This window comes from Cupriavidus sp. 01T418 (assembly GCF_056398885.1).
In genome coordinates, this window is sequence record NZ_JBFTQG010000013.1 from 1 (window position 1) to 113462 (window position 113462).

Sequence of the window (113462 nt, forward strand, 5' to 3'; positions counted from 1 at the left end):
TTTCATCAGTTTCATCAGTTCGCGCGGGAAACATCGGCCTTCAGGCCGGTGAGGGATAGCGCGCGACGCGAAGCGTCGCCCCTGCGCCCGCTCTCCTTCGTGGATGGCGCTACGCGTGAATAACCATATCCGTCGCCGCGTTGCATGAGCTTGCAATAGCGGTGAGAGACACCCTGGATGACCCCTTCGGCGGTCTGAATGTTGAAGGATCCGGAGGCGCGAATCGCCACCCGCCCAATATGGCTGCCGGTTTTCTTCCCGGACGGGACATCGGCCCGCGGCCTTTTAGGCCGGGGTAGTTGACGCTGGGTCTTTTGACCGGAACGGCACTGGGGTCCTTCGGCACGCGAAGCCACACTTGCGAACGAGACGATACGTCTCATCCAGGTCAGCTTCTTCAAAAGCCCTCTGCGTAAATCTATACGTTCCTATACGTTCGGCCATTTCCAGTAGCCCGTATGGCGGCCTGGGGAACACCGAAGGCACCGGCGCCTTATCCCGGTTGCTGGCGACACGTGTTTCACTTGAACACTCTCCCTAGAGCACAAGCAAGAGGCGCAATGCCTCTTCGACTTTGCGCAAGTGAGTTGTCGAGAGGGTAGCGATGGGCTTGCTTCCCATGAAGCGACGATTGGAAATCGCGCGTAGCTGGTCGATAAGCAAGTCGGTGTCGTACATCAGGCCCGGCAATTTTCCCAAGGCGACTCGCAAGGGAAAACAGTCCTCTGGCTCGACTTGAGACGTACCCGGAACGATGATTGTCGTTGGATGACCGGCGTCATTGAGAAGGTCCGTTTGAATAACAAGAGCCGGCCGGTTGCGTTTGGCCGGCTCTTCTTTGTGCGTCTGCGGGTCCAGGTCGACCTCCCAGAGTTGCCCCCGCTTGAGCTTAGGCAAGCCCATCTCCTACAGAGTCGTCAAGCTCTTCGTTAAAGGAGAGGTGCCTGGCGGACAGTTTTTTGGAAAGCATGGCGATACGTGCCGCCATCTCTCGCTCGTTCTTCTCGCGCACAGCCTCGCGAATGTAGTCGGAGCTTTTTAACCCCAAGGCCTTGGCCAGAGTCCGAGTCTGTTCGGCGAGTTCGTCCGCTGCGCGGAATGACAGCGTCGTGGCGTGCATAAGTGCCTCCTAAAATGCGTCACACAAAAGTATAGCAATTTTGTGCAATGCATATATGTATTACACTTTTGTCATGCAGGCCTTGACTTGGCAAAGTCATCTCTTTTGGTAGAGTGATGTAAGAGGCTCTTTTTGACGTCGTCGCTCGACACCAACGCAGCAACCCTCCGGGTGCTTTTTTTTTTCATGGCAACACAGGCAGGCACAGAAGCCAGCAGACACACAAACCGGCCTCGGCATCCAGGCCCCTGCCCGGATCGAGCATCCCGCCATGGCGCAACATCACCCGGCGGCAGAACTGCATCGCCACCGCTTGCGCGCTGGCCGCCTGCGCGGCATCGGCACCGGGCGCAAACCCGATGGACAAGCGGCAGACGCGCCCCTCAATCCGCTGGCGCACCACCGGCCGCATATCCCCGGCGGCAGCCAATGCCAGCGCCATCAGCAGGCGCAGCACTTCGGACAGCATGGCGACGTCCCCCCGCACCCAGACCTTGCCCCCCGCCAGATCGAGCTCGGGTCCGGGCCCGTCGGCATCCCACAGCGTATCGGCGGCCTCGCGCAGCTGCGCAGTCAGCTCCAGTACCTCCATGCGATAAGCGTGGACCAGCTCGCGCAACAAGCGCGCGATGTCATCCGTGAGCCGCAGCGACGCCTGCGCATGGCCTGCCGCTTGCGCGACGAACGCATCGTGCGCAAGCGCCCCGGGCGCGGCCAGCTGCAATTCGACCAGCGCCAGGATGGCGCTCTGCGGCGCGCGCAGGTCGTGCGACAGGGCACGCAGGCCGGTTTGCCAGGACGCCTGCGCCTCGCTGTCGTAGGCCGCCATATCGACGGCGCCGGCGCTTGCCGGCATGCAGCGAACGGCATCGCCGGCATCGGCCTGCAGCGCGACCCGGCTGGCCGCCATGACGGCAGCGAGACGCTCAAGATGCCGCGCTGCCGCGCCCAGGCACGCCGCCATCCGCGCCACCTCGCGCCCAAGCCACGCCCTCATCCCGCGCCTCCGGTCAGTTCGAGCCGGTAGCCATGCGTGTAGACGGGCAACAACCGCACGCCGTGCTCGGGAAGCAGCGCCAGCTTGCTGCGCACCCGCGACATATGCGTGTCGATGGTGCGCGACAGCGGCGAGATCTCGCGCCCCCAGACCGCCGCCACGATATGGTCCCGTGACACGATGCGCCCTTCGTTGCGGAACAGCAGCACGGCCAGGTCGAATTCCTTGGGGGTCAGCCTGAGCGGCCTGGTGCGATGGGCCACCGTGCGCGCGGCGCAGTCGATGACGTAGTCGGCCAGCCTGACGTGCGCGCAGCCCGCCGACGGATCGGGGTAGGCCCGGCGCAGCAGCGACTGGGTGCGCGCCAGCAGTTCGCCGCGCCGGACCGGCTTGAGCATGTAGTCGTCGGCGCCCGTGGCGAGGCCGTCGACAATGTCTTCCTCGGCCATGCGGCAGGTCAGGAACATCACGGGCACGCGCCGGTCCAGGTTGGCGCGTACCCAGGCCAGCACCTCCTTGCCGGAGAGGTCCGGCATCTGCCAGTCGAGCACCAGCAGGTCAAAGCTCTCCTCGCGCAGGTGCAGCAGCAGCTCGCGGCTGCGCCGGAAGGTCATGCAGGCATGCCCGGCCTCGCCGAGTATCTGCCGGATCAGGGCCGCCTCGGCGGGTTCGTCTTCGAGAGAAGCGATCTTCTTTCCCATGCAATTTTGGCCGGTACGGCTTGGACGCCCGCCGGTCTCGCGGTGATTGGCGCCGCTGGCGCCGGGGGATGGCCCGACGATGCGGGGCTATCCGTCATTAAAAGCCGCCAGAAGATGCTTTCGGCTGAGAATTTTCGTAATTTTCACTGGCAATGGCTATTCGCTTTCCGCTTGGCGCGGCGCGAAGCTAAGATGCCCTGGCAATGCCGCGCGATCACGACACCGCCATGCACAGGCCACGGTGACCAAACCCGTGGGACAGGCGCGCCGAAACCCGCGCGCAAGGAGAAACTTCATGCGAATCGCTGTACTGGAGGACAACCCGGCCCGTGCCATTCTGCTGGAGCAGGCACTCAGCCTCAGCGGCCACGACTCGGTGCGCTTTCGCGAAGGCGGCGCGCTGATGCACGCCCTGCGCAACGAGCCCTTTGATCTGCTGCTGATGGCCTGGGAGATACCCGGCATCTCGGCACGGGACATATTGCAGTGGATACGCCGCACCCTCGGCGACGCACTGCCGGTCATGCTGCTGAGCCAGCACAGCGACGACGAACATATCGCCCAGTGCTTCGCGCTTGCCGCGGACGCCTTCCTGGCCACCCCGATTCGACGCGCCGAGCTGGCCGCGCGGGTGCAGGCGCTGCTGCGGCGCATAGCGCCGGTGGCGCAGGCCCAAGACGACCTTACGATGGGCGCTTACCGCTTTGTCCTTGCCGAGCGGCGCGCCTTCGTCAACGATCTCCCGGTCAAGCTGGCGCCGAAGGAGTACGAGCTGGCGGTATTGCTGTTCCGCCATGCCGGCCGGTTGCTGCTGCGCCAGACCATCGAGGAAGAGATCTGGCAACGCGATGTGCCACCGGCATCCCGCACGGTGGACAGCCATCTCTCGCGCGTGCGCACCAAGCTCGCGCTAGGTCCGCGCAACGGCGTACGGCTGTCCTCGGTGTACGCGAGCGGTTGCCGCCTGGACCTGCTCGACCACCCTGAAGACCGGCGCCGGCCGTTCAATCCGCCTTGATGCCGGCTTCCTTCACGATACGGGCGTTGTCGTCGTACTCCGCGCGGATCGCAGCGGCAAACTGCGCGGCAGTGCCGCCGGTGGGCACCTCGCCGCCCTTGAGCAGGCGTTCGCGCACCTCGGGTTCCGCCAGCGCCTTGTTCAGTTCGGCATTCAGCCTGGCGACGAGGGCGGCCGGCGTGCGCGCCGGCGCGAAGATGCCGAAGGTGGAAGTCAGGTTGGCCTTGGGATAGCCCAGCTCGGCGAAGGTCGGTACATTGGGCAGCGACTCGATGCGCCTGGGCGCGCCCACGGCGAGCGCGCGCAGCCGTCCGGCCTGCATGTGCTGGGTCAGCATGGGGCTGGCATTGGTGCTCATCACCTCGAACTGTCCGCCGAGGGCGTCGTTCATCTGCTGCCCGGCGCCCTTGTAGGGAATCAGCGTCAGGTCGGTCCTGGACTTCGCCTTGACCTGTTCCAGCATCACGTGGCCAACCGTGCCCAGGCCGGACGTGGCCCAGCGCACCGAGCCGGGCCTGGCCTTGGCCTGCGCGAGCAGGTCCTGGAACGACTTGCCGCCAAAGCGCGAGGTGGCGATCAGCAGCACCGGCGAGTACATCACGCTCATGACCGGCGCGATATCGCGCTGCGGATCGTAGTTGACGTGGCCGACGTGCGGGTTGAGCGTGAGCGGGCTGGTCGAGGCGAAGCCCAGCGTGTAGCCGTCCGGCGCGGACTTGGCCACGGCGTCGATACCGATGCTGCCACCCGCGCCCGCCTTGTTTTCCACCACCACCGAGGCGCCCATCTGGGCCGACAGCCGCTCGCCGAGGGCGCGTGCCACGGCATCGCTGATGCCGCCGGTGGGATAGGCCACGATCAGGCGGACAGGACGCGCGGGATAGGCATCGGCGGCAGTGGCGGCAGTGGCGGCAAACGGGCTGGCCAGGGTGGCTGAGGCGATGGAAACAGCTGCCAGCAAGGGGATTCGACGGGAAGCGGACATGAAAGGGGAACGGCGCGGACGACGGTTGGAGACGGACCTGGCCGCGCTCGCGCCGCCGGGAGCGGCCCGGGACCGGGCGCAGGCCTCGATGCAGGAATCGGACGCTATGTTATCCGATCGGAGGTGTGCCCGGCGCGGCCGGCCCACGGGGAACCAGCGGGCACTCGGGCACCCACGATACGAACAGCTCGTTGGCGCGGTCGTACAACCGCCACACGGTACCGCACTCGCGGCAAGTGAACGTGAGCATGCTGAACGGCACGCCGGCAGCGCTGCGGCTCGCCAGCGGCGCGGTGTGCTTGAGCGCAAGGCGCGCATGCGGCTCGCGCCGGCGGATATCCACCGCGAGGGCGAGGCAGTGTTCGCAGGCGGCCCTCGCGGGCCGCGGCGCATTGGGGAAAGGCACGGCGGACGTCATGCCCACCATGATGCCGCAAAACGGGGACGCTTTTCACCGCTGCCGTTGCGGCAATGGCTGGATGGCGTCCGGAAGGCGTCTGGATAGCGGCTGGAAGACGCCCACGATGCGCGCGGCTGCACCGCCAAGGAAGAAACCAGGATGTAGAATCCACGCCAGTTCCCGCATTCAAGCCAACTACCGGCGCGGCTTTGTATCGCGCTGTTCCTGCCCCTGCATCCCGGAGAAACCCGCATGCTTCTGAACCTTCGCCCACGCCCCCACGCGTCCCTGAAATCGGCAGCCATGCTGGCAGTCCTGCTCTGCGCCGCCACGGCGCAGGCCGCGCCGGTGGAACCCGCCTACCAGCTCTCCCAGCAGGAAAAGCCCGCGCTGATCGCCACCCTCAAGGACCTGGTATCGATCGAGTCGGGCAGCAAGGACATCGAGGGGCTGGACCGCATCGCCGTGCTGATCCGCGACCGGCTGGCCGCGCTGGGCGGCGACGCGCAGCTGATCGAGCCCACCGAGGTCTACCGCATGGAGGACACGCCCAGGCAGGTGGGCAAGATGGTGATGGCGCAGTTCAAGGGCACGGGCAAGCGCAACATCATGCTGATCGGCCACATGGACACGGTCTACCTGCGCGGCATGCTGGCGCAGCAGCCGTTCCGCATCGACGGCGACCGCGCCTACGGCCTGGGCATCGCCGACGACAAGAACGGCGTGGCGGTGATCCTGCATACCGTGGCCATCCTGCAGAAAATGGGCTTCAAGGACTACGGTACGCTGACCGTGCTGATCAACGGCGATGAAGAGATCAGCTCGCCCGGCGCCCGCGCCGTGCTGGCCAAGATGGGCAGCCAGCAGGATGCGGTGTTCTCCTGCGAAGCCACGCGCGTGACCGGCGACCGCCTGTCGCTCGCCACCAGCGGCATCGGCGCAATCTCGCTGACCGTGCACGGTAAAGCCTCGCACGCCGGCAGCGCGCCCGAGCAGGGCCGCAATGCGCTGTATGAACTCTCGCACCAGATCCTGCAGATGCGCGACCTGTCCCACCCGGACAGCGGGCTCAAGGTGAACTGGACGATCTCGTCGGCCGGCACCAACCGCAACGTGATCCCGGCCACCGCCACGGCCCAGGCCGATGTGCGCGTGCTGCGCACCGCCGACTACGACAGCCTGGAGCGCACGCTGCAGGAACGCGTGAAGAAGCAGTTGATCCCGGACACCAAGGTGGAAGTGAAGTTCGAACGCCGCCGCCCGCCGCTGGAGGTCACCGAAGCCGCGCGCAAGCTGGCCGCGCACGCGCAAGGCGTGTATGCCGAGATCGGCGAGAAGCTGGCGGTGTACGACACCGCCGAAGGCGGCGGCACCGATGCGGCTTTTGCCGCGGCTGCCACCAAGGCGCCGGTGATCGAGCGCTTCGGCCTGCGCGGCTTTGGCGCGCATTCCAACGATGCCGAGTACGTCGACCTCAACTCGGTCACGCCGCGCCTGTACCTGCTCGCGCGCATGATCATGGACGTGTCGCAGGACAAGACCGGGCGCTGAGCGTGCCTGCGGTGCGCCCTGCCCGCCGCCGGCCCAGCCATGGCAACGGCGACGGGTTCCGCTCAGGCTGGCTTCTTGCGCCCGCCCAGGTCGGGCAGGAAGATGGCCAGCAGCCCCAGCAGCGGCAGGAAGGCGCACAACTGGTAGACCGACTGGATACCGTGGGCATCGGCCAGTTTGCCGAGCACCGCGGCGCCGATGCCGCCCATGCCGAAGGCAAAGCCGAAGAACAGGCCCGACACCAAGCCGACCTTGCCAGGGATCAGTTCCTGCGCAAACACCAGGATGGCCGAGAAGGCGGACGCCAGGATAAAGCCGATGATGAAGGACAGCACGCCGGTCCAGAACAGGTTGGCGTGCGGCAGCATCAGCGTGAACGGCGCCACGCCCAGGATCGACGCCCAGATCACGCGCTTGCGGCCGATGCGGTCACCGATGGGGCCGCCCAGGATGGTGCCGGCCGCCACCGCGAACAGGAACACGAACAGGTAGAGTTGCGAACTCTGCCGCGTCAGGCCGAAACGCTCCATCAGGTAGAAGGTGTAGTAGGTGTTCAGGCTCGCCATGTAGAAATACTTGGAGAACACCAGCGCCATCAGCACCACCATGGCGCGCACCACGGTGCTGCGCGGCAGCGGCGCGTGCGCGGCCACGGCCTTGCGCTTGCGCGTGGTATGCGCCAGCTCGCGGCCGTACCAGCCGCCGATCTGCCACAGCACCGCGATGGCCAGCAACGCGGCGAGCGAGAACCACGCCACGCTGCTCTGCTGGTGCACGATCCACGCCGCCAGCAGCGGCCCGGTGGCGCTGCCCGCATTGCCGCCCACCTGGAAGATCGACTGCGCCAGCCCGTGCTGGCCGCCCGATGCCATGCGCGCCACGCGCGACGACTCCGGATGGAAGATCGACGAGCCGGTGCCCACCAGCGCGGCAGCCACCAGCAGCACGCCATAGGTAGGCGCCACCGACAGCAGCAGCAAACCGCACAGCGTGAAGCCCATGCCGATCGACAGCGACTGCGGCTTGGGACGCTTGTCCGTGTACAGGCCCACCACCGGCTGCAGCAGCGAAGCCGTGATCTGGTAGGTCAGCGTCAGCAGCCCGATCTGGGTGAAGCTGAGGTTGAAGCCGCCCTTGAGCATCGGATAGATGGCCAGGATCAGCGACTGGATCATGTCGTTGAGGAAATGCGAAAAGCTGATCGCCCCCAGCACGCGGAAACCGGTCCGCTCGGCGGTGGCCTGCGTAATGTGGAGACTCTGGTGGAGACTCTGGTGGAGACTCTGGTGGAGACTCTGGGCCTGCGGCGAGGCGTTCACGCCGTCGGGCGCGGTTTCGATGCGGCTGCTCATGATGGAAACGGGGCCTGGAAGAAAACAATTTGGGAATGTTGCCGCTCATCCTAAATGGCGCGATGGCGCCTGTCCTGCGAGAATAGGGCCGGAACCCTGGAGAAAAGGACATGGCCCGTTCCTCAACTCGCCCCAATACGCGTCGCAGCGGAGATCCAGATGCTGCGCCTCCGGCTGCGCCGGCCGAAAACGCGGGCACCGACCGCGCCGATACCTACGCACCGGTTCCCGCCTATCAGCGCTACGACCGCAGCCTGATGCCGGTCACCGCCATGGCGGCCGACTATGCGCCGGGCCACGTCACCAAGCCGCACCAGCATCCGAATGCCCAGTTGATCCACGCCGTGCATGGCGTGATGGCGGTGGCCACCGCCGAAGGCCAATGGATCGTCCCGCCCACGCGCGGCATGTGGATGCCCGGGGGCACCGTGCACTGGATCCGCATGGTTGGCCACGTGCGCATGCGCACCGCCTACATCCGGCCGGATGCCGCCGCCAACCTGCCCACCCGCTGTACGGTGCTGGGCATCACGCCGCTGCTGCGTGAACTGATCCTTGCCGCGATCGATATTCCCACGCCCTATGCCGCTGAATCGCGCAATGGGCGGTTGATGCGGCTGCTGCTGGATGAGGTGATGCTGGTGCCCACGCTGCCTTTGCACTTGCCGCGGCCAGCGGACACTGGATTACGGCTGATCTGCGATGCGATCGTCGGGGCGCCGGATACGGCGCTTACGCTGGCTGAATGGGGGGAACAGTTAGGCCTGGATCCGAAGACGATCCAGCGGCGGTTTGCGCGCGAGACCGGGATGACGTTTGGGCAGTGGCGGCAGCAGGCGAGGTTGCTGGCGGCGTTGGAGGGGCTGGCCGCCGGGGCTAAGGTGGTGGATGTGGCGCTGGATCTCGGGTATGAGAGTCCTAGTGCGTTTTCCACCATGTTCAGGAGGCAGTTCGGGGTGCCGCCTAGTGGGTTTTTTCGGTGAGCGTCCGTACAACGTTGGTACGCGGGATTCTCGGTTTTTTTGGGGGCGGCGTTGGCTGTTGCACCCAACAGCCATACGACAACCCCCTGCGGGGGCTGCCGGTCACTTTTCTTTGCGCGGCAAAGAAAACTAACGAAAAGAAAGCCGCCCTGCCGGGAGCAGAGCAATAAGGCTATTCGGCGGCAGTGATTGCGTCGTACGGCCCGGAGTGTTGGCTGGCGTGTCCTACCGGCTTGAAAGGCATCGCAATTGCATTAGCCGGCGGTTTCGTGGTGGTGTCCACGGTAGCATCGCCATTGCCCATCCGGCCATCTGCCGTTCGCGGTGCAAAGGGCTGCGCTATCCCGCACCGCACTGGTTTCGTGGTTTTGTCTCTGACGGCACGCGCGGTGATCATTCGGTCCCTGCCGTTCGCCGTGCGGGGCGCCGCGCGGCTTCGTACTGATGAGTTTCGTGGTGGGCTTGGTGGATCGAACGCACTGGCTTGCAGCCTCGCCGTTACGTCGGTTGGCGAGTGGAGCAACACCTTCTCGATTTGAATATCCTTCGCATCAGCCGACCGGGCCACTGCGCCCACCACGAAACGAGGACGGCCGAGAATCCGGTCACGGCCAGAGCCGGTACGGCAGGGGTATCCAATGGCAGGGCGTCTGCCGTCAGAGACAAAACCACGAAACCAGCCACACCTGAAACGGCGCAGCACTTCGCACCGCGAACGGCAGATGTGAGAACGGTCACCGCAAACGAGGTCAGGGGCCGCACCACGAAACCACTGGGAGAAGCAGTGGCGCCGCCATTGACGCCGGTAGGACATGCCAGCCAACACTCAGGGCCATACGACGAAACCACCGCCACCAATAAGCCTTATTGCTCTGCTCCCGGCAGGGCGGCTTTCTTTTCGTTAGTTTTCTTTGCCGCGCAAAGAAAAGTGACCGGCAGCCCCCGCAGGGGGTTGTCGTATGGCTGTTGGGTGCAACAACCAACGCCGCGCAAAAAAAAGAGCCACAACCCTCCACAAACCACCCTTCACCCCTCCAGATACCTCTCCACCAACCTGGCCCAATAAGCCGCCCCCACCGTCAAATTCTCATCATTGAAGTCATACCCGGCGTTATGCAGCAATGGCTGCCCCACCCCATTCCCCATCCTCACAAAGCACCCCGGCCGCTGCTGAAGGAAGTAAGCAAAATCCTCACTCCCCGCGATCTGCGGAAAATTCGCCACCACCTTTTCCGGCCCGACCAGTTCCTCCGCCACCTGCCGCGCAAACTCCGTCTCGCGCTCGCTATTGATCAGCACCGGATACCCGCGGATGTAATCGATCTCGACGGACGCCCCATACCCGTCCACATGAGAAGTCACCAGCCGCCGGATGCGGTCTTCCAGCGTGCGCCGCACATCGGGGCTGAACGACCGCACGCTCAATTCCAGCTTGGCGCTTTCCGGAATCACATTAGGCGCATGCCCCGCATGCAACGTACCGATGGTCACCACCGCGGTCTCGTTCGGATCGATGTTGCGCGACACGATGCTCTGCAGCGCCATCACCAGGCTGCCGGCCACCAGGATCGGGTCGATCGACTGGTGGGGCCGGGCCGCGTGGCCGCCCTTGCCGCGGATCGTGATCGACACCGTGTCGCAAGCCGCCATGAACGGGCCGGCACGGAACATGAAGGTACCGGCCTCCACGCCAGGGTGATTATGCAGCCCGAAGATCGCGTCGCACGGGAAGCGCTCGAACAAGCCGTCGGCAAGCATGCGCTCGGCGCCGCCGTCGGCGCCGATTTCTTCGGCGGGCTGGAAGATCAGGTGGACGGTGCCGTTGAAGTTGCGCGTGCGCGCCAGTTGCCGCGCCGCGCCAAGCAGCACGGTGGTATGGCCGTCGTGCCCGCAGGCGTGCATCCTGCCGGCGTTGGCGCTGGCGTACGGCAGGCCGGTGCGTTCGTGAATGGGCAGCGCGTCCATGTCGGCGCGCACGCCGATGCTGCGGCGCGCGTCGCCCTGCCGCAGCGTGCCGACCACGCCAGTACCGCCGACGCTACGCGTCACGGCGTAGCCCCAGCCTTCGAGCTGGCTGGCGACGAGCTCCGCGGTACGCACTTCGTCGAAGGCAAGTTCCGGATGCTGGTGGATGCTGTGGCGGATGGCTTCCAGGTCGGCCCGGCTGTCGGCGGTGTCAGCCAGTTCGCAGAAGCGGGAAGGGCGCGAGGGGCGCGAGACTGCGGCGGGTGAGACCGCGGGCGAGTCGGCAAGAAGAGACTCGACAAATTCGGGGGCGTGTTCTGACATGGCGGTGCTCGTATTTTCGAGGTATATGGAAAACAGTATTTCACGCTGGGCGCAGAGCGCAAACGGTTTAACCCTTTGTAGCGAAATGAGGGGAACAACTGTTGCGAACGGGGGACGGTCTCTTCACGCGAGAGCATCACAGGGGGAACTTGAGCTCGCTCGGGGGATCACAGGCCCTCCCCGTCATCAACGCACCGCGATTGCCAGCAGGTAGCCGGCAGGTATCGCCGGAGGTACAAGCGAGGAGGGCGGCCATCGCTGGCCGCCCTCCTTTTGCCTTTCAACTGAACCAGACAGCCCTACGCGTACGCCACCACCGTCTGGCCCTGCTCGCCCAGGCCGTCGACGCCCAGGCGCATGGTGTCGCCCGCCTTGAGGAAGCGCGGCGGCTTGAAACCCATGCCCACGCCCGGCGGCGTGCCGGTGCAGATCAGGTCGCCGGGGTGCAGCGTCATGAAGCGGCTGACGTAGCTCACCAACGTGGCCACGTCGAACACCATAGTGGCGGTGCTGCCCTTCTGCACGCGCTCGCCGTTGACTTCCAGCCACAGTCCCAGCGCCTGCGGGTCGGCGACTTCGTCGCGCGTGACCAGCCAGGGCCCGACCGGGCAGAAGGTGTCACAGCCCTTGCCCTTGTCCCAGGTGCCGCCGCGCTCGATCTGGAATTCGCGCTCGGAAACATCGTTGACCACGCAGTAGCCCGCCACGTGGGAGAGCGCGACGTCGCGCGAAACGTCGCGGGCGACCTTGCCGATCACCACGCCGAGTTCCACTTCCCAGTCGGTCTTCTCCGAGCCGCGCGGCAGCATCACTGCGTCATTGGGGCCGTTGAGCGAGCTGTTGGCCTTGAGGAAGACGATGGGCTCGGCCGGCAGCGGCATGCCGGCTTCGGCGGCGTGATCGGCGTAATTCAGGCCGATCGCCACGATCTTGCCGATGCCGGTCCAGGGCACCCCGAAGCGGTCGGCCTGCACCACCGGCAGCGTGGCCGGGTCAACCTTGGCCAGCCGCGCCAGCGCTTCGGCGGACAGTTCCTGCGGCCCCAGGCCGTCCAGCACGCCGGACAGGTCGCGCACGCGGCCTTCGGCATCGATCATTCCCGGGCGTTCCGCGCCCGGCTTACCCATACGTACCAGTTTCATCGTTTCCCCTTGGCTTCGGTGGCAGTGCGGCCGACGGGCTCGGACAGGCTCCGCGCGACCACGGTCAGGACTTCTTTGGCAGTGTTCTCGGAATGCTGGCGCAGCACCTGCGCCAGCCGCGGGCGGCCTGGTTCGCGCAGCGCGACCATGATGGCTTCGTGTTCCTCGTGCGATTCCTGCCAGCGCAGCATATCCGCGTTGGCGGCGCCGCGTGCGCGGTGGACCTTGCTCATCAGCATGGCGTAGATGCCGGCCAGCACCGGGTTGGCGGCGCCGTCGATGATGAGCTGGTGGATTTCCTGGTTGGTGCGGAAGTACTCGGTGCGCCGCCCCGCAGCGTGGGCATCGAGCATGGCCAGGTGCTTGCGCTCCAGCCGCGCCATGTCCATCTCGGAGAGCCGCGCCGCCGCCAGTTCGCCGGCTGTGGCTTCCAGCCCGTGCAGGGTCTCGAAGGTGGCGCGCAGTTCGTCGAGGTCGAGCGCCGCCACGCGGTAGCCGATGTACTGCCGATGCAGCACCAGTCCCTCGGACACCAGCACCTTGAGTGCCTCGCGCAACGGCGTCTTGGACACATCGAACATTTCGCAGAAGGCGCGCTCATCGACACGGGCGCCGGGCGGCAGTTCGCCCTCTTCGATCATGGTGCGCAGCCGGGAGGCGATTTCGGCGGACATGCCGAGGGTGCGCAGGCGCGTGGATTTAGGAAGCGTTTGAGTCACAGACATCACCGATACGGGGAACATGCACCACAAGAAGGCTATCACACCCTGAAATTGTGCATTTGCTTAATAATAAAATCAATGACTTACGAGAGTTGTAATTACAGATTACGTATCCTATACTCCGATCCAGTTGCGCGACACACAAACACAAACCGCCTACCATTCCTCAAAGGAGACACGCGTCATGCAAACGACAAGCCGGGCCGCGGCGCTAACGGAGACGAAGAGCTCCGTACGCTGGAAGATTTTCCTGATGATGTTGTTCCTCATCGCCATCAACTACATCGACCGCGCCTCGCTGTCGGTGGCGATGCCGCTGATCGCCAAGGAGTTCGACCTCAGCCCCACCATGCAGGGCCTGATCCTCAGTTCCTTCTTCTGGACCTACGCGGTCATGCAGATTCCCGGCGGCATGCTGGCGGACAAGTACAAGCCGCGTATCGTGATCGCCACCGCCACCATCTTCTGGGGCGCGTTCCAGGCCATGGCGGCGGTGTGCACCAGCGCCGGCGCGCTGTTGCTGACCCGGCTTGGCCTGGGCGCGGCCGAAGCGCCGATCTACCCGGCCGGCGGCAAGCTGAACGCGATCTGGATGACGCAGAACGAACGCGGCCGCGGCGCCACCCTGCTCGACGGCGGCGCGCCGCTGGGCGCGGCGCTCGGCGCCATCATCATCACGTGGCTGATCACCGCGCTGGGCTCCTGGCGCCTGGCCTTCGTGGTCGCCGGCGTGGGCACCGTGCTGGCCGGGATGCTGGCGTGGTACTACGTACGCAATTCCCCGCGCGAACACCGGGGCGTCAATGAGCTGGAAGCCAGCTATATCGAAGCCGCGCAAGCCACCGAGCATCGCGCCGAGCCGGCCAACCTGTCCGGACGCTCGCTCGATTTCCTCAAGTACCGCTCGGTGTGGTGCATGGCGATCGGCTGGATGTGCTTCAACAGCGTCTTCTACGGTCTGCTGACCTGGATGCCCAACTACCTGAACAAGGTGCACGGCTTCGACATCAAGCAGATGGGCGGCGCCAGCTTCATCATCTTCTTCGCCGGCTTCGTCGGCGAACTGGTCGGCGGCTGGATCGCCGACAAGTGGAAGGCCGCGRGCGGCTCGCCCAACCGCGTGATGCGCACCCTGTTCGGCATCGCCGCCGTGGTGGCCACGGTCTCGATCTTCTCGGTGGCCTACGTCACGGATCCGGTGGTCGTCGTGGTCCTGCTGTCCTGCACGCTGTTCTTCCTGCGCTGGTGCGGCCTGTTCTGGTGCATCCCGTCCATCCTCGGCACCCGCAACAAGGTGGGCGTGCTGGGCGGCATCATGAACCTGGGCGGCAATATCGGCGGTATCACCGTGCCCATCATCGTCGGCATGATCGTGCAGTTCACCGGCTCCTACTTCCTGGCGCTGATGTTCTTCGCCGCCGCCGGCGTCGGCCTGTTGCTCTCCTCGACCGCGATCGACTACGAGAAGAAGCTGCCGGTCTGAGCGCAGCCCGATCTCCACGACAAGTCCAACCCACGCACGCGCCGCGCCGGCACACGCCGGCAGCGGCACGGCCTGAACCGCTCCCGCCCCGGCGCCCCCGCGTGCCGGGCGGTGGAGGAGACACTTCATGAAAGCAATCCCACGCCTGTTGGCCAGCGCCGCCACGATGGCCGCCCTGTTGCCCCTGTTGCTGTCCGGAACCGCGCAGGCCCAGGAAGCTGCCGCCGCACAACGCGCAGCGGCGCCATCCGCTGCGGACCTGCCCGTCGCGCAACCCGAATCCGTGGGCGTCGATTCGCGCAAGCTGGTCGAACTGTCGCAATGGATCCGCCGCGACCAGCTCGATGTGCGCAGCCTGCTCGTCATCAAGGATGGCAAGCTGGTGTTCGAGCGCTACGGCGACGAACTGTCCCGCGATTACAACCACGAGCTTTACTCCGTCACCAAGTTCATCAGCGCGCTGCTGGTCGGCACGCTGGTGGGCAACGGCAAGCTCAGCCCGCATGACAAGCCCGCCCCGCTGCTGGCCGCCGCGCGCCCGGACCTGGCGCCCGCGCTGGCCGACAAGCAGGACATCGAACTGCGCCATCTGATGTCGATGTCCAGCGGCCTGTCGTACAAGCTGGTGGAAGGCACCGACACGCTCTACTACGGCGTGCCGGACCGGCTGAAGGTGGCTGCCTCCGCCGCCGTGCGCACCAAGGCCGGCACCGAGTTCGACTACATCGACGTCAATCCCGTGCTGGTGGGTGCCACCATTACGCAAGTCAGCGGCCAGCCCGAACAGCGCTATGCCGAAGCGCGACTCTTCAAGCCCCTCGGCATGTCGCACTACCGCTGGGACGGCGCCGATGGCAAGGGCGCGGTCTCCGGCGGCTGGGGCCTGCGCCTGCGCTCCATCGACATGGCCAAGCTGGGCCTGCTGATGCTTGACCACGGAAAATGGCAGGGCCAGCAAATCGTGCCCGCCGACTGGATCACGCGCATGACCACGCCCGCCGGGCCCGCCACGGACTACGGCTACTACTGCTGGGTCAACAACATCGTCAAGAGCGAGCGCGAATTCAGCGCGATGGGCTTCAAGGGCCAGTTCATCACCGTGCTGCCGCGGCAGAACGCCGTGGTGGTGATGAACAGCATCATGTCCACCGCCGGCGGCCTGCGCGACGCGGCCTACCTGGACATCTACCGCAAGATGGTCAACGACTTCGTGCTGCCCGCGCTGCAGGCCGGCGACAAGGTCAGACCCGACGCCGCACTGCGGGCAGCGCTGCAGCAAGAGCTGGCCCTGGCGCATGCCAGCCACGGCAAGCCCGGCACCGCCCTCGCCTTCAACGACAAACCCGAACAATAACGAGCACGGCCCGGCGCAACATCGCATCGGGCCCTGCCATCTCCCGAGAGCATCACTCCCATGACCAAACGCACCCTTCTCGGCATGCTCACGCCGTCTTCCAACACCGCGCTGGAGCCCATCACCAGCGCCATGGTGAGCGGCCTGCCGAACGTCAGCGCGCATTTCTCGCGCTTCACCGTCACCGAGATCTCGCTGCGCGACCAGGCGCTGGGCCAGTTCGATCTCGGCAAGATCATCGGCGCGGCCAAGCTGCTGGCCGATGCGCACGTGGACGTGATCGCGTGGAACGGTACCTCGTCCGGCTGGCTCGGATTCGAGAAAGACGAGGCGCTGTGCCGCCAGATCACCGAGGCCACCGGCATTCCCGCCACCACCTCGGTGCTGGCGCTCAACGAAATCCTGGAGAAGACCGGCGCGGGCGATTTCGCCCTGGTCACGCCTTACCTGGACGACGTGCAGCAACGCATCGTGCAGAACTACAAGCGCAACGGCTTTAGCTGCACCGCCGAGCGCCACCTCGACCTGCATGTGAACTACAGCTTCGCCGAAGTGGAAGAAGACACCATCCGCCGCATGGTGCGCGAAGTGGCGCAGCACAAGCCGTCGGCCATCACGACGTTCTGCACCAACCTGCGCGCGGCGCACCTGGTGGAAGAACTGGAAGCCGAGACCGGCATCCCCGTCTACGACACCATCTCCACCGTGGTGTGGAAATCGCTGCGGCTGGCCGGCGTGGATACGCGCGCGCTGCGCGGCTGGGGCCGCCTGTTTGCCGAAGTGGAATGAAGGAGCAGGGCGCATGAACACCGAACTCGATCTGGTCATCCGCAACGCTGAAGTGGTCACCGCCTCCGACCGCTTCACCTGCGACATCGGCGTGCGCGATGGCCGCATTGCCATGCTGGGCAATGACCTGCCGCGCGGCACGCGCGAGATGGACGCCACGGGACTGCTGGCGTTGCCCGGCGGCGTGGATGGCCATGTCCACCTGGACCAGCCGATGCCGGAGGGCATGCGCATGGCGGATGATTTCTTCACCGGCACGCGTGCCGCGGTTTGCGGCGGCACCACCACGGTGATTCCGTTTGCGGCGCAGGAGAAGGGCGGTTCGCTCAAGGCCGCGGTGGCGGACTATCACCGCCGTGCCGAGGGCCGTGCCGTGGCGGATTACGGCTTCCACCTGATCGTGGCGGACCCCACGCCGGAAGTCCTGCAGCATGAATTGCCCGAGTTGATCCGCAAGGGCTATACCTCGTTCAAGGTCTATATGACCTACGACGACCTGAAACTGTCGGATCGCGAGATGCTGGACGTGCTCGACGTGGCCAAGCGCAACGATGCGCTGGTGATGGTGCACGCCGAGAATGCGGATTGCATCTCGTGGCTGACCGAAAAGCTGGTCGGGGAAGGGCGGATTTCGCCGCGCTTCCACGGCATGGCGCGCCCGGCCCTGGTGGAGCGTGAAGCCACGCATCGCGCGATTACGTTTGCGGAGCTCGTCGATGTGCCGATCCTGATCGTGCATGTTTCCGGCAAGGAGGCGATCGAGCAGATCCGGTGGGCGCAGGGTAGGGGGTTGCCGATCCTGGCGGAGACTTGCCCGCAGTACTTGTATCTCACCGCGGAGGATATGGGCTTGCCCGGTGATGATGGCTATGAAGGCGCCAAGTGCGTTTGCAGCCCGCCGCCGCGCGACCCCGAGAACCAGGCTGCGGTCTGGCGTGCGTTGGCCAATGGCGTGTTCAGTGTGTTCTCTTCCGATCATGCTCCGTTCAACTATGACGATCCGCAAGGGAAGAAGCTCGGTGGCACGGCCCAGCCTTTCGACCACATTCCCAATGGCGTGCCCGGCATCGAGACGCGGCTGCCGCTGTTGTTCGATGGCATTGCGAAGGGCAAGCTTTCCTTGCATCAGTTTGTCGAGCTGACTTCGTATCGGCCGGCACGGCTCTACGGCTTGTATCCGCGCAAGGGGACGATCGCCGTGGGCGCCGATGCGGATATCGCGCTGTGGGATCCGCAGCGCAAGGTACGCATCGCCAATAGCGATCTGCATCATGCGGTGGATTACACGCCCTATGAAGGCATCGAAGTCACCGGCTGGCCGGTGCATTGCCTCTCGCGCGGGGAGTTGCTGGTGGAGGATGGGAAGTATCTGGAACCGGCTCCGGGACGGGGCAGGTTCTTGCCTGCCGGCGCGCCTTCGCTGGTTTGATTTTTGCGGACTTGATCATGCGTATTCTTGTTGTGAATCCCAATATTTCCGAGAGCGTCACCGAGCTGATTCGCGCGGAGGCTGCGCGCACTGCTTCGCCCGGCACTTCGCTGGCGATGGCGACGGCGCCGTTTGGCGTGGCTTATATCGAGACGCGGTTCGAGGCGCTGGTGGGCGGTTACGCCACGGCTTGCGTGGCGGCGGAGCATCAGGGGCAGTTCGATGGCCTGGTGGTGGCTGCGTTCGGCGATCCGGGGCTGGCGGGGCTCAAGGAGTTGTTCAACGTCCCGGTGGTGGGCATGACGGAAGCGGCGCTGGCCAGCGCTTGCCTGCTTGGCCAGCGTTTTTCCATCATCGCGATTTCGCATCGGATCGAGGCTTGGTATCGGGAATGCGTGGCGGCTAACGGGCTGACTTCCCGGCTAGCCAGCGTGCGTTCGTTGCAGCAGCCGCTGCGCGATATCGGCAGCGTGCAGGAGGACCACGCGGCGCGGCTGGAGGAACTGAGCCTGAAGGCGGTGCGCGAGGATGGCGCGGATGTGATCATCGTGGCCGGCGCTCCGCTGGCGGGACTGGCGCGCACGCTCAAGGACCGGATTCCGGTGCCGGTGGTGGATGGCGTGTCGAGCGCGATCCGGCATTGCGAGAGCCTGATCGCGCTGGCGCCGACCGGCGCCGCGGAAGGCAGCTTCGCGCGGCCGCCACGCAAGCCGAATCGCGGCTTGCCAGCGACGCTGGCGGCGATGCTGGACTGACAGCGGCGCCGGACGGGGGCTGTTGCGGTCCTCTCTTATAATGCGCCGGCCAGGCATTTCGATGCGACCGCCGGAGAGAATACCTTGCGACAAGCCCTGTTGATCGTCGATGTCCAGCCTACCTTCTCGCCGCCGCAATGGCTGATCGATGGCCTGCTGCCGCTGATCGGCCAGATGCCTTCCGTGGCGACCGTGGAACACCACGACGAGGCCAGCACGCCGTTCATGCGCCAGCTTGGCTGGGCGCCCGGCACGGGAGACACCTGCCTGATTCCGGCGGATCGCGTGTTTGTGAAGCACGGCTACCTGCCGTCCGCCGACGCCATTGCGTATCTGCGTGAACTGGCCCCCGAGCGCGTGCTTGTTGCAGGCATCCAGACGGAAACCTGCGTGCTGGCGGCGGGCTTCGCGCTGTTTGACGCAGGCCTGCAGCCCACGCTCCTTTCGGATCTCACCGTCGGCTCCTCGCTCGATCCTTCCGGTGCGCTGGGCGCGAAGCTGTGGCGCCATCACTTCGGCAGCGTGCTCACGCGCGCCGAGGCGTTGACGCAATAACGCGCACCGCCCAACGCGCACCCCTCAGGCCGCCACCCGCAAACCCAGTTCGCCAAGGCTCGCGCGCAGCGCCTGCCTGAGCGGCGTGCGCGGCAGCTCGCCCACCAGCGCCTGCAGCGCGGTGCCGTCGAGCGCGTGCGGCACCTTCCACAAGTAAGCCATCTCGGCCAGTTCGCGCCACATCGGCACCACCGCGCCGCCGGCGCGGATCAGCCACCACGGCATGCCGCGCACGCGCGGCGCCAGCGGCATGCCGCTGGCTTCGGCCAGCGCGCCCACCAGCTGCTCGCCCGTCAGCGTATAGCCCGCGAAATGCAGCACTGCGTGGCCGCGCAAGTCCGCGTGGCGCTGCGCCACCGCGACGAATGCCTGCGCCAGGTCGGGCAGGTAGGCCCAGGCATGCGCGCGGTCGCGCGGGCCAGGATAGACCACCTTGCCCTGGTCGAGCGACCTGGCGATCGCCAGGTCCATCCACGAACCGCGTCCCGGGCCGCCAAAGAAATCTCCGGCACGGATAACCACGCTGCGCAGCGCGGGTGCTCGCTTGCGCATGGTGGTTTCGATGCGGCAGCGGATCTGGCCCTTGCGCGTACTGGGCCGCGCGGCGGTATCGGGGCGCAGCAGCGGCGGCATGGCTTCGCCGTAGTTGTAGACGTTGCCAGGAAAGAGCAGCAGGGCGCCCAGCGCCTGCGCCACATCCATGGCGCCGCGCGCCAGCGCTTCGGCGTGTTGGCCCCATTCGGTATAGGCGGGGTTCAGCGCGTTCACCACCACGCTGGCGCCGCGCGCGGCGGCGATCAGCTGAGCGGTGTCGCCCACGTCGATGGCCAGGCTGCGCACGCCTTGCGGCACGGTGCCGGTCAGCGGGCGGCGCGCCTGCGCCAGCACGGTCCAGCCGGCGGCGGCAAGCGCATCCACCAGGGTGCGGCCGAGCCGGCCGTTGGCGCCCAGGATCAATATGGTGTCGCTCATGGTGTTCTCCTTGCCGGACCCGCGGGATCGATGAGCACCATTGTGGCCAATGCCGTGCTGCATCACAATTGCATGACTTGGTAAGTCACGAATTCATTTTTGAATATCGCGAATAACACCCGAACAGCACCACGGGCAAGAAGCGAGAGGGCAATGGCTGAAGAATTCGACTGGGCGCTGATGCGCTCCTTCCTGGCGGTGATGGAGAGCGGCAGCCTGCTGGGCGCGGCGCGGCGGCTTTCCAGCAGCCAGCCCACGCTGGGGCGGCACGTGGCGCAGCTGGAAGCCCAGCTCGGCGTGCCGCTGTTCGAGCGCACCGGCCACGGTCTGCAGCCCACCGATGCCGCGCGCGCCATCGCCGGGCATGCGCGCGCCATGCAGCAGGGCGCCGACGCGGTAGCGCGCACGCTGGCGCGCAGCGAGTCCGGCATCGCGGGCACGGTGCGCGTGTCGGCCAGCCGCGTGGTGGCCAGCTTCCTGCTGCCGCCGTTGCTGGCGGACCTGCGCCTGCGCGAGCCGCAGCTCGCCATCGAGGTGGTGTCGTCCGACGAGGTGAGCAACCTGCTGCGGCGCGAGGCCGATATCGCCATCCGCATGGTACGGCCCAGCCAGGCCTCGCTGATCGCGCGCAAGGTGGCGAACGTGCCGCTATGCGCCTGCGCCCATGAGGACTACCTGCGCCGCAAGGGCGTGCCGCGCACGCCGCAGGATTTGCTGCGGCACGAACTGGTGGGCTATGACCGCGAGGACAGGCTCCTGCGCGGCTTTCGCGCCATGGGCATCGAAGTCTCGCGCGAGGCGTTCGGCGTGCGCAGCGACGACGATATCGTGCTGTGGCAATCGATCCGGGCCGGGCTGGGCGTGGGCTTTGCCGCGCGCTATATCGCCGCCGGCGATCCGCGCGTGCGCATCGTGCTGCCAGAGCTGGCGATTCCGCCGCTGCCGGTCTGGCTCACCGTGCACCGGGAAATCCGCGGCAGCGCCCGCATCCGCGCGGTCTACGATTTTCTCGCGAGTGCCATCCCGGGCGCGCTGGCAGCGCCATAGGCATGCGATCGCCCGGCTCCCTGCGGGCTCAGCGCGGGAGCGCCGCCTGGCGGCTAGCGCGCACTATCCAGCAATTGCTCGAGCTTGCCGACGAACTGCCGGTCGTCCGGCTTGGTCATGCTGTTATAGCTGCCCACTACCTGGCCGTTGCGGTCGATCACGTATTTGTAGAAATTCCACTTCGGCGTGGTGCCGGACTGCCTGGCGAGCAGCGCATACATGGGATTGGCATCGCTGCCGCGTACATGTGATTTGCCCAGCATCGGAAATTTCACGCCGTAGGTGTTGTAGCAAAAGTCCGCGATCTCCTTGGAGGAGCCCGGCTCCTGCGAGAAATCGTTCGAGGGGAAGCCCAGCACCACCAGGCCGCGCTCGCGGTACTTGGCGTACAGCGCCTCCAGCCCTTCGTACTGCGGGGTAAAACCGCAATAGCTGGCGGTGTTGACCACCACCACGACTTTGCCAGCGTACTGGCAGAGGTCCTGCGGTGCCTCGTCCTGCAAGCGGGGGAACTTGAAGTTCAGCGATGCCGGGCACGCGCCGACGGGCTTGGCCGCGCCGGCTGCCGGGGCAACCGCGGCCTGTGCTGCCTGTGCGAACCGCGGCGTGGCAACGACAGCAGCGGCGGCGGCCAGGGCCAACGCGCCAGTCAGGGCGGTGCGTTGCAGGGCGCGTGAACGCTGAGCGGGAAGACGGCGCATGAATCGGACTCCAGTGATGGTCTGTCCGTAGTTTATACGCCGTTGGCCGCCAGTTCGATGCGGGGGTGGGGATGCGGGCGGGGGCCACGCACGCCGCGCGGCCCTGGCCCGCTTACTCCATCGCCAGCGTGGCTGCGTGTTCGGTCACGCCGCTGCGCAGTTCCACGTCCGGCATGCGGCGCACGATCGCCAGCGCCAGCAGGGAGGCGACGGCGCCCACGGCAAAGATCAGCCGGAAGCCCGACTCCACGCCACCCGTCAGCACATCGCGCACCGCGGGCGAAAGATGGGCCAGCGCCTCGCTGCCGTGCCGCAGCGCGCCCAGGTCGAGGGCCTGGGTCACGCCGGAGGACTGCAGCGCGTTGCGGAATTCCAGCGTCAGCAAGGTGCCCGCCAGCGCACCGCCCAAAGCGCTGCCGAGCGAGCGCAACACCAGCAACGCGCCGGTACCGGCGCCGGTATCCCGGCGCTCCAGCACGTTCTGCACTGTCATCAAGGTGCCGACCATGGCCATGCCCAGCCCCACGCCGGCCACCGTCATCGCCAGCAGCACCAGCACCAGCGGCGTACCGGGCGAGACCGCCACCAGCGCCAGCAAGCCAAGCGCCGCCGCGATGAAACCGCCGGTGAGGATGCCGCGCATCCGCCCCAGGCGCGGCGCCAGCCCGGCCACGATAAAGTTGCCCGCCACCGTGGAGAGCAGGAACGGCACCACCAGCAAGCCGGATTCGGAGGCATCGGCGCCCCGCACCAGCTGGAAGTGCAGCGGCAGGGCGAAGATGCACAGGAAGATGTTCAGCGCCGCCATCGCGGACGCCGCCACGCCCAGCACATAGGCGCTATTGCGGAACAACCGCGGGGGCAGCATCGGATCCGCGGCACGGCGCTCCTGCCAGACCAGCGCGCCCGTCGCCGCCACGGCCAGCAAGGCCAGGCCGGCGATTTCCGGCGACAGCCATGCATAGACATCGCCACCCCAGCTCATCGCCAGCAGGAAGGCCACGATCGACACCGTCAGCAGCAATGCCCCGCCCCAGTCCACCCGCGCCGAACCGCCGCGCGCCTGCAACTGGCTCAGGCCGCGATGGCACATGAACATGGCCAGCAAGCCCAGCGGCACATTGATCCAGAACAGCCAGCGCCACGAGAGGTGATCCGACGTCCAGCCACCGACCAGCGGGCCGGCGATGGATGCCACCGCCCACACCGTGGCCAGATAACCCTGGTAACGCCCGCGCTGGCGCGGCGCCACCACATCGGCAATGGCCGCCTGCGCCAGCGAAAACAGGCCGCCGCCGCCAATGCCCTGCAGGGCGCGAAACAGGATCAGCTGCTCCAGCGTGGCCGCCATCGCGCACGCCACCGACGCCAGGATGAACAGCCCGATCGCCAGCATCAACAGCCGCCGCCGGCCATGGCTATCGGACAACTTGCCGTATAGCGGCGTGGAAATGGTGGAAGTGATCAGGTAGGCCGTCACGATCCACGACAAGTGGTCAAAACCGCTCAGGTCGTTGGCAATCGCGGGCACGGCCGGAATCACAACCGTCTGGTCCAGCGCGGCCAGCAGGATGCACAGGATGATCCCGCCGATCACTCGCATGATCTCCTGGTGGCTCAGGGTGGGGGTGGCGACGGACGAAGAAGGTGAAGCAGAAGCGGAGGCAGACATCGGGAGGCAGCAGGGCACGTAAGCATAAGCAGCCAGCATTGCGCCCAACAGCGGGGAAATCAGATCCTTTGTCCGCCTACAGCGTGGAACATGGCCACAAGTTTGAATTCAGCCGAATAAAGGCGTACCTAAGGCGTACCCGGTGCTGCGCGATGCAGACGTTGCCGGAGAGAGCCTAATTCAGTGAACGCATAACTATACGCGGATACTGAATATCGGGTGCGAGGGCTGGTTGGTTCGTGATGCGGTGTCGAGCAGGCGCCCCCCGGAACGCGAGCGCTTCTTGCCGGTTCTTGCCGCTATCAGGCGGAAATTCAGCTGAAGTCGTTCGCGAAAGGGATTGTGGACTTTTTTTGCGTACCCATTCCAGCGTAGCTGGCTGGCGAGTACCGGGGATGGGGGATGAAACCGCCCTCCTCCCCCGCCTCTCGCCGACGCGCGCCGCTCACACCCTCACGCCGGTAATGTAATGCTCCAGCTGCTGAATAATGAACTGCTGCTCTGAAATAATATCCTTCACCAGGTCCCCGATCGACAACATCCCGATCAGCTTGTCCTCGTCCATCACCGGCAGGTGCCTCAACCGATGCTGCGTCATCAACGCCATGCATTCATCGGTGCTCTGATCCCCCCGCACATAAATCACCGCCGACGTCATGATGTCGCGCACGAACGTCTCGCGCGACGTACGCTGCATCAGAATCACCTTCCGCGCGTAATCCCGCTCGCTCAGGATGCCAACGATATCGCCGTGCTCGATCACCAGCAGCGCCCCGATGCCTTTCTCCGCCATCAACTGCAGCGCGGCATAAACCGTGGAGCCGGGAGAAATACTGTAGATGGCCTGGGTTGGCTTGGACTCAAGAACCTGCCGTGCGGTTTTCATCACCCACTCCTTGTTCGATCCCAAAGGACTGCAAACTCGACCCGCGCGGAATAGCGGGAGCGCCTGGCAGGGCACCTGCGCGTTGCGCCGCTGCCGATAGCTTCCAGATTAGCATCCCCCGCGTACGCCTTACAGGGGTGACGCCCACGAATCTTTGTAAAAAGATAAAGCCGCCGAAAAGCACTGCGCAAACCCGGCCGCAGGCGCTATAAAGGAAATGGAGCGCGCCACCGGGGCGCCCATTGCGCAGGAGGGCCAGCCATGGCCACCGAGTCCGTTGCCGGAAAGCGCGTCATCGTCCTCTTCGACGACAGCCGTTGCATCCATTCGCGCCACTGCACGCTGGACCGCCCGGACGTCTTCGTGCCCGGCGTGGAGGGCGAGTGGATCCACCCCGACAACGCCACCGCTGAGGAAATCGCCGAAATCGCGCACAACTGTCCATCGGGCGCCATCGGCTACCAGACCCGCGACAATTCCCCCGGCGAAGCCGCGCCCCTGGTCAACGTGGCACGCGTGCTTGAGAACGGCCCGCTGGCGCTGCGCGCCGCCATTACCATCGACGGCCAGCCCGCCGGCTTTCGTCTTACGCTGTGCCGCTGCGGCGCATCGCGCAACAAACCCTTCTGCGACAGCAGCCACACCAGCACGGGCTTCACCGCCAGCGGCGAGCCCGCCACCGTGGCATCGGAACCGTTGGCCCAGCGCGACGGCCCTCTCGAAATTCACCCCATCCCCAATGGACCGCTGCGCATCAAAGGCAGTCTGGAAGTCATCAGCGGCACCGGCAGGACCATCAACCGCATGACCGAAGCCTGGCTATGCCGCTGCGGCCATTCGGGCAACAAGCCGTTCTGCGACGGCACGCACAAGAAGGTGGGGTTCAGGAGCGATCCGCAGGATCCATAGGATCCATGGGCGGCGGCGCCTCTCCCAGCGCCAGCACGCAAAGCCGCTCCATCTGCGCCACCCATGCCGCCCGCGAGGACTCGGCCGCCTGGAGCAGCAGGCGATAGCGGCGTGCGCCCCAGACCGCCTCCACCAGGCCGCGCACGGCGATGTCATCCGGCGCGCACGGCAGATCCGGGCACGCCGCCAGCGCGCGCTGCCAAGCCGCATACAACTCATCGAACACACGGCGGTGATGCTTGACTTCGGCGATGCGCGCTTCCAGCGCCAGCATCTCGTGCTCGAAGCCCTCCAGCGCGGCTTCGTCCGCGCCGCAGGTCAGGCGCACCAGGCGCCGGATGCGCGTGTGCCAGTCCAGTCCGGGGGCGTTCACCACCTCCGCCTCGATGCGCGCCAGCAGCAATTCGATGGTGTGCCGCACATAGCCGGAGAGCAGCGCCTCCTTGCTGGGGAAGTATTCGTAGAGGGTGCCCACGGAGCATCCCGCCTCCAGCGCCACCGCGCGCGTGGTCACGCCGCCCCAGCCGCGCGCCCGCCATATCCGAACAAAGGCCTCGTAAATGGCGTTCACGGTAAAGCGCGCACGGCGCTGCGACGGGCGTTTCAACGGCCTGGCGGGCGCCTGCGCCGGCTCGGCCGCGGCACCCGCGTTTCCGAACCCGGCGGCCGGCTTGCGGCGATACATTGGTGGCATCGGCCTCGACGGTAAAAAGGAGACAACATGGAACACACGGTGCACGGCGCCCAAGGCGACCAAAGCGACGACAGGAACCAATCGCTCAAGATAACCCGCCTGCTGACACGCAAGCATGCCCTAAACGAAAGCCGGCTGGAAGCGCGCCACGAACGCACCGACGCCGCCCCCGGCGAAGTCCTGCTGAAGATCGACCGCTTCGCGCTCACCACCAACAACATCACCTACGCGGCCTTCGGCGACGCCATGAACTACTGGCAGTTCTTTCCGACCGGCCAGCAGGAATGGGGCCATATGCCGGTGTGGGGCTTCGCCGACGTGGTCGCCAGCGGCGTCCCCGGCGTGGCAGCCGGCGAGCGTTTCTACGGCTACTTCCCCGTCGCCAGCCATATCCGCATGCAGCCCGAGCGCGTGACCGCGCGCGGCTTCTACGATGGCAGCGAGCATCGCAAGACGCTGACTTCGGCCTACAACCAGTACACCCGCGTGCTCAACGACGCCGCCTACGCGCCGGAGCTGGAGAACTACCAGATGCTGTACCGGCCGCTGTTCATCACGTCCTTCATGCTGGCCGACTTCCTCGAAGACAACCGCTTCTTCGGCGCCGCCCGGCTGGTGGTGTCCAGCGCCTCCAGCAAGACCGCCTACGGCACCGCCTTCTGCCTGCGCGACATCCCCGGCATCTCGCTGGTGGCCATCACCTCCGCGCGCAACCGCGCCTTTGTCGAGGAGCTGGGCTGCTACGAGAAAGTGGTTGGCTACGACACGCTGGAAACGCTTGCCACCGGCGAACCCACGCTCTACGTGGATTTCTCCGGCGATGAAGCGCTGCGCGCGCGCGTGCATCATCACTTCGGGAATGCGCTGGTGTACGACTGCTTCGCCGGCTCGGCGCAGAACACCGGCTTCCTGCGCGACACCGGCTTGCCCGGGCCCAGGCCCGAGTTCTATTTCGCGCCGGTGCAGATCCGCAAGCGCAATGCCGACTGGGGCCCCGAGGGCGTGAACCAGCGCTTCAATGCGGCGCAGCGCGCGTTTATCGAATTCGTGAAGGAGCCGGCCAACGGCTGGCTGGCGCTGGTCGAAGAGCACGGCTTCGGCGCGGCGCAGGAGAGGATCGCGAGCCTGGTAGCGGGCAGGAGCGAGCCGAAGGAGGGCTACGTAGTGCGGCTCGGCTGATGCCGGCGGCGGGCGGTCATCAGCCCCCGCCCTGTTCAAGCCCCGCTCACTCCACGCTCTGCAGGTACCGCTGACGCGCCTCTTCCTCGAGCCGCACGTCTTCCACCTCGAGCAGCACCGCTTCCACATCCACCGGCCGCTCATCCACCTCCACCCTGCCGGTCAGCTTCACGCCCGGCTGCAGCAAGCCGGCCTGGTAAAGTGCCCAGATCTCCTTGCCGTACTGCGTGTCGTTGAGTTCCGGCGCGAACTGGCCGAAGTAGAACGCGAGGTTATCCACATCGCGCTCCAGCATCACGCTGGCGTCGCTGTTGCCGGCGGCATCCACCGCCTGCGGCAGGTCGATGATGACCGGGCCCTCGGCGTCCACCAGGATATTGAATTCGGACAGGTCGCCATGCACCACGCCGGCGCACAGCATCAGGATCACCTGCTCGATCAACGCGGCGTGGAATGCCAGCGCCTGCTCCGGGCTCAGCGCCACGTCGTTCAGGCGCGGCGCGGCATTGCCGTCGGCATCCACCACCAGCTCCATCAGCAGCACACCCTCGAAGCACAGGTGCGGCCTGGGCACCCGCACGCCCGCGGCGGCGAGGCGGTACAAGGCATCCACCTCGGCGTTGTGCCAGGCTTCCTCGGCCACCTTGCGGCCATAGCGCGTGCCCTTCTCCATGGCGCGCGCCTGGCGGCTGTTCTTGACCTTGCGCCCTTCCTGGTAAGTCGCGGCCTGCCGGAAGCTGCGCTGCGCGGCATCCTTGTAGACCTTGGCGCAACGGATCTCGCCGCCGCAGCGCACGACATAGACCGTGGCTTCCTTGCCGCTCATCAATTGGCGCAACACTTCGTCGACCAGGCCGTCCTCGACCAGCGGCTGCAACCGCTTTGGCGTTTTCATCGGGACGAGCCGGGCAAGCGGAGCATGCCCGGGTACAGCAGCGTCGCGGCCACCGTTATTCCGTCAGCATGCGCACTTTCACGCGCTTGCCCTTCACCGTCCCATCATTGAGCTTGCGCATCGCCTCGCGCCCGATGGAGCGCTCGACCGCCACGTAGGTGGACATTTCCATCACATTGATCTTGCCGATCTGGTGCTTGGCGTAGCCCGCGTCGCCGGTGAGCGCGCCGAGGATGTCGCCGGGGCGCATCTTCTCCTTGCGGCCGCCGAGGATCTGCAGCGTGACCATGGGGGGCAGCAAGCGTTCGTTGCTGGCCGGGGTCAGGTCGGACAGGGGCTGCCATTCCATCTCGCTGCCCATGGCCTGCTCGATATTGCCCACGCGGCCCATCTCGTTCATGCTGGCCAGGGAGAGCGCCCAGCCGTCCTCGTCCGCGCGGCCGGTGCGGCCGATGCGGTGAACGTAGACCTCGGGGTCGGGCGTGACGTCGACGTTGATCACCGCTTCGAGCTGGGCGATGTCGAGGCCGCGCGCGGCCACGTCGGTGGCGACCAGCACCGAGCAGCTGCGGTTGGCAAACTGCACCAGCACCTGGTCGCGCTCGCGCTGGTCCAGCTCGCCATGCAATGTCAGGGCTTCAAAGCCCTGCGCGCGCAGCAGGTCGACCAGGTCGCGGCAACGTGCCTTGGTATTGCAGAAAGCCAGCGTGCTGACCGGGCGGAAATGATTGAGCAGCAGGCCCACGGCGTTGAGGCGGTCGCTGTCTCCCACCTCGTAGAAGCGCTGGCGGATCTTGCTGTCGTCGTGCTGCTCCTCCAGCTTGATCTCGCGCGGCTTGCGCAGGAACTGCTGGCTGAGCCTGGCGATGCCTTCCGGATACGTCGCCGAGAACAGCAGGGTCTGGCGTTCCTTGGGGCAGCGGCTGGCCACATAGGCGATATCGTCGAAGAAGCCCATGTCGAGCATGCGGTCCGCTTCGTCCAGCACCAGCGTGTTCAGTGCCTCCAGGTGCAGCGTACCGCGCTCCAGGTGATCCATGATGCGGCCGGGCGTGCCCACGGCAATATGTGCGCCATGCGCCAGGCTGTCGGCCTGGGGACGCATCGGCGAGCCGCCGCACAGCGTCAGGATCTTGATGTTTTCTTCCGCGCGCGCGATGCGGCGGATTTCCTGCGTGACCTGCTCGGCCAGCTCCCGCGTGGGGCACAGCACCAGCGCCTGCACGTCGAACTGGCGCGCATCCAGCCGGTTCAGCAGTGCGAGCGCGAAGGCAGCCGTCTTGCCGCTGCCGGTCTTGGCCTGCGCGATCAGGTCCTGGCCGGCCAGTGCGACCGGCAGGCTGGCTGCCTGGATCGGGGTCATGGTCAGGTAGCCAAGCTGTTCCAGCGTCGCCAGCGTGGCGGGCGACAGGGGCAGTGTGGCGAAAGATGCAGCTGCGCCGGCAGCGACAGGCGCTGCGGATTGGGTAGGGCTTGAGGTCATGCCGGATTATAACGGGCTGGCTGCCGCCGTTCCGTTATCTGTTATCTATTTGCCACTGGCGCCGGCACCCCAAGGCGGAGCCTGCCACCCCAGCCGATCCAGCAGCGCCTGCGCCGCCGCCGGCGCGCGCTCCTTGGCGCCATTGATAAAGAACACGAACACCTCGCGCTTGCGCTTGGCCGCGGCCTTGCCGTCCACCTGCGGCAGGTCCTCGGGCATGCCGCCCGCCGCCCAGGTCTTCACCCGCTCGCCCCACGCATCGAGCGCCTTGGGCGCATAGCCGGTCGTCAGCGCCTCGCTGCTGCGCATCAGCCGCGCATAGACAAAATCCGCGGTGAGATCGGCGAAGGAAGGAAACTTGTCCGAGTCGGTGAAGACGGTCGCGGCCTTGTACTTGCGCGCGAGCTTGAGATAGTCCGGCGTCATGAAGCTCTCGTGCCGCACGTCGAGTACATGGCGCAGCTTGCGGCCCTCGACCGAGGCGGGCAGCAGCGCGAGAAAGGCTTCGAAGTCTTCGGGGTCGAACTGCTTGGTGGGCGCGAATTGCCAGACGACCGGGCCGAGCTTGCCGCCCAGCTCGGCAATGCCGCTATCGACAAAGCGCGCGATGGACTCGCCGGACTCCCCCAGCACGCGGCGGTTGGTGGCAAAGCGCGATGCCTTGAGCGCGAACACGAAGCCGTCGGGCGTCTCGTCGCGCCATTTGGCGAACGAGGTGCGCTTCTGGGTGCCGTGATAGGTGCTGTTGATTTCGATGGCGGTGAGCTGGCGGCTGGCGTATTCGAGTTCGCGGCTTTGCGCCAGGCTGGCGGGATAGAAGTTGTCGCGCCATGGGGCGAAGTTCCAGCCGCCGATGCCGATGCGGGCGATGGCGCCGCCGGCAGCGGCTTTGGAAGTCCTGGCGGCCTTGCCAATGGTCTTTGCGCTTGCTTCAGCCATGCGTTCGCGTCCTTTGTCGAGCGGTCGGGAGCATCGGTGCGCGCCTGGGGAACTCAGCAAAAGCGCACGCAGTAGACGGGTGGCAGATGCGCCGAGAACAGTTTCCAGCGTTCCCCGCCACTCTCCGAGATCCACAAGCCGCCGGTGGTGGAGCCCATGGCGAGGCGCTCGCCGGTCTTGTCCACCGCCAGGCCGTGCCGGTAGACCAGGTCATAGGCCGGGTCCGCGGGCAACCCTTCGGAGAATATCTCGAAACTGACTCCGCCGTCGCGCGTGCGGGTGACCACCAGCTTGCCATCCGCCGGCACGCGGCATTCGTCCTTCACCGCCGGCACGAACCACGCGGTATTGGGCCGGCGCGGATGCGCCGCCACGGCAAAGCCGAAGCTCGATGGCTGGGCATGCAAACGTTGCCAGTGCATGCCGCCGTCGCCGGAGCGGAAAATGCCGCCATGATGCTGCACCCACATGGCGTTCGGATGCCCGGCGCATTGCACCAGGCGATGCGGGTCCTGGATATTGCCGTCCTCGCGCCGCTCCGGCGGCATGTAGTCCGCCACCATGCCGCTGCAGGTGCAGTTCCAGTTCTGTCCGCCGTCCCGGGTCTGCCAGACACCGCCGCACGATACCGCAACGGTGACATGGCGGCTGTCGCGCGGATCCACGCAAATGGAGTGGATGCCCGGCACATCGTAACCGCCGCCGAACCACTCGCTGCGTTCCGGGCGGTCCCAGAGCGGACGGTTCAGCTTCCAGTTCGCACCGCCGTCGTCGGAGCGAAACAAGCCGCCCGGCAAGGTGCCGGCCCACAGCGCGCCGGGTTCATCGGGCCCACCGGCTTCCATCGACCAGATCTGCTGCAAGGACCAGGGCGCCGGGGGCGGCAGGCCGGTTTGCGCAGCAGTGGGTACGCCGTCCGGGGTGGATTCGCGGTGCTTCTCCGGCTCCGGCTGCGGCGGATAAACCGGCACCGTGCACGCGCCCCACTCCGTGCCGCGCGCCCGGCGCCGCCATAGCTTGACGCCGAAGTGCCCGAGGTTGAGCGCCGCATACAAGGTGCCGTCGCGCGGATCGGCCAGCACCATGCTGACCGGCTCGCCCAGGAAATGCACCGAGTCCTGCCGCCATGCGCCGGCGCTGTCGCGCTGCAACATCAGCAAGCCCTTGCGCGTGCCAACGAGAAGCCGATCGCTCATGCTGGACTCCAGACTTCAGTGGCGTGCCTTCGACGGCACCGCGCATCGTCAACCGCCAGACAGCGCCTGCACCACGTAGATCTGGCTGCACTCGCCTACGCGGTCACTCAAGCGCCGGCGGTCCCGAATGGCGGAGCCGTCGACAAAGACGGCCACGTGCCGCCGCAACTGGCCCTGGTCGTCGAGGATATAGCCGCGCAGTTCCGGCTGCTCACTGAAAGCGCGTTCCAGGGCGGCACACACGGTAGCCGCGGACACTTCGCGTTCCGGGCTGGGGACATGGCGCTGGATGGCGGCGGCAAAGACGAGTCGTGTCATGGCTGGCGGTCCCGCTGGCGATGGATGCGAACGTCTTGCAGTGTAGGAAATAATGTGGGTAATGAGCGTGCGGTTGCGCTCCTTGAACGGGCGGAATGCGCTATCGCGCACGTGTTCGCCATATTGCAATGCAGCATCCGAAGCAATCCTGCGTGCCCGGCGCGCTTGCAGCCTGCAGCAGCGCGGCCCCCGGAGGCGAGGGGAGCAAACCATCGGCCACATCAGCGGTGCACATCCCTGTTGGCCGCAACGTATGGCCTGAGCGTCGCACTATCTCAACCCGCGCCGCCGGTCTTCAGCGGATACTTCAGCGCATTCATTTTCATCTTGGCTTTCACCGCCGCATCCAGGTCCACATTGAGTTCGCTGAGCAACTGCGCCAGGTAGATCGTGATGTCCGCCAGTTCCTGCTCCACATGCTCGCGCTCATCGGTGGACATGATCTCGCGCGCTTCGTCCTCGGTCTTCCACTGGAAGATCTCGACCAGTTCGGCCACTTCCACGCTGAGCGCCATGGCCAGGTTCTTGGGGCTGTGGTACTGACCCCAGCCGCGCGCCTCGCCGAATGCGGCAGCGGCTTGCTGGAGGTTTTTAATGTCGATCAAGGTCATGGCGTGGAGGAACGAAGTGGTCTTGCGACGCATATTGAACCATATCCGTTCGTCCACGTATCCAGTAGCCACCCCGCCGCCGCCATGCCTTGCCCTGCGTGCCGCCACGATCAGCACGCCAATGCTTCCACCGTGATTCAGGGATGGCCTGCATGCCCCTTCGCCAGCAGGGGGGCCGGTACCGCGCCGCTGGCCGGCCCCGCTTTCGCCTGCCTCTTGTCCGCCATGGCCTTGTCGATCACCTTCTGCTGTGCCAGATCGTGAAACGCGTGGGCCTGGACGGGCAGTACCAGAACGGGAACCAGCGTGAGCAGGGCTAACGTAAACCTCTTCATTGCAAGACTCCTTTTGACGAGTGCAAAGTGTCAAGTGTCAGATGTCGATTTTCATGCGGGCCAGTCGCCATAGCCGCATGCGGGCAAGGGCGATCCGGCCGTTGCCAGCACGCTGCAGCGCTGCGGCGGCCTGTATGCCGGAACAATGTCCGACCATGCAAGACGACGGGGCGGGCGCCGGATGCGTGGGTTTCCTGGCATCTCGGCGTCGACCGCGCGGGCGACCGACGGCGCTACCGATATAGCCGGGGCGACCGGCACGGAGCCGGCCACCCTTTTCCCCGTCATTCCGATGCCAACGCCCCTGATGGCCCCGATGCCGAGAGCGCAGGCCATGATGATGGCGCCAGCCATAAGTGTTCCGCTACGCAGGGTGCCGGGGTAAGTCACACGCTTCCTTTATTGTTCAGAACCTCATGATCAAATCGGCCGCCACCATGGTCTGCACCCGTTTCGTGCCGCCGTTGAAGGCAGGGCTGCTCGCCGTGTAGCGGTTGATCTCGGGTCGGAACAGGAGCGACTGATTGAAGAAGTGTGTCCAGCTCAGCGCTTCACCCCAGTATCTGGCCGGCGTACCCGTGCGCTGCCCTTGGCGGTCGTCCATGTATTCGAGGCGGGCCGAAATACTATCCTTCGAGCTGAACTGCCAGTTCAGATAGTCCACGACTGCAATTTCGCTGGTGTTGAAGCGCCTGCTCGGGTCGGTAAAGTAGGTGCTGTTCAGGCAGCCGTTGGGGGTCGCCGGACCGTCGCTGCCAACCTGGCCGGTACAGACGGGGACGTTGTTCTCTTTCATGTACCACGCCTCGACCGCGTTGTTCAGCGTCTGGCTAAAGCGGTGACTCCAGGTTGCCACCCACTGGTTGACGTTGTTGTAGGCATAGTTGGCGCCATTGATCGAGTTCGCGCAGCCATAGATCGAGTCCGAATTTGCATCGTTGATCCACTGCGCGCAGAGCAGCGGCGAAAGCTTCGAGCCCGAGGTACCGGGCAAGGTATCGTTACCACCGGTCAGGCCGAACTGCACCGTCCAGTTTTTGTTCAGCTTGATGGAATCGACCACGCCGACCTGCGTATAGGGGTCATACGAGTAGAGCAGCGAGTGGCTGAACATGTAATTGTCCGGCGCCAGCTGGGCTTCGATGTCGGGCAGCGAGATAAAGCGGCCCACGCGGATGTTCATGCCCTGCGCAATGCCGGGAATGTAGGTATCGACATACGCCATCGGCATATCGAAACCGTATTGCTTGTTCTTGCTGAGCAACTGGTTGCTCCAGAACCCCTTCATGGTGGTAAAGCGGTAGTCCATGCCGTACAACAGGTCGAAGCGGAAGCCGAAGTCGACGTGGTCGGTCTGATACGTGTCGGGCAGGCGCGTCACGCGCAGGTCCGCCTGGTGCAGCTGCACCGAGTTGGGGATCTGGTCGTAGGCAGCCGGCGCATTGGTGTAGCGGTTGCCCGGCTGCCGCTGCGATGTGCTCATATTGCCGCCGATTTCCACCCAGCCGCTGATCTGCGTGCGCGAATCCTTCCAGAAATCGGAGGACTCGCCCAGTGCCTTCATCAGTGGATAGACCAGTGCGTTATTGCGGTCGCCGATGGTAGGCGTGCCGCCCATCTGATATTCACCGTAGGGGAACGGCGGCGAGTTCTGCGGCGCGGGAAGCTTGCGCAACTCGGGCGCATCGCCGCCGCTGCCGCCATCGCCTGTAAAAGGCCACGGCGTGTCAGGCATCGCCTGCGAGCCGTCCGTATACGCACCGATGAATTTGCCAACGAAGCTGCTGGATTCCGGTTTGGCGGCAGTTGCCGCATCTTCGGCAAAGGCGCCCTGACCGACTACGAGGCTCAGTACGCCAAGCAAGGCCGACATGAGCCCTGTGAGCCTTGTTTGTTTTTCTACTTTGAACGTCGACATGTTCGAGATTCGCTGAAATGGGGGGCCCGTTTTGTGAATTCTCCTTAACGTAATGCTTGGAAAGACTCCCCTGGGTCTGCTTTACGTTGGCAGCGATTTAGCCATTTGCCGAATTAAAAGTTAGTTAAAAATGCTGCGATGCGATATAAAATATTTGTTAACAGCGTCTCCGCAGCACCCGATTGGCGAAAATATTGGTTTGGCATAAAGATTCGCCGGCGATTTTTTATATTATCAATACATGATCACGCCAATTTTTATCCATTTTTTATTTGGATTCCGGTTTAACACAGCCACCGAAAGAAAGTGGGTGTTGCACAAACAATGAATTGTGTACGCGTGATCGACAGTGAGCGCTCCATGCAATTCAACTTGCGGCGCTTTCCGGGCGGATAGGGATATCGGGTGCTCGTGACCGGAAGCGGCACGGAGGGCATCAAGCTGGCGGGCTCAAGGCGACCTGACTTGATTGTGCTTGATATCCGCCTGCCAGATGTGAACGGCAGGCTCGTACTCGACGAAATCCGCAGATGGTCCAGCGTGCCCATCCTCGCCATCTCGGAGTCCGTCACGGAAGACGCCAGGATACAGATACTTGATGCTGACGCTGACGCCTATTCAAAGCCCAGGATACTTGCTCCAGATCCGTTGAACCAGATCCGCGTCCTCGGCATCGATGCCGATTTCCCACCCCGGGAACGCGCCCAGGTCATCAGCAAGCTCGGCGATGACCTCACGCAGTTCCAGTGGCTCCAGCCATTGCGCCGGAATCGCTTCCTCGCCGAGCAGCGCGCCCAGCAGGTTGCCGGTGATCGCGCCAGTCGAATCCGAGTCGCCGTTATGGTTCACCGCCAGCACAACCCCATGACGAAAATCGCGCGCGACAAGGGCACAGTAAATGGAGATCGCCAGCGCTTCCTCGGCGACCCAGCCTTCACCGAGGCGGGCGACGGCATCCTCGTGCGCCACGCCGGAGCCCGCAAGCTGCTCCGCATGCATGATGGCCAGCAGCGTTTCCTCGTGGTCCGACTGCGCGCACAGGCATGCCTTGGCCGTCGCCAGGGCGGCAGGCAGCGTCGCGCCGTCCGCCAGTTCGTGGATCAACGCGGCCAGCACGCCGCCCGTCAGCGATCCGCTTGGATGTCCGTGGGTGAGGGCGGCAAGCTCGGTCCCGAGAGCAAAGGCGTACCGGGGCGTTCGCGGATTCGGGTGCCGCCACGCGAAGAGGCCAGCCGGCGCCACGCGCATGACGCCGCCGCAGCCCTTGCTGTCGTTACGCGCAGGCTCGCCCGGCGTCATCATGGATTCCAGCGCGGACAAGCAGGTGTTGCCCGGTGCGCGGCGGCTGTGCAGCGCTGCCTGCCGGTAGAGCCATCCCGGCTTGTCCGCGATGACGTCCGCATGCCATGCGGGCCGGATCCCTTGCGTGTGCAGCCAGCGCAAGTAGGCGCGCGCGACGACGCTCGAATAGCTGGTGATGTCCTTGCCGGTGCCCCGCACCCAGGCACGCAGCAGGCCTTCGCCGGTGAACAACGTCATCTGCGTGTCATCGGTGATGGTGCCGATGCCACCGTAAGCCGGGGCGTAGTCCGTGATGCCGCCGGCGCCGAAGCGTTCCAGGATCCCGGCGCGCGTCATGAACTCCACGGGGGCGCCGAGCGCGTCGCCGGCTGCGCCGCCGAGCAGGCAGCCTCGGAAGCGGCTGCGTGAGGTCGGGTTGGAAGCGGGTTGGGTTACAGGCATGTCTTGCATCATTCCACCTTGGCCTAACGCAAGAGGATCAACTGGGGCACGGCATCGGCGCCCGACCAGATGATCGCGTTCTGTTCATATCTGGCGCCGAGCGCCCTGGCGTCTTCGAGCGCAAGCCCAAGCACCAGGAGACTGGGCTCGCCAGGCCATGCGTTCGAGGGATGCTGGCCAATGCCATCGATGAACGTCAGTCCGCGTTGCGCCAGCTCGCCCGCCAAGGCCGCCTGGCGGCGCGCGTTGTCCGCTTCGTCGGCAGCTTGCCGGCTGAACGGATTCCAGGCGGTGATGAAGGCGCTGCACTTGACGCCGGATGCGTCGTGCAACGCAGCCAGCGACGCGCTGGCCTCGCCGACCCTCAATGTGGCTGGCGCACCGCCGTGGACGTGATAGTGCGTCTCCAGGTAAGCGTGGATGGTTTCGGGATCGATGACTGAAGCAGAAAACAAAAAACCCTCCTTGCAAGGAGGGTCGACGCTGTGCCCGCTTGGTTGTTCCTCAAGCTTCAAGGAACCACATCCGCTCTCGCGATCCACCTTGCCCGGGTAGGCAGGTTGGCATGGGCGTCGACCCAAATCAGAATGTCGGGAGATTGGAACATGTGGACCGATTGCGTGTCAAGGACGGGCGGAGAAGGCTACGGCGAAGGCTATATTCGCGACCGAACATATAGCGCCACCCGCCAATGCTAGCTTGCTCTCGTGCACCGTGCCTGCGTCGACGCTGCAGGCCATTCTCCAGCAGAGAAAAAGATGAGCAGGATCTACATTCCAACCGCCCTGGCCGATAGCTGGGCACCCTTTCTTGCAAATCTGGTCAGGCATTGGAAAGCCGGCTACTCCTCCCGCACGCTGGCCCATTGCTGGCAGGAAGCCGATGGCTTCCCGGTGGAGATCGCCAACGCCATCGAGGCTTATCCGGCGCTGCGAGGCACCGCCTTGCTGCCGGGTATTCCCGAGCATCATGTCGCGTTCCCGCGCGGCACCACCAGATCACGGAACGTCATCTGCGTACTGGGCAAATGCGACGGCCAACTGATCTCCTTCGCTGTGGAAGGCAAAGTTGGAGAACCCTTCGACCGCACCCTGGCGGAGTGGCTCGAATCGGGATCGCCGGGAAAGCATACCCATCTTGATTTCCTCACCGAAACGCTTGGCCTGCCGGAGATCCCCTTGTCGATCCGGTATCAGCTGCTACACCGGACTGCGTCGGCGATCCGGAGAGCGGAGCGCTTTCACGCGGATCACGCAGTGATGCTGGTTCACTCGTTCAGCCCGACCAATGCCTGGTTTGAGGACTATCGCGCGTTCGCTGCGCTGTTCGGCGTGGATGCCAGGCCAAACAGCTTTTACCGCGCGAAAAGGCTGCCGAAGACGGAACTGCATCTGGGGTGGATATGCGGGGCTTCGGCGTATCTTGAGCGGTAGGCAGGACGCCTTCGCGTAGAACGCGGCACCGAATGTTCGGTTCCAGACAGATCGCTTCCTGCACATGAAAATAATGGTCACAAAGGGGAATTTGGCTGGCAGGACCAGGCCGCCCGATAAGAAAAAACGGGGAAACCAGCATGCAACACCAAGCTGTACGAGCCGGAGTGATTGCAGCCTTCGCCCTGCTAGCCGCTGCCGAAGCCTGTGCGCAAATGCAGCAGCGGCAAAGTGAGACAAGCAATGCAGAAAGAATGTCAGTCTGCCAGTGCGTCGCCGACCTTCTGTTCATCGCCGCGCAACTACGCGATACGGGGGTGCCCAGGGAAGATGTATTGAAGCGAGCGAGCGAGCTTGGCGGGGGCGACCGGCTCTTTCTCTCGACGACCACCGAGGCAACGAACATTGCGTACGACATGCCAAAGATGTCGACGGCGAAACTGAAGCAGCTTCACATCGACGCGTGCAAGAAGGAGGTCAGATGAAAGCTGTGCGGGTGGCTTTCGCATAGACAGCGACGATTTGAACATCGCCGGGAATGCGCTAACTGCCAGGGCAGTCGCGGCGCGATGCGGCAACATGGCTTGTCCATTGCCGAAGAAGCGCTGGCTGCTTCGCTGTTGCCAGCCCCTGAGAAGCGAGAACTGCTCACCCGGTGAGGCCGCTGAGTGGGCATGAAGATCGTTCCAAGTTCGATCGGGATTCGCCCGTCCAGTCAGCTGACGCTAGCTGACCGGCTCTTCATCGCCAAATAACGTTGAAATGTCGCGAGCGCCATGAAGAACGCGAATAACGCTCACTTCGTTATCGCTTGTGGCAAAGAAGATCACGTAATTGCCGTATGCACAGGAGCGCATATCGCTACCCAGTTCGGGGCGCCGGCGGTAACCATCTGGATTCCGAGCGATTCGTTGGCACTGCCCGCGCAGTTCCTCGATGAACACCAGCGCACGCGCCAGATTGTCCGCGGCGATGTAATCAGCAATGGACTCCAGATCCAGTTCGGCAAGCGGCGTGATCGTGAGCCGCATCAGCGCTGCTTGCTCTTGTCTGCAGCACGGTACTTGCTCTCGAGCCTGGCAAACACATCTTCAGCAGGCTGTGGGATGCCACTCGACAGGCCCGCCGCGATCTCGGCGCGCAGCGCCTCCAGCTCGAGTTGGTTACGTTGCTCCTGCTGCTCAAGTAGACGAAGACCGGCGCGAACGACCTCGCTCAAATTATTGAAGCGGCCGCTTTGTACCTGTTTCCGGATGAAGGATTCGAAGTGACTGCCAAGGGCCACACTGGTAGGCATCTTGATTCTCCTGGCGGTTAATAATAGTTAACAACAGTTATTACAGCAGGCAGACTAGGCTCTCGTCAAGATACATGAGCACTAAAATCCACTTTTGTGTTCGTCCATCCAGAAATCTAGACACTCGTCACTCGTAATACCGCGGACTCTCATGGGCCGCCCAGTGGATCAGTTGGCGGCCACCACGCGTGCAAGATGTCCCCTCCAGCCATGACCACCATCACCCAATAAAGCCGGCGCCGAAACCACAAAGCTCCCCGACGCGGTTGTAGGCCGCCTCAGGGTCAGCCGGCGAGCGCACGTACCAACACGCTGCGACGACCGCCCTCCGCCATGGAGATGCCGGGCGATGGATCGGGTTGTGCGTTGTCCTGAGGCAGGGACGCTTGCTTCACGCGGTACATGGAGCTTCCTGGCGGTTCTTCGGGCTTTTTTTTGTTCAGGCTTGTTGCGCCGGAGGGCGGCCTGGTGCCGCCGACGGGTTCCGTGAACCGCCTTACTGGGTGATCTTTGCCTTGCCCAGCAACTGCGTGACCAGCGCGGTCGTGGCACGCTCAAGCTCCTGCGCCTGCAACGCTTGCTGGATGCCGGGCTTGACAGTGTCATAGGCCGGGACACTGGTCGCGCGCACTTCGTCGACCTTGACCAGGAAGCGGTGGTTGTTCCAGGCGATGGGGGCGGCGCTCACCGCGCCGGCCGGCAGGGTGGAGAGCGCCTGCGCGAGCGGCAAAGGCAGGTTCTGGGTCTGGCCCTCCTGCGCCGGCACCTTGAAGCTGAGCCAGTCCATCGCGCCGCCGCTGGCCTTGGACGGCGCCAGGCTGACCTGCTGCGCCACCTTGGCGAAGTCCTCGCCGCCCTTGATGCGCGCGAGCGCGGCAGCGGCGGCGGCATCGTCGGCGACCTCGATCAGGCGCCCCTTGTATTCCTTGTCGCCCAGGCTGGCGACGATGGCGTTGTAGCGGGCGCGCACCTGCTCATCCGTGACCGGTGCCGGCTTGACCTGGTCCTTGAGCCAGGCCTGGATCAGGATGCTGTCCTTCGCCTCGCGCAGGGCCTGCTGCACAGCAGGCCGCGCTTCAAGCCCCTCGGCCTTTGCCGCTTGCTGGCGGAACAGCTCGCGCGCGATCAACTGCTGTTTGATGGCGTTGCGGGTTGCCTCGTTATCGGGGAGCCCTGCCTGCTGCATGGCAAGGCTGACCTGGCCATCGGGGATCGCCACGCCGTTCACCGAAGCGGCAAGCACAGGCTGCAGGTTGAAGGCCAATGCGGTGGTGGCGATAAAGCGGGAGATCTGGGGTTGCATGTTCGTTTCCTTTGACATCGGATATCGGAGTTTTGTGTTCTGTGTTCTGTGTTCTGCCACGCGGCTGCACGCCGCACTCAATACGTCCGGTTGAGGGCCCTGCCCGACGAGTTGCGCACGCCACGCCAGCCGGGCTGTGTCGAAGGCGCGCGCCAACGGCAATGGCAGGGTCGCATTGGCATCCAGCTTGGTGAACTGCGCATGCGCCTCGTCAGAGCGAATGTCGGCGGGATCGCGGGACATTGAAGTCGCGGTGGGTATTGGTGGAAACGCCGCCGACCGCATTGGAGATGCCAACGGTAATACGGCCATTGGTCCCGACAGTGACCGTGGGCGCGGAGGTGTCGCTTTGCGCTGGATTTGGGCGCGACCTTATCAAAGGGGAACGGGGAAAAATATGGGAAATCTTCTAAAAAAGTGATTTATTGCAATCTTTGATGATCCGGCAGATGTGCTTCGATTGGATTCAATGAATTTTTGCCGCGCGCGCAGTTGCCACCCCCTCAACATGACCTGCGGCGTACCCGCGGGTTCTGCCAGGTATCATCTGTGCCAGTCCGCCGTCCGTTACGGTATTGCCATGTCCGAACCTCCAAAGCTCGCTGAAATTCTCACACTTGCCGAAGTCCAGGCGCTGACCGACACAACGACGTTCGCGCGCGGCGAGGCCTATTTCCATGACGACGCCGTGTCTCGCCTTGAGGAATACGAAGGCGCTGTTCGCGCCAGCGTACGCGGTACGCGCTCTTACCGTGTTGAGCTCGCCGTCGCAGACGATGGCGAAATCGCCTATGAATGCAACTGTCCAGTAGGCGACGACGGCATTTTCTGCAAGCACGTGGTAGCCGTTGCACTCTCCTGGCTCGAAAACTCTGGCGAAGAGGTGTTCCATACCGAAGAGACAACCCAGGAGAAACCGCGCAAGAAGCGAAAGACCTACGAGGAAGTGATTCGCGAATACGTGGCGACGCTGGACAAGGACGCGCTTCAGGACCTGCTGCTGGAAGCAGTCGAGTTTGACCTGACGCTACGCGACAAGCTGCTGCTCGCCGCGCGTACGGCGCAGGCATCCGATTTCCCCAGCATGAGAACTGCCGTACGGCAGGCAACGCGCAATTCCCGGCCGCTGGGCTGGAGGGAGGCTGGCGCATACGGCGACGGCCTGATGTCGCTGGCAGCAATGTTGCGCCAGAGGCTTGTTGGACCGCACGCCGCGCAAGTGGTCGAACTCTCGGAACTGGCGATTGCCGGCGCGGAAGAAAGTCTTGAGCAGATTGACGATTCCGGCGGCGAGGTGATGCCTGCCATCCTTGAGCTGGCGTCCGTCCATCTCGACGCATGCAAACAGACCTGCCCCGACCCTGTGAAGCTCGCGGAGCGCCTCTTCCGCCTCCAGACAGAAGGGGCATGGGACACCTTCTACAATGTCTTGCCAGCGTACGCAGAACCTCTGGGCAAGAACGGGTTGCGTCGCTACCGTCAACTGGTGAGCGAGGCCTGGGAAGTCCTCCCCGCGCTTGCTCCGAGCAATGAGTTTCGCCAATCATTCGACCCGCGGCGTATGAAACTCGAGCACGCAATGCAAGCCTTGGCGGAGCTTGACGGCGACATTGATGCACTCATTCGAATTCGCTCCAAGGACCTGTCGAGTCCGTACCGCTTTCTGCAGGTAGCAGAACTTTGCACGAAGCACGGCCGTCCGGACGAGGGGCTCGCATGGGCCGAGCGAGGTCTTCGGGAGCCGGGTAGTCATGTCGACTCGCGCCTGCTCGACTTTTGCGTCGACGCGTATCTGCGCCGCAGCGAATTCGACCAGGCCGCTACGTTCGCATGGCGTCGCTTCGAGATGCATCCGACGGCCGAAGCGTTCCCCGCCTTGATGAAGGTTGCTACAGCCATCGGTCGGCATGATGAGACCCGGGAGCGCGCACTCAAGCACCTTTGGGCGCTTGTCAAGGAAGAGGAGTCGACCGGAAAATCGAAGCGCAATGCCTGGCAGAAGCCAACGCGCACCGGACTGGTTAAAATCTTCCTCGCCGAAAAGAAGAACGATATGGCCTGGGACGCCTTCGTCGGCGGCCCGGTCGCGACGCAGCTGTGGCCCCAGATGGCAGCCGTCCGCGGCAGAACGCATCCACATGACGCGATTACCCTCTATAAGCGGCTGCTGCCGGTCGCTGCCGAGAGCGGTGTACGCAACGCGCGCTATGACGAGGCATTTGAAATCGTGCGCGCCATCGGAAGCCTGCGGGCAAAGCTGGGAGAGCGCGCGGAGTTCACCAGCGAACTGGAGGAGATTCGCGCGACCTATCGCGCGAAGCGCAACTTCATCAAGTTGCTCGCCACATTGTCTTGAGCTGCCGTGGGTTGTTGGGCCAGCCCAGGAATTGAAGCAGAGCCTTGCCCAGAGGCGCCACAAAATGCTCCTGGACTCAGCCGCTGTGACAGTTCGCCTCCTTTCCAATCTACTGGTCATCGCCTACAATTATTTCCGATACACCGGAAATATTTTGGCGAGCAGGATCGATTGTGGGAGAAGGCATATGCTGACCATTGAAAACTCTATCTCGGTAGCGGAAACCGCCTACATGGCCGACGTGACCGACAGGGACATAAACCGTCTCGTTGACGAGGACATCCTGCCGAGGGCATTGATCATCCGGGTTGCTGGCCGACGGCTGGCGCCTCTCAGTGCACCGTTTGCCACGTTCTATTTCCGGACAAGCGAGGACCTTACAAAATCGGCTCGAATTCGAGTGATCTCGACGATCATCGAGCGCCTGGCCAAACGATCAGACTTCGATCAGTTTCTGACCCTTAGCGAACGTTTGAAAGACGTCGATTTTGACTGGAAGGTTTCAGAGCAATCCTGGTCGGTAGTGCTATCGCCCTTCGTGGACGCCGCATATAAGCGGTCACTCCGCTCCAGCGAGGCAACGAGCCATGTCGTCGAAGATCCGGATGTCATGGGCGGACTTCCGTGCTTCGCAGGAACTCGGGTCCCGGTAGCAAATATCCTTGCAGCACGCGATGACGGTATGACCGTCGCGGAACTGAAATACGCCTATCCTTTCCTGACGGAGCGACTAATCGAGGACGCGGAGATCTATCTCAAATCGCATCCGCGCCCTGGACGGCCGCGGCGTTTGTCCGAGGCACATCCTGACTTGCGACTGACTGCCGAGGCGTCCAGCGAGTCGCCTCGCGGGCACAACTCGTGAGAGCAAAATACCGGTTCCTGATCGATGAGTGCCTATGGCCAAATCTCGTTCAGCAGGCGGCCCAGAGAGGCCACTGGGACACAACCTGTGTTCGCGATCGCGGCCTAAGTGGAATGAAGGACCATGAGCTAATTCGGTACGCAGTCGATCACGACTACACGCTCGTCACGCATAATGCCGCAGACTTTCGCGGACCGCTCGGCGGGCCACCGAGCGGCCACCACGCGCGGCAGCCCCTGCATGCAGGACTGGTGTGTCTAAACTCAGTGGCACCAATGACTCCACTTCGACAGCAAAGGCTATTCGCAGTGGCAATGGATGAGGCAGAGAAATTACCTGACCTCGTGAACAGAGCACTTGAGGTGTTCGAGGATGAAATTGGCAACGTAACAGTTAGCGTTTACGACATACCAAGCCAAATATAGGCGCGGTCGCAACCAGGCGCGCTTTCACATTGGTGCCAACATTACCAGCGGGCTTCAGCCCCGAAATCGGTTCCTCCCCCATCTTCCGCAGAACCCACAAGCCCTTCCCTTCCCTTCCCTTCCCTTCCCTTCCCTTCCCTTCCCTTCCCTTCCCTTCCCTTCCCTTCCCTTCCGCCACGCAGCGAAATCACCGATCCCACCCGCCTGAATGTTGCATAGGACGATTCCTATTGACATACTAACAAGCAAGAAAACGAGCACGCGTACGCGTGCCAAAAAATCGGGCTAACAGGGATAAGAAGTTGAGCATTCCAACGGTTGAAGCGTCAGCTATCACTTTGGCGATGAAGGAGTTCGATCGGGAACTTCGAGCGACCAAGGAGTGGAAGGGATGGGATAGCAAGAAGTCGCAGCTGTATGCGATCTCTGAGGGTGGGGCGCTATATCCGCCGAAGCAGATAATTTCTATGGCCACCGGCCTCTCGGTCGGGGGCTTTTCCGGCGGACACTCTACAAATTCCTATTTTGAGGAACGGGGATTCAAGATTGTACGGCTCCCGAACGAGCGTAAAGCGTCGGCGTACGAGGAGCCACCGAGCTTCTCACTCGGGAAGATTTACGTCAGAAGGACTGACATACATCTGCCTTTCGGCGGCAGCTATCAGAGTGGCATAGCGCCATCAAGCACGGCTCAAGCCATCTTCATCTTCACAGGTGATAGCGGAGAGCAATATGGCTATGTGGACGGCCGCGATGAGCTGGGCGTGTTCTCCTACACCGGTGAGGGCCAAGTTGGCCATATGACGTTCACCCGTGGCAATCTGGCCATCCGCGATCACGCACAGAATGGGCGAGCGTTGCATTTGTTCAAATCGCTCGGCAAAGGCAAAAACCAGGAATACCTCGGCGAGCATGCCTATGCCGGGCACTCGATTCGTCGGGGGCCCGATAAGAATGGGGACCAGCGCGACGTGATCGTATTCCAACTTGTCCCTGTGGCATTGCTGAATGACGAAAGCGTTGCCTCATTCGACGACGAAGCCACTGTGGCAGTCCCAGCTAGTTTGGAGGAGGCGCGGCGACGAGCGATGGAGGCGTTTCGCGGGTCACAAGGGGAAACGGGAAAGACGGCACTGAGGCGGCTCTATCAGCGTAGCAAGCAGGTGAAGGACTACGTCTTGTTGCGTGCGGAGGGAAGATGTGAGTCGTGCCTTCAGCCTGCAGCGTTTCGGCGGAAGGATGGGTCTCCTTATTTAGAACCGCATCACACGACACGGGTCTCGGACGGTGGTCTCGACCATCCCCGTCATGTGGCGGCGATATGCCCGACTTGCCATCGGCATATTCATCATGGGCTTGGGGGGCAACAGAAGAATTTGGAGCTGATTGAGGCGATTGCGGTTAAGGAGGAAGCAGGATAGGCGAACCAGGGAGCAAGCCATCCAATTGCGCGATTGATGCGTCTAGGAACCTGCCCCGAACTGGATGCATCCTATTGGCCTTGGTATGCAGACTGGGCAACTCGTCGGAAGGATCATCCAATGCGGCATATGGTAATAGCACCGGCCTCCATCAGTTCTTTCAGCGGCAGCTCATCAAGCCAGCCAACCCACCCAGCATGGGCCCGCGCCGCTTCCAGTCGGGCGCAATGTACCCGGTACTTGGCCTCGCGAGACAACCAAAAGGCAGCATTGCTGCCCAATACGCGCTCCAGGCGCAGCGCCGCCTCATCGGTCAGCGGCACCTTGCCGTTGACCAACTGACTGAAGTGTTTTTCGGTGTATCCCAGCCGCACAGGCAATTCGGCTCGCGTCCAGCCTCATTCCTCAATGAGGTCAAGAATGCTATCACCAGGTGAGGAGACCCAGTCTGGCGCAAAGGAAGCACGCAACTTGCTCTAAGTGCAAAACGGGCACACAAAGTTGATTTTAATCACTTCTGTGTGCCCGTTTAACTGGAACGATCAATTGCTAGCCTCGTCTCCAATGCGCCATCGACGGCAAGGTGGTGTAGACGGATACAAAAGCTAAGAAAGAGTGCCTTGCTGGGCAAGGACTTGCGGGGAGTGCGCACGCATAAGGCGAGAAAACGGAACCCGTAAAATGAGAAATTCCGCCTGTGGCCTTCTCGAGCCTGGTGCCGAGCGAGCGGCTGATTGAACCTGTCCCATCAGCGGACGACGTTCGCGCTCGCACGCAGTTTTTCAATAAGTGCGCTTGAAGTAAGGAAATTCTAGCGATTTTCGCGGGTGATGGGAATCTGCTGGGTGCGCACCGAAAACCCCTCTCTATCCAGTCTCAGGCCGGTGATTTCGCTGGCGGGGCGAGACGGCCGCGTCCCGTAGCAACCCGAGCTGGAGAGAACCCATGAAATCGACCAGTGACTTTCGGGTTAACCGAAACATGTGCGATTTCAGGCATCGACGGTCGTGACTTGTCCGAAAAATGTGCGATTCGTCTGCAAGACTGTCCGAAAATTGTATGTTTCTGGCACTCCAGAGTCCGCCGTGACAGGTTGAGACGTCTGCGTGCGCCCGTCGCAACCCGACCTGGAGGGTATTCATGAAATCGACCCGTCTCTGCCGCGCCTGTGGCAACGCGTTTGTGCCATTGCTGCATGTTCCCCACCAGCGTTATTGCTCATCGCAAGCTTGCCAGCGTGCTCGTCGACGTGACTGGCAAAACCACCGGCTTCGTACCGACAACGATTATCGCGACAACCAGGCCCGAGCGCAGGAAACGTGGCGCGCAAGCCACCCAGGCTATTGGCGCGAATATCGAGCTGCGCACCCAGTGTATCGAGAGCGCAACCGCAGCATGCAGCGGATGCGCAATGCAAGGCGGACTTTCAAGCCAATTGCAAACATGGATGTCATCGGGCGCCATCGGCCGCTGGGTTCTGGCTTCTACGTACTGAGTCATGCGGATGAGGCCGGCGTTGCAAAAATGAACGCGTGGACCGTCCACATCGCCGTGCTGTCTGCACCGACAGCGCCACCCATATGATTGCAAAGAGATGACGTGATTCACATTGGCGTAGTGCCTGCTACCCTTGCCTCATCTTCAAACACCACCACCTGATGTGAAGCCGTGGCGCTCGCATTTGAGGCTCCCTCGCGCTCGGTGCCTGCCGCGTCTCTATGTCTGAATTGCGGAGTGGAGAATGTCATCCAATAACGCGGGTGCAGCAGTCGTAGCTGGCTCCTTGGCAGGACGGGCAGCGGAGTATGTTCGTATGTCGACCGAACATCAGCAGTATTCGACCGCGAATCAGCGCGACAGAATTCGAGACTACGCAACCCGTCGCGGAATCGAAATCGTCCGCACGTATGCCGATGAGGGTAAAAGTGGTCTTCGAATCGATGGTCGCCAGGCACTTCAAAGCCTCATCTCCGATGTGGTCAATGGCAATGTTGATTTCTGCGTAATTCTCGTCTACGACGTGAGTCGATGGGGGCGATTCCAGGATGCCGACGAGAGCGCGTATTACGAGTACATTTGCCGCCGTGCTGGCATCCAGGTTGCGTACTGTGCGGAGCAGTTCGAGAATGACGGCTCACCTGTCTCGACCATCGTGAAAGGGGTAAAGCGGGCAATGGCTGGCGAGTACAGCCGAGAATTGTCCGCGAAGGTATTCGCCGGTCAGTGCCGATTAATTGAGATGGGCTTCCGACAAGGAGGTCCAGCCGGCTATGGGCTGCGCCGCGTATTGGTCGATGAGCACGGTCTCATGAAGGCGGAACTGTGCCGCGGCGAACGTAAGAGCCTGCAGACGGACCGGGTAATCCTCATGCCGGGGCCGGAAAGCGAAGTGCGAATCGTCAATCTAATCTACAACTGGTTTATCGACGAGTCGCTCGACGAATACGAAATCGGGGCTCGCCTGAATGGTATGCATGTGCGGACTGACCTTGACCGCGAGTGGACACGAGCCACGGTACGGGAAGTATTGACCAACGAGAAATACATCGGCAACAACGTATACAACCGGGTGTCGTTCAAGCTGAAAAAGATGCGGGTGACCAACACATCCGACATGTGGATTCGAAAGGAGGGGGCATTTCAAGGAATTGTGCCAAGCGAAACTTTCTACACGGCTCAGGGCATCATGAGAGCCAGAGCGCGTCACTACTCGAATGAGGAGCTAATCGAGCGATTGCGCAACCTGTACCGCAGTCGCGGGTTTCTGTCCGGCGTAGTGATTGATGAAACAGATGGCATGCCTTCTACGTCGGTCTATGTGTACCGATTCGGCAGTTTAATTCGTGCCTACCAGACAGTCGGTTTTACCCCTGGACGAGACTATCGATACATTGAAACCAACCGCTTCCTGCGACAACTGCATCCCGAAATCATCGCGCGGACGGAGAGGAAAATCGCGGATTTGGGCGGCACGGTGATACGCGACCCGGCTACCGACCTGCTGACGGTCAATGACGAGTTCACGGCCTGCATCGTGCTCGCGCGCTGCCAGGCGCATGACAATGGCCGAAATCATTGGAAGGTGCGCTTCGATACGAGCCTCCTGCCGGATATTACGGTTGCCGTGCGACTCGACCAAACGAATGCCACGGAGCTGGACTACTATCTTTTGCCACGTCTGGATTTTGGACAACCTCGTATTCACCTCGCCGACCAAAATCCAATCGAATTTGAGAGTTATCGCTTCGATACGCTGGACTACCTCTATGGCATGGCCGAGCGTGCACGTCTGAGGAGAGTAGCGTGAACTCGCGGCAGCAGCTCGGAGAAATCCGGATGGTCCCCGTCGCTCAGATTGAAGTCATCAATCCGCGAGAGCGCAATGGTCGAGTTTTCAAGGAAATCGTCGACAACATCAAGACCATCGGTCTCAAGAAACCTATCGTTGTCACGCCGCGAGCGACGACCGGCGGAATAGAAAAATACCTGCTCGTGTGCGGCGAGGGGCGATTGAAAGCATTCCGCTCGCTCGGGGAAGCGACTATTCCCGCACTCGTTGTAAGCGTGAGCGACGAGGACGCGTTCGTAATGAGTTTGACGGAGAACATCGCGCGCAGACAGTGTCGCCCACTTGAACGGCTTGCCGGCATTCGGCAATTGCAGGAGCAGGGATATACGCCGAAGGTCATTGCCGAAAAGACAGGCCTTACGCCGGCTTACGTTCACGGCATCCTCACGCTGCTGCGCCAGGGAGAAGAGAGACTTGTCGTTGCGGTGGAGAAGGGCCTCGTCCCCCTGAATGCGGCCCTTACGATTGTTGGCGCCGGCGACGACGACACTGAAATACAGGCGGCACTCCAGGAGGCCTATGAGTCGGGCAAATTGCGGGGCAAGCAACTGATGAACGCTCGCCGTGTCATCGAGCGCAGAAAAGCGCTAGGGCGAAGCACGGCGCACAATATGACGAGCAAGTCCACCGCCGTCACGACATCGAGTCTCGTGCGTACGTATGAGCACGAGGTAGAACGTCAGAAGTCCATGGTGAGAAAGGCCGAGTTCACGCAGCAGCGGCTGCTATTTGTGGTGGGTGCATTGAGGCAACTGTTTGCCGATGAGAACTTCGTCAACCTGCTGCGTGCGGAGGGACTGGCCAGCCTGCCGAAGTATCTTGCCGAACGCGTTTGGCCAATCGGGAGTGCCACATGACTGGCGTAACTCTTGGATTCATCCCCGAGCCATTGTCGGTGCCCGTCTCCAATATCTTGCCATCGCGAAGAATACCGGCGCCCGTGGTCGAATCGCGCAAATTTAAGCAGATAAGAGCCTCCATTGAGGAGGTGGGCCTCATCGAACCGCTCTCTGTAACGCCTGCGGACCAGTCTTCCGGGCAACATGTTCTGCTAGATGGGCATCTACGGTTACTTGCCATCCAGGACTTGGGGTACGAGCGGGCTGCCTGCCTTGTCGCGACCGATGATGAGAGTTACACGTATAACAACCGCGTAAATCGGCTCTCTACAATCCAGGAGCACTACATGATACGGCGAGTAATCGACAGAGGCGTATCGCCCGAGCGATTGGCGAGAGCTCTTTCCGTGGATGTGTCTCAGATTATAAAGAAGATGTCACTGCTCGACGGCATTTGCCCGGAAGCGGCTGAGCTTCTCGGAGACCGGCAGTTCTCGGCAGAGCTTGCTCGCGCTATTCGCAAAATGAAGCCGACGCGGCAAGTCGAATGCGTTGAGTTGATGGTGGCCGCGAACAATGTGTCAGTCTCCTACGCCGAGGCCTTGTTGGTGGCTACGCCTGCAGCGTGTCTTGTGAAGGGAAAGAAGCCACGCAAATTGGCCGGCGTTAGCCCGGAGCAGATGGCGAAAATGGAGCGGGAAATGAGCAATCTGCAGGGACAGTACAAGCTCGTGGAGCAGACTTACGGCCAGGACGTACTAAACTTGGTGCTTGCGAAAGGATACCTCGCCAAGCTCCTCGAAAACGAATCTGCTCGGCAATACGTTGCCCAGCGCCATCCGGATTTGATGGTGGAGTTCGATTCCATCGTGGCAACCATTTCTCTTGACCAGCAGCAATGCGGCGCGGTCCTCTAGCCGGACCCACGCAAAGTAGCTGGCAGTCTACACGGCACTAAAGCAGACACCCAGTTCTCGATGCCCTTGAACCGAAACGACCAGGCTTCGGATGGGTCCGTCCGACCTAAGTAGGTAGCTAGAGTCGCGTGGACGCACTGAGGAATGGCGGCGCACTCTGTCCTAGCGGGTCATGATGGCTGACCGCTCCGGGTCCGAAGCGATGTTGGCAGCCAGGGGTATCGCCCTGGCTGCGTGCGGTGGCAGGGTCAGCGAGTGGCCGCAATCTGCCCGAGCTCCGCCACAACGGCGTCCTTAAATGTCTCGAAGACAATCCAATTCTTGAACTCCGAGTTCCAATACCCACGCCCTCGGCAAATTGGCTCTACCAGTTGCCGAACAGGCTCGCAGATTTGATGGAACACCGCGATGTTGTTTCTAGGCAATTCACGCACGTGAACCGTCACGCCCAGAATAGAAAAAGTCCATACTCCGTCTCGTTCAAACATGTTGACCTCCTGTGTTGAGAACGAGGCCAGCCTAGTCAGCTCGGGTAGTCGAAAACAGTTGCCAACGGTGGAAATAACTGTGCGAGACGGAAATATTTCATTTAAAATCAATAACATAAAGAACAACCAGCCCGAGCCGTTCCAGGCTGACGAGAACGAAAAGCTGGCCGCACTCGAGGCGTTCTTGGGCTTTCTCAAACTGCAGGGGAAGGAGACGAAGGCACTGAGAGTCGCGCGCGGTCTTGCCGAAGACACGCGCGACCGGCTGAACGAAGGCAAAGCCGTAGTTGCTTACAACTCCGTCAACGTCGCGGCGATGGCAGAACACCCTGTGGCGCCAGAGCGGGCCACCGCCTGGCTCGCCAAAATCTGGAGCAATCTTGATGAGCGCCTTGAAGAGCGTGCAACCGGCATCCAGGACTTTGCGCGTCAGGCAGGCCTATCGATTTATGCGTGGCCCAGGAAGACTCCCGGCGCAGGCGGCACCGGGAACAACTCCACCTACGACATCGAATTTCTGAAGCTTGCAGTGTCAGATGCCGAGCCCACAGCGCCGGCACCCGGCGGCATCGCATATGTGCAAGACTTAACCTTAAAGCCTGCCTTCTGGCTGAAGCCACTCATCCGGACTGGCTTTGCCCTCGAGGGATGGAGGCGCATTGCCTTCCTTGTATATGGCATTGGCGGGCCAGCGGTCGTCGGAACGCTCCTGGTTCTGCTGTGGCTTGCGCTGACGACTCAATCGGCGAGGATACCCACCGGAGACATCCTTACCCTGGTCCTATTCGCCGCCATGGTCGGATGGCTGGGTTTCGCATTTCTCAGTCCTTTCTGGAGGCTGATTGACTTGCGCATAATCATGGCACCCGACCTGCTCCTGTCGTTGCGTGAGCGTGGCGTTCAACTCGAGGCGGCAAAGGAGCCTGGGGGTGACGGGCAACACGTCCGCGTCATCCGATTGGTGCGGTACTCGGGTCGCTGCCCTAAATGTGGAGAGACTGTTCATCTCTACGATGGACGAAGAGAGTTTCCAGGACGCCTGGTAGGAAAATGCGACGAACATCCTGCCGAGCACCTGTACTCGTTCGACAGGTTTACAAAGACAGGTGGCCCGCTACGATAGGCGGCCCTTCGTCGATTTTCCGACGGCGACGCCATCCGGCAGCAAGAAACCCTTGAACTGAAGGCCTTTTACTATCTGCGCTCTGATTTTGCGGACTAATTCATGGCAAACGAACACGCAGCGCTGCTGAATTCGGTTCTCCTTCGGCTTGGCCGCAATATCCTGCTATTCCAGCAGATTGAATCGGGATTGAAGTTCATGCTGCCTTATATGCACCCGAAAGGTAGCGCTAGCGGTGACGATGCCTTCGCCAGGTTTCGGGACAAGACCAAAAGCCAAACGCTAGGGAAGCTGGTGGAAAACCTCCAAGAGTCGATGAGAGCGGACACCGACACGCTGGCGCAGTATCTCGAGCGCATGGTAGCGCAGCGCAATCAACTCGTTCACCATTTCCATGAGATGCCAGGCGTCTCGCTGTTGACCGTGGACGGCTGCCGTGCCGCGATACAAACTCTCGACGAACAGCATCGTGAGGCGCAGCCGCTCCAGGACATGGTCCATGCTCTAGGTGTCAGCCTTGGAGCATCGATGGCCGCAAAGTTCAAGGACTACCCTGAGTTCGTGACCGTCTACGCGGCGCTAAAGCAGCAGCTCCCTGCCCATGTCGAGTATGTTGACCTGACCGACCCTTGCGAGACGAATTGGCCCAATACTCGCATCGTTAGGGCTCTCCAGGAGGCCGAATTTCAGACCGAGCCGGTAAACGGCATGACATCGTTGGCCCGTGCCGGGGCCTTTCTCCGCTCGCTCGACGCTGACCTAGGCTCACAGGCATATGGCGTAAACAAGCTCAAGCGCGTCCTTATACTGTCAGGGGCCTTTGACATTGCCGAACACTGTCCACACGAGGCTGCGGAGCCCATTACTCTCTATCGTAGCAAGCCCACCGACAGGCGCGGCCCTGCGTGAAGCCATGCCGCGCTGACGGCGAAAACATCGGCCGGTCGGCGGGCCGCAATCGATGGCCGGTGCCGCGATTTTGCCCCCGCGCTTGCGGTAGTGTCTGAACCTGAGAAGCTCGCACACGCGAACTCCTCACCGCTTCAGCCTGGAATGTAGGCATTGCGCAGAGCCTCGTTGATTTGCTGCAACGGAATTTGCCCTTGCCCCAGAAGAGGGGCTTGTTCGCGACTGACCTTCAGCGAGAGGTCATCCAATTCAAGCGAAAGCAAAGTCAGGGCTTCCAGCTTCTCGTCCGTGTCAAACACGATTCGCGAACCGTCAGGTACGTACAGCTTCTTCGCTTCGGCGTGGTTGCGTGCCAAATAATCCAAAAAACGCGTTGCCTCGCCCAAAATGGCCAACTCGTACGCGACGCCCACGGTGAGTGCGCGTACGTCTGCATGCCACAGCATCGAGGCAATGTCGAAGCTCGAAAGGCGAATGGCCGTACCTTCGTCAATCGCATCTGCCTTGACGTTCTTGCACAGACGGATGGCTTTCTTCAGGCCACCGCCGCACTCTCGGTCTCGGTCGGTGATACGTTGAATATGCCGAAATGGCATATTCCTGACACGGGCAGGAGCATGCTTATCGAGAATGTCCACGCCACGGTCTGCCTCGAAGCCAGTCCTCTGGTAGTCGACTGTATCGAACCAATTCGACGGGACGACGTCGACATCCCGACGAAGGGAGCCACCGGACAGATGAATTGCCTTCGCGCCGGTCGTGTCGACCTTGGCTGCATAGTATGCGTCGGTCAGAATCCTTTCGGAATGTTCCCGAAGGCTACGTAGCGCATCCAAGGTGTTGTATGACACAGGGTTTCGATACTCTCCCCGCTGCGCTTTCGGGCCGGTACGGTCGTAGTGAATGTAACGCTCTTCGAGCACCAGCAAATCGACATCACTTGCACCACGGATATGGACGTCGCAAGGGACGGAGCCTTGAAGACGAAATTCGACCCCTATCCCGAGCTTCTCGAGACCAGCCTTGAGCTGCTTGCCTACCCTGGTTGCCTCTTCAACGCCCACACGTGTGTAATCAGCGTCTACCGCCTGCATTGAGCCAAGGGCGTACTTCGTGAACTCTTTTTCGGCGCCACGTTCCTGGTAGGACTCCAGTGCTGCGCTTTTGGCCAGCACCTGCTCGGCGGAGTCGAGAGCCATCCCGCCACGGTCAGTACCGCGCCGGCGCGCATCAAGGGATTTCAGCCGCTTCTGAATATCACGTGCCATCTTCAGTCTTTCCGCGTTAGCTTCATATTGCCGAATGTGAACCGGCCATGGCCGTTGAAGTATTCGCCTTCGGCCGCTGTCAGGTCTGCGGAGAAAGTCAGCTCAGCCGCGCCGCGATGAGCCACCAGTTCCGCTTCACCGATTCTGGGTTCGTTCTTGTAGTTGTAAAGAAGCCGGAATCCGTCCGCTTGGTCGTAGACCAACGCAGCTGCAATGCTGTTGGAAGCCGACTGTGCCGTTTTGAGCCGCACGCGAAGCTTGTCCCAGCTTTGGACAATCGTAACTTCGCCCTCCCATTTGTACCCCAGGGTCTTATCAGGGTTGATGGTCTGTCCGTCGCAATGCCATTTTCCCGCCAGATAGGGTACCTTCAGAAGGTCGGCTATGACGCCGATTCTCCAGACGTGCTTGTCGAACAGCCAGTAGAGACCCGCGTAGATAAGGCTTGCCGTGACCGGCCATAGCACCAAACCGGGAACGTGGTCGGCAACACCAAGACGCTTGGCCAGGTCGACTGCCCACAAGACGAAGACACCGATACCCGAGGCCGCGATTGCGGAAACCATACTCAGATAACGGCCGATGACGGCTCGATTCAGGCCGCCAAGGACAGAATATTCATGTTCCAAATTGAAATTCCCTGGGGGATTGTTCTTTTTGTCGGCTGTTATCCGCGACTGGATTCGAGTCTTCGAATAACAGCGCAGGGATGATATAGCGCCCAGATTCCGCTGGGCGTCATATTGGGATGGCTCCCCACTTCAGGGGGGTAATCACGAATGCCGAATGCAAAGGTGGGCGCGAAGGCTGTTCAGGTGATACGTGGGAGGCAGCTGCGCCTGCAATGGGGGGCATGATAGGGATGTGGTGAGGTGCAGTTGAGAAATACCGGATTCCTCGAACGCGTAACGTCGGATTTTCACGATGGCTTCTTGAATCTTGGCTTGCTAGCACGCTGACGGGGAGTAGCGGTTCGAGTCAACATGAGCGGATTGATGGTGGGGACCGGAGCAATCGTCTCCAACCACTGCTCACGGCCAAGGACGCGAACAACCTGGATGAGAGTACGCAGTGACGACCCGCTGCCACTCTCGAGATTCCGCAAGGTGCGAACGCTGATGCCTGCCCTCGCAGAAAGCGTGGCTTGGTCCAGGTTCCGGTGTATTCGAAGGGTCTTCAATCGCTCCCCCAGTTCCACTTCAATCTCTTCTGGAGTCCGATGCCGTTGCGCATTGCTCATCTTCATATGTTCCTCCCGATACTCCCCGAGCCACCCCGCAGCAACCGGCAACATTGCTCCTCTTAACACCCCAAATCGCCGACAACCGGCAGTATATTGCCGGTTGTTGCGAGGCGATGAGTCAATGCTGAGCCAGAGGGCCCTTCTCTGGCGTTGACGTCGTTGGACTCGCCCCTTGTCTGAGGATAGAAAGCAAATGCGGGTGTTTCACGTGAGCTGAGGACGTTCGCGGCCCAAGGCCTGAACACGCACGAGGGCCAACCCAGTTTCAGAAGCGAGACAAAAGTGGCTTCGAACTGAACGCTAGCCTCCGTCCGCGCTGTGCACTTCGGCAAGCCAGTCTTCGTTGCGCCGTTGGGACTCAGGCGAACCGATGCCTTGTCGAGGGTCAAGCAAGACCTGGTGGGGCTCCAGCCTGAGCACATCATTGTTCAGGTGGTATGCCCCATAGACGGAGTTATCAATCGCCAGCCAGTTCGTCAAACGATGCGCGAACACATATGAGCGAATGATGTAGGTCCGCGCGGAGCCATCCTGCAAATATCCGAAGCGTGGCTTGATACCCGGAGTGGTACCCACCACCCGGTTCGCGAGCGGCGGCGCCAGGTACGAAACCACTTTCTTGAAAGGCAGTGTGTCGAGCCAGGACGTTGGCAGGACAATTTCGACACGAGGATAGGGATTGAGTAGGCGCTCCAACTGCGGGACGAACTCAAACAACGGGTTCCCTGTATCGAGAGAGACCTGGCCGCTCGCATCGAGCGGTGCATGACCACGGTGCAGTGTTCCGTCGAAGTCGACGAACAGAGTTGGCGTGGGGTTGTCGAGAACCAGTGCAGGCACTTTGGACACGCTGCTCATGGCATCGCTCTCCTTTAAGCATTGCCCCGTTCAGAGCGGACTTCTTCGATTTGCGTTTCATGCCCACCGGCGATGCATATACTCTGATGCAAGAACCTACATGCTACCCGCCGCGCGCCATGCCGCCGGATAGAAGGGCCGCCCCATCCAGTCGATGGGCTTCGGTGATGTAGCAATTGCCGCCTGCGCGGACGAGGTGATGACCACCAGCGCGCAGGGGATACCGGATTCTGGGGGGAAGTTCTGAGACATCCGGCGCGCTGGCGAAGGCAGAGGCGCGGAACGAAAGTCTGCCGGGCGAGGCCGGCTCCATACCGTAGTAGTGTGGGTGGCGGCTGAGTGAAGGCGTATCCCAGGCACACCTGCCAGGGAGGGCTGGGCTCAGCCTCACCACCCGTAGCTAGGCTATGAAGGTGTTCACCTGCTTCTCTGGCTGAGCCCTTCAGGTGAGCAAGAGGATAGTGAGACCTTTTTCGGTTCAGCCTGTGATTGTGGAAACCACAATAAAGGCGACCTTCGGCTGAACCTGAATGTTCGAACATGGCAGGCTGGCAAGCTGTCATATCTCTCCGGCGTGAGTAGCAGTTGGTACTTCGCCGGCGAGACAGGATTCGGGGATACGTATCAGCGGCGGACTTGCGTCCGCTCATGAGGTCCATGGTCATCTCCCATCATCACGCGAACGATAGAAGGGTTAGCCTTCGAGAGGTGCTGCGGTTCCACGCGGTAACCATATAGTCGATGTAGTGCGACAGCAATCGCGCATGAACGCGAGTATCCGCCCTCGCAGTGAACGACCACCGATGTGATTTCGTCGGGCAGGGCTTCGACGAATGCGCGAACGACTTTGGCTTGCTCCTTGGTGAATGCGTGGACGAGCTTTTCTCGCGCCCTCCCTGATAGATTCGGATTCAGGAAATCCACGTCGGCGAAACTCAGACGCAGGACATGAACGAAGCAACCGAGGTTGACCGGGGGGCGTTCCGGTGCGGTGATTGAGATGACCGCCATCGATGGCAGTTGAGGTAGCTTTTCCGCGTCCGACCGCGATAGCGCAAACACTTGACGTGTCCCGTCCAACGGAGGCTTGTACAGCTTGCCAACGATGTCCCGCAGTCGCTGTGTCATCTCGTCCCTCGCAAAAGTTCTACTCGGCAGAGGTGCCGACTACCGCTTGTCATCGCCGTACTGCCCCCGAGCCATACTCTCGACAACAGCATGGTTTCTCCGTGATTGAGCAGTTTCAAAAGCGATGAAACCGCGTGATACCGGAGGGCGGGCAACCATAGCTGGCGTTGCGTGGCACTTGCCAGGAATTACCGTCGGATTTCCAATCCGAGGCGCGCAGGATTCTCCTCCACTCCTGGATATGCACAAAGGACTCCATCCGACCATGCCTGGCTCACGGCTTTTTCGAATGCTTGCGCGACGGCCCGACGCACGTTCATCACCACCGTGGCCTTGGTCATCCCTCGCTTCCGTGGCTGCTCGCTGGACTTGACAGTAACTCACGTGTCCGCCTCATCATCCACGCCATCTCGGCAGGCGAAAACTCCCAACTTCTCGTACTGACTTTCTTGGTCACGCTCTTTTCAACTCGGCTAAGTACATCGTCCAACAGCCAGCCGTGCTCAGTCATTTTGCGCGCGGCGTAGCCCGCAAGCTGTTGAGCAAGGTCCTCGCATATGTCGTAACGCTCCCACAGCTCATCCTCCGTGAGACCTGCGTAGTACTGTCCGTCAATCAAACGCACCACGAGTTTGGGCTGTGCGCCTGATACCACGCCAGGGCCTTGCTCTCTGGGGAAATCATCGGGAATCACGTGCTGAGTCATCATCATCTCCCAAGTATTTGCATGTCCGTCGCATGTTGGCCTTTGCATGTGCCTCTCGGCCTGAACGTGTAACGAGCGCGTCCATGTGCGTCAGGTTTGCTGTACCGACACGCCTGCCGCAGTCTAGGTAAGCGAGCCGCGCGAAGACTTCGCCGAGCCTTCTGCGCTCCCGCCATCCCTAAGAAACTACCTCTCATGCGCCCGTTCATTGCACCGGCGATGCGGATACGAACAGGTCCTGTCCAGCCCTTGCTCCGAGAACTGCGAGCCGGCACAAGTCTGCGATGCGAACAAGCCCGCCACGAATAGCTCCGCCCGGGAGTTGCAGCGCGCCGACCAGCTCGATTCCGGACAACAGCTTTGACAACGCAGATGATTTGGTGCCCATGCCGCGCGCCAGGTCTGCAAGAGGCACGTAGGTTTGCCGGAACGCCAGCAACTGATGGGGGAGCACGACTCGGCACGGCTGGCCACGCAACACAATTGAGTGCGAGTCCAGCAGACCATCGGCAATCCAGTGTGAGATGCTCTCCCACTTCCAGCCAGTGAACTTTGACAATTGCTGAATCGACATGCCTGCTTCGAGCAACGGCGTACCAAAGTACGAGGCAACGTCTGCTCGACGGAATGCCGTGTCGCCGAGTTTGCGGCCGCGCACGACAGCCTTCACCTTGCCGTCAGCAATTGCCTGCATCAGGGACTGGATGGCCTGCCGGTCACCCATGCGTCGACTGGTCAGCCCTGCCCACACCACCCTCTCGTCATCCGAGGACACGGCAGGGTCTGCCGCCTCCCGGATTCGCTCGACGAGTTCTAGAATGGAACGGCGCTCAACGACACCGCCCTTCAAGACATCGTGTCGCCAATTCACATCGGACCGAACCACACCGGCGGCCATCATGTGCTCAAGCACTGACGGCGACACCCCAGCCAATTCGCCGGCTTCGGAGCCAGTTATCCATTCGCTGCGCAGCCCTTGGATGCGCGCGACCTCCACTTGTGGGATTTCGTATAGGAGCCCGCGAGTACCCGCGCGGCGCGTGCGGTAGCTGCACTTTCCGGCCTGGACGGCGTTGTGCATGTGGGAAACACTGATGCCGATGGCTTTTGCCGCATCGGCCAGTCGCATGTACTCGGTCACGTCCTCGACCATGGCTTTGGCCGAATCCAGGCCAAGTGCCCCGTCAAACCGGACTGCCGCGACTTCGATGATGATTTTGAGAATTGGCTCAAGTGCCGTGCCGTGGCAGAGCTTCCGCAGGCCGATATACCAGGGGCCGAGCAATGTGTTCAGGGTTCGTGCATCGGGCTTGCCTACAGCAATGCGCTTCTCGACATGCGATTGGAATCCCGCAGGCCAGTCAGCGAGCAGACTGTCGAGAGGTGCGAGCAAGTCGGTAGCTTCAGCGATGGACGTCGGCAACGCAGCTCCCCGACGGGGAGCTGGCATTGTCGGGTCGGCATGTAGACAAAGGGTGCGGACAACCTGGCCAAGAGTAATGATGTCCACGCCGCGCAGCGTGGGCTCGACGCCACCCGACTGCTTACCAGCGCTCGCAATAAGCGTCGAAAGCCAGTGCTGAGCGCGAGTTGAAGCGATGCGAGGCAGCATGTGGAGGTCTTGACCACAGTCGCATTGCCCAATGTGATAGCGATTAGGCGATAGAAACTCTCCACAGTCACTGCATCTGTCGACGAGCAAGATTCGGTGGTGGGCACACGCGGTCACATACGTGTGCCCCCAGTAGTGGCGCATATATGCATCGTCAGCCAGACAGGCAGGGCAGACGGCGTCAGTTTGTACGCGATGTAGTCGACCCCAGCTCCTGCAGACTGCTTCCTGCTGCCCGGCAAAGTGCGCCCACTCACTTTCGAGACCAAGCTGTCCGGCCACAAAATCCGAGTGTGCGAACAGCGCACCGCGATTGCGCTGCACGCCCGCGAGTCCGGCCAACTCCCGCCAGTTGGATAGCACGTTTGCTGCGGCAAGCGCTCGGTAGTAGCCGAATCCCGATTCGCCGTCCCGTGGCGCATATGTTACGACGAGACTCATTGGACACCTCCATCATGGAGAATAGGAACCGAGAGGTCGTTGTCGTTGAACACCTGCACAAAAGCTTGATGAAGGGCTGCGGGGGCAACGTCGGCGTGCAAAGCTTCGGCAGACCCAAACGCTCGGAAGTGACGAGAACCTCCAGCCTCGATTGCATTCGCCGCTGCCCGACAGTCCGCGAAGGTCACGGTACGCGGAGCCTCATTCGCGAGCTGACTGGCCAGCTCCTGCATGAATCGACTCAGCACGCCAATCAGCCCCCCGGTAAGGAGGTAGCACTGGAAAGTAAGCGCTGGCGCCGGTAGGTCAATTGGATAGCCGGATTCGCGAAAGAGATTCGCATAGGTCGCCACGCAGGTATGAAAAGCCTTCATGTTTTCTGGAATACGGGAGTCGTAAGGCAAAAGATGGCGAGCCGCCGACGACCGCAGGCGCAATTGCTCATTGCTTTCGAACAAACGCTGGAGACGTGGCACGCCGAACAGAAACACCGTCAGGTTGTGCGAATCCGCCAGCGTCTTGAACCAGTCGCCGGCCGAACGCGGCGGCACGCGCGCGCCCAGCTCAACCAGGTGACTGGCTTCCTCAAAAAGCACGGCGCGCGTACCAGCAAGGCCTAGTTGCTCCAGCATGCGCCTTCCAAGGGTGCGGGATGTGGTACTGCCTCGCACTGGCAAGCCAAGTGCTTCGAGCACGCTCGAGGGCAGCAACAGTGGTGACACGGGTGTAGGCACCGGCACAACGAGGACTGGCACATGGCGACGCCCTTCAATTTTCGTTTCCGGAAAGGTGCGCTTGAGAGCATTGATTAGCATCGTCTTACCGACGCGCGATGGCCCCATCACGCGCTCAATACGGCTTGCGGCTCCGTCCAAGGCATCCTCAATGCGCTGTCTGAGCGGGTTGAACTGCTCGAGGAACAGTGGATGAGGAAGTTCGCAGCTTTCAATCGCTACGCGTAGTTGCTTCGCGGCCGTCATATCAGTGCATCACCATTGGCACGGTCCAAGACAGGGAGCAGGGTCGCATCGTCGAATATCGACCCGATGGGTTGCGCGGCGGCAGGCGCTTCCTCAGAAGCTTTGCTGGGTCTGCACGTCGGCGGCAGAGGCACTGGACTCGGGTGCAGGGATGCGCGCGCGACGGCTCGCGCCGCCTTTTCCCGACGTGCGGTTTCGCGGTTTCGCTCATATTTGCTCGGCTTCTTGCGCTTCGGAGCAAGAGAGTCCGCGACGACTTGCTCATGCATGTCCTGGTCGAATTTCTCGGCTTGGGGCGCTCTTTTGACGCTGGACTTCTGCTTTTTGAATCGGTCTTTCGCCTCGCTGAACGACCACGCTGGCGTCTCGGGTCGCAAGTGCTCGTGCGGCAGCGTGACGAGTGGAAGGTCATCTCCCTCGTAGACATAGACATGTCGGAAATCATCCGGGTTGAACAGCACACGTAGCTGCTTCTGTTCGCCATATTTTTTAATCAGAGTCTCAATCTCGTCGCTCTTGTAATGCAGTCCGTCTACCGTAATGCCCGTCTTTCGGCTCACGCTGCGCTCCGTGTGCTCGTAAAGCGCCGCCAGCCATTCGGAACGTGATGGCGGAAGAGAAATCGCGATGCATGATGCCTCGAAGTGCTTCCAGCGCTCGCCTGGGGTATCCCCCTTGAGTGAATCCGTGAGTACGACGTCCCACTGCAAACGCTCAAGCGGGGCGTGAATCCACTTTTCGTAGTACCAGCGGACAATCCAGCGCTCAAGCTCCTCCATTGTCGGGAGCTTGTCGCCCAGCGCAATCGGGTCGCGCTGCCCGTCTTTGCCGTCCACGCGCGTGCAACCCGCCAGCCCCTCCAGGGCTTCCTTGAGTGAGCGATTAGAACGTTCGATGAAGGGCTTTTCCTGTCCTGCCCTGGCCCTACAGTGCTTGATGTCAACGCCGAGCCGCTCCAGGTTCTGGATGCGTCCGCCTTTGGTTTCGGAACCGTTATCGAAGACAAGCTGCCCAGGTGTTCCACACACATTCATGGCATGGTCGATGCCCAGTTCCTCGAAGCGCTTCTTCTTGAGGGGGGCCATGTACATCTCTGCGCATGCGAGCGAATCGGTATCGGTGGGAGCCCCCACAACCAGGTGCCAGCCAAGTGGATAGCTTGTACAGCAGTCGATGGCATGCACCAGGTAAACCTGGCTGGTGATTCCGTTCGGCGTCTCGACAACGAAAGGTAGATGCAGTGCATCCTGCTCGACGCGCTCGAAGGGCGCCTCGGCGCGAATGCGCTTCTTCGCGAACGACTTCCCGGCCACGGCGTCCGTCGGGAGCATCCGGTCGTGTTCGGGGTCGGCGCTGGCAAAGCGCAAGATGGTGTTCTTCACGTACTTGATGCTTATCGGAGAGCAGGTAACCGGCAGGAAGGTGCCGCGCACCGTGCGGTTGACGTCGTCGGTGACTCTCTTCAGTGACCAGCGGGAGTGCGGCACTAGGTAATGCTGCTCCGCAACCAAGCAGATTGTATTAACGACCTCCTGTGGGTACCGCGGGCAACGGTTACCCTTGTTTTTATTTCCACGAAGAACCGGCAGACCGGCCATGTCGGACTTTCGGTAGCGGTACATCGTCGACTGAGGGGGAAATGGCGGCGACTTCGGCGTGGCCTCCTGGCGGTACTCTTCTGCTGCACGTCGATACGCCTCCAGAAAGCTGACGCCTTGCCGCTTCTGGATTTCCCGAATGCACCGCATGACCGTACGGACGAAGCGATTGCGCTCATGCAGTTCCTGGTCATCAGATTGCGCGGCATGACTGACGCGCGGCTTTCCGGTGCGAAGCACGGTCCGCTTGCCCGCGTGAATGTCGGCATAAATTTCCTCTATCTTGATGTACCTGTCCTCCCGCTTCTCGGCATCGAATACCTTGATGCATCCGCCGCGCGGGTGGGGGTCGAGCACCTCCAGGTAGGCGTCGTGATTCTTGGGCGGAACAAGCCGGTCGTGGAGAAGCAGGCTGCGGTTCATTTCTCCACCCCTTCAAGTAGACAGAGATGGCTCAGGTCCCCGTACGCGAGAGACAGTTCGAGCGTGCCGCAAATGGTCTGATGAGCAAGGTCGCCTCCGAGGACGCCACTGACCAGCAGGACCGGAATCAGACCGGGTGGAAGCGTAAGGTCCGAGCACAACGTGCGCACCGTGACAGGGCCGTCTTCACAGCGCCGCGTGACACGTTCGACGAGCTCGTCCGTCAGGTGGGCGCGGACCTGATGGGTCGCCTGCTTGAGCGCCCGCGAATTCATCCGGATGGGATGAGCGGTGTTCGCCGGGAGGACCAGGGTGCGCAGGGGGTAGCCATTGGCATCCAGAATTGGACGGGCGCGCGCAACCTTGTCCCAATAGACGTCGTCTCCCTCGAAGCCTTCGGCCTTAACCTCGACCGCGTGATGCAGCCCGTCCTGCCACTCGATGCTGAAGTCAACGGTGTAGAGCTTCGGGCCCGGCACATCCCGATGCTTGTGCCACGCCGCGCGCACGGCGTCTCTTGTGAACAGCAAGCGCTGTTCAGTCAGGTCGACGCAAAATGGCTGCGGCTGAAAGGCCGTGACGCGCGGGTCTATCGCGAACAGATGCGTTACAAATCGTTCAGCATCCGACTCGACGTTGAGGTGACCGCTCGCCTTCTCGCCGTACGTGCCGAACTTTGCCTTGCCGTACGTTGACGCTGTGTGACGGATGCCGGTGTTGGCGGCGTCCAGGCGGCCGCGACTGCCATAGGATGCGGGCGTGCGGCTCATAGCGTACCCCTATCTGCAGTGCACGGTAGCAAAGCGGCCTGGCGATGCGCCATGACGCGCGCGAGGGCTCCTACAAGGGTGGACCAGTACGGGAAATCTGTGGTGCGGTTCCTGCTCAGCATCATGTGGTCAATCGAACTATCAACCGCATAGCTTACGGAAGCATTTTCCGAAAAAATAGAGGCACTTTGGCAGTCGTTACACGCAGAATTGCGAACAATGCTTGATTTGAGTGGCCTTTTTCGACTGTAAATTTTTTTCGCGTTACGCGCGTGTAACGCCATCGTTACAGCGTGTCCCGGTGGCGTAGGGAAGTGCAGCAAGACCGTCCTGCCGCAATTGAGACAATGCGCGTCGAACTGCGGAATGGCGTCGCACGCCGGCGAGTCTGCAAGGCGAGACAGGCCAGGCCTACTGTGATGCCGGACAGGGGAGAGTTCAGCACGCAGACCAGGTTGCCGCGACGGGTTGCGGGCGGCACCCCGCTGCTCAGGACAACGAGAACTCGCACCTATCACCGAGCGGAAGGCGCAAGCACGCCCACTCACGCTCCACCGGTCTCCAGCCGGCCGCATCCTGGAGAAAATAACCTGTCTCATCGCCCGCTCCTGAGTCGTACCCTCTCACAAATAGGGCTTGACCGCGCGGGCGGGTCACAACTGCGAAAACAAGTTCATTCTCTGAACAGCACGTCAGCATTGCACTGACGCGCTTTTACCGTAGTCAACGTTCGGGGAGTTTTCAAGCTGGATGAGCACCTTCTTTTGCGTCACAAAGCACCGATTTGGCGCTCACTTGCGTTACAATTGCGGTACATTTTTTCCGGCGAGTCAACTTATGGAACGCAAGTCTGACACCCTGAACCTCCGGGTTACGCCCGAGCTGAAGGAGTTGATTCGATTAGCCGCTGAGAGGGAGCACAGAACGATTGCCAATTTCATAGAGGTGGTCGTTCGGCAACATTGTGGTGAACACGGCATCGCCGTTCCGGCTAAGCAGCCACAAAGCGGCTAAGTCCACCCGGGGGGGAGAGTAGATGGACGTCTTTCAGTTTCGCGAGCACATTGTTGCCGAATACGAACAGTTCACGCGTAGCTTCACGCGCATCCGAGCCGACGACATTCGGGACTACGTCAATGAGCAATACGCCAGCCAGAAGTACTGGCCGGAGCCGCTCATCCAAATCAACCCGAACTTCAAGTCTGGTGGAACGGTCGAGGAGTTCGTCGCCGCCGGTCAACTGAGCGCCCAGTGCGCCGACATCTTCCGCCTTGGCAAATCGCCTTCATCGGCTGGAGTCTCCTTGCCGCTGCACAAGCATCAAGCGGAAGCCATTAGCCTGGCTGCCGCCGGCGAAAGCTATGTGCTGACCACCGGTACAGGTTCCGGCAAGTCTCTCAGCTACTTCATTCCCATCGTCGACGCGTGCCTCAAAGCCAAGGCCGTCGACCCGACACCCAAGACCAGGGCTATCGTCATTTATCCGATGAACGCTTTGGCTAACTCCCAGTTGGAGGAGCTGAAAAAATTTCTGGGTTCGAGTCTCGCAGAGCGGGCAGTGACTTTCGGTCGCTACACCGGCCAGGAGTCCGATGAAGAGCGGCAAGCCATGGCGGCCAACCCGCCGGACATCCTGCTAACCAACTTCATGATGCTCGAACTGCTGATGACCAGGCAGAACGACATCGACAAGGCTGTGATGCGCAATGCCAAGGGCTTGCGCTTTCTAGTGTTGGACGAGCTCCACACCTACCGGGGCCGACAGGGTGCGGACGTGGCCTTGCTGGTTCGCCGTGTGCGTGAAGCCTTGGCAGAGAACCTTATCTGCATAGGTACCTCGGCCACGATGGCCACCGAAGGCACCCAAATGGCAAGAAACGCCGTCGTGGCAAAGGTCGCCTCACGGCTGTTCGGTACGAGCATCACCGACCGCAACATTATCACTGAGACGCTTCGGCGCACCACGCCTGAAGAAGAGACCATCGCAACGGTCTCAACTCGCTTGGCTGACGCCATTCGTGTGGGCGTTCCCGAGACGGCTGACTTTGCTTCACTGGCGTCGCATCCTGTGTCGGTCTGGGTGGAGCTGACCCTCGGCCTGACCTATGAGGATGACAAGCCGAGGCGGGCGCGTCCCCGGACATTGGCGGAGGCCGCGCGACTGCTGCACGAGGCATCGGGAGAGCCCGTCGGCACCTGCCTGGGCTATATGCAGAAGTTCATGTTGCTTGCTTACGCTATCCAGGATGATGCAGGCAAGTCGCTCTTCGCTTTCAAGCTGCACCAGTTCATTGCCGGCGGTGGCAAGGTCTATGCAACTTTGGAAGCATCGCGCCGCCGTGCCATCACCCTCGAAGGTCAGCAGTTTGTCTCGGGGGACACCAACCGCATCCGCCGCTATTTCCACGTCCACTTCTGTAGGGATTGCGGCCAGGAGTACATGCCAGTTTGGGACGCCGAGAGTCCGGAAGGCCGCACCTTCAACGTGCGCAGGATTGAAGAGCGGCAGCACGACGACGAACAAGTCAAGTTCGGCTTCCTGCTTCCGGGTTTGGAGGGCTGGGACCCGGCCGACCCCGAGCGCTACCCAGAAGGATGGGGCGAAGAGCGTGCGGATGGGGAGTGGCGCGTTAAGTCGGATAAACGCAAGTTCCTTCCTCAGGCCGTCAAAGTGCGCCCCGATGGCGTCGTCACAGGTGAACTAGGCTTGGATGCGTGGTTCATCCCAGGGGCTTTCCGCTTCTGTCCGGTGTGTGGCACGACCCACACCACGTCCGGCAAGGATGCTCTGCGGTTGACGTCCCTGTCTGGCGAGGGCCGTAGTTCCGCCACCACGATGCTCACTGTGTCAGCGCTACGCTATCTCTATGAGCAAGACCAGCAACTGACACCCGACGCGAAGAAGGTCCTGGGCTTTTCCGACAACCGACAAGACGCCGCATTGCAGGCGGGGCATTTCAACGACTTCCTGCAAGTCCTTCTGACGCGCTCTGCGTTGCTATCCGCGGTTGAGAAGTCTACGTCGAAGGTGTTGAGCGAGAAAGAGGTTGCCAATGCCGTTTTCGAAGCGCTGGGCTTCCACCGTGATGACCTTGGCGTGCGTGCCGAGTACATGCAGCAGCCGGAGGTCAAGGGCAATACGCGACGCCAAGTGCAAGAGGCCATGCGCGGCATCCTGGGCTATCGCAGCTACTTTGACCTTCGCCGCGGCTGGCGATTCAACAACCCCAACCTCGAGCAGTTGGGGCTGATTCGCATCGACTATCAGGACATCGACGACCTCGCGGCCGATGACGATGAATGGTCTGGTGCTCCTCAGGTGCTGCAGGCCGCACGTCCCGCAGAACGTGCCACTGTACTGCGGGCTCTGTTCGACTTCATGCGGCAGGGGCTTTGTATAGCCACGCGGTATCTCGACCGTACTGAGCTGGAGCAGTTGCGCACACAGAGCTATGCCAACCTCTGTGAGCCTTGGGGCTTCACTGAAGACGAGCGCCCGCAATCCGCCAAGTGGTTCGTCACGACGCGTCCGCGCGAAGAGACGGACCGCAAAGGGCGGCGCCAGAACGTGGACGATTTTCTCGTCATCGGCTCCAGCCGCTCCCGCCTTGGCAAGGACCTCCGCAAAGGCAGCACCTGGGGAGGCGCCAACCCGTACTACAGGCAAGTCAATGACCAAACCTATCCAGATGTCATCGCAGCTCTGTTGAAAGCGGCCGAGTCCTACGGTCTGGTTCGCAAAGAGGAGACCGATGTCGGTCTGACCGGTTGGCAGCTGAATGGCTCCGCGCTCGTATGGACGCGAGGGTCCGGCCAAAGCGCCCGCCRGGCCGACGATAACCCGTTCTTCCGCGGGTTGTATCAGAACATCGCGGCGCTGCTGGACAGCCCGGTTCATCAGCTGTTTGACTTCGAGGCCCGTGAACACACAGCCCAAGTGGAGCAGGACGACCGGCTGGAGCGCGAAGCCCGCTTCCGCTTCACCGACAAGGACAAAGCTGAATGGCAGGCGAAGACAGGCACGGCGCTGGAGTGGCTGCCAGTCCTGTTCTGTTCGCCCACCATGGAGCTGGGCGTCGACATCTCCTCGCTGAACACAGTTTACATGCGCAACGTGCCGCCCACGCCGGCCAACTACGCGCAGCGGAGCGGCCGTGCGGGTCGAGCAGGCCAACCGGCCCTAGTCATCACCTACTGCGCGGCGCAGAGCCCGCACGACCAGTACTACTTCCGTGACCCTGTCCGCATGGTTCATGGTCAGGTGAATGCGCCTACGCTGGACTTGGCGAACCTTGAACTCATCAAGAGCCACATGCACGCCATCTGGCTGGCAGAGACGGGCAAGAAGCTCGGCAACAGCGTGCGCGACCTGCTGGACATGAACCGGCCAGCGAAGCTTCCCCTCACCGAGGAGATGACTTCGGACCTTGACAAACCTGAGGCGAAGCTGCGCGCTCACAAGCGCGGCCTCAAGGTACTGGGCATGCTGAAGGACGAGCTCACGCCGCAAAAGGCGCCATGGTTCAGTGAACAATGGGCCGAGACCGTTTTCCAGCGTTCGTACATCGAGTTCGATGCAGCGCTGCAACGCTGGCGCGACCTCTATCGCGCCACCGCTCAAGCCATTGACTTGAACTTCAAAATTGAGAACAACCCGGCGGCAAGCGAACGGGAACGGCGTGAAGCCCAGCAGCGCCACAACGAAGCCCGCAAGCAGCGAGACCTGCTGCTTGCTGGTGACAGCGCCTTCAATAGCGATTTCTACACCTACCGCTACATGGCCAGCCAGGGCTTCCTGCCCGGCTATAACTTCCCTAGGCTGCCCCTGCTTGCCTACCTGCCAGCTCGCCGCGGGCACATTGGCCGAGAGAGGTTCCTGTCACGTCCGCGTTTCCTGGCGCTCGGCGAGTTCGGTCCGTATAGCCTCATCTACCACGAGGGCAGTCAATACCGGGTAACCAAGGCCCTACTGACCATCACTGGGCAAGACCAGGTCAGCGACGGCGCCCGTCTTCCTACGGAGGTTGCACGCTTGTGCCCTGCATGTGGCTACGGTCACTTCCGCTCGCAGCGCGATGCAGACCGCTGCGTCTCTTGCGGGGCATCGCTGGACGGCGCCCAAGAGGTCAAGAACCTCTATCGCATCGAGAACGTCTCCACCAAACGAGCCGAGCGCATCACCGCCAACGAGGAGGAGCGCGTTCGACAAGGCTACGAGATGCAGACAACGCTGCAGTTTGCTGAATCAGACGGCAAGCTACAGTTGGTCACCACGGTCGCGAGTGATGGCCAGGGTCCCTTGCTGGAGCTGCAGTACGGCCCCGCAGCCACCGTCTGGCGCATGAACTTCGGATGGCGACGCCGCAAGGAGAAAGCCATCCAGGGCTTCATGATGAATCCCGTGACGGGGCACTGGGTCGGTGGCGTCGACGATGGCAACGGTGAGTCTGAAACGGAAGGCGATGCGCCACCCGACAAGACGCCGCCGCAGCGCATCGTTCCCTATGTCGAAGACCGGCGCAACATCCTCATCGTACGACCGCATTACAGGCTTGGTGTTCTGTCCGCAGAGACGCTGACCACGCTGCAATACGCTTTGAAACGTGGCATCGAGGCGGTGTATCAACTCGAAGAGAGCGAGTTGATGGCTGAGCCCCTCCCAACGCGCGACAACCGCCGGTCCATCCTCTTCTTCGAAGCGGCTGAGGGTGGCGCCGGGGTGCTGACGCGCCTGGCGACCGAGCCAACCGCCATGGCTGAAGTGGCAGCCAAAGCCATGGAGGTAATGCACTTTCTGCCCCCCGCACCCGGCCAACCCTGGTTGCGCAAGACTTTAGACGAAGAGCGTGATGCCGATGGCCAGCCGCTATGCGAGGCTGGCTGCTACCGATGCTTGCTGTCCTACTACAACCAGCCGGACCACACGCTCATCGACCGCAAAGACAAGGATGCCGGTGGCCTGCTGCTAGACATCCTTTGCCGCGTGACGTTGGCCAGCACAGCACAAGGCACGCAAGGTCGTGCGCCTGAGCAGCATGACGCCGAGCTATCACGCACGGCAGGCAGCAGCCTAGAGCAGGCCTGGCTGGCTCATGTCACAGACAACGGCTACCACAAGCCGGACCGCGGCCAACACACGATTGCCGCTGCAGGCGCTTGCGCAGACTTCTTCTACGAAGACCTCCATCTGGCGGTCTTCGTCGACGGCCCTCATCACGATGCTGAAGGCCAGAAGCAAATGGACGCCGACATCAATCGCAAGCTCGATGAAATGGGCTACCTGGTCGTGCGGTTCCCCAAAGAGACTGCGGCCTGGCCCGACATATTCAAGCGCAACACGGACCTGTTTGGTCCTGGCAAGAACTGAGTCAATATGAACGAACCGTTGCCGGAGTTCCTTCCGGGAAGTCTGATTTCCGCTCGCGACCGCGAGTGGATAGTGCTGCCCGAGTCCAACGCCACCACATTGCACCTGCGGCCCCTGGGTGGCGGTGAGCGTGACGAAACCCTCATCTTCCTACCCCTGGAGCGCCAGCCGGTTCAACCGGCGACGTTCCCTTGGCCCACGGTCAGTCAGGCTCGCAACCACTCGGCCAGCCAACTGCTGTTGGATGCCTTGCAGCTCAAGTTGCGCAGTGGCGCGGGTCCCTTTCGCAGTTTCGGCAACATCGCAGTTGAGCCTCGGGCCTACCAACTCGTCCCGCTGTTGATGGCACTGAAGCTGCCCACAGTGCGTCTACTGATTGCCGACGACGTCGGTATCGGCAAGACCATCGAGGGGGCTCTCATCGCCCGTGAACTGCTTGACCGCGGCGAAGTCCAGCGTCTCGCCGTGCTCTGCCCGCCCCATCTGTGTGAGCAATGGCAGCGTGAACTGGCAGAGCGCTTCCACATCCATGCAGTGGTGGTGCGTTCGAACACCGCCGACAGGCTGGAACGTGACCTGCCGCCCGGCACCTCCGTGTTCGACGCGCATCCGTTCACTGTGGTGAGCCTGGACTACATCAAGTCCGAACGGCGGCGCGAGGCCTTTCAGCGCTTCTGCCCCGAGTTCGTCATCGTGGACGAGGCACACACATGCACGCAAGGCGGAAAAGGCAGACAACAACGCTATCAGTTGCTCAAGGGCCTGGCCGAAGACGCCAACCGGCATATGGTGCTGCTAACAGCCACGCCACATAGCGGCGACGAAGAGGCGTTTTTCAACCTTTTAGGCCTGCTGCGCACCGATTTTACGCAACTCAAAGACCTAGCAAGCACCCAGCGCAGCGACCTGCGCGAGGCACTGTCTCGCCACTTCGTCCAGAGGCGGCGCCCCGACATCGCCGAGTGGCAAGACGCCTCCATGTTCCCGGACCGCAAGACGGCCGAGGTGACTTATCGCTTGACAGGAGCCTGGGGCCAACTGTTCAACGACGTGCTGGTCTATGCCCGCGAGCTCGTCGAACGTGCAGAGGGAAAAGGCCTTCGCGAGCAACGCATGAACTGGTGGGCAGCGCTGGCCTTGCTTCGTTGCATCTCATCGTCGCCTGCGGCCGCCGTCAATTCGTTGCGCACGCGACTGCGTGGTGCTCAGGCAGAAGAAGGCGATTCTGAGACGTTGTGCCTCGAAGACCTGGAACTGCAGGCCAGTGACCGTGTGCTGGACGGAACGGACGACGCGTTGTCAACCGATGACATCGAGCCCGGTGCGCAGACCGAAGACTCCCAACGGCTCCAGGAGCTGATTGCTGCCGCCGATTCACTGGCTGGCAGCCCAAACGACCCCAAGCTGGCAAAGTTGCAGGAGCACCTGGCCCTGCTGCTGAAAGAAGGCTTCCAGCCCGTCGTGTTCTGCCGCTACATCGCCACGGCGCACTACCTAGCGGCTTATCTGCGCGACAAGTTCAAGTCCGCCACGGTCAAGGCCGTGACGGGCGAGCTCACACCCGGCGAACGCGAAGCCGCCGTTGAACAGTTGGGCGAGAGCGAGACCCGCATCCTGGTGGCCACGGATTGCTTGTCCGAAGGCGTCAACCTTCAGAACCTCTTTACCTCCGTCGTCCACTACGACCTGAGTTGGAATCCCACCCGCCATGAACAGCGGGAAGGCCGGGTAGACCGTTTCGGCCAGAAAGCCCGTGAGGTCCGTAGCACCATGATGTATGGCGAAGACAACCCAGTGGACGGTGCCGTGCTCCAGGTCATCCTGCGCAAGGCCGAGAGCATCCGCAAGGAGCTGGGTGTCCTAGTGCCCATGCCCGATGACGAGGGCAAGCTCACCCAGGCGCTGCTGAATGCCGTTCTGCTGCGCAAGGGCACGGCCATCAACGCGCAGTCACAGCTCGACCTGTTTGGCGAGCCCGCCAAGCAGATTGAATTGGCATGGCAGAGCGCCAAAGAGAAGGCCAAGCAGAACCGCTCCATTTTCGCGCAACGCCGCCTAAAGCCAGAGGACGTGCTGCCCGAGTGGCGCAAGTCGGCTGCGGTGCTGGGGGGCGAGGCCGATGTCGAGCGCTTCGTCAGTCGCGCATCCACCAAGCTGGGCGCGCCGTTGGAGCCCGTTCGCGGGTACTACAAGCTATTGACCGAGCACTTGCCACAGCCTATTCGCGAACGCCTCAGTGCCGAAGGCATCGAAGGCACGTTACGCATCGACTTTCATCAACCCGCTGCACAGGGCGCACTGTTCATTCACCGTACGCACCCGCTGGTGGTGGTGTTGGCGGACACCTTGCTCGAGCGAGCGCTCGATACCACCAACGGCGCCAGTGATGAAAGCGCGGTCGCTCGTGCCGGTGCTGCCTTCGTCGGCAACGTCCAGGTCAAGACCACCGTTCTGCTGCTGCGCATGCGCCACCAACTCAGTGTCACGCATGGCAGCCAGACGCGGCTCATACTTTGCGAGGAGTCCGTGGCTGTGGCCTCGGCAGGAGCGGCGTCGTTCGAGCTGATGTCTGCCGACAAAGCTCGCGAGCTGCTGGGCACCGAAGCCACCCGCAACATGCCGCCCCCCCTGCGAGACCGCCAGTTGCAAACGGCGCTTGACGCGCTGCCGGCATGGCAGCCGCAACTGGAAGCAATCGCCAAAACGCGTGCCCAAGAGCTGCTGCAAGACCACCGTCGCGTGCGTGAGGCTGCTGATGCGAAGGGCACCTACCAAGTCACCGTCAGCCTGCCCGTGGACGTGATGGGCGTCTACGTGCTGGTCCCTGCCGCTGCAACGCAAGGCGAGGGAACCTGACAACATGACACGTAAGAAGATAACCACCCTGGCATACCGAGCTATCCGTATTGAAGGCGGGCTCATCCCCGCAGACGAGCTCACCCGCCTGACCACGCTGGCCGACCCGGCTTCGACAGAGCAGACTGAGACGCAATACCGAATCTCCAAGGGCCTCAAGCTGCGCGACGAGATTGCTCGCGACTTCAAGATTGCCTTGAGCTTGTGGAAAGACTTTCAGGCGCTGCGCATGCGCACCGATGTTAACGCCCATGAGGTGACCGTCCGGGAGCTCTTGCTGCCTCTGATGCGGGATGTGCTGCACTTCTCAGACATTGGCCGTTGTGCGGTCATCGAGAGCACTGGCCATAACTACGCCATTGGCCATGCCGCCGAGGGCGGTCGTGTGCCCCTGGTCTTTGGCGCACATGACCAGCCGCTGGATGCGCCGGCGGAGCGTTTCGGCGAGACCAACCCGGACACGGGCAAGGTTCGTCGACGTAGCCCTTTCATGCTGACCCAAGAGGCCCTCAATGCCTCCGATGCCTCCCTGTGGGCCATCGTCACGAACGGCTTGACGCTGCGCATCCTGCGCGACAACCCCAGCCTGACTCGCCCGGCTTATGTCGAAGTGGACCTGGAGGCGCTCTTCACCGAAGAGCTCCACCCCGACTTCACAGCGTTCTGGCTGCTGGCGCATGCGAGCCGATTTGGCAGCCCCCCTGGTGAACCCACCAACTGCGTGTGGGAACGCTGGAGAGCAACGGGCCAGGCAGCGGGTGTCACCGTGCGAACCAACCTGCGCTACCAGGTGGCCGATGCCTTGCGTGCTCTTGGCACGGGCTTCCTCTCGCACCCCGCCAACGGCGAGCTGCGGGCGGCCCTGCAACGCTTGGGTGGCGAAGACGGAGCTTTTGGCCGCCAAGCCTTCTTTGAGGAACTACTGCGCCTGGTCTATCGGCTCATCTTCCTTTCGACCGTCGAGGACCGAATTGACAAGACCGGCGGGCAACGCCTCATCTTCACGCCCGACGCTTCACCCGAGGTCCAGCAGCGCTACCTGTCCGGCTATTCGATGACATGGCTGCGGGAGCGGGCTGTGCGGCGCAGCCAGCACGACCGGCACTCGGACCTATGGCAAGCGCTCACAATCACCTTCGGCGCATTGGCTAAAGGTGAACCGCATCTTGGTCTGCCTGCGCTTGGGGGCCTTTTCGATGCAGACCAGTGCGCGTGGCTCGATGGCGCGCAGTTAGAAAACCGCTGGTTGTTGGCCGCCGTTTTCCAGTTGGGATGGTTCCGAGCCGACGGCAGCCTGACCCGTGTCAACTACCGCGACATGGGTCCAGAAGAGCTGGGCAGCGTGTACGAGAGCCTCCTGGAGCTAGACCCTCAGCCAAGGATGCTGTTTCAGGCAGCATCTGCGATTTTGACTTTCACTGGGGATGACGACACGGACCCTAGCAACCGCGGAAACGCTCGCAAGTTGACCGGCAGCTACTACACGCCGGACAGCCTAGTTCAGGAACTCATCAAGACGGCTCTGGACCCGGTCATCGCGGACACAGTTCGCGCCAACCCTGAGCGCCCAGTCGAGGCCCTGCTGGGCCTGACCATCTGCGACCCTGCTTGCGGCAGCGGCCACTTCTTGCTGTCCGCTGCCCGGCGCTTGGCAGACGAAGTGGCCCTGCACCGAGCCGCGGCGGAGCGTGAAGGTGGCGCCCCCACACCCGTGGACTACCGCCACGCGCTGCGCGACGTGGTCAGCCACTGCATCTTTGGTGTGGACAAGAACCCTATGGCCATTCAGTTGGCCAAGACGGCGCTGTGGCTGGAGGCATACTCACCCGACCGCCCCTTGTCCTTCGTGGACCATCACCTTCAGGTGGGCGATGCATTGTTGGGCGTGCTGGACCCAAAAGTGCTGGAGCACGGTATTCCCGACGAGGCCTACGCGGCGCTCTCTGGCGACGACAAGACCGTGGCCTCCGCTTTGAAGAAGCAGAACAAGGCCGACCTCAAGAGCTGGAAGGCCATTGCTTCCGGCGACCTGTTCACCCAAGCGGGTCTCGCCGTCAACGCGGTGGCAGTGGAAACGCTGTCGGACGACTCTCCCGAGAGCATCGCGGCCAAGCGCGCCGCATGGCGCGAAGCACAGGCCGTTGCCCAACGCTCCACACTGGCGCGCTTGGCTGATACGTACGTTGCTGCTTTCGTCGCGCCCAAACTGGCGAACACCGGTGAGCAGGTGCCCCTGTCTGGCTATCTGTGGAGTGTGCTCAGTGGCCAAGCGCCGAAGGCTGATATGGAAGAGGCGGCGCAGTACCTGTGTCGCACGTACAGCGTCTTCCATTGGTGGCTGGCATTCCCGCAGGTCGCGGCCAAAGGTGGTTTCTCGGTCATGCTGGGCAACCCACCCTGGGAGCGAATCAAGCTACAAGAAGAAGAGTTCTTCGCCAGCCGCAGTCCGCTTGTGGCCACGGCCAAGAACAAGGCCGAGCGCAGCCAGCGCATCGAGTGGCTGCGCGAAGGTGTCCTGCTTCACAATCTGAATCCCGACCTGGAGCGAGCAGAGGGGCTTACACCACCGAACAAGGCAGAGATGGCGCTGTACGAGGCCTTCATCGCTGCCCGCCGAGGCGCAGAGGCGGCCAGCCTCTTTGCACACGACGGCAGGCGCTACCCGCTAACCGGTGTTGGCGACGTGAATACCTACGCGCTGTTTGCCGAGACCTTCTTGCAAGCCACATCGCCGCACGGTCGCGCTGGGTTCATCGTGCCGACTGGCATTGCCACGGACGACTCCACCAAGGCGTATTTCGGGCATATTGCTTCCAGCGGGAAACTGGCCAGCCTGTACGACTTCGAGAACGGCGAAGCTGTCTTCCCGGCGGTGCACCGCAGCTATAAGTTCTCGCTGCTCACCCTGGGAGCGGCGCCCGAAGCCGAGTTCGTTTGCTTTGCCACGCAGGTGCCTCAGCTTTATGACCCACGTCGCCACTTCCGGCTGGCGCCCAGCGAGTTCGCGCTCATCAACCCCAACACACGCACCTGCCCGGTCTTTCGCAGCGAACGCGATGCCGAGCTGACCAAGAAACTCTACCGCGCCGCGCCGGTCCTTATCCGCGAAGCGCAATTTGGTCCCGAGGGAGGACTGCTTGAGGCCGAGACCAACCCCTGGGGAATCAGGTTCCAGCGCATGCTGGATATGGCGAACGATAGCGGTCTGTTCCTTGACCAGCCCAGCAGTGAATCGAGCCCGGCCAACGCGCCGTGCTGCCTTCCGTTGTACGAGGCCAAGATGATTCATCAGTTCGACCACCGCTGGGCCACTTATGTCGACGCGCCCGACAAGCCGAGTGGCCTGGAAACTACCGATGTAAGCTCCACGCAGAAGGCCGACCCGACCTACACCGTGCGCCCGCGCTATTGGGTGCCTGAACGGGAAGTACTGGCCCGCATCGCGCGCGTGCCGGTGCGTGTGACTAGGGGCTGGCTCGCGCTGCATGCAGCCGATGTTGACCCGGCCTCGGCGCAGGCCGACGAAGCGCTAGCTGACCTGCTTGCGGCGCTGGCTGCCTGGGTGGCCGGCGAACTCTTCACCCGTGCTGCCGGCACGCCGTCGGCAGGTAGCGGCTGGATGCACCAGCAGGTCCTGCCGCACATAGCGCCCGCAGAAAACGCGTTACGCACACGCTTCCGTCGCCTGTATGAAGTGTTGCAGGGTACTGGCCTGACGACGAAGAAGGCGCTCGCCGAGTTCCCGAAGTGGGCTGGACAGAACGGCGATGCGAGACTGGACGACGTCGAACTTGACCGCCTGGCCGCAGCGCTTCGCGCCCCACGTCTGGCCCCCGCGTTGCTCGACCTGCTCAACGAGTGGATGGACCGGCGCAGCCCTCGGTGGTTGATGGGATGGCGGGACATCTGCCGCAGCACGGACGAGCGGACGGTGATTGCATCGGTAATTCCGCGGGTGGCCACTGGTGATACGGTGCTCTTGATGTTTCCTGACCCAAAGCATGGCTCAAAGTTGGCTGGACTACTGGCTGACCAGTGCTCCCTGGTTCATGACTTCGTCGCGCGGCAAAAGGTGGGCGGAACGCACCTGAAATACCACGTCAAGAAGCAAATCACGCATTTGCCGCCAAGCGTGTATCGACCAGTGGAACTGGCCTTCATCGTTCCCCGCGTCCTCGAACTCACCTACACCGCCCACGACCTGCGCCCCTGGGCCGATGACCTAGCCGCCTACGACCCCCGCCCCGCGCCCGAACGGGGTCAGCCCTTCGCATGGGACCCCGAGCGCCGCGTACATCTGCGCGCCGAGCTGGACGCCTACTACGCGCGCCTCTACGGACTGACCCGCGAAGAGTTGCGCTATATCCTCGACCCCGCCGACGTAATGGGACCCGACTACCCCAGCGAAACCTTCCGCGTGCTCAAGAACAGCGAGATGCGGGAGTTCGGGGAGTACCGTACCCAACGCTTGGTGCTGGAGGCTTGGGACAGCCTTGAGCAAGGAGAGGCTCGCTGACATGTTGACCCACATCAAGCTCAACAACTTCAAGATTTGGCGCTCCACTGGCCAGATGCAGTTGGCGCCGCTGACGCTGGTGTTCGGCACCAACTCCTCCGGTAAGTCCAGCCTCATCCAGAGCCTGTTGCTGCTGCGCCAGACTGTGAAAAGCCAGGACCCGAACCTCGACCTGAACTTTGGCAATCCAGACTCCGGCGACTCCGTCGTGCTCGGGCAGTTTGCAGACGTGTTGTGTCGCCACGGCGCCGCCACCGAGGCGGTCAAGGCCACACAGATTGGCATTGAGTTTGGCTGGCGGGCCGGGGAACCTGGCGGAGAGGCGGGAACGTTCACGGCTCGGTATGTGCAAGGCCGGGGCGGTAGCGCCGATTTGGCCTACCTGCGCATTGGCAGCGCCGGGCGGGGTTTCACTGCGCAGTTGGGCAGGCATGGAGCCTACAAGTTGCTGCCGGAGAGTGCACGTTACTGGTCCAAGCAATCCCTAGCATTCAAGCCGCAGCGGTCGTTCTCGTTCTCAGACTCAGCGGCGCAAGCGCTTGGGGCCGACGCGGACCGTATCTTGTCAGTGGGCCCCATGCTGCTGGACGAACTGGCACGTGTCATTTACCTTGGGCCGGTTCGGCGCTTGGCGCAGCGCGACTACGTCTGGAATGGCCGTACACCCGGTTCCATCGGTGACGATGGAACCCGGGCCGTCGACGCTTTGATTGCCAGCGGCGTGGCCAAACAAGATGCGGCCAAGCGCGGTTTGCCTCTACCCGACGCTGCTGGGCTGTTCACCGGCACCGCCCAATGGCTGAGCCGCATGGGCCTAGCGGATGACCTGCAGGTGCGCCAGCTCGGGCGGTCTGCGCGCTATGAATTGCTGGTGGTGAACAACGGCGAGGTGTCCAACCTGAAAGATGTAGGTGTGGGCGTGTCTCAGGTGTTGCCAGTGGTGGTTGCGGCACTCTTTGCCGGGCGGGGCAGCATCGTCATGGTCGAAGAGCCTGAGAGCCACTTGCACCCCGTGGCACAGACAGAATTGGCCGAGATGCTGGCGTCGGTCAGTCAGGACCGAGGTGTCCAGTTCATCGTTGAGACGCATTCTGAACAGCTCCTGCGCCGCATGCAGACCCTGGTAGCGCGCGAAATGGTGAGAACCAAAGACCTTCGCATGTATTACGTTGAGCGAGAGGGAAAGGCGGCCAATCTGCAGTGGCTCGAGGTGGACCCGTTTGGAACCATCAAGCCCTGGCCAGAACAGTTCTTCGGAGATTCGGCCGGCGAGGCAAGAGAGCAGGCCAAAGCGCGTGCAGAGCGCATGCGGAAGGCGGCCAGCAATGCCTGAAAGCCGCGTGGTGGATACCAATGTTCTCATCCTGGCCAGCGCTGCGCACGCCACGTCACCTTTCCCCGAAAACGAAACGCCCGTCAACGAAGCCCAGCTTCGAGAACAAGTGCTGGTCTGGATGGAGGCATTCGAGAACGACCCGCAGCGCCATGCTGTGCTGGATTGGGATTGGCACATCTGCACTGAGTATCGGAACAAGCTTACCGAGCAAGACTACGGCTGGCTCGCACTGATGCACAAACGAGACAAGAGCGAGGTGATTTGGGTCGGCATCGAAGTCGATGAGCACTGTCATGCTGTGCTGCCTCCCGCCTTGGCGGAAAGGGTGACTGACTTGGAGGACCGGAAGATGGTCGCGTCTGCGATGGCAGTGGGTGACGACGCTCGCCCCTGCAAGCTCACCAACGCCTGCGATACCGATTGGCTGGACTGCGCCGACGCCTTGAAGGCGGCAGGTGTGGAAACCGAACATCTTCTCGATGACTGGTTGCACGAGAAGTGGACGGAAAAGAAGGCTAGGAAGGCGTGAAGAAACTGTTCCGCTTCCCACACACCCCGCACCTGACTTGGCTCGGTGACGGTGAGCCACGAGACGACAAGGTTCTCTCGGCTGGAGAGGCGCGCGAGCTGCTGGCGTTGGACGTGGTCGTCGAGGAGAAGCTAGACGGTGCCAATCTGGGGTTCTCGGTCTCCGCTAACGGCGAGCTCCAGGCTCAAAACCGCAGCCACTACTTGATGGCGCCCTACACTGGCCAGTTCAGCCGTTTGCGCTCATGGATGCCCGCGCATGAGGAAGAGCTTATCGAGGCGCTGGGTTCAGACCTGATTGCCTTCGGTGAGTGGTGTGCAGCACGGCATTCACTGAGCTACAACCATCTGCCGGATTGGTGGTTGCTTTTTGATGTCTACGACCGGAGCGAGCGGCGATTTTGGTCGACCGCGCGACGTAATCAGTGGGCGGTCGACCTGGGTATATCCACCGTGCCGACACTGGACCGAGGCAAGCTCTCGCTCAGCAGCCTGGAGCGAATGCTGCAGGAAGGCAGTAGCGCGTTTTCAACAGGTCCGCTGGAAGGTGTGGTGGTCCGCTCGGAGGATGACGCTTGGCTCAAGACCCGGGCGAAGCTGGTTCGCGCAGACTTCACACAGAGCATAGAGAGCCACTGGCGCACCCGGGCGCTTGAGTGGAACAGACGGAGGGAGATTGAATGACCGACACCCTGTACAAAGAGGTGCAGTACATACTGAACAGCCTCATCAGCCATCTAGGCCGGCCTGAGAGCCGGTGGAGCATGGGCTACGGCGAGTTCTTGACCGCTCGTCAGCCGCTCATTGGCCGCGTGATTCGCGCTGCGTACGAGAAGTTATCAGGTGGCGTGGCATGACTCCGCTGGAGCGCCTTCGCCTGGAGAAGGCCGCTGCAGATTGCGGCTTTGAGCGCACGCCCGCGTTGCAGGATGATGGCGGGCTGGCGCTGCGTTCGGCCCAGTTTCCAGAAGCGATTGTTGTGTATGCCGACGGAGGCCGATTCCGCGTCTCAGCTTCGGCTGCGGAACTGCTCGATGGCGCTGACGGCGGTGCCATCGCTGTGGCCGACCTCGACCACCTCTATGCCACACTCCAATGCGCTTCGGCCATCGCCAGAACCATGCCCAACCGCGTGGCCGACCAGTTCCGACGCGAGAAGCTGCACCTGCCGCAAACCACCGAAGCCGAGCGCCTGCTCGTACAGCGTGTAGGGCAAGACCTGTTTCGAAATGCACTGATGGATTACTGGCTGGGGCGTTGTTGCGTCACTGGCCTCGCCGTGCCTGCCTTGCTGCGAGCGTCACACATCAAGCCTTGGGCCAAATGCCAAAACGACGACGAGAGGCTGGACGTTTTCAATGGGCTTCTGCTCGCTCCCCACATTGACGCGCTGTTCGATGGCGGTTGGATTTCATTCTCGGACCAGGGTGGCCTACTCATGTCCGAGGCCTTGCCATATGCTGCTAGAGCCCAACTGGGGGTCTCGTCGGAATGGACGATTCGTAATCTCAAGCCAGCCCATGTGCCATACCTGACATTCCACCGAACCAACGAGCTTCGCAAGGCATCTTGAAATCATGGACACTTCGCGCCTTTTTCGCCCAAACAGATTGAAGCAGTTGCACGCGTGCTGGCGGATACGAATTGACGTCGGCGCGCCTCGGACGCTTCGCAGCAGCTTCTTCCAATATGTCGCGCACTAGGCGTCAACTACGTCAGAAGCCCGGAAGCAATTGCTGCGGCGAGTTTGGCATTGCGGCCGTATTCCAGAGCTTCTGGGCCAATGGATGTCGGCTGAGATGAATGAGCCGATAGAGCGGGCCCCGGTTCATGTTGACAAACAGTGGTTTGCTCTGCGCTACCTGCATTGTCGTCAGGTTGGATACGAGTGATTCCCAATACTGCAGATATGCATTGACCCGCTCGTGCTTCGGCACTACATCCAGGTTCAAATTGTCTCTCCACCCCGGCGCTGCAGCATCCAGCCGTGAGCTGGACAACTTGAAGTCGCCGCCAACGTTGCGTTGAACGTCCATCACACTGAAGTGGATGAGGATGTCGATGTTGGGACGCGACGAGAGCTTGCGAATAATCTCGAAATCGAGATGCTCTATGCTGAATGGGTCAAGAAAGGCGAAATGCAGTCCCTTCGGCAATGCCGCCAAAACTTCATCGACGGTCTTAGCGGCACTGCCAACGAGGGTTCGCACGGATGCTCCCGCTGCAACCAAGCGCTTCTCACATGCGAGCACGGATTCCGCATCAAGGTCTCCGATGAAAAGCTCGTTGAACGGCGCCCCTCCCCGCTGCGACATACGCCATGCCGAAAGAACACCACCGTCGGATATAGCTTTTGAATCCCGATTCAGGACGCGCCCAGGCCCGGCGAAAAGGTCGATGAACGAGGCGTACCCCCACTTTGCACGAGCCTTCCGGGCAGAATCGATATAGCGCGAGAGCGCAACATGTTTCTCTTCTGACCATGCACCCACTTTCATAACGGGCAGACCATCGTCAGGGTCGAAGAGACGCTCTTCTGTCTTTTTCAGTTTCACGCTTCCAACTCCCTTTTAGCGCTTGTATGTGGGTTCAAAGAGTATCCCAAGTTGTTCGATGGCCGGTCCAAAACCTGTTAATCTTGCAAAAAACCGAGGCCCCAAAAATACACCTTATGGCCAAGACTGACGACAAGTATGAGTGGCACGTTGGGCTTCCCCCACCAGTCCTCGACCAGCATAGCGCCGTGAAGCATTCGATTATCGAGAGCTACGTGAGCCGCTACATCGAGACGGTAATGTCCCAAGCCATCATCCCAAAGGTCACTTTGTCGCTAGTCGATGGTTTCGCGGGTGGCGGGGAGTACCTCAGCGAGACCGGAGGTGGCTCAATTGATGGGACACCGTTGCTTATGCTGCGAGCCGTCCACGAAGCGCGAGCGAAAATTAACGTTGGCAGAACTATCACCCCACGGGAAGTGGACGCCGAATTTTTCTTCGTCGAGAAGAAGAATGAGTCTGCCCAGTATCTTCACCAGCATCTCGCAAAGCGACGTGCGGAAGGAGCGATAGCGGACAACGACTACCAGAGGGTTCAGCTACGCAACTCCAGCTTCCTCGACGAACTGCCGCACATCGTTGCGCGAATCAAAGCGCGCCGGAATGGTTGTCGCTCCATATTCTTGCTCGACCAATACAATTATCACGCTGTGCCGATGCGCACGATACGGTGGCTGATGTCGGAGCTTCCTGGAGCTGAGGTCATCCTCACCTTCAACGTCGACTCGCTCATGACATTCCTCAGCGACAGCGAAAAGAACCGCAAACCAGTACGAGCTATTGACCTAGAGCAATACATCCCATGGGAACGGTTGAAAAGCTTGAGGACAGAGCAGGACTGGCGCACATCGCTTCAACGGCACATCGCTCATGGTATCAAGGTTGAAACAGGCGCACGGTTTATGACGCTGTTCTTTGTTCGACCGCTGGCCTCGAATTCGTGGAGCTACTGGCTTGTGCACTTGTCCCAACGTTATAAGGCCCATGACGTCATGAAGGCCCTGCATTGGGAGCACTCCAGCGAATTTGGTCATGAACTGGAGCCAGGCCTCTTCATGCTTGGCTACAACCCGCGCCGGGACGAAGACTACAGCGGGCAGTCGTCGCTGCTATTCGACCAGAGCGGCGAGCAGAAATGCGTGGAAGCGCTGACCGACCAGTTCGGAAGGCTTCTGGCCGACAAGCGGCAGCTAGTCACCGTCGCTCAGCTGTTCGAGGAAAATATCTCGAACACCATGGCCGATGAATCGCGCCTACAGAGAGTTCTACGGAGCATGCATGCTGCGGGTAGCATCGCGGTGTCTACGAAGAATGACCGCCGGCGCCGACCGTCAAAGATTTACCTGCCCACGGACGTTATTGAACACTCGCGGCAGATAATCCTTACCTGAGCGTGTCGTCTGGTAAGGACAGTGCGTTAAGGCATATCGTCCCAAGTGCGGCCGTCAAGGAGGCGGCCGTTTGCCGTTTTGGAGCGGCGCACGCCGTCTTTGCCCCAGGTTCCCCATTGTTTGAAGAAAAACTTCACGTCCTGCTTCTCACACTGAGCTTTGACCCGCTGCACCCAAATTTCGTCCATGGGGCGCGCTTTCGGACCGGACTCTCCGCCCACGATAACCCAATCAATATTTCGGAGGTTCAGCTTGCCGAGGTCCTCCAGTAGCGGCTCCACGGAAAGGAAACGTATGCCGCCCTGAATCCGACGCAGATGGTCTATTCGAGGCACGCCATGCCGGCGGTCTTCCACGGATACGCCAAGCCACGCATTCGGTGGCACGTCATGACGACTGCAATATGCAGCGAGCCGCTCCGCGCGCTTGGTGAGAATTTGGAACGTGTGCTGGGGGCAGTCCCGGATGGAATCGAAGACCTGAGATATGTAAGCGTCCGAAACCGACTGATGGAAGAGGTCCGACATCGAGTTCACGAAGTAAACAGTCGGACTCTTGCGCTTCCGAGGTTCATCAAGCCGGTTTGGGAGCACGGTCAGTCGAAAGCCGTTCTCGTAGCCTGGCGTCCCCATCGCTTGCAGACGCTTTGCCATGCCTTCGGCATAACAGTTCTTGCAGCCCTGGGAGATTTTCGTGCAACCGACTGTTGGGTTCCACGTGCGCTCCGTCCATTCGATTTTGCTTTGCCCGCCGCTCATTATTTGACCTCTCATTTGGTGTGCGATTCTATCGGGCTTCACGCGACCGGTCTGCGATAGCCATGTTTGCTTCAGGCAATCGAGCTTCAGTCGCTTGCAGCTCTCCGGCGCGGCAACGGCAAAGCCAACGCGGACGGCTCACTAGAACGCCTCCGGAGCACCTTTCTTACACTGTATAAATATACAGGGTTCTGCAAAAATTTAGTACGTCACTGACCGGAACGACCCGGCAGACGCCTGGAGCATTGTGAACGCCTGCTGCGTGTACTCGAGAGGTTGGATTGCGCGCAAGCCGATTGGGACGCAGGAGGACACCGCCCGGCTTGGGGAGGGGCGGTTGACATGGCTTCTGAACAGGAAAGCGAGGCGGTGAGTCTGCTGGCAAGACTTTTGCCACAGGACCACCCGGAAGAAGCAATCAAGTGGCTCTTGTTAGAACCCCGAACTTCAAGGAAAAACCGACCACGTGCGCCCGCCAAACGGTAAGGTACCGGTGCCCGTCGACGAATCACCAATAAATCTGAGCTATCAATAAAAAAGACCCATAATTTTCTCGGTTTATGGGTCTAACCTTCTCAGGTTATGAGTTCATCTACAGGTGGCCTCAAACATCAATATTCCGCGCCACCAACGCATTACTCTCAATAAAATTCCTACGCGGCTCAACCTCATCCCCCATCAGCGTAGTAAAAATCTGATCCGCCGCAATAGCATCCTCAATCTGCACCTTAAGCAGTCGCCGCTGAGTAACGTCAAGCGTCGTCTCAAACAACTGCTCAGGATTCATCTCCCCCAGCCCCTTATACCGCTGACGAGAAACCCCACGCTCAGCCTCAGACAACAACCACTGCATGGCAGCATGGAAGTCATTAACAGTCTGATCCCGCAGCTTCTCACCCTCACCCCGGCGCACCTTGGTGCCTTCCGCAATCAACCCCTGGAAGGTCTTGGCAGCCAGCGACAGCGCAGCGTAATCAGCGCCGTGCACAAAGTCCGCGTCCAGGTGAGACAACCGCACATTGCCATGATGCCGGCGGGCAATCATCAGGCGATGCTTGTCCGTCTTTTCATCGAACTGCGCATAGACATCCGCCGTGCCATCATCATTGACGGCGGCCCCAAGCAAAGTCTTCGAGTGCATTTCCGACAGCTTGGCCTTCAGCGCGGTAGCCGAGGCTTCGGCCGCGGCAGCGCTGTCCAGGTCCAGCTCAATGCCATCGGCAATGGCACGCAGCGCGTCGCTATCGACGATGCGGGCCAGGCGGCCGATCACGGCTTCAGCCAGCTGGTACTGGCGCGCCAGCTCCGTCAGCGCATCGCCAGAGACTTCGCTACCGTCCGGGTTGACCAGCGCAGCCTTTTCCATCGCCAGACGCAGCAGGTAGGCATTCAGCTCGTTGTCGTCCTTGATATACCGCTCTTCCTTGCCGTGCTTGATCTTGTACAGCGGCGGTTGGGCGATATACACGTGGCCGCGCTCGATGATGTCGGGCATCTGGCGGTAGAAGAACGTGAGCAGCAGCGTGCGGATGTGGGAGCCGTCCACGTCCGCGTCGGTCATGATGATGATGCGGTGGTAGCGCAGCTTCTCGAGGTTGTAGTCGTCCTTGCCGATGCCCGTGCCTAGCGCGGTGATCAGCGTCAGCACTTCCTGGCTGGAGAGCATCTTGTCGAAGCGGGCGCGCTCCACGTTCAGGATCTTGCCCTTGAGGGGCAGGATGGCCTGGAACTTACGGTCGCGGCCTTGCTTGGCGGAGCCGCCTGCGGAGTCACCCTCCACCAGGAAGAGTTCGGACTGGGCGGGGTCTTTTTCCTGGCAGTCTGCCAGCTTGCCGGGCAGGCCCATGCCGTCGAGCACGCCTTTGCGGCGGGTCATTTCGCGGGCCTTGCGGGCGGCTTCGCGGGCGCGGGCGGCGTCTACGATCTTGCCGCAGATGATCTTGGCGTCGACCGGGGTTTCGAGCAGGAAGTCGCCGAGGGCCTTGGCGACGAGTTCTTCCACGGGCAGGCGCACTTCCGAGGAGACGAGCTTGTCCTTGGTCTGCGAGCTGAACTTGGGCTCGGGCACCTTGACGGACAGGACGCAGGCGAGGCCTTCGCGCATGTCGTCGCCGGTGGTTTCCACTTTGGCCTTCTTGGCGATCTCGTTTTCTTCGATGTACTTGTTCATCACGCGCGTCATCGCGGCGCGCAACCCGGTGAGGTGGGTGCCGCCGTCACGCTGCGGGATGTTGTTGGTGAAGCAGAGTACCTGTTCGTTGTAGCCGTCGTTCCACTGCATGGACACTTCCACGGCAATACCGTCTTTTTCGGTGTTGGCGTAGAAGATGTTGGGGTGCAGGGTGCTCTTGCCGCGGTTGATGTACTCGACGAAGCCTTTGACGCCGCCGGAGAAGGCGAAGTCTTCTTCCTTGCCGGTGCGTTGGTCGGCCAGGCGGATGTGCACGCCGTTGTTCAGGAACGAGAGCTCGCGGATACGCTTGGCCAGGATCTCATAGTGGAACTCGACGTTGGTGAAGATGACTTCGTCGGCCAGGAAGTGGACTTCGGTGCCGCGCTTGTCCGTGGGTCCGATGACTTTCATCGGCGAGACTTCCACGGGCACGCCGTCGGGGCCGGGCACGGTTTCCACGACGCGGTTCTGCACGGCGCCTTGGGCGAACTCGAGCAGGTGGGCCTGGCCGTCGCGGCGCACGGTGAGGCGCAGCCACTTGGAGAGGGCGTTGACGCAGGACACGCCCACGCCGTGCAGGCCGCCGGAGACCTTGTAGCTGTTCTGGTTGAACTTGCCGCCGGCGTGCAGCTCGGTCATGGCGATTTCAGCCGCGCTGCGCTTGGGTTCGTGCTTGTCGTCGAACTTGACGAGCGGGGGGATGCCGCGGCCGTTGTCGGTGATGGAGATCGAGTTGTCGCTGTGGATGGTGACGGTGATTTCCGTGCACCAGCCGGCCAGGGCTTCGTCGATGGAGTTGTCCAGCACTTCAAATACGAGGTGGTGCAGGCCGGTGCCGTCGGACGTGTCGCCGATGTACATGCCCGGCCGCTTGCGCACCGCCTCCAGGCCTTCCAGGATCTGGATCGAGCCTGCGCCGTAGCTGTTTTCCTGTTGCGGTTGCGGTTGCGGTTGCGGTTGCGGTTGTTGCGCTTCGGTCATGTTCTCTTACTCACGGCGAATGCGGCGATCTCTCGTCACGCCCGGATGGGCGCGCCCGGATCGGGCCGCATAGCGGGTTACATAAAAACGGCAAAAGGGGCGGATCTCGACGATCCGGCCCCTGGTGCGGCGGGTCTTGCGCGGGCCCCTTGGGGCGCTTGCGCAAGCCGTGGTGTGCCGTTAGATGCTCCGGTCTTGCGTATCTTTGTAGTCCTGTTACCGGCTCATCAAATGCGCATCGGCATGACGACGTACTTGAAGTTGTCGTCTTCCGGCACGGTGATCAGCGCGCTCGAATTGGAGTCGCCGAGGCTGACCTGGACTTGCTCGCTCTTGAGGTTGGCGAGCACGTCCAGCAGGTAGGTAACGTTAAAACCTATATCGAGGGCATCGCCCGAATAATCAAGTTCGAGCTCTTCCTGCGCCTCTTCCTGGTCGGCGTTGGTGGAGCTGATCTTGAGCACATGCGTATCCAGGATGCAGCGCACGCCCTTGAACTTGTCGGTGGTCAGGATGGCGGTGCGTTGCAGGGCCTGCTGCAGCTTGACGCGGTCGATCGCGAAGGCGTTCCTGTTGCCCTTGGGGATCACGCGCTGGAAGTCCGGGAACTTGCCTTCGACCAGCTTGGAGATCAGCTCGATGTTGGCGAAGGTGAACTTGACCTGGTTGGCGGCCAGTTGCACTTGCACGGGATCGTCGTTGTCTTCCAGCAGGCGTTGCAGTTCCAGGATGGTCTTGCGCGGGATGATCACTTCCTGGCGCGACGGGGCGCCTTCGCCGCTGGTGGCCTCGCCATCCAGTTCCACGCCGCAGTAGGCCAGGCGGTGGCCATCGGTGGCGACTGCCATGACCTTCCTGCCGTCCACCACCAGCAGCATGCCGTTGAGGTAGTAGCGGATGTCCTGCTGGGCCATGGCGAAGTGGACCATGGCGAGCAGGTGCTTGAAGGTCTTTTGCGGCAGGCTGACCGAGGCGCCGAATTCGCTGGCTTCGGCCACCGTGGGGAATTCCTCGGCGGCCAGGGTCTGCAGGGCGAAGCGGCTCTTGCCGGACTGCACGGTCATGCGCTTGTCGTTGAGCGACAGGGCGACTTCGCCGTCGGGCATGGCGCGCAGGATGTCGAGCAGCTTGCGGGCGGCCACGGTGGTGGCCACGGTGTCGCTGCCCACACCGCATTCGGCGTGCGTGGTGATCTGGATCTCGATGTCGGTCGAGAGGAAGGAGACATTGGACCCGGACTTGCGAATCAGCAGGTTGGCCAGGATCGGGAGTGTGTGGCGGCGCTCCACGATGCCGCTCACGATTTGCAGCGGACGCAGCAGATTGTCTCGCGAGGTTTTGACCAATTGCATTGAATTTATCCTTCGTCGTTTGTAGTAAGCGACCGCGGGTGCGTATTGGGGTACAAGCTGACTTGCACTAACTCGTATGCATTACCAAAATTACTTTGGAATCAACAAGTTAATTTGCCATTGTACCAAGGATAAGCCGCTGCGGTGAAGCGGGAGAAGCACGATCGGAGGGGTAATTGTGCGTCACGCAGCACAACTCTAACCTTCTTCGGCAACTGGCGACTTTTGTCGCTGGCCACCCCCTCCGCCGCTCGTCCCGACTCACCGCAAAGCCTTAGCCCAGGCCGTTTTCATGGCAATGTTCCGGCAATGCCCCGGCGATGCTTCCGATTGATTCATGCGCCGGGCTCCGCCCGGCGCGTACCCTACAGTATGCCAGCCCCGCGTGACGGGCCTGGTAAATGCGGTTTCACGCCTTGGGTCACCCCTTGAGCGTCTGTTCCAGCACGTGCAGCTCGTGGTTGAGCTGCGCATCTTTACTGCGCTCGTCGGCGATCTTGCGCACCGCGTGCAGCACGGTGGTGTGATCGCGTCCGCCGAACAGCTCGCCGATTTCCGGCAGGCTCTTCTGCGTGAGTTCCTTGGCCAGGTACATCGCAATCTGGCGGGGCCGCGCGATATTGGCGGGCCGCTTCTTGCTGTACATGTCCGCGACCTTGATGTTGTAGAAATCCGCGCAGGTCTTCTGGATGTTCTCGACCGAGATCTGGCGGTTCTGCACCGTCAGCAGGTCCTTCAGCGCTTCCCGCGTGACATCGATGGTGATGTCCTTGCCGTGGAAGTTGGAGAAGGCGAGGATCTTGCGCAGCGCGCCTTCCAGCTCGCGCACGTTGGAGCGCAGGTGCTTGGCGACGAAGAACGCGACTTCTTCGGGCACGCTGACGTTCTCGGCGGCGGCTTTCTTCATCAGAATCGCGACACGCATTTCCAGCTCGGGCGGCTCGATGGCTACCGTGAGCCCGGAGTCGAAACGCGAGATCAGGCGATCGTCGATGCCGCTGATTTCCTTGGGGTAGGTATCGCTGGTGATGATCACCTGCGCCCGGTTGGCGATCAGTGCTTCGAAGGCGTAGAAGAACTCTTCCTGCGTGCGGTTCTTGCCGGAGAAGAATTGGATATCGTCGATCAGCAACAGGTCGAGCGAGTGGTAGTAGCGCTTGAACTCGTCGAAGGCCTTGCGCTGGTATGCCTTCACCACGTCGGAGACGTACTGCTCGGCGTGGATGTAGCGGATGCGGGCGCGCGGATTCTCCAGCAGCATGAAGTTGCCGATGGCGTGGATCAAGTGGGTCTTGCCCAGGCCTACGCCGCCATACAGATAAAGCGGGTTGTAGGACTTGCCGGGATTGTTGGCCACCTGGATGGCGGCGGCGCGCGCGAGCTGGTTGGCCTTGCCGGTGACGAAGTTGTCAAAGGTAAGGATGTGATTCAGGCGCGAGCGCTCGTGCACCGAGTCGTTCTGCTGCTGGCCGCCCGGCTGGTTGCCGGGGTGGCCCTGGTGACCTGAACGGCCGCCCTGCTGGCCGGGGTGGCCGCCCTGCATGGGCTGCTGCGCCGGCTGCACGCGGTAGGAGCGGGCGCTGGCTTCGGCCGGGTCCAGTTGCGGCACGTCGATATCGACGATCTCGCCACCCATGCCGCCCATATTGCTTTGGGCGGCATGACCGGCATTCGCGGGATAGTTGCCGGGGTAGGGCGCTTGCGCCCCGCGTGGGCCGCCTTGCGGCTGCGCGCCGGCCTGGCCCATGGGGCCATAGCCGGGGCCGCCCTGGCCCGGCTGCATGCCGGGCTGGCCGAAATTCTGCGACAAGGGCTGGCCGGACGGATAGCCGGGGCCGGCGTGCGCCGGCGCCATGCCGGGCTGGCCCGGCTGCCCTTGCTGGGGATAGCCGGCAGCGGCCCGGCCCGACGCGGCGGGATCCAGGACAAAGTTAACGCTGACGTTGGCTTCCCAGTATTCGCAGGCGAGCGCGGTGATGCGGCCGGAGAACTGGCTTTTTACCCAGTCGAGCTTGAAGCGGTTGGGCGCGGCGATCCGCAGCGCGTGCGCTTCCTCGTCGAAGCCGACAGGCGCCAACGGTTTGATCCAGGTCTTGAACTGTTGCGGCGTCAGTTCGCGCTCAAGTTGCGCGGCTGCTGCCTGCCAGAAATCTTGCATTGTTTTGTTGTTCGGTTTTCGCCACGAGTGCATGGTCATTCCGGTTAAAAGGACGACAGGCAAGGATCCAGGTGCATCCCTGCCGGCAGTCCGTTAACCCCGAATAGCGACCGCAAAAGCGGCCCGCAATTGACCCCGCAGCCCGGGCCTCCTGGTGATCGACGCGACAAGCGGGATTCGCTGACGAGACAGGCGGCGAATTCGCCGCTGCCCGCTGCGCATCCGTTGTCCGGTATGCCAGGGTTCATGCCCGGGTTGCGCTTGCGCCACGCAGCCCGTGTGGTGTTTGGAACCGGATTGTACCCCCCGCCCCAAGTTATCCACAAAGGATAAGTCTGTGGATAAGTTGTGAAAAAGCAGTGAATTGTTGTGCACAACCCTAGTTCTGGCGCGGGTTTCCGGGTAGGCAAAACGCCCGAAAATCCTGACGAAACAGGGACTTCGCTCACCTGCGCCCAAGCTCTGCCCTACCCTCGAAATAAAAAAACTTACCCACTGGCGATTGTGGACAATGAAATACAAGCGGCTGTTGCGTATTTTTCAGGCACGGGTGCCGAACACGCCTCTAAACCTTCTGCAGTCTTGACACATCGCGCAAAACTCAGTTAAATGGCGGGTTCTGCGATGCCGCAGGGGATCACGTATGCGCATCGCCGGGTCTGACCTGTTCCGTGCGAGACTGGTACGTTTTCCTGGCTTTTCATTAAGCTCAAGCGTGCCGGAAATGGCTGGATTGGCCGGAACAGGCAGCGGGCCGAGCAGGCTGACGGGGTTGGACCGGATGAATTGATGAGATCCGGTCCGGCGAGATTTCCTCCCACACCTGCTTCGCGATTGTCGATGTCCGATTCTTCGGGGCCATCGATGCGCGAGACACACGGCCGGCAGCAAGATCACCACTGCAGTCGGCAACACCGCAACCGCGGCAGCCCCATGCGAACCATACGCGGCGGCGCCCGGCTTAAGGCCGGAAGCCGGGCGAGCCCAGATCAACCAGAGAGTGCAACATGAAACGTACATACCAACCTTCCGTTACCCGCCGCAAGCGTACCCATGGTTTCCGCGTGCGCATGAAGACCCGCGGCGGCCGTTCCGTCATCAACGCGCGTCGCGCCAAGGGCCGCAAGCGCCTGGCAGTCTAAGGGCCTGGCGACCGGCCGCGGTGGCGCCGCAGTTTGCGCCGCCATGGCCACCCGCCTCGCCTTTTGGACGGCCGGTAGCTCGCAGCCAGGCCCAGCTTTTTCGCTAGCTTCGCCCAACGTGCCTACCTATGCTTACCCTAAAGCCGCGAGGCTCACAAAGACGGATGAGTTTTCATCCGTTTTTGCTTTGCGCCCGCGCCGCCGCAGCCAGCATTTCGTGCTGTATGTGGGCGAGAACGGCCTGCCGCAAGCCCGTCTGGGCGTAGTTGTTGGCAAGAAGTTCGCGGCGCGCGCCGCCGAGCGCAACCTGGTGAAGCGCATGGTGCGGGAACTGTTCCGCCATCGGCAGGACCAACTCGCGGGCCGCGATGTACTACTGCGCCTGCAGGCCAGGTTTCCGCGTGCGGAGTTTGCCAGCCGCAGCGCGATTCGCCGGGCGTGCCTGGCGGAGTTGACCGGCCTGTTCGAGGTCGCGGTCCGTCCGCTTGCCCCGCGCCCTGCTGCCCCTTCCGGGGTGTCGCCGCCGAAGTCCGCCGAGGCTGCGCCCACTGAAGTCCCGCCTTCGGGCGCTTCCGCTTGTTGACCGCCTCAGCCCCGCTGCCATGAAGCGAATCCTGCTTGCCCTGCTGCGTATCTACAAGATCGCCCTGAGCCCGTTTTTTGGCTCGCAGTGCCGCTTCCTGCCCACCTGTTCCGATTACGCCCGCGAAGCGATCCAGCGCCATGGCGCCGGTCGCGGCAGCTGGATGGCCGCGTGCCGGCTGTGCCGATGTCATCCGTTCACGGATGGCGGGTATGATCCGGTGCCACCGGCATTTGCAACAAAGCAAGACCGGGATTCCGCCGCGACTGGCCATCCAGTCACGGTCCGGCTGCCCCGCCCCTGATTTCCCCCGACCACAGCGAGACATGGATATCAAACGCACCATACTCTGGGTCATCTTCTCGATGGCCCTCGTGCTGCTCTACGACAACTGGCAGCGCGCCAACGGTCACCAGTCGATGTTCTTCCCGAGCGCGACGCAGCAGGCTCCGGCAACCGCCGGCGGCGCTTCGGCCGCGCAAGGCGACGTGCCCAAGGCCAATGTGACGGCCGGCACCGCCGCAGGCGCTCCGGTCACCGCACCGGCGGCCGCGGCCCAGCCGAGCGGCGAGAAGATCGTGGTGACCACTGACGTGATGCGTGCCCAGATCGACACCGCCGGCGGCATCCTCACGCGCCTGGAGCTGCTGGACCACCACGAGAAGGACGGCAAGCCCGTCGTGCTGTTCGAGCGCGACCAGACCCGTACCTACATGGCCCGTTCCGGCCTGATCGGTGGCGACCTGCCCAACCACACCACGATCTTCACCGCTTCGGCGGGTCCGCGCGACCTGTCCGGCTCGGACAAGGTGGCGGTGACGCTGACGGCGGAGAAGGACGGGGTCAAGCTGGCCAAGACCTATACCTTCCATAAGGGCAGCTACGTCGTCGACACGCAATTTGCCGTGACCAACGACAGCGGCAAGCCGGTCTCGCCGACGCTGTACATGGAACTGACGCGCGACGGCAGCAAGGTCGAGCAGTCGCAGTTCTACAGCACCTTCACCGGCCCGGCGATCTACACCGACAACGACAAGTATCACAAGATCAACTTCGACGACATCACCAAGGGCAAGGCTTCGGTCCCCGTACCGGGCACGAGCGGCTGGGTGGCGATGGTGCAGCATTACTTTGCCTCGGCCTGGATTCCGCAGTCGGGCAAGGAGCACAGCTTCTACGTCGAGAAGATCGATAACAACCTGTTCCGCGTGGGCGTGCAGCAGCCGCTGGGCCAGATCGCCCCGGGTGCCACCGTGACCACCGATGCGCGCCTGTTCGCCGGCCCGCAGGAAGAGCGCATGCTCGAGAAGATCACCCCGGGCCTGGAGCTGGTGAAGGACTACGGCTGGCTGACCATCCTGGCCAAGCCGATCTTCTGGCTGCTGGAAAAGCTGCACGGCATCCTGGGCAACTGGGGCTGGTCGATCATCCTGCTGACGGTGATGATCAAGGCGGTGTTCTTCCCGCTGTCGGCGGCAAGCTACAAGTCCATGGGCAAGATGAAGGACCTGCAGCCCCGCATGACCGCGATGCGCGAACGCCTGAAGGGCGATCCGCAGAAGATGAACCAGGAGATGATGGCGCTGTACCGCACCGAGAAGGTCAATCCTCTCGGCGGCTGCCTGCCCATCGTGATCCAGATCCCGGTGTTCATCGCGCTGTACTGGGTGCTGCTGTCGTCGGTCGAGATGCGCGGCGCGCCGTGGCTGGGCTGGATCCATGACCTGTCGGTGCCGGATCCGTTCTACATCCTGCCGGTGGTGATGGCTGTGTCCATGTTCGTGCAGACCAGGCTGAACCCGACCCCGCCGGACCCGGTGCAGGCCAAGGTCATGATGATCATGCCGCTGGTGTTCTCGTTCATGTTCTTCTTCTTCCCGGCCGGCCTGGTGCTGTACTGGGTGGTGAACAACGTCCTGTCGATCGCCCAGCAATGGCAGATCAACCGGATGCTTGGCAAGAGCAAGGCGAAGGCTGCGGTGGCGGCCAAGTCCTGAAGTTGACGTCAGGGCCGGCGGGTGACAAACCCGCTGGCGGAAAAGAGAAGCCCGGTGCATGCGCCGGGCTTTTTTTTGATTTGCTGAAGCTGTTGTTCTGAAGGCCGACCGCCTGCTCAGGCCAGGTCGAGCACGCTCATGGTGGCGTTGAAGCGGCTGACCAGCACCGCCTCGCCATGCACGCTGGCGAAGACATCGGCCTCCACCACGATGATGCTGCGGCCGGATTTGAGCACGTCGGCGCGGCAGGTCAGGTGCTCGCTGCGGGCGGCCCTGAGCAGGTTGATCTTGAATTCGGCGGTGACCACATGGCGCCCGGTATCGAGCATGGTGGTGGCGGCCGCGCCGGCGGTGTGGTCGGCCATGGTGGCCTGTACCCCGGCATGCACGATGCCGCCGTGCTGCAGATGGCGCGGCGTGACCAGCAGCTCGCTCTCGCACCAGCCCGGCCCGCAATCCACCAGACGGATGCCGATGTCGTTGACAAAGGCAGCCTGGCGAAAGCCGGCCTCGATCGTGTCGCGCAGCAAAAGACGCTCTTGTTCGGTGGACATGGGCTTCTCCTCGCACTGGCGATGGCAGGGGACGGTGTGGTGGATGTGGCGGTGGATGTGGCGTGGGCGGCTGGCCATGCCAGTTGTCCATTGCAACCCGAAGCCGGCATGCTGTCAATGGGTGCGGCGCAACCGGCACAATCGCCTACACTGATAAGACACCTCCCCGACCTGGCTTCCGCTTGTTCCTGTAGACACGCCATGTGCGCCGCCAACCTCCCCATCCAGCTGCATCGGCGCATGCGCGTCATCGATGCCTTCATCGTGCTGGCCGATGCGGGACTCGTCGCCATTGCCGACCAGCTCGATGCCCTGCACCGGCGTGACCATCCCGAGGACGTGCATGCCTTGCGAGTAGCGGCGCGGCGGCTGCGCGCCGTTTGCTGGGCATTCGGGCCGGCGCTGCCCAAGGCCATCCGCGCGCGCTGGATTGGCTGCCTGCGTGAACTGGCGCGGGCAGCCAATGATGTGCGCGACTGGGACGTGTTCGTCGCCGAGACCTTGCGGCCCGCGCTGGACATGCAGCCCGAGGATCCGGTGCTGGCGGCGCTGCAAGACATCGCCGCCACGCGCCGCCACTACGCGCGCGCGACGATGGTGGCGCAGCTCACCGAATACCAGCACTGGCCGCTGCCCGTGCTGCATCGCGATCTCGCGCACCTGAACCGCCCGGACCCGCGTGGCGCTGCCGCGCGGGAGCCCCTGGCGGCATTCGCGCGCCGGCGGGTGCGCCGCGAGCGCAAGCGCGTGAGGGCGCTGGCGCAAGCCGCCCGCTCTGGAGACCTGGCACGCGTGCATCGTTTCCGCATTGGCAGCAAGCGGCTGCGCTACGTCATCGAGTCGCTGAACCCGGTGCTGGCCAGGCGCTATGCCAAGGATCTGCACGGCAAGCTGGTGAAGCGGCAGGGCCGGTTGGGCAGCCTGCTGGACGGCGCCGTGGCGCGCCGCCTGATGATGGAATGCTTGAGCGCCATTGCGGCCGATGTGATTGCCGCAGCAGGCRCCATGCCTGAACCAGGTACGCCAGGTGCGCCGGGTGCGCCACCCATGCCGGATCGATCTGCGACAATAACGCCATGACCGCGATCACCCCTCACCCGTCTCAGTCCGTTTCCCCCGTCAACGCCACCCCCATCGCCGCCATTGCCACCGCGCCCGGGCGCGGCGGCATCGGCGTGGTACGCGTGTCCGGCCCCGATGTGAGCGCGATCGCGCGGGCCGTGTGCGGCCAGGCGCTCAAGCCGCGCCATGCCACCTACCTGCCGTTCCTCGATGCACGCGGCAAGGCGATCGACCACGGCCTGGCGCTGTACTTCCCGGCGCCGCACTCCTACACCGGCGAAGAGGTGCTGGAGCTGCAGGGCCACGGCGGCCCGGTGGTGATGCAGATGCTGCTGGCGCGCTGCCTGGATGCGGGCCGCGAGATCGGCCTGCGCCTGGCCGAGCCCGGCGAGTTCACGCGCCGCGCCTTTCTCAACGACAAGCTCGACCTGGCCCAGGCGGAAGCCGTGGCCGACCTGATCGAGGCCAGCACCGAAGCCGCCGCGCGCTCGGCCGCGCGCTCCATGGAGGGCGTGTTCTCGCAAGCCATCCACGCGCTGGTGGAGAAGGTGATCCACCTGCGCATGCTGGTGGAGGCCACGCTGGATTTCCCCGAGGAAGAGATCGACTTTCTGGAAGCCTCCAACGCGCGCGGCCAGCTGGCCGATATCCGCGAAGCGCTGGCCGGCGTGCTGGCGCAGGCAAAGCAGGGATCATTGCTGCGCGAAGGCTTGTCGGTGGTGCTGGCGGGGCAGCCCAACGTGGGCAAGTCGTCGCTGCTCAACGCGCTGGCCGGCGCGGAGTTGGCCATCGTCACGCCGATTCCCGGCACCACGCGCGACCGCGTGCGCGAGACCATCCAGATCGAAGGTATCCCGCTGCACATCATCGACACCGCCGGCCTGCGCGAAGACGCCAGCGACGAAGTCGAGCGCATCGGCATCGAGCGCACCTGGGAAGCGGTGCACCGCGCCGACCTGGTGTTGCACCTGGTGGATGCGGCCGACTACGTGGAACACGGCTTGTCGGAAATCGACGATGCCATCGACGATCGCCTCTCCGGCCACCTGCCGCCGGGCTCGCCGATCCTGCGCGTGGTCAACAAGATCGACCTGGCGCCGCGGGTGGGCGAGCACCACTTCGGCACCGATCGCCCGCACGTGGTGGCGGCCATCGGCCCGAACCCGGCGGAGGTGTGGATCTCGGCACGCACCGGCGCCGGCATCGACCTGCTGCGCATGCAATTGCTGCGGCTGGTGGGCTGGCAATCGGGTAACGAAGGCGCCTTCCTCGCGCGCGAGCGGCACCTGACCGCGCTGCGCAATGCGCAGTCGCACCTGGACCTGGCCGAAGAACGCGCGGCGCAGCAAGCGCAGGCGCTGGACCTGTTCGCGGAAGAGCTGCGGCTCGCGCAGGACCATCTCAACAGCATCACCGGCGAGTTCAGCGGCGATGATCTGCTGGGGACGATTTTTACGCGGTTTTGTATTGGAAAGTGATGGGATGCCAAGCGACTCGATTGCGGGCAGTTGGCAACCGCTACTCTCGAACATTTACCCGAATCGCTTCCGAATGAACTGGCACGGATTCCCGCCATAGACACCTTCCGCTTCCAGCGACCGATGCACGACGGACAGCGGCGTTACCAGCGCGGAGCGGCCGATCGTGACGCCCTTCTGGATGACGCAATTCGACGTGATCCAGGCACCATCCTCGATAATGATTGGCGCAACCCGCAGGTCCATGTTCGTGCTGGCATCGTGCGATCCACATGTCAGGAACGTACGCTGCGAGATACACACATTCGATCCGATACGGATCATCGCCTGGTTGTAAATCCAGACTTCTTCACCGAACCATGAGTTGTCACCCACCTCAAGGTTCCAAGGCAACTTCACGCGGATTGCGTGCAGGAACCGGCAGTTCTTGCCGATCTTCGCGCCGAACAGCCGGAGTAGCCCGACGCGCACCGCGGAGATGGGCATGAGCCGATTGTTGATAATGCATGCCTCTAAGACAAACCACACGATCTGCGTGAGCTTGCCGCGCGCGGAAACGAAATTTCCCTTCCCTGCCAGCGTCAGATCGATAGTCCTGTTTGGTTGCATCCTTTTACTCCTTGTCGCTGCCATGGTTGACCGCTATGCCGCGGGCATTCCTGCACGTGAGTGTTACGCCAGCCACGGATTCCGAGAGGATTGCCCTCGCTTAGTGCGATGGTAGTGCCTGGGCAAGCAGCGTCAATGCGCCGTTTGCTCTAGCCTCTCATACTTTCGGCTAAGTCCGGGCGCGCAGCCGGATACACAATTCGCGTTGCGTTTTCGCAAACCCCCTCCGGTGCGCGAAGCGGCGTTGTCCTGGTTCCCTCAACTTCTATACTGAACCTGGTGGCGCGGTCCGCGCTACCGACGGCTGCGGGCCGGCCAGCACGGCAGCTTCCGGTGCAGGTGCACATGTGCATACGGCTTCAGGATCGGCCCGGACCCAGGCAAGGAGAAAGTCATGGAAAACGCGCAAAGACCTCTCGTCTCCACCCTGAACCATCTGATCGAGGTGGGCAAGGACGGCGAACTCAGCTGCGCCACCGGCGCCCGTGAAGTGCATAACCCCGAGATACGCGCCATCCTGACCGGCACGGCGGAATCCTGCCGCGCCTCGGTGATGGAACTGCAGGCGCTGGTGACCTCGCTGGGCGCCGAGCCGCGCGACCGCGGCAGCATGGGCGGCACGCTGCATCGCGGCTGGATGGAGGTGCTGCATGTCATCGCGCCGCATAATGACGACGCGGTGCTGCAGCTATGCGAGCGCGACGAGGAAGCCGCGAGGCGGGAATACCAATCGGCGCTGACGCGCGACATGCCGCCCGAGATCCGCGCCGTGGTGCAGCGACAGTACGAGGGTATCCGGTGGCATCACGACCGCATCCACGCCATGCGCGGCATGCAGATTCACTGATGCGCTGAACGGCGGCGGGCCGCAAGGATCGGCCGCTCACCTGCTCACCAGACGAACGGAATCAGCCGGTACCGCACCCGGGCCGCGTACGCTGCGTAGCCGTCAAGGCCGCGCAGCAGTTCGCGGTCTTCCATTGCCGTGCGAAAGACGATGGCGCCGACCAGCACCATCGCCCCCGCCACGCCGTACCAGGAGCCAAGCATCAGCGCATTGGCCGGCAGGAAAACCAGCATGACGGCGTAGAGCGGATGGCGAACCACGGCGTAAGGGCCGGTTGAAACCACGCGATGGCCGCGCTCGGCCTGGATCCTGACGACCGCGGCGAGGAAAGTGTTCTCATGAAACACGCGGTCGATCACGAGGTATGAGAGCACCAGCAGCGCCGCGCCCGCGCATTGCAGCCAGAGCGGCATCGCGGACCAGCGGTAGCGCACCGCGTCCAGGCCCATCAGTACCATCCAGGCACACCAGGCAACCAGCACGACCGGCACCAGCAGCTTGTCCCAAAGCGGCTGGCCGCGCTGGAGGGGCATTTTCATGCGCTCGGCGAGCAGCGCGGGATCGTGCCGCGCCAGGCGCTCCGTCAGCCAGAAGCCGCCACCGAAGAACAGGATGAGATACACCCAGCCAGCGGGCCAGGCCAGCGTGCCCGCCGCGCCAAACAGCAAGACGGCAAAAAGCAGCGTCTCCGCCGCAAGCATGAACCCGACCTTGCATCCCATGGCGCTGGCCTCTTCGCTACCCAGGCAACGGTGCCGTCGATCAAGCCGGCCACCACGCGCCCGTCGTCTCTTCACGTTAGCACTTGTTTGTCATGCCGGCGCGGCCAACCGCTACAATGGGCCGTTTCAGCGAACGAGCCTCTGCCATGACCGATCATCCGCGCTTCACCCTCAATCGCTCGCTCGTCATCCTGGTGCCGCAGCAGCCTTTCTTCGATTGGATCATGGCCGTGGATACCGATCCGGTGGCCACCCTCACGCTTGAGCATGTGCGCGAGGACCAGAGCGTGTTCCTGGTGCCGGAGGATGTCGCTACCTCGCCGGAGGCGCTGTTGTGGGTGGAACAGCGCTGGCGCGCCTTCTTCGAATTCATGCTGGGCGAGTGGTTCGACGAGAGCCTGTGGCCCGAAACGCTCACGCTGCAGCAGTTCCGCGACTGGTTCACGGTGCAGCACCATTCGATGGTGTTCGACATGGCGCCCGACACCCCGATCGAACATGAGGACTGGGAAGACGAAGACGAAGACGACGGCGAGGCCGGCCTGCGGCACCTGCACTGATCCCCGCAAGGCGAGTGCATCAGCCCCGTCCGAAGCCGGCATTGCGCCACGCCGCCCATCTTGAAGTGCCTGCGCATGCCCAGCTGCAACCCGCGCAGCACCTCGCCCAGGCTGTGGACAAGTCTGTGGAAAAGATGGAACAACCCTGTGGGCAAAGCTGTGGGCAACTTTTTTGGCGCCCCCGCCGCGGCGCGGGGGTTAGCGGCGCAGGGCGTTGCCACAGGCGGGCTGGCGGGCGATGCGGCCATGCGGGCACGCAGCGCCGGATGGCCGATGCGCAAACGTGCGACAGGCAGCGCAACAGCTAATTTTTATCGCAGGAAACCCCGTGTTGAACCGTACCCAGCAGACCCTTATCGCCGTTGTTGCCGTGGCCGTGCTTGCCATGTTGTGGCTGACCGGCAACCATGAAGAACAGCAGCAGGAGCCGGCCCCGGAGCCGGTGGCTGCCGCCGCGCCCGAACCCAATATCGGCGCGCGCGGCGTGCCCAAGAACGGCACGCTGGACCCGATCAGCATCGACCCGCAGCGCTCCACCGACATCCTGCCGCAGTACCAGGCGGACACGCTGGTCGATGACTACCGGGAAAACTCCGGCGCGGCCAACGACCGCTACCTTGGCAAGTACTTCATCGTGGAGGGGATAGCCAGCGGCGTGCGGCGCGAGGCGGACGACTCGGTATTCCTCGATATCCGCTCCAACAGCCCGACCCTGGTGGTGCGCGCCAAGCTGCTGCCGATACAGATTTGCGGACCCGCCGGGCGCACCTGCGAGGTGGAAGCGCGCGGCACCATGGTCCGGCGCGGACAGAAGGTGGCCGTGGAATGCACCGGCGCCGGCCAGGTGGACGGCTCGCCCGTGCTCGAAGGCTGCCTGGTGCGCGGCGGCGCCAACTGACACTGAGCGCGAGCACTGACTTATCCCTTTTGCCGCACGCCGCACGCCGCACGCCTACAGATCGACACATCGCATGCAAACCCTGCTTTCCGTACTCGCCCTGACCATCCTGATCGTAACGGCGGTCGGCCTGGTATCCCCGCCGTTTATCAGCAATGCCTTCCTCAAGGGCCGTCCGGTGGGACGGCTGCAGATCCTGCTGGTGGGTGTGTTCCTTGCGGCGCTCTGCCTGATGGTGGTGGGAACGCTGGCAAGCGGTGGTCCGGCAAAGGCCTGAGGCACCGCCCGCGGGCGTACCGGTGGCCGCACTTTCCATCCTCCGCTCACGCCTTGGACGCCGCTCCCGCGCCTTGTAGGACGCATCCCACATCAGGTTCGGCGCACCGTCGACAATCCGCCGCCGCGGCGTTGTGTATCTTTCCATCACGATACAAACAAAGATCAACGCCGCGCCCTGGCGCTCCAAACAGCGCGGGCCGCGCCGAACATCATGATGGAAGCTCTCCTCCAGGGCAGTATTCCCGCGCCGCAAGCCCAGGCACTCGCCAACATCCTTGCCGTGACGCGCCGTGAGTGGCAGATCGCCGAACTGGGTCCCATTGCCACCAAAAATGACCACCCAGGCCGCGGTCACAATGTGGCGAACAAAGGCCAGACACCAGGCCAGTCCAAACCCCGGTCCCGCCAGCGCCGCCGCGACCAGTTCGCGCAGCGCGCCGCCCGTGCCTTCGAGGCGCAGGTGATGGCGCTGCGCTGCCGCCAGGCATTCGTTGCCTGAGGCCGTGCATCGAGGCGCCGGGCACAGCCTCTCTTGCGTGCGGCACCTCGTGCGTGCTGCCCGCGACCGCCGCCGGACCATTTTTCCTGCTCTGTTCCACCGATTGCCGCCGCCGCGATGGCCTAAAGTTGGCGCACGCGCCTGCCGACCACACGGTCACCCCGCGGATCACCCCGCCAGGCCGCGTTCGGCACCCTTGCAGCAGCGATCCAGGAACATCATGAAAAGAGCATTGCTAGCCGCCACCGCCAGCCTGGGCTTGCTGGCCACCGGCTGCGCCACATACCAGTCCGTCATCCCGGTCGACCGCGGCGACCGCATCGCCTCCGCGCAGCCGGCCGACGGCACGCTGTTCTGCGTGATCAGCAACCCGGTCGGTAATGCCTACGTGGAAACGTTGCGCGATTCGATCCAGGCACGTGGCTTCGAGTTCAAGACCTTGCTGCCCGGCGCATCGGTTGCTTCGTGCCCCTATACGGCCACCTTTGTCGCGCAACGCTCGTCGTACTGGCGCGATTTCCTCAGTTCAGCCGAGATCGTCGTCTACATCGGCGGCGAGCGCGCCGGCAAGGCGAACTACGACGCGCTGCGCAGCGCCGGCGGCCTCAACCTGAGCAACTTCGTGGTGCCGGAGGCGAAAATCGAGGAACTGGTCGATCAACTGCTGCCCGGCATGCTGCCCAAGCAGGGCACCGCCGGCACCAGCGGCACCGCGCCGGCCTGAGCACCACGGCCCGGGCGTCAGCCCGCCGGGCCCGCGGCACGGCGCTGCATCCGCCAAATCAGCCGATCAGCCGACCGAGCCTGACCACGGTGACGCCGGGCCGCAGTTGCCGCAGCGACGGCATCACCAGCACGCAATCCGGGTACGGCGTGAGCACCGGTTCGCCATCGCGCCAGCCGATCACGGTACCGGCCTCGGCAAAGGTTTCCAGCCCGGTGTAAGGGCCGGCGAAGCGGAAGTCCATGCTGCTGGCAACCACCGGTTCCGTCACGCGTACCACCCGCTGCGGGTGCAGGGGGCACAGCCAGCTGGCAGGCACGTCGGCAGCGTCGATCACGCCGGCGTTGAGCAGGAAGCGCGCGGTGCTGTCCCTGGCCACGCCCACGGCGGCGGCTTCCCAGTGCTGGCCGCACTCGATCAGCAGCGCGTTCCTGGGGCTGGCCGGGTCGCCGAATCCTTCGTAATCGCGCATGCGGCGGCCTTCCGGGTGGCCTTCGTCCGCGATCACGTTAGCCGGCGCACCCACGGCGCGCGCAAGGGCAATGCCCTTGTCGAGCGGGCCGGAGACGATCAGCGGCAGGCTTTTCTCGTGCATGGAGTGCAGATCCAGCAGCAGGTCCACGGTATTGATGACCGGGCGCATGGCGCGCGCGCGGCGCAGCTCCGAGGAGTCGCGGCTGGTGTCGTCGAGCATGGCCGCCGTCCACACGCGGTTGAAGTCCTGGTCCACATAGCGCGAAGCGTCCGGGCGGGCCGCCTCGAAGGTGTGGTACGCGTCGACGTTGGCGAAGGCCAGCGTCAGGCGGCCACGGCGCGGGCGCACGCCGAGGTCCAGCAGCGCCTTGACGGTGATGGCGCCGCACACTTCGTTGCCGTGCGTCAGCGCGTTGACCATCACATGCGGGCCGGGCACGCCGCTGTCGAAGGTATGGACGTAGGGCACGCCGCTGTTGCCGGCGGCATAGGGACGGATATCGGGGAATTCGACTTCGACCGGGTAAGCGTCGAAGCCGGGGGCAGTGGTCGTCATGTTCGTGGGTCGGCTGGATTGCCGGTGAGATCGGCGGATAGCGGGGAAAGAAGCAACGGCGGGGCGGCGGCTCATGTCGATGCCACCGCCCGTGACTGGCAAATGGTACGCCTGCCGCCGCTTATTCGTGGATGCCGGCGGTCTGGACGATGCTCTTGTACTTCACCGTCTCGCGCTTGATAAAGCTGGCGAACTGGCCCGGGCCGCCGGGTGCGACTTCCACGCCGGCTTCGGCCAGCTTCTTCTTCACCTCGGGCATCGCCAGCACGGCCTGCATCTCGGTGTTCAGGCGGTCGATCACGGCACGCGGGGTGTTGGCCGGCGCCATCAGGCCAAACCACACGCCCATGTCCACGCCCTTGAGCGCACTGCTTTCGGCCAGCGCGGGGACATCGGGCGCCACCTGGGCACGGTGCTTTTCCGTCACGCCATAGGCCTTGACGCGGCCGGCCTGGATATGGGGCAGGGCCGACGACAGCACCATCACGGCGAGGTCGATCTGGCCGCCGAGCAGGTCGGTCGACATGGCGGACGCACCCTTGTAGGGCACATGGGTGATATTGACCTTGCCCTGCTGCTTGATCAGTTCGCCCGCCAGGTTCAGCGGCGTGCCCACGCCGGACGACGCATAGGCCAGCTTGCCCGGCTGCGCCTTGGCCAGCGCGATCAGCTCGTCGGCGTTCCTGGCCGGCAGCGCCGCCTTGCCAACCAGCACCATCGGCTGGGTGCCGACGAAGGTGATCGGCGCCAGGTCGCGCTCGCCGTCGTAGCGCACGGCGGGATTGGTCAGGCGCGCAATCGAGACCTCGCTGCCCGAACCCATCAGCAGCGTGTAGCCGTCGGCATCGGCCTTGACCACCTTGGCCGCGCCAATGGTGCCGCCGGCGCCGCCCGAGTTCTCGATCACCACGCTCTGGCCCAGGTGCCTGCCCAGTTCCGGCGCGATGGTGCGCGCCACCAGGTCGACGCTGCCGCCCGCGGTGTAGCCCACCACCAGCGAGATCGGCTTGGCCGGCCAGCCCGAGGCGCTGGCGCCGCCGGCAAGCACACAGAAGGACACGGCGACAGCCGCACGCAGCAGTTTGTTCATGGCAGGTCTCTCCCTTTTTTAATTGGCAGGTATGCAGATATGCGGCGATCTTAGAGAGCGTGCGCCCGCAACAACGTGCGGCTTTGGCAATGGCGCTTGCCGTTTTGGCAAGGGGAGCAAGGGCGAGCAAGGGGAGGCGCAGCGCCATCCCTCGCACGATCCTGGTGATCATGACGCTGGCCGCGTCGATGCGTGGCTGGAACGCTCAGGCCGCGACCGCCGCGCGCCAGAAGGCCTCACCCAGGGCCCGCATGGGCGCGCGCGGACGATAGAGCAGAATCTGCATCGCCAGGTCGGTCTCGCTGCCCATCTCCAGCCCGGCGCGCACCAGGCGCCCGGCGTGCAGGTCATCGGCAATCAGCCGCGCCGGCAGCCACGCCAGTCCCATGCGCTGGCGCACCATTTCGTGGACCGACTCGGCAAAGTCGCTGACGGCGATCACATCGAGCCGGCCGGCCAGCCCGCGCCGCGCGATCTCGCCGTTGACCATCCGCCCCAGCGTCAGCGTCTCGGCGTAGGCGATCATCGGCACCGGCGCGCGCTGGCCGCGTGCGCGCAGCGCGTACCGCGGCCCGCCGCCATCCGCCGCGGCGCTTACGCAGACCAGGCGCTCCTCACCCACCAGGTGGTACTGGTAGCGCGCATTGTCGAGCGTCACCGGCTGCTCGGGTGAGTTGTAGCAGAGCAGGAAATCGGCATCGCCTTCGGTGAACATCACCAGCGCGTCGTGCGTGGGAAAAGTGGAAAGCCGAGTGCGGAAATTCGCCGCGGCCTTATCGTTGCGCAGCGCGTGGCGCAGCCCCGCCAGCCATGCCGGCAGCATCGAGCGCGCCAGCGTCTTGCCGGTGGCGATCACCACCGTGCTGGCATCGGCGCGATGCGCCGCGCGCAGCGACAACCGCGTCTCGTCCAGCGTGCGCAGCGCGCTCTGCGCCGCCTCCAGGAACTGCCGCCCCTCATCGGTGAGACGCACGGGAAACACGCTGCGGTCGATCAGCGGCGCGCCCGCCCAGACTTCCAGCGCCTGCATGCGGCGCCCGAACGCGGGCGGCGTGACGTTGCGCAGCTCTGCCGCGCGCGCGAGGCTGCCGGCCTGTGCCAGGCACACAAAATCCTCCAGCCAGCGGATATGCATAAGGACTCGCGCCGAGGCGCATGGAGAAGTGGAAGGGGATAACGGTACATGCCGTCATCGCCTGCGCGGCACTGCGAACATTGTAGCCGCGCGCGACAACGCGCCCTCCATCACTTTGCGCGCCTGGCTGCACATCGGACATGCGCGCCCTGCCGCGAGCCGCGCATGGCCCGGGCGGCGCAAAATGGGAACGGCGATCCGGCAAACGGGCGCGAGCGTGTCCGGCCCGGTTGGCAGGAAGGGAGTGCGCGATGGATGATGTGACCCGGACAGCCCCAGGCAACGCGGCTTCGGCCGGCGGCGCTTGCGTGCGCTTGTTCCTGTGCGGCGATGTGATGACCGGCCGCGGCATCGACCAGATCCTGCCGCATCCGGGCAAGCCGCACCTGTACGAACATTGGCTGCGTTCGGCGCTCGACTATGTCGAGCTGGCGGAGCGTGTCACAGGCGCGATGCAGCGGCCCGCGGACCATGCCTATCCCTGGGGCGACGCGCTCGCGCTGCTGGCGCAATGCCGGCCGGACGCGCGCATCGTCAACCTGGAAACGGCCGTGACCACCAGCGAGGATGCGCAGCCGGGCAAGGGCATCCACTACCGGATGCACCCCGCCAATGTGCCATGCCTGGCCAGCGCACGGCTCGACTGCTGCGTGCTGGCGAACAACCACGTGCTGGACTGGGGCCGCGCCGGACTCGACGAAACCCTGGCCGTCTTGCACGGCGCCGGCATGCACACCGCAGGCGCCGGACGCGACGAGGCGCAGGCCGCCGCGCCCGCCGTGATCGGGCTGGCGCGAGGAGGCAGGGTTCTCGTCTTTGCCTACGCCACCGAAAGCAGCGGCGTGCCGGCGGACTGGGCCGCGGCTGCGGGGCAAGCGGGCGTCAATTTTCTGCCGGACATTTCAGCGCGCGCAGCCGATGGCGTTGCCTGCCGGACGGCGGCGGCACGGCGCGCGGGCGACATCGTGGTGGTGTCGCTGCATTGGGGTGGCAATTGGGGCTTCGATATTTCGCGCGAGGCGCAGGTCTTCACGCACCGGCTGATCGACGCCGGCGGCGCCGATATCGTGTACGGGCATTCGTCCCATCACGTGAAAGGCATCGAGGTCTATCGCGGCCGCCTGATTCTCCACGGTTGCGGGGACTTCCTCAACGATTACGAAGGCATCGGCGGACACCAGTGGTATCGGCCGGACCTGGTATTGATGTACTTCCCGCTGGTCGACGCCGCGACCGGCGCATTGCGCGAATTGGACGCCGTGCCGATGCAGATCCGCCATTTCAGCCTGCGCCGCGCGCCGCCCGAGGGCGTGTCATGGCTGCGCGCCACGCTGGATCGCGAAGGCGCCAGGCTGGGCACGCATGCAATCCGGACGGCGGACGATTTCCTGTCGCTGCGCTGGGACAGCTCGCGCGGCTAAGCGCGAACGGCCCCGGACATCTTTACTGCGTCGTCACGGCCGGCTTGATGCTGTCGGCCGAGGCCACCGGACCGTTCTCGCTCAGGCCACCGCCAAGCGAGCGATACAGGTCGATGGCGTTGTTCAGGCGCAGTTGCCTTGCCTGGATCAGCGCCTGGTCGGCCGAGAACAGCTGGCGCTGCGAGTCGAGCTGGTCCAGCTGGCTGGCCACGCCGTTGCGGAAGCGCATCGTCGACAACTCGTAGCGCGCCGCCTCGGCGTCGCGCACCTGCGCCTGGCTGTTGACCTGGTCTTCCAGCGTGCCGCGCGCGACAAGTGCATCCGCCACTTCCGCGAAGGCCGTCTGGATGGTCTTCTCGTAGTTGGCGATCTGGATGTTCTTGCGAACGTTGGTCAGGTCCAGGGTCGACAGATTGCGGCCGTAATCGAAAATCGGCAGCACCAGTTGCGGTGCGAACGACCACGCGCCCGTGCCGGCATCGAACAGCTTCGAGAAGGTCGGGCTGATCGCGCCGGCATTGGCGGTGAGCGTGATGCGCGGGAAGAAGGCCGCGCGCGCCGCGCCGATATTGGCGTTGGCCGAGAGCAACTGCTGCTCGGCCTGGCGGATGTCGGGGCGCTGCTCGAGCAGGTCCGACGGCAGCCCGGCCGGGATGTCGCTGATGATGCGCTCGTCCGACAGGCGCATCGGCGCAGGCAGGCTCTCGATGCTACCGATGGGCTTGCCCACCAGCACTTCGAGCGCGTTCTGCGCCTGCGCGCGCTGGCGTGCCAGCTGCGCGGCGGACACGCGGGCCTGCGCCACCAGCGATTCGTTGTCGCGCAGGTCCAGCGCCGACGTGGCGCCGGCATCGTAGCGCTGCTTTGCCAGGCTCAGCGTGGACTCGCGCGTCTTCAGCGTATTCTGCGCCAGCTCGTATTGCTCGGCGAAGGAACGCTCCGACAGGTAGGCCTTGGCGACTTCCGAGACCAGCGAGATCTGTGCCGCGCGGCGCGCTTCCTCAGTGGCGAGGTACTGCGCCAGCGCCGCGTTGGAGAGGCTGCGCACACGGCCGAAGAAGTCGAGCTCGAATGAGGAAATCGACGCGCCGACCTGGTATCCGTCGGCAATGTAAGGCCGGCCCGTGCTGGACTGCGACGCGGCGAAACGCTGGCGCGTGTAGCCGCCGGTAGCATTCACCGTGGGCAGCAGGTCGGCGCGCTGAATCTGGTACAGCGCGCGCGCTTCCTCGATGCGCAGCGCGGCGGTACGCAGGTCGCGGTTGTTTTCCAGCGAGGTGGCGATCAGCACTTGCAGGCGCGGATCGTGGAAGAACTCGCGCCAGCCGATCTCGCCCGCAGGGCGGGTTTCGCCGCTCTTCACTTCCGCGGCCGCGTAGCCTTCCGGCGCCGCCGGGTAGTGCGTGGCCACCGGCGGGGCAGGGCGCTCATAGACGGGTGCCAGAGTGCAACCCGAGAGGACGCCCGCCACCAGCAACAGCGTGGTCAGTGTCTTTGTCATTGTCAGATTCCCTCTTTGGGTTCGAGCCCTTGCTCGTTGAGCAACAGCTCGCGCTTGCTGCCCTTGAAGCGGCTGCGGATCACCACGAAGAACACCGGCACCAGGAAGATCGCCAGCACCGTGGCGGTGATCATGCCGCCGATCACGCTGGTACCGATGGCGCGCTGGCCACCCGAACCCGCGCCGGTGGCGATCGCCAGCGGCAGCACGCCCAGGATAAAGGCCATCGAGGTCATCAGGATCGGGCGGAAGCGCAAGTGCACGGCTTCGAGCGTGGCGTCGATGACGCTGCGGCCCTGCGCCTGCAGATCCTTGGCGAATTCCACGATCAGGATGGCGTTCTTCGCCGACAAGCCGATCGTCGCGATCAGGCCCACCTTGAAGTACACGTCGTTGGGCATGCCGCGCAGCGTCACGCCAAGCAGCGCGCCGAGCACGCCCAGCGGCACCACCAGCAGCACCGCGACCGGGATCGACCAGCTCTCGTACAGCGCGGCCAGGCACAGGAACACGATGATCAGCGACAGCGTGTACAGCAGCGGCTCCTGCGAACCGGCCAGGCGCTCTTCATACGATTGCCCGGACCACTCGAAGCCGAAGCCCGGCGGCAGCTTGGCGAAGTTCTCTTCCATGATCTTCATCGCTTCGCCGGTACTGCGGCCCGGTGCGGCCTGGCCCGCGATTTTCACCGCTGGCAAGCCGTTGTAACGCTCCAGGCGCGGCGAGCCCATGATCCACTTGGACGTGGCAAAGGCGGCGAACGCAACCATGTCGCCGTTCTTGTTCTTCACGCGCAGCTTGGTCAGGTCGTCGGGCAGCTTGCGGTCGTCGCCTTCCGCCTGGGCAATCACCTTGCGCACACGGCCTTCGTAGATGAAGTCGTTGACATAGGAAGAGCCGAAAGCGATCGCGAGCGTCGCGTTGATGTTGGCCACCGAGACACCCAGCGCACGCGCCTTCTCGCGGTCGATGTCGATCTGCAGCTGCGGCGCGTCTTCCTGGCCTTCGGGGCGTACGCCCGCCAGCGCGGGATTCTTCGCGGCCATGCCGAGCATCATGTTGCGCGCTTCCATCAGCTTGGCGTGACCCTGGCCGGTGCGGTCCTGCAGGCGGAAGTCGAAGCCCGAGGAGTTGCCCAGCTCGGAAATCGCCGGCGGGTTGAGCGGGAAGATGATGGCGTCCTTGATGAAGGAGAGGGCGCCAAAAGCCCGGCCAACCAGTGCCTGCGCGGTCTCGTCCTTGCCGGTGCGCTCCTTCCAGTCCTTCAGGCGCACGAACGCGATACCGCCGTTCTGGCCACGGCCAAAGAAGGAGAAGCCCGCCACGGTGATCATCTGGTCCACCACCTTGGATTCCTTCTGCAGGTAGTAGTCCTCGATCTGCTTGAGCACGCCGATGGTACGTTCCTGCGTGGCACCGTTGGGCAGCTGCACCACCGTGATCATGTAGCCCTGGTCCTCTTCGGGGAGGAAGGACGAAGGCAGGCGCTTGAACAGCACCACCATGCCGACGACGATGAGGGCATAGATGATCAGGTAACGGCCGGCACGCGCCAGGATGCGCGCCACCGTACTCTGGTAGCCGGTGGCGGCACGCGCGAAGGTGCGGTTGAACCAGCCGAAGAAGCCCTTCTTCTCGTGATGGTGCCCCGCCTCGACCGGCTTGAGCAGCGTCGCGCACAGCGCCGGCGTGAGCGTCAGCGCCAACAGCGCCGAGAACGCGATCGACGAGATCAGCGAGAGCGAGAACTGGCGGTAGATGTTGCCCACCGAGCCCGAGAAGAACGCCATCGGGATGAACACCGCGATCAGCACCAGCGTGATGCCGACGATGGCGCCGGTGATCTGGCCCATGGCCTTGCGCGTGGCGTCGCGTGGCGAGAGTCCTTCCTCGCTCATGATCCGCTCGACGTTTTCCACCACCACGATCGCATCGTCCACCAGGATACCGATCGCCAGCACCATGCCGAACATGGTCAGCACGTTGATGGAGAAGCCGAACGCCAGCAGCATGCCGGTGGTGCCCAGCAGGGCCACCGGCACCACCACCGTCGGGATGATGGTGGCGCGGAAGTTCTGCAGGAACAGGTACATCACCAGGAACACCAGCACCACGGCCTCGAACAGGGTCTTGACCACTTCCTCGATCGAGATCTTGACAAAGGCCGAGGTGTCGTAAGGCACGGTGTACTGGTAGTCGCCCGGGAAGAACCTGGAGAGTTCTTCCATCTTGGCGCGCACCGCGGTGGCGGTGGCCAGCGCATTGCCGCTCGGGGCCAGCTTGATGGCGATGGCCGCCGACGCCTTGCCGTTGGTACGGGCCAGCGTGGAGTAGTCGGCACCGCCGAGCTCGGCGCGGCCGACGTCCTTGAGGCGCACCGAGGAGCCGTCCGGATTCGTGCGCAGCAGGATGTTGGCGAACTGCTCCGGCGTGGCGAGGCGGCTTTCGGTAGTGACGGTGGCATTGAGCTCCGTGCCCTTGGGCGACGGCGTGCCGCCGATCTCGCCCACGGCGACCTGGACGTTCTGCTCCGAGATGGCAGCGGTGACGTCCTGCGGGGTCAGGTTGAAGCCGGTCAGCTTGGCCGGGTCCACCCAGATGCGCATGGCGTACTCGGTGCCGAACAGGTCGGCCTGGCCCACGCCCGGCACGCGGCGGATCGAATCGATCACGTTGGCCGAGATGTAGTTGCCGAGCTGGATGGCATCGGCCTGCCCGGATTTGGACGAGACCGTCAGGAACATCATGTAGTTGTTCCCGGCCTTGTCCACGCGCACGCCTTGCTGGCGCACTTCGGCGGGCAGGCGCGCTTCCACGCGTTTCAGGCGGTTCTGCACTTCGACCGAGTTCAGGTCGATGTTGGAGCCCGGCTGGAAGGCGATCGTGATCGTCGACAGGCCGGTGGCTTCGCTGGTGGAGTTGTAGTAAAGCAGCCCGGGAATGCCGTTGAGCTCTTGCTCGATCACCGAGGTGACCGAGTCTTCAAGCGTCTTGGCGGAAGCGCCCGGATAGGTCGCCGTGACCGAGATCGTCGGCGGGGCGATGTTGGGGTACTGGGCGATCGGCAGTTGCACGACCGACAGCGCGCCCCCCAGCACGATGATCAGCGCAAGCACCCACGCGAACACCGGCCGGTCAATAAAAAACTTGGCCATAAACTGGCTCCCTTCGTTTTGCGCTGTGATTAACCCTGCTTGGCTTCGGTCTTTTCAGCGGTCACCGCGGCAGGAGCCGGGGCTGCGCCGGCGGCCGGCTGCGCGGCGGGGCCCGAGGCAGCGGCGGTCTGCGAGACGAACGGCACCGCCCTGGCGGGCGCGCCGACCTTGACCTTCTGCAAGCCCTCGACGATCACCTTCTCGCCACCCTTGAGGCCTTCGGTGACGATCCAGTTCTCGCCGATCGCCTGGGGGGCCTTGACCGGCACCGAAGCCACGTTTCCGTCGCCGCCCACCACCAGCACCGATGCGCCCTGGCCCGTGCGGATC

General features: G+C 62.9%; 102 protein-coding genes, 1 pseudogene and 1 riboswitch (1 of these 104 running past the window's edge). Of the genes and pseudogenes, 49 read left to right on the forward strand and 54 right to left on the reverse strand.

Annotated elements, in window-relative coordinates; genetic code table 11:
- Positions 1-537: 537 nt before the first annotated feature.
- The 4 genes from AC1DQ3_RS15375 to AC1DQ3_RS15390 form a co-directional block, all read right to left on the reverse strand.
- On the reverse strand, positions 538-903 hold the full coding sequence (locus tag AC1DQ3_RS15375) for a type II toxin-antitoxin system PemK/MazF family toxin (RefSeq protein ID WP_477121031.1): 366 nt from the start codon (positions 901-903) through the stop codon (positions 538-540).
- Positions 890-1120, reverse strand: a complete 231-nt coding sequence (locus AC1DQ3_RS15380; protein ID WP_477121032.1) for a ribbon-helix-helix domain-containing protein — start codon at positions 1118-1120, stop codon at positions 890-892. Before AC1DQ3_RS15380 ends, AC1DQ3_RS15375 begins: the two co-directional genes overlap by 14 nt.
- A gap of 184 nt (positions 1121-1304) precedes the next feature.
- A complete protein-coding gene (locus AC1DQ3_RS15385; RefSeq protein ID WP_477121033.1) occupies positions 1305-2117 on the reverse strand; it encodes a histidine kinase in 813 nt (270 codons plus the stop codon).
- Complete coding sequence (locus tag AC1DQ3_RS15390) at positions 2114-2818, reverse strand: response regulator transcription factor (protein WP_477121034.1); 705 nt, start codon at positions 2816-2818, stop codon at positions 2114-2116. Before AC1DQ3_RS15390 ends, AC1DQ3_RS15385 begins: the two co-directional genes overlap by 4 nt.
- 295 nt (positions 2819-3113) lie before the next feature.
- Here AC1DQ3_RS15390 and AC1DQ3_RS15395 point away from each other — a divergent pair, with 295 nt between their 5' ends.
- A complete protein-coding gene (locus tag AC1DQ3_RS15395; protein ID WP_477121035.1) occupies positions 3114-3836 on the forward strand; it encodes a response regulator transcription factor in 723 nt (240 codons plus the stop codon).
- Here AC1DQ3_RS15395 and AC1DQ3_RS15400 read toward each other — a convergent pair.
- Both AC1DQ3_RS15400 and AC1DQ3_RS15405 read right to left on the reverse strand, forming a co-directional pair.
- Positions 3823-4821 (reverse strand): Bug family tripartite tricarboxylate transporter substrate binding protein, encoded by a 999-nt coding sequence (locus AC1DQ3_RS15400; RefSeq protein WP_477121036.1) that lies wholly within the window; start codon positions 4819-4821, stop codon positions 3823-3825. The genes AC1DQ3_RS15395 and AC1DQ3_RS15400 overlap by 14 nt on opposite strands.
- A gap of 109 nt (positions 4822-4930) precedes the next feature.
- Complete coding sequence (locus tag AC1DQ3_RS15405) at positions 4931-5248, reverse strand: hypothetical protein (protein WP_477121037.1); 318 nt, start codon at positions 5246-5248, stop codon at positions 4931-4933.
- Between the two features lie 225 nt (positions 5249-5473).
- On the opposite strand from AC1DQ3_RS15405, the gene AC1DQ3_RS15410 reads away from it, so the two are divergent.
- Entirely contained in the window at positions 5474-6772 is a 1299-nt protein-coding gene (locus tag AC1DQ3_RS15410) for a M20/M25/M40 family metallo-hydrolase (RefSeq protein ID WP_477121038.1), read from the forward strand.
- A 62-nt stretch (positions 6773-6834) separates the two neighbouring features.
- Here the strand turns inward: AC1DQ3_RS15410 and AC1DQ3_RS15415 are convergent, their stop codons facing one another.
- Positions 6835-8124, reverse strand: a complete 1290-nt coding sequence (locus tag AC1DQ3_RS15415; protein WP_477121039.1) for an MFS transporter — start codon at positions 8122-8124, stop codon at positions 6835-6837.
- Between the two features lie 110 nt (positions 8125-8234).
- Between AC1DQ3_RS15415 and AC1DQ3_RS15420 the strand changes: the two genes are divergently transcribed.
- Both AC1DQ3_RS15420 and AC1DQ3_RS15425 read left to right on the forward strand, forming a co-directional pair.
- Positions 8235-9107 (forward strand): AraC family transcriptional regulator, encoded by an 873-nt coding sequence (locus tag AC1DQ3_RS15420; protein WP_477121040.1) that lies wholly within the window; start codon positions 8235-8237, stop codon positions 9105-9107.
- Between the two features lie 233 nt (positions 9108-9340).
- A complete protein-coding gene (locus tag AC1DQ3_RS15425; RefSeq protein ID WP_477121041.1) occupies positions 9341-9646 on the forward strand; it encodes a hypothetical protein in 306 nt (101 codons plus the stop codon).
- A gap of 487 nt (positions 9647-10133) precedes the next feature.
- Here the strand turns inward: AC1DQ3_RS15425 and AC1DQ3_RS15430 are convergent, their stop codons facing one another.
- From AC1DQ3_RS15430 to AC1DQ3_RS15440, 3 genes are all read right to left on the reverse strand, one after another.
- Positions 10134-11396 (reverse strand): M20 aminoacylase family protein, encoded by a 1263-nt coding sequence (locus tag AC1DQ3_RS15430; protein WP_477121042.1) that lies wholly within the window; start codon positions 11394-11396, stop codon positions 10134-10136.
- A 299-nt stretch (positions 11397-11695) separates the two neighbouring features.
- The gene (locus tag AC1DQ3_RS15435; protein WP_477121043.1) at positions 11696-12538 is read right to left on the reverse strand and encodes a fumarylacetoacetate hydrolase family protein; all 843 of its coding nucleotides are present in this window, start codon (positions 12536-12538) and stop codon (positions 11696-11698) included.
- On the reverse strand, positions 12535-13263 hold the full coding sequence (locus tag AC1DQ3_RS15440; RefSeq protein WP_477121044.1) for a GntR family transcriptional regulator: 729 nt from the start codon (positions 13261-13263) through the stop codon (positions 12535-12537). The genes AC1DQ3_RS15435 and AC1DQ3_RS15440 overlap by 4 nt, the downstream gene beginning before the upstream one ends.
- A gap of 181 nt (positions 13264-13444) precedes the next feature.
- On the opposite strand from AC1DQ3_RS15440, the gene AC1DQ3_RS15445 reads away from it, so the two are divergent.
- The 6 genes from AC1DQ3_RS15445 (at position 13445) to AC1DQ3_RS15470 (ending at position 19625) form a co-directional block, all read left to right on the forward strand.
- Positions 13445-14743 carry an MFS transporter gene (locus AC1DQ3_RS15445; RefSeq protein ID WP_477121045.1) on the forward strand — a complete coding sequence of 433 codons (1299 nt, stop codon included), beginning with the start codon at positions 13445-13447 and terminating at the stop codon, positions 14741-14743.
- A 127-nt stretch (positions 14744-14870) separates the two neighbouring features.
- Complete coding sequence (locus tag AC1DQ3_RS15450; protein WP_477121046.1) at positions 14871-16097, forward strand: serine hydrolase domain-containing protein; 1227 nt, start codon at positions 14871-14873, stop codon at positions 16095-16097.
- 60 nt (positions 16098-16157) lie between these two features.
- Positions 16158-16886 carry a maleate cis-trans isomerase family protein gene (locus tag AC1DQ3_RS15455; protein WP_477121047.1) on the forward strand — a complete coding sequence of 243 codons (729 nt, stop codon included), beginning with the start codon at positions 16158-16160 and terminating at the stop codon, positions 16884-16886.
- 13 nt (positions 16887-16899) lie between these two features.
- Complete coding sequence (gene hydA / locus AC1DQ3_RS15460) at positions 16900-18315, forward strand: dihydropyrimidinase (RefSeq protein WP_477121048.1); 1416 nt, start codon at positions 16900-16902, stop codon at positions 18313-18315.
- Positions 18316-18332: 17 nt separating this feature from the next.
- Positions 18333-19070 carry an aspartate/glutamate racemase family protein gene (locus AC1DQ3_RS15465; RefSeq protein ID WP_477121049.1) on the forward strand — a complete coding sequence of 246 codons (738 nt, stop codon included), beginning with the start codon at positions 18333-18335 and terminating at the stop codon, positions 19068-19070.
- An 84-nt stretch (positions 19071-19154) separates the two neighbouring features.
- Complete coding sequence (locus AC1DQ3_RS15470; RefSeq protein ID WP_477121050.1) at positions 19155-19625, forward strand: isochorismatase family protein; 471 nt, start codon at positions 19155-19157, stop codon at positions 19623-19625.
- 24 nt (positions 19626-19649) lie between these two features.
- On the opposite strand, the gene AC1DQ3_RS15475 is transcribed toward AC1DQ3_RS15470, so the two are convergent.
- Positions 19650-20597 (reverse strand): NmrA family NAD(P)-binding protein, encoded by a 948-nt coding sequence (locus tag AC1DQ3_RS15475; protein ID WP_477121051.1) that lies wholly within the window; start codon positions 20595-20597, stop codon positions 19650-19652.
- Between the two features lie 153 nt (positions 20598-20750).
- Between AC1DQ3_RS15475 and AC1DQ3_RS15480 the strand changes: the two genes are divergently transcribed.
- Positions 20751-21644: a LysR family transcriptional regulator gene (locus AC1DQ3_RS15480; RefSeq protein WP_477121052.1), complete on the forward strand. Its 894-nt coding sequence runs from the start codon at positions 20751-20753 to the stop codon at positions 21642-21644.
- Between the two features lie 53 nt (positions 21645-21697).
- Here the strand turns inward: AC1DQ3_RS15480 and AC1DQ3_RS15485 are convergent, their stop codons facing one another.
- The 3 genes from AC1DQ3_RS15485 to AC1DQ3_RS15495 all read right to left on the reverse strand — a co-directional run bounded on the left by AC1DQ3_RS15485 (position 21698) and on the right by AC1DQ3_RS15495 (position 24903).
- Positions 21698-22345: a glutathione peroxidase gene (locus tag AC1DQ3_RS15485; RefSeq protein ID WP_477121053.1), complete on the reverse strand. Its 648-nt coding sequence runs from the start codon at positions 22343-22345 to the stop codon at positions 21698-21700.
- Positions 22346-22457: 112 nt separating this feature from the next.
- Positions 22458-23948 (reverse strand): MDR family MFS transporter, encoded by a 1491-nt coding sequence (locus AC1DQ3_RS15490; protein ID WP_477121054.1) that lies wholly within the window; start codon positions 23946-23948, stop codon positions 22458-22460.
- A 514-nt stretch (positions 23949-24462) separates the two neighbouring features.
- Complete coding sequence (locus AC1DQ3_RS15495) at positions 24463-24903, reverse strand: CBS domain-containing protein (protein WP_477121055.1); 441 nt, start codon at positions 24901-24903, stop codon at positions 24463-24465.
- 261 nt (positions 24904-25164) lie between these two features.
- On the opposite strand from AC1DQ3_RS15495, the gene AC1DQ3_RS15500 reads away from it, so the two are divergent.
- Positions 25165-25812 (forward strand): CDGSH iron-sulfur domain-containing protein, encoded by a 648-nt coding sequence (locus AC1DQ3_RS15500; RefSeq protein WP_477121056.1) that lies wholly within the window; start codon positions 25165-25167, stop codon positions 25810-25812.
- Here AC1DQ3_RS15500 and AC1DQ3_RS15505 read toward each other — a convergent pair.
- Positions 25787-26497 (reverse strand): TetR/AcrR family transcriptional regulator, encoded by a 711-nt coding sequence (locus tag AC1DQ3_RS15505; RefSeq protein ID WP_477121057.1) that lies wholly within the window; start codon positions 26495-26497, stop codon positions 25787-25789. The two genes, AC1DQ3_RS15500 and AC1DQ3_RS15505, sit on opposite strands and share 26 nt — an antisense overlap.
- Positions 26498-26533: 36 nt before the next feature.
- On the opposite strand from AC1DQ3_RS15505, the gene AC1DQ3_RS15510 reads away from it, so the two are divergent.
- Positions 26534-27685: a DUF2855 family protein gene (locus tag AC1DQ3_RS15510; RefSeq protein WP_477121058.1), complete on the forward strand. Its 1152-nt coding sequence runs from the start codon at positions 26534-26536 to the stop codon at positions 27683-27685.
- Positions 27686-27731: 46 nt separating this feature from the next.
- On the opposite strand, the gene AC1DQ3_RS15515 is transcribed toward AC1DQ3_RS15510, so the two are convergent.
- The 8 genes from AC1DQ3_RS15515 to AC1DQ3_RS15550 all read right to left on the reverse strand — a co-directional run bounded on the left by AC1DQ3_RS15515 (position 27732) and on the right by AC1DQ3_RS15550 (position 35335).
- A complete protein-coding gene (locus AC1DQ3_RS15515; protein WP_477121059.1) occupies positions 27732-28580 on the reverse strand; it encodes a PA4780 family RIO1-like protein kinase in 849 nt (282 codons plus the stop codon).
- A 55-nt stretch (positions 28581-28635) separates the two neighbouring features.
- A complete protein-coding gene (gene dbpA / locus AC1DQ3_RS15520; protein WP_477121060.1) occupies positions 28636-30063 on the reverse strand; it encodes an ATP-dependent RNA helicase DbpA in 1428 nt (475 codons plus the stop codon).
- Between the two features lie 45 nt (positions 30064-30108).
- Positions 30109-31002 (reverse strand): DUF72 domain-containing protein, encoded by an 894-nt coding sequence (locus tag AC1DQ3_RS15525; protein WP_477121061.1) that lies wholly within the window; start codon positions 31000-31002, stop codon positions 30109-30111.
- 53 nt (positions 31003-31055) lie between these two features.
- Entirely contained in the window at positions 31056-32198 is a 1143-nt protein-coding gene (locus AC1DQ3_RS15530; protein ID WP_477121062.1) for a WD40/YVTN/BNR-like repeat-containing protein, read from the reverse strand.
- Positions 32199-32246: 48 nt separating this feature from the next.
- On the reverse strand, positions 32247-32516 hold the full coding sequence (locus AC1DQ3_RS15535) for a ubiquitin family protein (RefSeq protein WP_477121063.1): 270 nt from the start codon (positions 32514-32516) through the stop codon (positions 32247-32249).
- 275 nt (positions 32517-32791) lie between these two features.
- Positions 32792-33127 (reverse strand): nucleotide pyrophosphohydrolase, encoded by a 336-nt coding sequence (locus tag AC1DQ3_RS15540; protein WP_477121176.1) that lies wholly within the window; start codon positions 33125-33127, stop codon positions 32792-32794.
- A gap of 137 nt (positions 33128-33264) precedes the next feature.
- The gene (locus AC1DQ3_RS15545; RefSeq protein ID WP_477121064.1) at positions 33265-33462 is read right to left on the reverse strand and encodes a hypothetical protein; all 198 of its coding nucleotides are present in this window, start codon (positions 33460-33462) and stop codon (positions 33265-33267) included.
- 406 nt (positions 33463-33868) lie between these two features.
- The gene (locus AC1DQ3_RS15550; protein WP_477121065.1) at positions 33869-35335 is read right to left on the reverse strand and encodes an outer membrane beta-barrel protein; all 1467 of its coding nucleotides are present in this window, start codon (positions 35333-35335) and stop codon (positions 33869-33871) included.
- Positions 35336-35785: 450 nt separating this feature from the next.
- Here AC1DQ3_RS15550 and AC1DQ3_RS15555 point away from each other — a divergent pair.
- Positions 35786-35986, forward strand: a pseudogene (locus AC1DQ3_RS15555) (response regulator); the annotation flags it as partial.
- A 12-nt stretch (positions 35987-35998) separates the two neighbouring features.
- Here the strand turns inward: AC1DQ3_RS15555 and AC1DQ3_RS15560 are convergent.
- A complete protein-coding gene (locus AC1DQ3_RS15560) occupies positions 35999-37123 on the reverse strand; it encodes an ADP-ribosylglycohydrolase family protein (RefSeq protein ID WP_477121066.1) in 1125 nt (374 codons plus the stop codon).
- 23 nt (positions 37124-37146) lie between these two features.
- Entirely contained in the window at positions 37147-37578 is a 432-nt protein-coding gene (locus tag AC1DQ3_RS15565) for a DUF3293 domain-containing protein (RefSeq protein ID WP_477121067.1), read from the reverse strand.
- A 28-nt stretch (positions 37579-37606) separates the two neighbouring features.
- A riboswitch (SAM-I-IV-variant riboswitch) is annotated at positions 37607-37719 on the reverse strand.
- 111 nt (positions 37720-37830) lie between these two features.
- On the opposite strand from AC1DQ3_RS15565, the gene AC1DQ3_RS15570 reads away from it, so the two are divergent.
- A complete protein-coding gene (locus AC1DQ3_RS15570) occupies positions 37831-38556 on the forward strand; it encodes a DUF6946 family protein (protein WP_477121068.1) in 726 nt (241 codons plus the stop codon).
- A 140-nt stretch (positions 38557-38696) separates the two neighbouring features.
- On the forward strand, positions 38697-39041 hold the full coding sequence (locus AC1DQ3_RS15575) for a hypothetical protein (protein WP_477121069.1): 345 nt from the start codon (positions 38697-38699) through the stop codon (positions 39039-39041).
- A gap of 240 nt (positions 39042-39281) precedes the next feature.
- Here the strand turns inward: AC1DQ3_RS15575 and AC1DQ3_RS15580 are convergent, their stop codons facing one another.
- The 3 genes from AC1DQ3_RS15580 to AC1DQ3_RS15590 all read right to left on the reverse strand — a co-directional run bounded on the left by AC1DQ3_RS15580 (position 39282) and on the right by AC1DQ3_RS15590 (position 41156).
- The gene (locus AC1DQ3_RS15580; protein ID WP_477121070.1) at positions 39282-39587 is read right to left on the reverse strand and encodes a type II toxin-antitoxin system RelE/ParE family toxin; all 306 of its coding nucleotides are present in this window, start codon (positions 39585-39587) and stop codon (positions 39282-39284) included.
- Positions 39587-39853 (reverse strand): type II toxin-antitoxin system ParD family antitoxin, encoded by a 267-nt coding sequence (locus AC1DQ3_RS15585; protein ID WP_477121071.1) that lies wholly within the window; start codon positions 39851-39853, stop codon positions 39587-39589. Before AC1DQ3_RS15585 ends, AC1DQ3_RS15580 begins: the two co-directional genes overlap by 1 nt.
- 496 nt (positions 39854-40349) lie before the next feature.
- Positions 40350-41156 carry a peptidylprolyl isomerase gene (locus tag AC1DQ3_RS15590; RefSeq protein WP_477121072.1) on the reverse strand — a complete coding sequence of 269 codons (807 nt, stop codon included), beginning with the start codon at positions 41154-41156 and terminating at the stop codon, positions 40350-40352.
- A 580-nt stretch (positions 41157-41736) separates the two neighbouring features.
- On the opposite strand from AC1DQ3_RS15590, the gene AC1DQ3_RS15595 reads away from it, so the two are divergent.
- The 4 genes from AC1DQ3_RS15595 (at position 41737) to AC1DQ3_RS15610 (ending at position 46223) form a co-directional block, all read left to right on the forward strand.
- Positions 41737-43512: an SWIM zinc finger family protein gene (locus AC1DQ3_RS15595; RefSeq protein ID WP_477121073.1), complete on the forward strand. Its 1776-nt coding sequence runs from the start codon at positions 41737-41739 to the stop codon at positions 43510-43512.
- A gap of 187 nt (positions 43513-43699) precedes the next feature.
- The gene (locus AC1DQ3_RS15600) at positions 43700-44377 is read left to right on the forward strand and encodes a DUF433 domain-containing protein (protein ID WP_477121074.1); all 678 of its coding nucleotides are present in this window, start codon (positions 43700-43702) and stop codon (positions 44375-44377) included.
- Positions 44374-44802, forward strand: coding sequence for a DUF5615 family PIN-like protein (locus tag AC1DQ3_RS15605; RefSeq protein WP_477121075.1), 429 nt, complete (start codon positions 44374-44376; stop codon positions 44800-44802). Before AC1DQ3_RS15600 ends, AC1DQ3_RS15605 begins: the two co-directional genes overlap by 4 nt.
- A 302-nt stretch (positions 44803-45104) precedes the next feature.
- A complete protein-coding gene (locus AC1DQ3_RS15610) occupies positions 45105-46223 on the forward strand; it encodes an HNH endonuclease (protein WP_477121076.1) in 1119 nt (372 codons plus the stop codon).
- A gap of 113 nt (positions 46224-46336) precedes the next feature.
- Here AC1DQ3_RS15610 and AC1DQ3_RS15615 read toward each other — a convergent pair whose 3' ends face one another.
- Positions 46337-46603 carry a helix-turn-helix transcriptional regulator gene (locus AC1DQ3_RS15615; RefSeq protein ID WP_477121077.1) on the reverse strand — a complete coding sequence of 89 codons (267 nt, stop codon included), beginning with the start codon at positions 46601-46603 and terminating at the stop codon, positions 46337-46339.
- Between the two features lie 760 nt (positions 46604-47363).
- On the opposite strand from AC1DQ3_RS15615, the gene AC1DQ3_RS15620 reads away from it, so the two are divergent.
- From AC1DQ3_RS15620 to AC1DQ3_RS15635, 4 genes are all read left to right on the forward strand, one after another.
- Entirely contained in the window at positions 47364-47807 is a 444-nt protein-coding gene (locus AC1DQ3_RS15620; RefSeq protein ID WP_477121078.1) for a hypothetical protein, read from the forward strand.
- A gap of 157 nt (positions 47808-47964) precedes the next feature.
- Positions 47965-49530, forward strand: a complete 1566-nt coding sequence (locus AC1DQ3_RS15625; RefSeq protein WP_477121079.1) for a recombinase family protein — start codon at positions 47965-47967, stop codon at positions 49528-49530.
- Between the two features lie 29 nt (positions 49531-49559).
- Positions 49560-50429 carry a plasmid partitioning protein RepB C-terminal domain-containing protein gene (locus AC1DQ3_RS15630; RefSeq protein ID WP_477101296.1) on the forward strand — a complete coding sequence of 290 codons (870 nt, stop codon included), beginning with the start codon at positions 49560-49562 and terminating at the stop codon, positions 50427-50429.
- Positions 50426-51328, forward strand: coding sequence for a plasmid partitioning protein RepB C-terminal domain-containing protein (locus AC1DQ3_RS15635; RefSeq protein WP_477121080.1), 903 nt, complete (start codon positions 50426-50428; stop codon positions 51326-51328). The genes AC1DQ3_RS15630 and AC1DQ3_RS15635 overlap by 4 nt, the downstream gene beginning before the upstream one ends.
- A 248-nt stretch (positions 51329-51576) precedes the next feature.
- Here the strand turns inward: AC1DQ3_RS15635 and AC1DQ3_RS15640 are convergent, their stop codons facing one another.
- Entirely contained in the window at positions 51577-51816 is a 240-nt protein-coding gene (locus tag AC1DQ3_RS15640) for a hypothetical protein (RefSeq protein ID WP_477121081.1), read from the reverse strand.
- Between the two features lie 79 nt (positions 51817-51895).
- Between AC1DQ3_RS15640 and AC1DQ3_RS15645 the strand changes: the two genes are divergently transcribed.
- Both AC1DQ3_RS15645 and AC1DQ3_RS15650 read left to right on the forward strand, forming a co-directional pair.
- Positions 51896-52939 (forward strand): hypothetical protein, encoded by a 1044-nt coding sequence (locus AC1DQ3_RS15645; RefSeq protein ID WP_477121082.1) that lies wholly within the window; start codon positions 51896-51898, stop codon positions 52937-52939.
- A 102-nt stretch (positions 52940-53041) separates the two neighbouring features.
- Complete coding sequence (locus AC1DQ3_RS15650; RefSeq protein ID WP_477121083.1) at positions 53042-53848, forward strand: hypothetical protein; 807 nt, start codon at positions 53042-53044, stop codon at positions 53846-53848.
- A gap of 134 nt (positions 53849-53982) precedes the next feature.
- On the opposite strand, the gene AC1DQ3_RS15655 is transcribed toward AC1DQ3_RS15650, so the two are convergent.
- From AC1DQ3_RS15655 to AC1DQ3_RS15700, 10 genes are all read right to left on the reverse strand, one after another.
- Positions 53983-55116 carry a nucleotidyltransferase-like protein gene (locus tag AC1DQ3_RS15655; protein WP_477121084.1) on the reverse strand — a complete coding sequence of 378 codons (1134 nt, stop codon included), beginning with the start codon at positions 55114-55116 and terminating at the stop codon, positions 53983-53985.
- A gap of 2 nt (positions 55117-55118) precedes the next feature.
- Entirely contained in the window at positions 55119-55745 is a 627-nt protein-coding gene (locus AC1DQ3_RS15660) for a Cap15 family cyclic dinucleotide receptor domain-containing protein (protein WP_477121085.1), read from the reverse strand.
- A gap of 290 nt (positions 55746-56035) precedes the next feature.
- Positions 56036-56410, reverse strand: a complete 375-nt coding sequence (locus tag AC1DQ3_RS15665) for a helix-turn-helix domain-containing protein (RefSeq protein ID WP_477121086.1) — start codon at positions 56408-56410, stop codon at positions 56036-56038.
- A 249-nt stretch (positions 56411-56659) separates the two neighbouring features.
- Positions 56660-57217, reverse strand: coding sequence for an HAD domain-containing protein (locus tag AC1DQ3_RS15670; protein ID WP_477121087.1), 558 nt, complete (start codon positions 57215-57217; stop codon positions 56660-56662).
- A 624-nt stretch (positions 57218-57841) separates the two neighbouring features.
- The gene (locus AC1DQ3_RS15675; protein ID WP_477121088.1) at positions 57842-58345 is read right to left on the reverse strand and encodes a hypothetical protein; all 504 of its coding nucleotides are present in this window, start codon (positions 58343-58345) and stop codon (positions 57842-57844) included.
- Positions 58346-58682: 337 nt separating this feature from the next.
- Positions 58683-59057 (reverse strand): hypothetical protein, encoded by a 375-nt coding sequence (locus tag AC1DQ3_RS15680; protein WP_477121089.1) that lies wholly within the window; start codon positions 59055-59057, stop codon positions 58683-58685.
- A 199-nt stretch (positions 59058-59256) separates the two neighbouring features.
- Positions 59257-61104: a TniQ family protein gene (locus tag AC1DQ3_RS15685; RefSeq protein ID WP_477121090.1), complete on the reverse strand. Its 1848-nt coding sequence runs from the start codon at positions 61102-61104 to the stop codon at positions 59257-59259.
- Complete coding sequence (locus AC1DQ3_RS15690) at positions 61101-62084, reverse strand: TniB family NTP-binding protein (RefSeq protein WP_477121091.1); 984 nt, start codon at positions 62082-62084, stop codon at positions 61101-61103. Before AC1DQ3_RS15690 ends, AC1DQ3_RS15685 begins: the two co-directional genes overlap by 4 nt.
- The gene (locus AC1DQ3_RS15695; RefSeq protein WP_477121092.1) at positions 62081-64105 is read right to left on the reverse strand and encodes a Mu transposase C-terminal domain-containing protein; all 2025 of its coding nucleotides are present in this window, start codon (positions 64103-64105) and stop codon (positions 62081-62083) included. The genes AC1DQ3_RS15690 and AC1DQ3_RS15695 overlap by 4 nt, the downstream gene beginning before the upstream one ends.
- The gene (locus tag AC1DQ3_RS15700) at positions 64102-64875 is read right to left on the reverse strand and encodes a hypothetical protein (RefSeq protein WP_477121093.1); all 774 of its coding nucleotides are present in this window, start codon (positions 64873-64875) and stop codon (positions 64102-64104) included. The genes AC1DQ3_RS15695 and AC1DQ3_RS15700 overlap by 4 nt, the downstream gene beginning before the upstream one ends.
- Before the next feature lie 837 nt (positions 64876-65712).
- Here AC1DQ3_RS15700 and AC1DQ3_RS15705 point away from each other — a divergent pair.
- Genes AC1DQ3_RS15705 through AC1DQ3_RS15745 form a run of 9 tightly spaced genes read left to right on the forward strand, consistent with a single transcriptional unit; the run spans position 65713 to position 82051 of the window.
- Positions 65713-65889 (forward strand): type II toxin -antitoxin system TacA 1-like antitoxin, encoded by a 177-nt coding sequence (locus AC1DQ3_RS15705; RefSeq protein ID WP_477121094.1) that lies wholly within the window; start codon positions 65713-65715, stop codon positions 65887-65889.
- A gap of 22 nt (positions 65890-65911) precedes the next feature.
- Positions 65912-71242, forward strand: a complete 5331-nt coding sequence (locus AC1DQ3_RS15710; protein ID WP_477121095.1) for a DEAD/DEAH box helicase — start codon at positions 65912-65914, stop codon at positions 71240-71242.
- A gap of 6 nt (positions 71243-71248) precedes the next feature.
- On the forward strand, positions 71249-74098 hold the full coding sequence (locus tag AC1DQ3_RS15715) for a helicase-related protein (protein ID WP_477121096.1): 2850 nt from the start codon (positions 71249-71251) through the stop codon (positions 74096-74098).
- A gap of 4 nt (positions 74099-74102) precedes the next feature.
- A complete protein-coding gene (locus AC1DQ3_RS15720; protein ID WP_477121097.1) occupies positions 74103-78614 on the forward strand; it encodes an Eco57I restriction-modification methylase domain-containing protein in 4512 nt (1503 codons plus the stop codon).
- Position 78615: 1 nt separating this feature from the next.
- On the forward strand, positions 78616-79947 hold the full coding sequence (locus AC1DQ3_RS15725) for an AAA family ATPase (RefSeq protein WP_477121098.1): 1332 nt from the start codon (positions 78616-78618) through the stop codon (positions 79945-79947).
- The gene (locus tag AC1DQ3_RS15730) at positions 79940-80479 is read left to right on the forward strand and encodes a hypothetical protein (protein WP_477121099.1); all 540 of its coding nucleotides are present in this window, start codon (positions 79940-79942) and stop codon (positions 80477-80479) included. Before AC1DQ3_RS15725 ends, AC1DQ3_RS15730 begins: the two co-directional genes overlap by 8 nt.
- A complete protein-coding gene (locus AC1DQ3_RS15735; RefSeq protein WP_477121100.1) occupies positions 80476-81162 on the forward strand; it encodes an RNA ligase family protein in 687 nt (228 codons plus the stop codon). Before AC1DQ3_RS15730 ends, AC1DQ3_RS15735 begins: the two co-directional genes overlap by 4 nt.
- Positions 81159-81335 (forward strand): hypothetical protein, encoded by a 177-nt coding sequence (locus AC1DQ3_RS15740; protein WP_477121101.1) that lies wholly within the window; start codon positions 81159-81161, stop codon positions 81333-81335. The genes AC1DQ3_RS15735 and AC1DQ3_RS15740 overlap by 4 nt, the downstream gene beginning before the upstream one ends.
- Entirely contained in the window at positions 81332-82051 is a 720-nt protein-coding gene (locus AC1DQ3_RS15745) for an HNH endonuclease (RefSeq protein ID WP_477121102.1), read from the forward strand. The genes AC1DQ3_RS15740 and AC1DQ3_RS15745 overlap by 4 nt, the downstream gene beginning before the upstream one ends.
- 142 nt (positions 82052-82193) lie before the next feature.
- Here the strand turns inward: AC1DQ3_RS15745 and tcmP are convergent, their stop codons facing one another.
- On the reverse strand, positions 82194-83033 hold the full coding sequence (gene tcmP / locus AC1DQ3_RS15750) for a three-Cys-motif partner protein TcmP (RefSeq protein WP_477121103.1): 840 nt from the start codon (positions 83031-83033) through the stop codon (positions 82194-82196).
- Positions 83034-83221: 188 nt separating this feature from the next.
- On the opposite strand from tcmP, the gene AC1DQ3_RS15755 reads away from it, so the two are divergent.
- The gene (locus AC1DQ3_RS15755; RefSeq protein WP_477121104.1) at positions 83222-84424 is read left to right on the forward strand and encodes a three-Cys-motif partner protein TcmP; all 1203 of its coding nucleotides are present in this window, start codon (positions 83222-83224) and stop codon (positions 84422-84424) included.
- 26 nt (positions 84425-84450) lie between these two features.
- Here the strand turns inward: AC1DQ3_RS15755 and AC1DQ3_RS15760 are convergent, their stop codons facing one another.
- From AC1DQ3_RS15760 to dnaA, 4 genes are all read right to left on the reverse strand, one after another.
- Complete coding sequence (locus AC1DQ3_RS15760; RefSeq protein ID WP_477121105.1) at positions 84451-85182, reverse strand: DUF5131 family protein; 732 nt, start codon at positions 85180-85182, stop codon at positions 84451-84453.
- Between the two features lie 604 nt (positions 85183-85786).
- Positions 85787-88336 carry a DNA topoisomerase (ATP-hydrolyzing) subunit B gene (gyrB, locus tag AC1DQ3_RS15765; protein WP_477121106.1) on the reverse strand — a complete coding sequence of 850 codons (2550 nt, stop codon included), beginning with the start codon at positions 88334-88336 and terminating at the stop codon, positions 85787-85789.
- A gap of 227 nt (positions 88337-88563) precedes the next feature.
- Positions 88564-89688, reverse strand: a complete 1125-nt coding sequence (dnaN, locus tag AC1DQ3_RS15770) for a DNA polymerase III subunit beta (protein ID WP_477121107.1) — start codon at positions 89686-89688, stop codon at positions 88564-88566.
- A 421-nt stretch (positions 89689-90109) separates the two neighbouring features.
- Positions 90110-91846, reverse strand: a complete 1737-nt coding sequence (dnaA, locus tag AC1DQ3_RS15775; RefSeq protein ID WP_477121108.1) for a chromosomal replication initiator protein DnaA — start codon at positions 91844-91846, stop codon at positions 90110-90112.
- Between the two features lie 1007 nt (positions 91847-92853).
- Here dnaA and rpmH point away from each other — a divergent pair.
- The 4 genes from rpmH (at position 92854) to yidC (ending at position 95568) form a co-directional block, all read left to right on the forward strand.
- Positions 92854-92988, forward strand: a complete 135-nt coding sequence (gene rpmH, locus AC1DQ3_RS15780) for a 50S ribosomal protein L34 (protein ID WP_017229861.1) — start codon at positions 92854-92856, stop codon at positions 92986-92988.
- Positions 92989-93106: 118 nt separating this feature from the next.
- Entirely contained in the window at positions 93107-93571 is a 465-nt protein-coding gene (rnpA, locus tag AC1DQ3_RS15785; protein WP_477121109.1) for a ribonuclease P protein component, read from the forward strand.
- A gap of 19 nt (positions 93572-93590) precedes the next feature.
- Positions 93591-93875: a membrane protein insertion efficiency factor YidD gene (gene yidD / locus AC1DQ3_RS15790; RefSeq protein ID WP_477121110.1), complete on the forward strand. Its 285-nt coding sequence runs from the start codon at positions 93591-93593 to the stop codon at positions 93873-93875.
- A 22-nt stretch (positions 93876-93897) separates the two neighbouring features.
- Positions 93898-95568, forward strand: coding sequence for a membrane protein insertase YidC (gene yidC, locus AC1DQ3_RS15795; protein ID WP_477121111.1), 1671 nt, complete (start codon positions 93898-93900; stop codon positions 95566-95568).
- 116 nt (positions 95569-95684) lie between these two features.
- Here the strand turns inward: yidC and AC1DQ3_RS15800 are convergent, their stop codons facing one another.
- A complete protein-coding gene (locus AC1DQ3_RS15800) occupies positions 95685-96122 on the reverse strand; it encodes a PaaI family thioesterase (RefSeq protein WP_477121112.1) in 438 nt (145 codons plus the stop codon).
- Positions 96123-96323: 201 nt separating this feature from the next.
- Between AC1DQ3_RS15800 and AC1DQ3_RS15805 the strand changes: the two genes are divergently transcribed.
- Positions 96324-97202 carry a CHAD domain-containing protein gene (locus tag AC1DQ3_RS15805; RefSeq protein ID WP_477121113.1) on the forward strand — a complete coding sequence of 293 codons (879 nt, stop codon included), beginning with the start codon at positions 96324-96326 and terminating at the stop codon, positions 97200-97202.
- The gene (gene mnmE, locus AC1DQ3_RS15810) at positions 97199-98662 is read left to right on the forward strand and encodes a tRNA uridine-5-carboxymethylaminomethyl(34) synthesis GTPase MnmE (RefSeq protein ID WP_477121114.1); all 1464 of its coding nucleotides are present in this window, start codon (positions 97199-97201) and stop codon (positions 98660-98662) included. The genes AC1DQ3_RS15805 and mnmE overlap by 4 nt, the downstream gene beginning before the upstream one ends.
- A gap of 54 nt (positions 98663-98716) precedes the next feature.
- Here the strand turns inward: mnmE and AC1DQ3_RS15815 are convergent, their stop codons facing one another.
- Complete coding sequence (locus AC1DQ3_RS15815) at positions 98717-99271, reverse strand: LbetaH domain-containing protein (RefSeq protein WP_477121115.1); 555 nt, start codon at positions 99269-99271, stop codon at positions 98717-98719.
- Between the two features lie 394 nt (positions 99272-99665).
- On the opposite strand from AC1DQ3_RS15815, the gene AC1DQ3_RS15820 reads away from it, so the two are divergent.
- Complete coding sequence (locus AC1DQ3_RS15820; protein ID WP_477121116.1) at positions 99666-100118, forward strand: PA2169 family four-helix-bundle protein; 453 nt, start codon at positions 99666-99668, stop codon at positions 100116-100118.
- Between the two features lie 44 nt (positions 100119-100162).
- Here the strand turns inward: AC1DQ3_RS15820 and AC1DQ3_RS15825 are convergent, their stop codons facing one another.
- Positions 100163-100840 carry a methyltransferase family protein gene (locus AC1DQ3_RS15825; protein ID WP_477121117.1) on the reverse strand — a complete coding sequence of 226 codons (678 nt, stop codon included), beginning with the start codon at positions 100838-100840 and terminating at the stop codon, positions 100163-100165.
- A gap of 146 nt (positions 100841-100986) precedes the next feature.
- Here AC1DQ3_RS15825 and AC1DQ3_RS15830 point away from each other — a divergent pair, with 146 nt between their 5' ends.
- From AC1DQ3_RS15830 to AC1DQ3_RS15850, 5 genes are all read left to right on the forward strand, one after another.
- Entirely contained in the window at positions 100987-101400 is a 414-nt protein-coding gene (locus AC1DQ3_RS15830; protein ID WP_477121118.1) for a hypothetical protein, read from the forward strand.
- Between the two features lie 328 nt (positions 101401-101728).
- Positions 101729-102298 carry an OB-fold protein gene (locus tag AC1DQ3_RS15835; protein WP_477121119.1) on the forward strand — a complete coding sequence of 190 codons (570 nt, stop codon included), beginning with the start codon at positions 101729-101731 and terminating at the stop codon, positions 102296-102298.
- A 73-nt stretch (positions 102299-102371) separates the two neighbouring features.
- Positions 102372-102575 carry a hypothetical protein gene (locus AC1DQ3_RS15840; RefSeq protein ID WP_477121120.1) on the forward strand — a complete coding sequence of 68 codons (204 nt, stop codon included), beginning with the start codon at positions 102372-102374 and terminating at the stop codon, positions 102573-102575.
- A gap of 213 nt (positions 102576-102788) precedes the next feature.
- The gene (locus AC1DQ3_RS15845) at positions 102789-103076 is read left to right on the forward strand and encodes a hypothetical protein (RefSeq protein WP_477121121.1); all 288 of its coding nucleotides are present in this window, start codon (positions 102789-102791) and stop codon (positions 103074-103076) included.
- Between the two features lie 220 nt (positions 103077-103296).
- Positions 103297-103800 carry an Sbal_3080 family lipoprotein gene (locus tag AC1DQ3_RS15850; RefSeq protein WP_477121122.1) on the forward strand — a complete coding sequence of 168 codons (504 nt, stop codon included), beginning with the start codon at positions 103297-103299 and terminating at the stop codon, positions 103798-103800.
- Positions 103801-103858: 58 nt separating this feature from the next.
- Here AC1DQ3_RS15850 and AC1DQ3_RS15855 read toward each other — a convergent pair whose 3' ends face one another.
- The 3 genes from AC1DQ3_RS15855 to AC1DQ3_RS15865 all read right to left on the reverse strand — a co-directional run bounded on the left by AC1DQ3_RS15855 (position 103859) and on the right by AC1DQ3_RS15865 (position 107055).
- The gene (locus tag AC1DQ3_RS15855; RefSeq protein ID WP_477121123.1) at positions 103859-104830 is read right to left on the reverse strand and encodes a M14 family metallopeptidase; all 972 of its coding nucleotides are present in this window, start codon (positions 104828-104830) and stop codon (positions 103859-103861) included.
- Positions 104831-104951: 121 nt separating this feature from the next.
- Positions 104952-105920 (reverse strand): Bug family tripartite tricarboxylate transporter substrate binding protein, encoded by a 969-nt coding sequence (locus AC1DQ3_RS15860; protein ID WP_477121124.1) that lies wholly within the window; start codon positions 105918-105920, stop codon positions 104952-104954.
- A 205-nt stretch (positions 105921-106125) separates the two neighbouring features.
- On the reverse strand, positions 106126-107055 hold the full coding sequence (locus AC1DQ3_RS15865; RefSeq protein WP_477121125.1) for a LysR family transcriptional regulator: 930 nt from the start codon (positions 107053-107055) through the stop codon (positions 106126-106128).
- A 251-nt stretch (positions 107056-107306) separates the two neighbouring features.
- On the opposite strand from AC1DQ3_RS15865, the gene AC1DQ3_RS15870 reads away from it, so the two are divergent.
- Positions 107307-108476: a CapA family protein gene (locus tag AC1DQ3_RS15870; protein ID WP_477121126.1), complete on the forward strand. Its 1170-nt coding sequence runs from the start codon at positions 107307-107309 to the stop codon at positions 108474-108476.
- A gap of 22 nt (positions 108477-108498) precedes the next feature.
- Here AC1DQ3_RS15870 and AC1DQ3_RS15875 read toward each other — a convergent pair whose 3' ends face one another.
- The 3 genes in view from AC1DQ3_RS15875 to AC1DQ3_RS15885 are tightly spaced (at most 29 nt apart) and all read right to left on the reverse strand, a layout consistent with a single transcriptional unit that may run on beyond the window.
- On the reverse strand, positions 108499-109977 hold the full coding sequence (locus tag AC1DQ3_RS15875; protein ID WP_477121127.1) for an efflux transporter outer membrane subunit: 1479 nt from the start codon (positions 109975-109977) through the stop codon (positions 108499-108501).
- 2 nt (positions 109978-109979) lie between these two features.
- Positions 109980-113132, reverse strand: coding sequence for an efflux RND transporter permease subunit (locus tag AC1DQ3_RS15880; protein ID WP_477121128.1), 3153 nt, complete (start codon positions 113130-113132; stop codon positions 109980-109982).
- A gap of 29 nt (positions 113133-113161) precedes the next feature.
- Positions 113162-113462: the final stretch of an efflux RND transporter periplasmic adaptor subunit gene (locus tag AC1DQ3_RS15885; protein ID WP_477121129.1), read on the reverse strand. 929 nt of this gene lie beyond the right edge of the window; 301 of the gene's 1230 nt are visible here — the last part of the coding sequence; its start codon lies beyond the right edge, outside the window; its stop codon occupies positions 113162-113164.

Coding starts and splice junctions, on each gene's coding strand:
- AC1DQ3_RS15495 (WP_477121055.1), bottom strand. CDS start 24,903: ATGAAAACCGCACGGCAGGTTCTTGAGTCCAAGCCAACCCAGGCCATC.
- AC1DQ3_RS15625 (WP_477121079.1), top strand. CDS start 47,965: ATGTCATCCAATAACGCGGGTGCAGCAGTCGTAGCTGGCTCCTTGGCA.
- AC1DQ3_RS15490 (WP_477121054.1), bottom strand. CDS start 23,948: ATGCGAGTGATCGGCGGGATCATCCTGTGCATCCTGCTGGCCGCGCTG.
- AC1DQ3_RS15715 (WP_477121096.1), top strand. CDS start 71,249: ATGAACGAACCGTTGCCGGAGTTCCTTCCGGGAAGTCTGATTTCCGCT.
- AC1DQ3_RS15670 (WP_477121087.1), bottom strand. CDS start 57,217: ATGAGCAGCGTGTCCAAAGTGCCTGCACTGGTTCTCGACAACCCCACG.
- AC1DQ3_RS15740 (WP_477121101.1), top strand. CDS start 81,159: ATGACCGACACCCTGTACAAAGAGGTGCAGTACATACTGAACAGCCTC.
- rpmH (WP_017229861.1), top strand. CDS start 92,854: ATGAAACGTACATACCAACCTTCCGTTACCCGCCGCAAGCGTACCCAT.
- AC1DQ3_RS15440 (WP_477121044.1), bottom strand. CDS start 13,263: ATGTCTGTGACTCAAACGCTTCCTAAATCCACGCGCCTGCGCACCCTC.
- AC1DQ3_RS15560 (WP_477121066.1), bottom strand. CDS start 37,123: ATGCCTGTAACCCAACCCGCTTCCAACCCGACCTCACGCAGCCGCTTC.
- dnaA (WP_477121108.1), bottom strand. CDS start 91,846: ATGCAAGATTTCTGGCAGGCAGCAGCCGCGCAACTTGAGCGCGAACTG.
- AC1DQ3_RS15830 (WP_477121118.1), top strand. CDS start 100,987: ATGACCGATCATCCGCGCTTCACCCTCAATCGCTCGCTCGTCATCCTG.
- mnmE (WP_477121114.1), top strand. CDS start 97,199: ATGACCGCGATCACCCCTCACCCGTCTCAGTCCGTTTCCCCCGTCAAC.
- AC1DQ3_RS15475 (WP_477121051.1), bottom strand. CDS start 20,597: ATGAGCGACACCATATTGATCCTGGGCGCCAACGGCCGGCTCGGCCGC.
- AC1DQ3_RS15600 (WP_477121074.1), top strand. CDS start 43,700: ATGCTGACCATTGAAAACTCTATCTCGGTAGCGGAAACCGCCTACATG.
- AC1DQ3_RS15825 (WP_477121117.1), bottom strand. CDS start 100,840: ATGGGATGCAAGGTCGGGTTCATGCTTGCGGCGGAGACGCTGCTTTTT.
- AC1DQ3_RS15430 (WP_477121042.1), bottom strand. CDS start 11,396: ATGTCAGAACACGCCCCCGAATTTGTCGAGTCTCTTCTTGCCGACTCG.
- AC1DQ3_RS15860 (WP_477121124.1), bottom strand. CDS start 105,920: ATGAACAAACTGCTGCGTGCGGCTGTCGCCGTGTCCTTCTGTGTGCTT.
- AC1DQ3_RS15500 (WP_477121056.1), top strand. CDS start 25,165: ATGGCCACCGAGTCCGTTGCCGGAAAGCGCGTCATCGTCCTCTTCGAC.
- AC1DQ3_RS15675 (WP_477121088.1), bottom strand. CDS start 58,345: ATGACACAGCGACTGCGGGACATCGTTGGCAAGCTGTACAAGCCTCCG.
- AC1DQ3_RS15635 (WP_477121080.1), top strand. CDS start 50,426: ATGACTGGCGTAACTCTTGGATTCATCCCCGAGCCATTGTCGGTGCCC.
- AC1DQ3_RS15575 (WP_477121069.1), top strand. CDS start 38,697: ATGCAACACCAAGCTGTACGAGCCGGAGTGATTGCAGCCTTCGCCCTG.
- AC1DQ3_RS15545 (WP_477121064.1), bottom strand. CDS start 33,462: ATGAAGAGGTTTACGTTAGCCCTGCTCACGCTGGTTCCCGTTCTGGTA.
- AC1DQ3_RS15395 (WP_477121035.1), top strand. CDS start 3,114: ATGCGAATCGCTGTACTGGAGGACAACCCGGCCCGTGCCATTCTGCTG.
- AC1DQ3_RS15525 (WP_477121061.1), bottom strand. CDS start 31,002: ATGGCTGAAGCAAGCGCAAAGACCATTGGCAAGGCCGCCAGGACTTCC.
- AC1DQ3_RS15480 (WP_477121052.1), top strand. CDS start 20,751: ATGGCTGAAGAATTCGACTGGGCGCTGATGCGCTCCTTCCTGGCGGTG.
- AC1DQ3_RS15745 (WP_477121102.1), top strand. CDS start 81,332: ATGACTCCGCTGGAGCGCCTTCGCCTGGAGAAGGCCGCTGCAGATTGC.
- AC1DQ3_RS15400 (WP_477121036.1), bottom strand. CDS start 4,821: ATGTCCGCTTCCCGTCGAATCCCCTTGCTGGCAGCTGTTTCCATCGCC.
- AC1DQ3_RS15410 (WP_477121038.1), top strand. CDS start 5,474: ATGCTTCTGAACCTTCGCCCACGCCCCCACGCGTCCCTGAAATCGGCA.
- AC1DQ3_RS15680 (WP_477121089.1), bottom strand. CDS start 59,057: ATGATGATGACTCAGCACGTGATTCCCGATGATTTCCCCAGAGAGCAA.
- AC1DQ3_RS15870 (WP_477121126.1), top strand. CDS start 107,307: ATGGATGATGTGACCCGGACAGCCCCAGGCAACGCGGCTTCGGCCGGC.
- AC1DQ3_RS15630 (WP_477101296.1), top strand. CDS start 49,560: ATGGTCCCCGTCGCTCAGATTGAAGTCATCAATCCGCGAGAGCGCAAT.
- AC1DQ3_RS15880 (WP_477121128.1), bottom strand. CDS start 113,132: ATGGCCAAGTTTTTTATTGACCGGCCGGTGTTCGCGTGGGTGCTTGCG.
- AC1DQ3_RS15815 (WP_477121115.1), bottom strand. CDS start 99,271: ATGCAACCAAACAGGACTATCGATCTGACGCTGGCAGGGAAGGGAAAT.
- hydA (WP_477121048.1), top strand. CDS start 16,900: ATGAACACCGAACTCGATCTGGTCATCCGCAACGCTGAAGTGGTCACC.
- AC1DQ3_RS15390 (WP_477121034.1), bottom strand. CDS start 2,818: ATGGGAAAGAAGATCGCTTCTCTCGAAGACGAACCCGCCGAGGCGGCC.
- AC1DQ3_RS15415 (WP_477121039.1), bottom strand. CDS start 8,124: ATGAGCAGCCGCATCGAAACCGCGCCCGACGGCGTGAACGCCTCGCCG.
- AC1DQ3_RS15865 (WP_477121125.1), bottom strand. CDS start 107,055: ATGCATATCCGCTGGCTGGAGGATTTTGTGTGCCTGGCACAGGCCGGC.
- AC1DQ3_RS15550 (WP_477121065.1), bottom strand. CDS start 35,335: ATGTCGGCCTTGCTTGGCGTACTGAGCCTCGTAGTCGGTCAGGGCGCC.
- AC1DQ3_RS15540 (WP_477121176.1), bottom strand. CDS start 33,127: ATGACCTTGATCGACATTAAAAACCTCCAGCAAGCCGCTGCCGCATTC.
- AC1DQ3_RS15535 (WP_477121063.1), bottom strand. CDS start 32,516: ATGACACGACTCGTCTTTGCCGCCGCCATCCAGCGCCATGTCCCCAGC.
- dnaN (WP_477121107.1), bottom strand. CDS start 89,688: ATGCAATTGGTCAAAACCTCGCGAGACAATCTGCTGCGTCCGCTGCAA.
- AC1DQ3_RS15485 (WP_477121053.1), bottom strand. CDS start 22,345: ATGCGCCGTCTTCCCGCTCAGCGTTCACGCGCCCTGCAACGCACCGCC.
- dbpA (WP_477121060.1), bottom strand. CDS start 30,063: ATGACCTCAAGCCCTACCCAATCCGCAGCGCCTGTCGCTGCCGGCGCA.
- AC1DQ3_RS15510 (WP_477121058.1), top strand. CDS start 26,534: ATGGAACACACGGTGCACGGCGCCCAAGGCGACCAAAGCGACGACAGG.
- AC1DQ3_RS15850 (WP_477121122.1), top strand. CDS start 103,297: ATGAAAAGAGCATTGCTAGCCGCCACCGCCAGCCTGGGCTTGCTGGCC.
- AC1DQ3_RS15845 (WP_477121121.1), top strand. CDS start 102,789: ATGATGGAAGCTCTCCTCCAGGGCAGTATTCCCGCGCCGCAAGCCCAG.
- AC1DQ3_RS15585 (WP_477121071.1), bottom strand. CDS start 39,853: ATGCCTACCAGTGTGGCCCTTGGCAGTCACTTCGAATCCTTCATCCGG.
- AC1DQ3_RS15640 (WP_477121081.1), bottom strand. CDS start 51,816: ATGTTTGAACGAGACGGAGTATGGACTTTTTCTATTCTGGGCGTGACG.
- AC1DQ3_RS15840 (WP_477121120.1), top strand. CDS start 102,372: ATGCAAACCCTGCTTTCCGTACTCGCCCTGACCATCCTGATCGTAACG.
- AC1DQ3_RS15760 (WP_477121105.1), bottom strand. CDS start 85,182: ATGAGCGGCGGGCAAAGCAAAATCGAATGGACGGAGCGCACGTGGAAC.
- AC1DQ3_RS15505 (WP_477121057.1), bottom strand. CDS start 26,497: ATGTATCGCCGCAAGCCGGCCGCCGGGTTCGGAAACGCGGGTGCCGCG.
- AC1DQ3_RS15875 (WP_477121127.1), bottom strand. CDS start 109,977: ATGACAAAGACACTGACCACGCTGTTGCTGGTGGCGGGCGTCCTCTCG.
- AC1DQ3_RS15420 (WP_477121040.1), top strand. CDS start 8,235: ATGGCCCGTTCCTCAACTCGCCCCAATACGCGTCGCAGCGGAGATCCA.
- AC1DQ3_RS15725 (WP_477121098.1), top strand. CDS start 78,616: ATGTTGACCCACATCAAGCTCAACAACTTCAAGATTTGGCGCTCCACT.
- AC1DQ3_RS15385 (WP_477121033.1), bottom strand. CDS start 2,117: ATGAGGGCGTGGCTTGGGCGCGAGGTGGCGCGGATGGCGGCGTGCCTG.
- AC1DQ3_RS15580 (WP_477121070.1), bottom strand. CDS start 39,587: ATGCGGCTCACGATCACGCCGCTTGCCGAACTGGATCTGGAGTCCATT.
- AC1DQ3_RS15465 (WP_477121049.1), top strand. CDS start 18,333: ATGCGTATTCTTGTTGTGAATCCCAATATTTCCGAGAGCGTCACCGAG.
- AC1DQ3_RS15590 (WP_477121072.1), bottom strand. CDS start 41,156: ATGCAACCCCAGATCTCCCGCTTTATCGCCACCACCGCATTGGCCTTC.
- AC1DQ3_RS15665 (WP_477121086.1), bottom strand. CDS start 56,410: ATGTTGCCGGTTGCTGCGGGGTGGCTCGGGGAGTATCGGGAGGAACAT.
- AC1DQ3_RS15450 (WP_477121046.1), top strand. CDS start 14,871: ATGAAAGCAATCCCACGCCTGTTGGCCAGCGCCGCCACGATGGCCGCC.
- AC1DQ3_RS15375 (WP_477121031.1), bottom strand. CDS start 903: ATGGGCTTGCCTAAGCTCAAGCGGGGGCAACTCTGGGAGGTCGACCTG.
- AC1DQ3_RS15730 (WP_477121099.1), top strand. CDS start 79,940: ATGCCTGAAAGCCGCGTGGTGGATACCAATGTTCTCATCCTGGCCAGC.
- AC1DQ3_RS15690 (WP_477121091.1), bottom strand. CDS start 62,084: ATGACGGCCGCGAAGCAACTACGCGTAGCGATTGAAAGCTGCGAACTT.
- AC1DQ3_RS15855 (WP_477121123.1), bottom strand. CDS start 104,830: ATGACGACCACTGCCCCCGGCTTCGACGCTTACCCGGTCGAAGTCGAA.
- AC1DQ3_RS15620 (WP_477121078.1), top strand. CDS start 47,364: ATGAAATCGACCCGTCTCTGCCGCGCCTGTGGCAACGCGTTTGTGCCA.
- AC1DQ3_RS15800 (WP_477121112.1), bottom strand. CDS start 96,122: ATGTCCACCGAACAAGAGCGTCTTTTGCTGCGCGACACGATCGAGGCC.
- AC1DQ3_RS15405 (WP_477121037.1), bottom strand. CDS start 5,248: ATGGTGGGCATGACGTCCGCCGTGCCTTTCCCCAATGCGCCGCGGCCC.
- gyrB (WP_477121106.1), bottom strand. CDS start 88,336: ATGACCGAAGCGCAACAACCGCAACCGCAACCGCAACCGCAACCGCAA.
- AC1DQ3_RS15695 (WP_477121092.1), bottom strand. CDS start 64,105: ATGAACCGCAGCCTGCTTCTCCACGACCGGCTTGTTCCGCCCAAGAAT.
- AC1DQ3_RS15435 (WP_477121043.1), bottom strand. CDS start 12,538: ATGAAACTGGTACGTATGGGTAAGCCGGGCGCGGAACGCCCGGGAATG.
- AC1DQ3_RS15685 (WP_477121090.1), bottom strand. CDS start 61,104: ATGAGTCTCGTCGTAACATATGCGCCACGGGACGGCGAATCGGGATTC.
- AC1DQ3_RS15650 (WP_477121083.1), top strand. CDS start 53,042: ATGGCAAACGAACACGCAGCGCTGCTGAATTCGGTTCTCCTTCGGCTT.
- AC1DQ3_RS15700 (WP_477121093.1), bottom strand. CDS start 64,875: ATGAGCCGCACGCCCGCATCCTATGGCAGTCGCGGCCGCCTGGACGCC.
- yidC (WP_477121111.1), top strand. CDS start 93,898: ATGGATATCAAACGCACCATACTCTGGGTCATCTTCTCGATGGCCCTC.
- AC1DQ3_RS15705 (WP_477121094.1), top strand. CDS start 65,713: ATGGAACGCAAGTCTGACACCCTGAACCTCCGGGTTACGCCCGAGCTG.
- AC1DQ3_RS15655 (WP_477121084.1), bottom strand. CDS start 55,116: ATGGCACGTGATATTCAGAAGCGGCTGAAATCCCTTGATGCGCGCCGG.
- AC1DQ3_RS15515 (WP_477121059.1), bottom strand. CDS start 28,580: ATGAAAACGCCAAAGCGGTTGCAGCCGCTGGTCGAGGACGGCCTGGTC.
- AC1DQ3_RS15380 (WP_477121032.1), bottom strand. CDS start 1,120: ATGCACGCCACGACGCTGTCATTCCGCGCAGCGGACGAACTCGCCGAA.
- AC1DQ3_RS15720 (WP_477121097.1), top strand. CDS start 74,103: ATGACACGTAAGAAGATAACCACCCTGGCATACCGAGCTATCCGTATT.
- yidD (WP_477121110.1), top strand. CDS start 93,591: ATGAAGCGAATCCTGCTTGCCCTGCTGCGTATCTACAAGATCGCCCTG.
- AC1DQ3_RS15595 (WP_477121073.1), top strand. CDS start 41,737: ATGTCCGAACCTCCAAAGCTCGCTGAAATTCTCACACTTGCCGAAGTC.
- AC1DQ3_RS15530 (WP_477121062.1), bottom strand. CDS start 32,198: ATGAGCGATCGGCTTCTCGTTGGCACGCGCAAGGGCTTGCTGATGTTG.
- AC1DQ3_RS15455 (WP_477121047.1), top strand. CDS start 16,158: ATGACCAAACGCACCCTTCTCGGCATGCTCACGCCGTCTTCCAACACC.
- AC1DQ3_RS15820 (WP_477121116.1), top strand. CDS start 99,666: ATGGAAAACGCGCAAAGACCTCTCGTCTCCACCCTGAACCATCTGATC.